The sequence below is a fragment of the Photobacterium sp. 2_MG-2023 genome (assembly GCF_030547675.1).
GTDB lineage: Bacteria > Pseudomonadota > Gammaproteobacteria > Enterobacterales > Vibrionaceae > Photobacterium > Photobacterium arenosum.
Map to the genome: position 1 here is coordinate 1 of NZ_JAUOQQ010000013.1, position 115,343 is coordinate 115,343.

107 protein-coding genes and 1 riboswitch (1 of these 108 running past the window's edge) are annotated in these 115,343 nt (G+C 47.7%); of the genes, 50 read left to right on the plus strand and 57 right to left on the minus strand.

Features of this window, described 5'->3' with window-relative positions:
- Positions 1-73: 73 nt before the first annotated feature.
- The 4 genes from Q4491_RS11940 to Q4491_RS11955 all read right to left on the minus strand — a co-directional run bounded on the left by Q4491_RS11940 (position 74) and on the right by Q4491_RS11955 (position 5,910).
- A complete protein-coding gene (locus Q4491_RS11940) occupies positions 74-847 on the minus strand; it encodes a hypothetical protein (RefSeq protein WP_303457720.1) in 774 nt (257 codons plus the stop codon).
- Positions 848-929: 82 nt separating this feature from the next.
- Positions 930-3,680: a TrlF family AAA-like ATPase gene (locus Q4491_RS11945; protein WP_303457722.1), complete on the minus strand. Its 2,751-nt coding sequence runs from the start codon at positions 3,678-3,680 to the stop codon at positions 930-932.
- 1,607 nt (positions 3,681-5,287) lie between these two features.
- Positions 5,288-5,569 (minus strand): peptidylprolyl isomerase PpiC, encoded by a 282-nt coding sequence (gene ppiC, locus Q4491_RS11950; protein ID WP_027251162.1) that lies wholly within the window; start codon positions 5,567-5,569, stop codon positions 5,288-5,290.
- A gap of 104 nt (positions 5,570-5,673) precedes the next feature.
- The gene (locus tag Q4491_RS11955; protein WP_303457725.1) at positions 5,674-5,910 is read right to left on the minus strand and encodes a hypothetical protein; all 237 of its coding nucleotides are present in this window, start codon (positions 5,908-5,910) and stop codon (positions 5,674-5,676) included.
- Positions 5,911-6,098: 188 nt separating this feature from the next.
- On the opposite strand from Q4491_RS11955, the gene Q4491_RS11960 reads away from it, so the two are divergent.
- Both Q4491_RS11960 and Q4491_RS11965 read left to right on the plus strand, forming a co-directional pair.
- Positions 6,099-7,745 (plus strand): ABC-ATPase domain-containing protein, encoded by a 1,647-nt coding sequence (locus Q4491_RS11960; RefSeq protein WP_303457727.1) that lies wholly within the window; start codon positions 6,099-6,101, stop codon positions 7,743-7,745.
- A gap of 268 nt (positions 7,746-8,013) precedes the next feature.
- Positions 8,014-8,469, plus strand: coding sequence for a hypothetical protein (locus tag Q4491_RS11965; protein ID WP_192013839.1), 456 nt, complete (start codon positions 8,014-8,016; stop codon positions 8,467-8,469).
- 142 nt (positions 8,470-8,611) lie between these two features.
- On the opposite strand, the gene gabT is transcribed toward Q4491_RS11965, so the two are convergent.
- Genes gabT through Q4491_RS12005 form a run of 8 tightly spaced genes read right to left on the minus strand, consistent with a single transcriptional unit; the run spans position 8,612 to position 17,495 of the window.
- A complete protein-coding gene (gene gabT / locus Q4491_RS11970; RefSeq protein WP_303457730.1) occupies positions 8,612-9,883 on the minus strand; it encodes a 4-aminobutyrate--2-oxoglutarate transaminase in 1,272 nt (423 codons plus the stop codon).
- Positions 9,884-9,895: 12 nt separating this feature from the next.
- A complete protein-coding gene (locus Q4491_RS11975; protein ID WP_303457732.1) occupies positions 9,896-11,329 on the minus strand; it encodes an NAD-dependent succinate-semialdehyde dehydrogenase in 1,434 nt (477 codons plus the stop codon).
- Between the two features lie 29 nt (positions 11,330-11,358).
- On the minus strand, positions 11,359-12,462 hold the full coding sequence (gene aguA / locus Q4491_RS11980) for an agmatine deiminase (RefSeq protein ID WP_303457734.1): 1,104 nt from the start codon (positions 12,460-12,462) through the stop codon (positions 11,359-11,361).
- Positions 12,463-12,492: 30 nt separating this feature from the next.
- A complete protein-coding gene (gene aguB / locus Q4491_RS11985) occupies positions 12,493-13,362 on the minus strand; it encodes an N-carbamoylputrescine amidase (RefSeq protein ID WP_192013847.1) in 870 nt (289 codons plus the stop codon).
- 22 nt (positions 13,363-13,384) lie between these two features.
- A complete protein-coding gene (locus Q4491_RS11990) occupies positions 13,385-14,662 on the minus strand; it encodes an FAD-binding oxidoreductase (RefSeq protein ID WP_192013849.1) in 1,278 nt (425 codons plus the stop codon).
- Between the two features lie 12 nt (positions 14,663-14,674).
- Positions 14,675-16,162 carry an aldehyde dehydrogenase gene (locus Q4491_RS11995; RefSeq protein ID WP_303457736.1) on the minus strand — a complete coding sequence of 496 codons (1,488 nt, stop codon included), beginning with the start codon at positions 16,160-16,162 and terminating at the stop codon, positions 14,675-14,677.
- A 24-nt stretch (positions 16,163-16,186) separates the two neighbouring features.
- On the minus strand, positions 16,187-16,741 hold the full coding sequence (puuR, locus tag Q4491_RS12000; protein WP_027251152.1) for an HTH-type transcriptional regulator PuuR: 555 nt from the start codon (positions 16,739-16,741) through the stop codon (positions 16,187-16,189).
- Positions 16,731-17,495 carry a gamma-glutamyl-gamma-aminobutyrate hydrolase family protein gene (locus tag Q4491_RS12005; protein WP_192013853.1) on the minus strand — a complete coding sequence of 255 codons (765 nt, stop codon included), beginning with the start codon at positions 17,493-17,495 and terminating at the stop codon, positions 16,731-16,733. The genes puuR and Q4491_RS12005 overlap by 11 nt, the downstream gene beginning before the upstream one ends.
- Positions 17,496-17,696: 201 nt before the next feature.
- On the opposite strand from Q4491_RS12005, the gene Q4491_RS12010 reads away from it, so the two are divergent.
- The gene (locus tag Q4491_RS12010) at positions 17,697-19,043 is read left to right on the plus strand and encodes a glutamine synthetase family protein (protein ID WP_237795906.1); all 1,347 of its coding nucleotides are present in this window, start codon (positions 17,697-17,699) and stop codon (positions 19,041-19,043) included.
- Positions 19,044-19,069: 26 nt separating this feature from the next.
- A complete protein-coding gene (locus tag Q4491_RS12015) occupies positions 19,070-20,545 on the plus strand; it encodes a Na+/H+ antiporter NhaC family protein (protein WP_303457741.1) in 1,476 nt (491 codons plus the stop codon).
- Between the two features lie 110 nt (positions 20,546-20,655).
- Here Q4491_RS12015 and Q4491_RS12020 read toward each other — a convergent pair whose 3' ends face one another.
- On the minus strand, positions 20,656-23,832 hold the full coding sequence (locus Q4491_RS12020) for an efflux RND transporter permease subunit (RefSeq protein WP_303457743.1): 3,177 nt from the start codon (positions 23,830-23,832) through the stop codon (positions 20,656-20,658).
- 2 nt (positions 23,833-23,834) lie between these two features.
- Positions 23,835-24,956: an efflux RND transporter periplasmic adaptor subunit gene (locus tag Q4491_RS12025; protein WP_303457745.1), complete on the minus strand. Its 1,122-nt coding sequence runs from the start codon at positions 24,954-24,956 to the stop codon at positions 23,835-23,837.
- Between the two features lie 545 nt (positions 24,957-25,501).
- On the opposite strand from Q4491_RS12025, the gene Q4491_RS12030 reads away from it, so the two are divergent.
- The 4 genes from Q4491_RS12030 to Q4491_RS12045 all read left to right on the plus strand — a co-directional run bounded on the left by Q4491_RS12030 (position 25,502) and on the right by Q4491_RS12045 (position 28,968).
- Positions 25,502-26,182 (plus strand): DUF4336 domain-containing protein, encoded by a 681-nt coding sequence (locus tag Q4491_RS12030; protein WP_218385466.1) that lies wholly within the window; start codon positions 25,502-25,504, stop codon positions 26,180-26,182.
- Between the two features lie 177 nt (positions 26,183-26,359).
- Positions 26,360-27,412 (plus strand): M14 family zinc carboxypeptidase, encoded by a 1,053-nt coding sequence (locus tag Q4491_RS12035; protein WP_303457749.1) that lies wholly within the window; start codon positions 26,360-26,362, stop codon positions 27,410-27,412.
- Complete coding sequence (locus Q4491_RS12040; protein ID WP_303457751.1) at positions 27,409-28,197, plus strand: alpha/beta fold hydrolase; 789 nt, start codon at positions 27,409-27,411, stop codon at positions 28,195-28,197. Before Q4491_RS12035 ends, Q4491_RS12040 begins: the two co-directional genes overlap by 4 nt.
- Before the next feature lie 216 nt (positions 28,198-28,413).
- Positions 28,414-28,968: a hypothetical protein gene (locus Q4491_RS12045; protein ID WP_237795918.1), complete on the plus strand. Its 555-nt coding sequence runs from the start codon at positions 28,414-28,416 to the stop codon at positions 28,966-28,968.
- 67 nt (positions 28,969-29,035) lie between these two features.
- Here the strand turns inward: Q4491_RS12045 and Q4491_RS12050 are convergent, their stop codons facing one another.
- The 6 genes from Q4491_RS12050 to Q4491_RS12075 form a co-directional block, all read right to left on the minus strand.
- The gene (locus Q4491_RS12050) at positions 29,036-29,704 is read right to left on the minus strand and encodes a CAP domain-containing protein (protein WP_303457755.1); all 669 of its coding nucleotides are present in this window, start codon (positions 29,702-29,704) and stop codon (positions 29,036-29,038) included.
- A gap of 416 nt (positions 29,705-30,120) precedes the next feature.
- Positions 30,121-31,206: a molybdenum ABC transporter ATP-binding protein ModC gene (gene modC / locus Q4491_RS12055; RefSeq protein ID WP_303457757.1), complete on the minus strand. Its 1,086-nt coding sequence runs from the start codon at positions 31,204-31,206 to the stop codon at positions 30,121-30,123.
- Positions 31,206-31,904 carry a molybdate ABC transporter permease subunit gene (gene modB, locus Q4491_RS12060; RefSeq protein ID WP_192013872.1) on the minus strand — a complete coding sequence of 233 codons (699 nt, stop codon included), beginning with the start codon at positions 31,902-31,904 and terminating at the stop codon, positions 31,206-31,208. The genes modC and modB overlap by 1 nt, the downstream gene beginning before the upstream one ends.
- 32 nt (positions 31,905-31,936) lie before the next feature.
- Positions 31,937-32,698 (minus strand): molybdate ABC transporter substrate-binding protein, encoded by a 762-nt coding sequence (gene modA / locus Q4491_RS12065; RefSeq protein ID WP_303457760.1) that lies wholly within the window; start codon positions 32,696-32,698, stop codon positions 31,937-31,939.
- Between the two features lie 130 nt (positions 32,699-32,828).
- Entirely contained in the window at positions 32,829-33,044 is a 216-nt protein-coding gene (locus Q4491_RS12070) for an alternative ribosome-rescue factor A (RefSeq protein WP_192013876.1), read from the minus strand.
- Positions 33,045-33,164: 120 nt separating this feature from the next.
- Positions 33,165-34,217 (minus strand): serine hydrolase, encoded by a 1,053-nt coding sequence (locus Q4491_RS12075; protein ID WP_237795923.1) that lies wholly within the window; start codon positions 34,215-34,217, stop codon positions 33,165-33,167.
- A gap of 542 nt (positions 34,218-34,759) precedes the next feature.
- On the opposite strand from Q4491_RS12075, the gene Q4491_RS12080 reads away from it, so the two are divergent.
- Complete coding sequence (locus tag Q4491_RS12080; protein WP_192013879.1) at positions 34,760-35,428, plus strand: MaoC family dehydratase; 669 nt, start codon at positions 34,760-34,762, stop codon at positions 35,426-35,428.
- 315 nt (positions 35,429-35,743) lie between these two features.
- Positions 35,744-36,220, plus strand: a complete 477-nt coding sequence (locus Q4491_RS12085; RefSeq protein WP_192013881.1) for a hypothetical protein — start codon at positions 35,744-35,746, stop codon at positions 36,218-36,220.
- A 46-nt stretch (positions 36,221-36,266) separates the two neighbouring features.
- Here the strand turns inward: Q4491_RS12085 and Q4491_RS12090 are convergent, their stop codons facing one another.
- The 7 genes from Q4491_RS12090 to Q4491_RS12120 all read right to left on the minus strand — a co-directional run bounded on the left by Q4491_RS12090 (position 36,267) and on the right by Q4491_RS12120 (position 41,613).
- Complete coding sequence (locus tag Q4491_RS12090) at positions 36,267-36,614, minus strand: hypothetical protein (protein ID WP_303457768.1); 348 nt, start codon at positions 36,612-36,614, stop codon at positions 36,267-36,269.
- A gap of 169 nt (positions 36,615-36,783) precedes the next feature.
- Complete coding sequence (locus tag Q4491_RS12095) at positions 36,784-37,944, minus strand: lipopolysaccharide assembly protein LapB (RefSeq protein ID WP_303457770.1); 1,161 nt, start codon at positions 37,942-37,944, stop codon at positions 36,784-36,786.
- On the minus strand, positions 37,944-38,564 hold the full coding sequence (locus tag Q4491_RS12100; protein ID WP_218385476.1) for an energy transducer TonB: 621 nt from the start codon (positions 38,562-38,564) through the stop codon (positions 37,944-37,946). Before Q4491_RS12100 ends, Q4491_RS12095 begins: the two co-directional genes overlap by 1 nt.
- Positions 38,564-38,968, minus strand: coding sequence for a biopolymer transporter ExbD (locus tag Q4491_RS12105; RefSeq protein ID WP_027251132.1), 405 nt, complete (start codon positions 38,966-38,968; stop codon positions 38,564-38,566). The genes Q4491_RS12100 and Q4491_RS12105 overlap by 1 nt, the downstream gene beginning before the upstream one ends.
- Positions 38,965-39,513, minus strand: coding sequence for a MotA/TolQ/ExbB proton channel family protein (locus Q4491_RS12110; RefSeq protein ID WP_192013889.1), 549 nt, complete (start codon positions 39,511-39,513; stop codon positions 38,965-38,967). Before Q4491_RS12110 ends, Q4491_RS12105 begins: the two co-directional genes overlap by 4 nt.
- Positions 39,513-40,847, minus strand: coding sequence for a MotA/TolQ/ExbB proton channel family protein (locus tag Q4491_RS12115; protein WP_192013891.1), 1,335 nt, complete (start codon positions 40,845-40,847; stop codon positions 39,513-39,515). Before Q4491_RS12115 ends, Q4491_RS12110 begins: the two co-directional genes overlap by 1 nt.
- Before the next feature lies 1 nt (position 40,848).
- Entirely contained in the window at positions 40,849-41,613 is a 765-nt protein-coding gene (locus Q4491_RS12120) for a DUF3450 domain-containing protein (RefSeq protein ID WP_192013893.1), read from the minus strand.
- A 250-nt stretch (positions 41,614-41,863) separates the two neighbouring features.
- Here Q4491_RS12120 and Q4491_RS12125 point away from each other — a divergent pair, with 250 nt between their 5' ends.
- Together Q4491_RS12125 and Q4491_RS12130 are read left to right on the plus strand one after the other, a co-directional pair.
- The gene (locus tag Q4491_RS12125; RefSeq protein ID WP_303457775.1) at positions 41,864-42,325 is read left to right on the plus strand and encodes a hypothetical protein; all 462 of its coding nucleotides are present in this window, start codon (positions 41,864-41,866) and stop codon (positions 42,323-42,325) included.
- A gap of 230 nt (positions 42,326-42,555) precedes the next feature.
- Positions 42,556-43,197 carry a hypothetical protein gene (locus Q4491_RS12130; RefSeq protein WP_218385483.1) on the plus strand — a complete coding sequence of 214 codons (642 nt, stop codon included), beginning with the start codon at positions 42,556-42,558 and terminating at the stop codon, positions 43,195-43,197.
- A gap of 306 nt (positions 43,198-43,503) precedes the next feature.
- Here Q4491_RS12130 and Q4491_RS12135 read toward each other — a convergent pair whose 3' ends face one another.
- A complete protein-coding gene (locus Q4491_RS12135) occupies positions 43,504-43,992 on the minus strand; it encodes a hypothetical protein (protein ID WP_192013897.1) in 489 nt (162 codons plus the stop codon).
- A 613-nt stretch (positions 43,993-44,605) separates the two neighbouring features.
- Between Q4491_RS12135 and Q4491_RS12140 the strand changes: the two genes are divergently transcribed.
- Positions 44,606-47,194 (plus strand): family 20 glycosylhydrolase, encoded by a 2,589-nt coding sequence (locus tag Q4491_RS12140; protein WP_303457780.1) that lies wholly within the window; start codon positions 44,606-44,608, stop codon positions 47,192-47,194.
- 73 nt (positions 47,195-47,267) lie between these two features.
- On the opposite strand, the gene Q4491_RS12145 is transcribed toward Q4491_RS12140, so the two are convergent.
- Positions 47,268-47,618 (minus strand): VOC family protein, encoded by a 351-nt coding sequence (locus Q4491_RS12145; RefSeq protein WP_303457782.1) that lies wholly within the window; start codon positions 47,616-47,618, stop codon positions 47,268-47,270.
- Between the two features lie 193 nt (positions 47,619-47,811).
- A riboswitch (TPP riboswitch) is annotated at positions 47,812-47,909 on the plus strand.
- Between the two features lie 100 nt (positions 47,910-48,009).
- Between Q4491_RS12145 and thiD the strand changes: the two genes are divergently transcribed.
- From thiD to Q4491_RS12180, 7 genes are all read left to right on the plus strand, one after another.
- Positions 48,010-48,891, plus strand: coding sequence for a bifunctional hydroxymethylpyrimidine kinase/phosphomethylpyrimidine kinase (thiD, locus tag Q4491_RS12150; RefSeq protein ID WP_192013903.1), 882 nt, complete (start codon positions 48,010-48,012; stop codon positions 48,889-48,891).
- Entirely contained in the window at positions 48,891-49,682 is a 792-nt protein-coding gene (locus tag Q4491_RS12155; RefSeq protein WP_192014530.1) for an ABC transporter ATP-binding protein, read from the plus strand. The genes thiD and Q4491_RS12155 overlap by 1 nt, the downstream gene beginning before the upstream one ends.
- A gap of 28 nt (positions 49,683-49,710) precedes the next feature.
- Positions 49,711-50,490: an ABC transporter permease gene (locus Q4491_RS12160; RefSeq protein ID WP_368393506.1), complete on the plus strand. Its 780-nt coding sequence runs from the start codon at positions 49,711-49,713 to the stop codon at positions 50,488-50,490.
- A 27-nt stretch (positions 50,491-50,517) separates the two neighbouring features.
- The gene (locus Q4491_RS12165) at positions 50,518-51,459 is read left to right on the plus strand and encodes an ABC transporter substrate-binding protein (RefSeq protein WP_192013907.1); all 942 of its coding nucleotides are present in this window, start codon (positions 50,518-50,520) and stop codon (positions 51,457-51,459) included.
- A gap of 42 nt (positions 51,460-51,501) precedes the next feature.
- Positions 51,502-52,164 carry a thiaminase II gene (tenA, locus tag Q4491_RS12170; RefSeq protein ID WP_303457786.1) on the plus strand — a complete coding sequence of 221 codons (663 nt, stop codon included), beginning with the start codon at positions 51,502-51,504 and terminating at the stop codon, positions 52,162-52,164.
- A gap of 177 nt (positions 52,165-52,341) precedes the next feature.
- On the plus strand, positions 52,342-53,004 hold the full coding sequence (locus Q4491_RS12175; protein ID WP_192013911.1) for a TrkA family potassium uptake protein: 663 nt from the start codon (positions 52,342-52,344) through the stop codon (positions 53,002-53,004).
- Positions 53,001-54,368 carry a TrkH family potassium uptake protein gene (locus Q4491_RS12180; protein WP_192013913.1) on the plus strand — a complete coding sequence of 456 codons (1,368 nt, stop codon included), beginning with the start codon at positions 53,001-53,003 and terminating at the stop codon, positions 54,366-54,368. Before Q4491_RS12175 ends, Q4491_RS12180 begins: the two co-directional genes overlap by 4 nt.
- On the opposite strand, the gene Q4491_RS12185 is transcribed toward Q4491_RS12180, so the two are convergent.
- Entirely contained in the window at positions 54,365-54,967 is a 603-nt protein-coding gene (locus Q4491_RS12185) for a TetR/AcrR family transcriptional regulator (RefSeq protein ID WP_303457788.1), read from the minus strand. The genes Q4491_RS12180 and Q4491_RS12185 overlap by 4 nt on opposite strands.
- A gap of 104 nt (positions 54,968-55,071) precedes the next feature.
- Between Q4491_RS12185 and Q4491_RS12190 the strand changes: the two genes are divergently transcribed.
- Positions 55,072-55,686 carry a glutathione S-transferase family protein gene (locus Q4491_RS12190; RefSeq protein ID WP_218385497.1) on the plus strand — a complete coding sequence of 205 codons (615 nt, stop codon included), beginning with the start codon at positions 55,072-55,074 and terminating at the stop codon, positions 55,684-55,686.
- Positions 55,687-55,836: 150 nt separating this feature from the next.
- Here the strand turns inward: Q4491_RS12190 and Q4491_RS12195 are convergent, their stop codons facing one another.
- From Q4491_RS12195 to Q4491_RS12215, 5 genes are all read right to left on the minus strand, one after another.
- A complete protein-coding gene (locus Q4491_RS12195; RefSeq protein WP_303457790.1) occupies positions 55,837-56,382 on the minus strand; it encodes a YaeQ family protein in 546 nt (181 codons plus the stop codon).
- A gap of 35 nt (positions 56,383-56,417) precedes the next feature.
- On the minus strand, positions 56,418-56,882 hold the full coding sequence (locus Q4491_RS12200; protein ID WP_192013923.1) for a hypothetical protein: 465 nt from the start codon (positions 56,880-56,882) through the stop codon (positions 56,418-56,420).
- A gap of 51 nt (positions 56,883-56,933) precedes the next feature.
- A complete protein-coding gene (locus Q4491_RS12205; RefSeq protein ID WP_218385502.1) occupies positions 56,934-57,248 on the minus strand; it encodes a GIY-YIG nuclease family protein in 315 nt (104 codons plus the stop codon).
- Positions 57,241-57,918, minus strand: a complete 678-nt coding sequence (locus Q4491_RS12210; RefSeq protein ID WP_218385504.1) for a YceH family protein — start codon at positions 57,916-57,918, stop codon at positions 57,241-57,243. Before Q4491_RS12210 ends, Q4491_RS12205 begins: the two co-directional genes overlap by 8 nt.
- A 150-nt stretch (positions 57,919-58,068) precedes the next feature.
- Entirely contained in the window at positions 58,069-59,016 is a 948-nt protein-coding gene (locus Q4491_RS12215; RefSeq protein WP_192013927.1) for a diguanylate cyclase, read from the minus strand.
- Between the two features lie 266 nt (positions 59,017-59,282).
- Between Q4491_RS12215 and Q4491_RS12220 the strand changes: the two genes are divergently transcribed.
- The 3 genes from Q4491_RS12220 to Q4491_RS12230 all read left to right on the plus strand — a co-directional run bounded on the left by Q4491_RS12220 (position 59,283) and on the right by Q4491_RS12230 (position 63,281).
- Positions 59,283-59,735, plus strand: a complete 453-nt coding sequence (locus Q4491_RS12220) for a DUF3069 domain-containing protein (protein ID WP_192013929.1) — start codon at positions 59,283-59,285, stop codon at positions 59,733-59,735.
- 162 nt (positions 59,736-59,897) lie between these two features.
- The gene (locus Q4491_RS12225) at positions 59,898-62,294 is read left to right on the plus strand and encodes a fatty acid cis/trans isomerase (RefSeq protein ID WP_303457795.1); all 2,397 of its coding nucleotides are present in this window, start codon (positions 59,898-59,900) and stop codon (positions 62,292-62,294) included.
- Positions 62,295-62,459: 165 nt separating this feature from the next.
- On the plus strand, positions 62,460-63,281 hold the full coding sequence (locus tag Q4491_RS12230; RefSeq protein ID WP_192013931.1) for a DUF2797 domain-containing protein: 822 nt from the start codon (positions 62,460-62,462) through the stop codon (positions 63,279-63,281).
- Positions 63,282-63,350: 69 nt separating this feature from the next.
- On the opposite strand, the gene Q4491_RS12235 is transcribed toward Q4491_RS12230, so the two are convergent.
- From Q4491_RS12235 to Q4491_RS12250, 4 genes are all read right to left on the minus strand, one after another.
- Positions 63,351-63,989: a RimK/LysX family protein gene (locus tag Q4491_RS12235; protein WP_192013932.1), complete on the minus strand. Its 639-nt coding sequence runs from the start codon at positions 63,987-63,989 to the stop codon at positions 63,351-63,353.
- Positions 63,990-64,047: 58 nt separating this feature from the next.
- Complete coding sequence (locus Q4491_RS12240) at positions 64,048-64,953, minus strand: phosphotransferase (protein WP_303457799.1); 906 nt, start codon at positions 64,951-64,953, stop codon at positions 64,048-64,050.
- Positions 64,954-65,142: 189 nt separating this feature from the next.
- Positions 65,143-65,385, minus strand: a complete 243-nt coding sequence (locus Q4491_RS12245) for a DUF3389 domain-containing protein (RefSeq protein ID WP_192013934.1) — start codon at positions 65,383-65,385, stop codon at positions 65,143-65,145.
- On the minus strand, positions 65,382-65,819 hold the full coding sequence (locus Q4491_RS12250; protein ID WP_192013935.1) for a hotdog fold thioesterase: 438 nt from the start codon (positions 65,817-65,819) through the stop codon (positions 65,382-65,384). Before Q4491_RS12250 ends, Q4491_RS12245 begins: the two co-directional genes overlap by 4 nt.
- A 105-nt stretch (positions 65,820-65,924) precedes the next feature.
- Between Q4491_RS12250 and Q4491_RS12255 the strand changes: the two genes are divergently transcribed.
- Positions 65,925-66,722 (plus strand): M48 family metallopeptidase, encoded by a 798-nt coding sequence (locus Q4491_RS12255; RefSeq protein ID WP_192013937.1) that lies wholly within the window; start codon positions 65,925-65,927, stop codon positions 66,720-66,722.
- Positions 66,723-66,797: 75 nt separating this feature from the next.
- On the opposite strand, the gene Q4491_RS12260 is transcribed toward Q4491_RS12255, so the two are convergent.
- Both Q4491_RS12260 and Q4491_RS12265 read right to left on the minus strand, forming a co-directional pair.
- Positions 66,798-68,141 (minus strand): trypsin-like serine protease, encoded by a 1,344-nt coding sequence (locus tag Q4491_RS12260; RefSeq protein WP_303457802.1) that lies wholly within the window; start codon positions 68,139-68,141, stop codon positions 66,798-66,800.
- A gap of 240 nt (positions 68,142-68,381) precedes the next feature.
- A complete protein-coding gene (locus Q4491_RS12265) occupies positions 68,382-69,371 on the minus strand; it encodes an OmpA family protein (protein WP_218385512.1) in 990 nt (329 codons plus the stop codon).
- Between the two features lie 426 nt (positions 69,372-69,797).
- Between Q4491_RS12265 and Q4491_RS12270 the strand changes: the two genes are divergently transcribed.
- The gene (locus tag Q4491_RS12270; protein ID WP_303457803.1) at positions 69,798-71,285 is read left to right on the plus strand and encodes an FAD-dependent oxidoreductase; all 1,488 of its coding nucleotides are present in this window, start codon (positions 69,798-69,800) and stop codon (positions 71,283-71,285) included.
- Positions 71,286-71,349: 64 nt separating this feature from the next.
- Here the strand turns inward: Q4491_RS12270 and Q4491_RS12275 are convergent, their stop codons facing one another.
- Both Q4491_RS12275 and Q4491_RS12280 read right to left on the minus strand, forming a co-directional pair.
- Positions 71,350-71,736, minus strand: coding sequence for a cupin domain-containing protein (locus Q4491_RS12275; RefSeq protein WP_303457804.1), 387 nt, complete (start codon positions 71,734-71,736; stop codon positions 71,350-71,352).
- A 5-nt stretch (positions 71,737-71,741) separates the two neighbouring features.
- A complete protein-coding gene (locus Q4491_RS12280) occupies positions 71,742-72,413 on the minus strand; it encodes a chromosome segregation ATPase (protein WP_303457805.1) in 672 nt (223 codons plus the stop codon).
- Positions 72,414-72,736: 323 nt separating this feature from the next.
- On the opposite strand from Q4491_RS12280, the gene Q4491_RS12285 reads away from it, so the two are divergent.
- Complete coding sequence (locus Q4491_RS12285) at positions 72,737-73,603, plus strand: DNA ligase (RefSeq protein WP_303457808.1); 867 nt, start codon at positions 72,737-72,739, stop codon at positions 73,601-73,603.
- Positions 73,604-73,650: 47 nt separating this feature from the next.
- Here Q4491_RS12285 and Q4491_RS12290 read toward each other — a convergent pair whose 3' ends face one another.
- A complete protein-coding gene (locus Q4491_RS12290; protein ID WP_027251102.1) occupies positions 73,651-74,337 on the minus strand; it encodes a VC0807 family protein in 687 nt (228 codons plus the stop codon).
- A 255-nt stretch (positions 74,338-74,592) separates the two neighbouring features.
- Between Q4491_RS12290 and Q4491_RS12295 the strand changes: the two genes are divergently transcribed.
- Together Q4491_RS12295 and nagA are read left to right on the plus strand one after the other, a co-directional pair.
- Positions 74,593-75,132, plus strand: coding sequence for a hydrolase (locus Q4491_RS12295; RefSeq protein ID WP_303457811.1), 540 nt, complete (start codon positions 74,593-74,595; stop codon positions 75,130-75,132).
- Positions 75,133-75,263: 131 nt separating this feature from the next.
- A complete protein-coding gene (gene nagA, locus Q4491_RS12300) occupies positions 75,264-76,403 on the plus strand; it encodes an N-acetylglucosamine-6-phosphate deacetylase (protein WP_237795948.1) in 1,140 nt (379 codons plus the stop codon).
- Positions 76,404-76,469: 66 nt separating this feature from the next.
- Here nagA and Q4491_RS12305 read toward each other — a convergent pair whose 3' ends face one another.
- A complete protein-coding gene (locus Q4491_RS12305; protein ID WP_303457814.1) occupies positions 76,470-76,832 on the minus strand; it encodes an NADH:ubiquinone oxidoreductase in 363 nt (120 codons plus the stop codon).
- A gap of 571 nt (positions 76,833-77,403) precedes the next feature.
- Here Q4491_RS12305 and Q4491_RS12310 point away from each other — a divergent pair.
- Positions 77,404-78,354 carry a chemotaxis protein CheV gene (locus Q4491_RS12310; RefSeq protein ID WP_218385517.1) on the plus strand — a complete coding sequence of 317 codons (951 nt, stop codon included), beginning with the start codon at positions 77,404-77,406 and terminating at the stop codon, positions 78,352-78,354.
- A gap of 162 nt (positions 78,355-78,516) precedes the next feature.
- Here the strand turns inward: Q4491_RS12310 and Q4491_RS12315 are convergent, their stop codons facing one another.
- Together Q4491_RS12315 and pdsO are read right to left on the minus strand one after the other, a co-directional pair.
- On the minus strand, positions 78,517-78,702 hold the full coding sequence (locus Q4491_RS12315) for a hypothetical protein (RefSeq protein WP_218385519.1): 186 nt from the start codon (positions 78,700-78,702) through the stop codon (positions 78,517-78,519).
- A 9-nt stretch (positions 78,703-78,711) separates the two neighbouring features.
- Complete coding sequence (pdsO, locus tag Q4491_RS12320) at positions 78,712-79,470, minus strand: sortase-associated OmpA-like protein PdsO (protein ID WP_303457816.1); 759 nt, start codon at positions 79,468-79,470, stop codon at positions 78,712-78,714.
- 241 nt (positions 79,471-79,711) lie between these two features.
- Here pdsO and pdsR point away from each other — a divergent pair, with 241 nt between their 5' ends.
- Together pdsR and pdsS are read left to right on the plus strand one after the other, a co-directional pair.
- Positions 79,712-80,398 (plus strand): proteobacterial dedicated sortase system response regulator, encoded by a 687-nt coding sequence (gene pdsR / locus Q4491_RS12325; RefSeq protein ID WP_192013957.1) that lies wholly within the window; start codon positions 79,712-79,714, stop codon positions 80,396-80,398.
- Entirely contained in the window at positions 80,386-82,578 is a 2,193-nt protein-coding gene (pdsS, locus tag Q4491_RS12330; protein ID WP_303457818.1) for a proteobacterial dedicated sortase system histidine kinase, read from the plus strand. Before pdsR ends, pdsS begins: the two co-directional genes overlap by 13 nt.
- Positions 82,579-82,589: 11 nt before the next feature.
- On the opposite strand, the gene Q4491_RS12335 is transcribed toward pdsS, so the two are convergent.
- Positions 82,590-82,877, minus strand: a complete 288-nt coding sequence (locus Q4491_RS12335) for a hypothetical protein (protein WP_237795956.1) — start codon at positions 82,875-82,877, stop codon at positions 82,590-82,592.
- 234 nt (positions 82,878-83,111) lie between these two features.
- Between Q4491_RS12335 and Q4491_RS12340 the strand changes: the two genes are divergently transcribed.
- From Q4491_RS12340 to Q4491_RS12355, 4 genes are all read left to right on the plus strand, one after another.
- Positions 83,112-84,023, plus strand: coding sequence for a DUF368 domain-containing protein (locus tag Q4491_RS12340; protein ID WP_237795957.1), 912 nt, complete (start codon positions 83,112-83,114; stop codon positions 84,021-84,023).
- Positions 84,024-84,177: 154 nt separating this feature from the next.
- On the plus strand, positions 84,178-84,606 hold the full coding sequence (locus Q4491_RS12345; RefSeq protein ID WP_303457823.1) for a hypothetical protein: 429 nt from the start codon (positions 84,178-84,180) through the stop codon (positions 84,604-84,606).
- Positions 84,603-85,196 (plus strand): SCO family protein, encoded by a 594-nt coding sequence (locus Q4491_RS12350; protein ID WP_192013967.1) that lies wholly within the window; start codon positions 84,603-84,605, stop codon positions 85,194-85,196. The genes Q4491_RS12345 and Q4491_RS12350 overlap by 4 nt, the downstream gene beginning before the upstream one ends.
- 225 nt (positions 85,197-85,421) lie before the next feature.
- Positions 85,422-85,685 (plus strand): Lpp/OprI family alanine-zipper lipoprotein, encoded by a 264-nt coding sequence (locus Q4491_RS12355; protein ID WP_027251090.1) that lies wholly within the window; start codon positions 85,422-85,424, stop codon positions 85,683-85,685.
- A gap of 129 nt (positions 85,686-85,814) precedes the next feature.
- Here Q4491_RS12355 and Q4491_RS12360 read toward each other — a convergent pair whose 3' ends face one another.
- Positions 85,815-86,681 carry a L,D-transpeptidase family protein gene (locus Q4491_RS12360; protein ID WP_225445016.1) on the minus strand — a complete coding sequence of 289 codons (867 nt, stop codon included), beginning with the start codon at positions 86,679-86,681 and terminating at the stop codon, positions 85,815-85,817.
- Between the two features lie 368 nt (positions 86,682-87,049).
- Positions 87,050-88,174 (minus strand): fatty acid desaturase, encoded by a 1,125-nt coding sequence (locus tag Q4491_RS12365; RefSeq protein ID WP_303457829.1) that lies wholly within the window; start codon positions 88,172-88,174, stop codon positions 87,050-87,052.
- Positions 88,175-88,425: 251 nt separating this feature from the next.
- On the opposite strand from Q4491_RS12365, the gene Q4491_RS12370 reads away from it, so the two are divergent.
- The 4 genes from Q4491_RS12370 to Q4491_RS12385 all read left to right on the plus strand — a co-directional run bounded on the left by Q4491_RS12370 (position 88,426) and on the right by Q4491_RS12385 (position 91,860).
- Positions 88,426-89,109 carry a cupin domain-containing protein gene (locus Q4491_RS12370; protein WP_192013973.1) on the plus strand — a complete coding sequence of 228 codons (684 nt, stop codon included), beginning with the start codon at positions 88,426-88,428 and terminating at the stop codon, positions 89,107-89,109.
- 132 nt (positions 89,110-89,241) lie between these two features.
- Entirely contained in the window at positions 89,242-90,252 is a 1,011-nt protein-coding gene (gene msrP / locus Q4491_RS12375; RefSeq protein ID WP_303457831.1) for a protein-methionine-sulfoxide reductase catalytic subunit MsrP, read from the plus strand.
- On the plus strand, positions 90,252-90,911 hold the full coding sequence (msrQ, locus tag Q4491_RS12380; RefSeq protein ID WP_303457833.1) for a protein-methionine-sulfoxide reductase heme-binding subunit MsrQ: 660 nt from the start codon (positions 90,252-90,254) through the stop codon (positions 90,909-90,911). Before msrP ends, msrQ begins: the two co-directional genes overlap by 1 nt.
- A gap of 301 nt (positions 90,912-91,212) precedes the next feature.
- Positions 91,213-91,860 carry a hypothetical protein gene (locus Q4491_RS12385; RefSeq protein ID WP_303457835.1) on the plus strand — a complete coding sequence of 216 codons (648 nt, stop codon included), beginning with the start codon at positions 91,213-91,215 and terminating at the stop codon, positions 91,858-91,860.
- Positions 91,861-91,952: 92 nt separating this feature from the next.
- Here Q4491_RS12385 and Q4491_RS12390 read toward each other — a convergent pair whose 3' ends face one another.
- Positions 91,953-92,792, minus strand: coding sequence for an isopenicillin N synthase family oxygenase (locus tag Q4491_RS12390; RefSeq protein WP_303457837.1), 840 nt, complete (start codon positions 92,790-92,792; stop codon positions 91,953-91,955).
- Between the two features lie 239 nt (positions 92,793-93,031).
- Complete coding sequence (locus tag Q4491_RS12395; RefSeq protein WP_192013981.1) at positions 93,032-93,334, minus strand: hypothetical protein; 303 nt, start codon at positions 93,332-93,334, stop codon at positions 93,032-93,034.
- Between the two features lie 663 nt (positions 93,335-93,997).
- On the opposite strand from Q4491_RS12395, the gene Q4491_RS12400 reads away from it, so the two are divergent.
- From Q4491_RS12400 to ltaE, 4 genes are all read left to right on the plus strand, one after another.
- Positions 93,998-96,262 (plus strand): hypothetical protein, encoded by a 2,265-nt coding sequence (locus Q4491_RS12400; protein WP_303457839.1) that lies wholly within the window; start codon positions 93,998-94,000, stop codon positions 96,260-96,262.
- 18 nt (positions 96,263-96,280) lie between these two features.
- Positions 96,281-100,540 (plus strand): DUF637 domain-containing protein, encoded by a 4,260-nt coding sequence (locus tag Q4491_RS12405; protein WP_303457841.1) that lies wholly within the window; start codon positions 96,281-96,283, stop codon positions 100,538-100,540.
- Entirely contained in the window at positions 100,533-101,483 is a 951-nt protein-coding gene (locus Q4491_RS12410; protein WP_303457843.1) for an Imm49 family immunity protein, read from the plus strand. The genes Q4491_RS12405 and Q4491_RS12410 overlap by 8 nt, the downstream gene beginning before the upstream one ends.
- A 147-nt stretch (positions 101,484-101,630) precedes the next feature.
- On the plus strand, positions 101,631-102,671 hold the full coding sequence (ltaE, locus tag Q4491_RS12415; RefSeq protein ID WP_303457845.1) for a low-specificity L-threonine aldolase: 1,041 nt from the start codon (positions 101,631-101,633) through the stop codon (positions 102,669-102,671).
- 149 nt (positions 102,672-102,820) lie between these two features.
- Here the strand turns inward: ltaE and nhaD are convergent, their stop codons facing one another.
- Both nhaD and Q4491_RS12425 read right to left on the minus strand, forming a co-directional pair.
- Positions 102,821-104,263 (minus strand): sodium:proton antiporter NhaD, encoded by a 1,443-nt coding sequence (gene nhaD, locus Q4491_RS12420; protein ID WP_303457847.1) that lies wholly within the window; start codon positions 104,261-104,263, stop codon positions 102,821-102,823.
- Between the two features lie 182 nt (positions 104,264-104,445).
- Positions 104,446-105,759 (minus strand): endonuclease, encoded by a 1,314-nt coding sequence (locus tag Q4491_RS12425; RefSeq protein ID WP_303457849.1) that lies wholly within the window; start codon positions 105,757-105,759, stop codon positions 104,446-104,448.
- Between the two features lie 559 nt (positions 105,760-106,318).
- On the opposite strand from Q4491_RS12425, the gene Q4491_RS12430 reads away from it, so the two are divergent.
- The gene (locus Q4491_RS12430; protein WP_303457851.1) at positions 106,319-107,416 is read left to right on the plus strand and encodes a D-alanyl-D-alanine carboxypeptidase family protein; all 1,098 of its coding nucleotides are present in this window, start codon (positions 106,319-106,321) and stop codon (positions 107,414-107,416) included.
- A 19-nt stretch (positions 107,417-107,435) separates the two neighbouring features.
- Here Q4491_RS12430 and sgrR read toward each other — a convergent pair whose 3' ends face one another.
- Entirely contained in the window at positions 107,436-109,133 is a 1,698-nt protein-coding gene (gene sgrR / locus Q4491_RS12435) for an HTH-type transcriptional regulator SgrR (protein WP_218385550.1), read from the minus strand.
- Positions 109,134-109,410: 277 nt separating this feature from the next.
- Positions 109,411-110,085 carry a hypothetical protein gene (locus Q4491_RS12440; RefSeq protein WP_303457853.1) on the minus strand — a complete coding sequence of 225 codons (675 nt, stop codon included), beginning with the start codon at positions 110,083-110,085 and terminating at the stop codon, positions 109,411-109,413.
- Positions 110,086-110,394: 309 nt separating this feature from the next.
- Here Q4491_RS12440 and Q4491_RS12445 point away from each other — a divergent pair, with 309 nt between their 5' ends.
- The 3 genes from Q4491_RS12445 to Q4491_RS12455 all read left to right on the plus strand — a co-directional run bounded on the left by Q4491_RS12445 (position 110,395) and on the right by Q4491_RS12455 (position 113,131).
- Entirely contained in the window at positions 110,395-111,249 is an 855-nt protein-coding gene (locus Q4491_RS12445; protein WP_237796372.1) for a lipase, read from the plus strand.
- A 101-nt stretch (positions 111,250-111,350) separates the two neighbouring features.
- The gene (locus Q4491_RS12450; protein ID WP_303457857.1) at positions 111,351-111,866 is read left to right on the plus strand and encodes a hypothetical protein; all 516 of its coding nucleotides are present in this window, start codon (positions 111,351-111,353) and stop codon (positions 111,864-111,866) included.
- Between the two features lie 266 nt (positions 111,867-112,132).
- A complete protein-coding gene (locus Q4491_RS12455) occupies positions 112,133-113,131 on the plus strand; it encodes a sphingomyelin phosphodiesterase (RefSeq protein WP_303457859.1) in 999 nt (332 codons plus the stop codon).
- A 146-nt stretch (positions 113,132-113,277) separates the two neighbouring features.
- Here the strand turns inward: Q4491_RS12455 and Q4491_RS12460 are convergent, their stop codons facing one another.
- Positions 113,278-114,459, minus strand: a complete 1,182-nt coding sequence (locus Q4491_RS12460; RefSeq protein ID WP_192013992.1) for an amino acid aminotransferase — start codon at positions 114,457-114,459, stop codon at positions 113,278-113,280.
- Between the two features lie 235 nt (positions 114,460-114,694).
- Here Q4491_RS12460 and Q4491_RS12465 point away from each other — a divergent pair, with 235 nt between their 5' ends.
- Both Q4491_RS12465 and Q4491_RS12470 read left to right on the plus strand, forming a co-directional pair.
- Entirely contained in the window at positions 114,695-115,006 is a 312-nt protein-coding gene (locus Q4491_RS12465) for a DUF3081 family protein (RefSeq protein WP_027251070.1), read from the plus strand.
- Positions 115,007-115,199: 193 nt separating this feature from the next.
- On the plus strand, positions 115,200-115,343 hold the 5' portion of the coding sequence (locus tag Q4491_RS12470) for a hypothetical protein (RefSeq protein ID WP_192014560.1). It continues 69 nt past the right edge of the window; 144 of the gene's 213 nt are visible here — the first part of the coding sequence; the start codon lies at positions 115,200-115,202; its stop codon lies beyond the right edge, outside the window.

The window sequence follows — 115,343 nt, forward strand, 5'->3', positions numbered from 1 at the left end:
GCTTAATAAGGCTGTCCGGGCTTGTCCAACACCCGGATAGAAGTGTCGGCTGCGCGACACGTATCCTTATTTGTTAGTTTTCAATTTCAGCCGACTTCATACCCTCCAGTTTTTTACGCAGACGCTCGTCACGACTTGCTTTGAAGTTATCCAACTTCAAGCGCTCAAAACCTTTAGGGTTCAGTTTACAGTGGTAATGATGGTGTTCTTTTAATCGCTTGTCTTCTTCAGCAGCCAACTCCACTTCAGTTTTTATCTTTCGCCCTGACAGTAGCAGCCACTTATCCGCGCACTTGTACCAAGTAAATAGTAAAGCCAGCGCAGAAAACACTGGATGAGACCAACCTAGAAATGCAATTAATGCAGGGATGAATACGGCAGTGAATAACACAAACCATTTCATCGCTCGCATACCGATAATATTTTGATTGAGCTTGATGTCTGCTTCTTCTGATGTTTTACTGGGTAACTCGCTATAAATTACTTTCAATTCATCATTTAAAGGCATATAAGTTTCTAGCTCATTATCTAAGAATCCACCCCAGCGATATTCGTTTTCTGAAACACCACAAATATAAGGGCACTCAGCTATGTTTGAAATACGATGTGCCGTTTTGCATTCAAACTTAACCAATGCTTGTAATGGAACTGGATAGCGCTTGATCCAATATTCAAATTCAGACTCTGCAATTTGTTTACATTCTTCAAGGTTGTGTTCTCGAAGTAAATGGACGGATAGCAGTGCTGTTGAATCATCATTTGCTGCACTTACAAACTTAGGAGAGTAACTAACATAATAGCCATCCCTCTTAACTTCTACATTTTCAAATCTGACCCAAGGTTTCATAATTCTCCTGAAAACTAACGCCTCAAACACCGGCGCAGCTTTGCTGCGTCCGTGTGCTTTGACTTGTTAGCACTTGCTGACGTTAAACATTAAACATTCTTTTGTATCGTTGTTGGAGTGCAACTTCACCACCTTCCATAATTTCACATACATTCTTCCTAACATTTACTTCTTGCAATGCGCCAGATGCAACTGGATTTATTTGACCTCTATCTTCTAGCGCAATCACATACTCTGAATCACCGTTTACTACGATATTAGGATTGTGAGTGACGACAATTATTTGCCTGTCTGCTTTATTTTCATGTAATTTAGAAACGATCAAGCTTGTAATAAGACCGTTATCTAGGTCATCTTCAGGCTGATCCAAAATGAGAGGCTCTGTTCCGTACGATAATAAAAACGACAATATAGCCGAGGCTTTTTGCCCAGCCGAACCTTGTGAAACATCCTTAAACCTATTGCCGTCATTAAATTTTATGGATAATTTATCTTCAGGAAACCAAGTGTTTATTTGGTCAAAGCTTTGCTGCTGCAAGTTAGACATGAGTTCAGAAAATCTTTTCCCTATCTTTGCACCTTGGATTTCACCAGATCTGAAGTTAAATACCTGAGCTTTGAATTCATGAATTTTAGATAGCCAAGGTTCTAGATCATTTGAGTTACCAGAGCTTGTTGTAGCTGTCAATTCTTTATTCAGATTGTAAAGAAAACCACACTCGCGATCTAAATCAAAAATATCAGCAGAAAAAGCTTTATCAGAACGTCCAATAACACTTCTAAATGATTCTTCTATGTGTTCTATATCTGAAAAAGGAGCCAATTCAACTTGAATAGAAGAGTTTCCAGCCAAGTTTTGCTGCAAAAACTCTAGACGACTTATGGTCAATTTTTTTCTACATTCTATTATTTCTTGATATGCAGAATTGATTGAAGCATCAGCTTCAGCTATCTGAGTACTTACCAACTCCATTGCTTTTAGTGATTCATTAATAGCGTCCCGCTCACTAATTAGTCTTGCATAATCAGCTGGGCTATCAATCCCCTCGCTACGCAAACTTTCAATTAACTCCTCATATTTATTATTAACTTCAATATGAGATTTATTGAAGTCAGACTGACAATACCAACCTTTAAATTGAGTTAATTCATTTTCAAGTGAAGCCACTGCTTGCTTAATACTTTCTTTGAAAGATAAAGCCGAGTTATTCAAACTTTTTAACTTGTTAAGAACTTCTACTTCACTTGCCGACTGCGTATCAAATGCACTTTCATCGATTGTAGGTATAGACGTAGCGTTAGATATCGATTCAACTTGGTGTTTTAGATTTTCGATACCAGTTTCATATTGCGAAACATTCGTTCTCTTCCCGCTATACAACTGATAGTTGGAGAGAATATCTGTGTGACCAGATTTCTCTATTGCTTTTATCTTCTGTTCGACATCAGAAAGCTGCCCTAATAGCACATTTTTATTTGCTAACTTTGATTGAAGCTCTCTTTTTTGGCTGCACAATGTTTGAAAATGGGAGTGCTTTTCAGACCATTCCATTTTCCATTGTTGGAAACCAACAGTAGATGATTCATCTATCAGCCGAAGAAGAGTATTAGGATTTTTTGCTAAATCGAATATCTGCTTTTGACTAAATATCTTTATTGGAAAGCGAGAGTGGGCTTCTCCCTCTTCAGGAATCCATTGTTGGCCATCATAACGAGAAATCGAAACGCTGTTACTTTCTTTAGTCCAAGTCAGGAGGTAATGAATTTCATCTCTAGTATAAATACAACTGATTTTCGTATTTGCGAGCATTACCCCTTCAGAGTCTCTAGATGCAGATATTTTAGTAAAACTCTCGAAAGATCTACGAATTTCATTGTCTTGATTCAATACATCTAAGTCTCTCGCTCTATCCATACCTAATCGTATGAACTCAAGGACTGAGGATTTTCCGCTACCGCGCCCCCCAATGATTGAATTTAACCATGGGTTAAATTCAACTTTTAAAGGAGTCGAACGCCCTGCATATTTAGCATGTTCGATAGTTACAGAGCGTAACAGTGTGTTGGAAGAGCTATTTGGATTTGTTGTTTCGTTGTCTGAACGAATTATGGAAGATGAACCATCAACCATAGCAAGTTTGAGCCCTTCAATCGAAGGGGTAGACATTTTTACCCAAGTATAAGCTCTCCCAATATCATTAGGGTGGTGGGCGTCAGAGCCAATTATTGATGGCAAGTCGATACTTAAATTTGTATATCTTGATAAAGGGGCATCAGCTCGCTCTTGGTCAGGGAAAATTATTTCAACGGCGTTTGCATGCTTGCAGACTTGCCTTATTGTGTGAGAAGAATGCTGCTGACAAAGACCAGCCTTCATATCAATATGAGCTGGTATGGCAACACCACCTGCTGATATTATTTCCTTTACTACGTTTTCAGCACTTTCTTCAGCTACTGAATCACTATCCCCTTTTGTCCCACGAAACTTTGAGGCTCCGATAACGGCACTAATATCTGCTGACGTAGCACGAGGGTCAAAAATACCCAAAATATGTATGTTTGAGTTAGCTGTTATTTCAACACCGGGGAAAACGAAAATTGAATGCCCCTCGGCTCTTAAGCTTTCTGCAGCATCTTTAAGTCCATCAATCCAGTCACCAGAATTATGGTCTGTAACTGCTACACACTCTACTCCCTTGGCGATATAGTCAAGCAGCCAATCTTTAGCGGTCTTTGATGTTTTTAAACTACTATCTGACTTCCCATAGTCAAAAGAAGCTGGTGTATGTGTATGAAAATCGAACTTCCACCATCTTGCCCCGACAAAACTCATTATTTACATCCTTATGTTCGATTTATTCAAGAGAGTGCTAACATTTTATTCAACGACACCATGTCGTATAACTCTGTCATATAATCCGTTCAATCAGAAATAACTTAAGCGATTGATTATATTGAACTAAATGCGCTTAACCAAATAGATCTATCAGTAGGATACACGACACTATGTCGTGTATCCTACTCAAGCTGCTTCTGTTAACCAACTGATATGTCATACTTTTCTTGTATTTTATGACTAACCCCAAAAATCAGCGACACTTCGTCTTGTGAGAAAAGCGACATCAGTCACTTACCCAGTTCAAAGAAACCATAGAGTCGCACTCGCCACATGATTCCCGCCTGCGCGGGAATGACGGTAAGGCATTGAATCATAGTCAATTTAAATAGATTTTGGCGTGTATTTTAAAAGCAGAAATGAGAAGTTCGAGGCTTGCCTCTCCCCCAGGGAAAAATTCAGGACGAATTTTTAGGTTGTCGGCGCCGGGAGCGCCTACAACCGTCCCGGACAACACCAAAGAACAAAAAGGCATTTCTGGTTACTGTTTGTGCCAGCAAAGAGTAACTGGCGCGCATCAAACAATGTCAAATGAGACACAGAACCAAATGCACGACATACCAGCTAAACTTCAGAAATTGCACTCGCCACATGAATTCCCGCCTTCGCGGGAATGACGATAAGGTATTGAATTATATTTAATTTAAATAGGTTTCAGCATGTACTATAAAAGCAGAAATGAGAAGTTCGAAGCTTGCCTCTCCCCCAGGGGAAAAATTCAGGACGAATTTTTAGGTTGTCGGCGCCGGGAGCGCCTACAACCGACCCGAACCACACCAAAGAACAAAAAGGCATTTCTGGGTACTCTTTTTGCCTTAAAAGAGTACCTGGCGCGCATCAGATAATGCCGAGAGAAGCACCGGACTCAAGCGCGACATACCAGCTAAACTTCAGAAATTGCACTCGCCACATGGATTCCCGTCTGCGCGGGAATGACAGTAAGACGTTGAATTATAACTAATTTAAATAGACTTTGGCGTGTGCTATAAAGCAGAAATGAGAAGATCGAAGCTTGCCTCTCCCTCAGGGGAAAATTCAGGACGAATTTTTAGGTTGTCGGCGCCGGGAGCGCCTACAACCGACCCGGACCACACCAGAGAACAACAAGGCATTTCTGGGTACTCTTTTTGCCTTAAAAGAGTACCTGGCGCGCATCAAACAATGTCAAATGAGACACAGAAGCAAATGCGCGACATACCAGCTAAACTTCAGAAATTGCACTCGCCACATGGATTCCCGCCTGCGCGGGAATGACAGTAAGATGTTGAATTATAATTAATTTAAATAGATTTCAGCATGTACTATAAAAGCAGAAATGAGAAGTTCGAGGCTTGCCTCTCCCACAGGGAAAAATTCAGGACGAATTTTTAGGTTGTCGGCGCCGGGAGCGCCTACAACCGCCCCGGCCAACACCAGAGAACAACAAGGCATTTCTGGGTACTCTTTTTGCCTTAAAAGAGTACCTGGCGCGCTGAGTGGGATATTAAGGGATACTTCAGACTCAAGCGCGACAAACAAACTCCCTCAAAAGAAGTCATAAAAACTCAAGTACGATACAACACCTTAATCACATGATACCCAAACTTGGTCTTCACCGGGCCGATCGGTTCCAGCACTTTGCCGGTAAACACGGCTTTATCGAAAGCCGGCACCATCATACCTTTGCGAAATTCGCCCAGATCGCCACCGCGCTTGCCGGAAGGACAAGTTGAATATTTCTTTGCCAGGGTCTGAAATTTTGCGCCTTTTTTCAGTTGCTGCAAAATATCGTCAGCTTGTTCTTTATGCTTCACCAGAATGTGCAGTGCCGCTGCGGTAGAGGCCATAATACCCGCCTTTATTGTCAGAATCTTGATGGGCGGCAAGTGTGCGACAAATCACATCAACTGGCAAGTTTTCGCTTAATTCTGCGCTCTCAGCAGCACCACGATTATGGCCAGAAAATCAGGTTTACCATTCTGAGCACAATAGCCAATATCACGGCAGCCACACCTGAACGGTAAAACTTGAATTCGATGGCTGTCATGCTGACGCGTTTGTAGAACATCGTCATTACCCCGCCCCAGTTGCGGGTGCGGCGTCCGTATTGCACCATACTGGTCAAGATCAGGGTCACGCCGCTGAGCAGCAATAGCCATTCGGCCGACTTTGATGCCATTTCCAACATACTGACTCCTTGAATAGCGTGGAAAGTGTCTTTTCTCATCACAGTGACGAAAACCCGGTACGCTAACAATTAGACTAAGGTTTGAATGCCTGATAAGCGGGAGCTGGATCACCGAATAACATGCACATAACTGTGCTTTGGTGTACACTCCTGCCCCCAATGTTTATTGCCAGTGATATCGAGTGACCATGGACTTACTAGAAGCCAGACTCAAAAAAATTGACCGTCGTAATTATCGCAGCTATTCCAGCCTGCGGGGTCAGTATAACTTTGTTGATTACGATTTCTTTATCGATATCCCTCAGTCGGATCCTTTCGCGCCTGCGACACGCGTTCGCGCACGGCGCCAGTGGTCACTCACGGATCTGGCCTGGCTGAAAGACCAGTCGGCTGACTATCAGCGCGCAGCGCGTGATTTTATCGCCCGTCAGTTTGCGGATCTGGCCAGAGAAGTGAACGAGATTCAGATTGACCGTCCGGGTCAGGCTGTTTTGGACCGCACTGCTGTCGTTTTCGATGACGATGCCATTGAACTGCGTTTCCGTGTCGATCTCCCTGCTGACGGCCGTACCATCATTGCCAAGAAAGCGTTCAACCTGCTGACCTTCACGCTGCCGAAAATCATTCGTCGCGCGACGATTGCACGTGAACTGCCGATGGACGATCTGCGCCGCCATTGTGAAACCGTTGAAGATCAGGTGGCACTGCGTTCGCAGCTCAAAGAAAATAACCTGATTGCCTTCGTGGCCGATCACAGCGTGTTACCACGCCTTGCCGGTAACAGCGAGCAGCCAATGCCTGACGCTGTGCCCTTCATCAGCCCGGACAGCCTGGCGGTTGAATTAGACGCACCTCACGCGGGTAAACTGCGCGGTATGGGTATCCCTACCGGCATTACCATGATTGTCGGTGGCGGCTTTCACGGCAAATCGACCCTGCTGAATGCGGTCGAGAATGCTGTGTATGATCATGTCCCGGGTGATGGCCGCGAATATGTGGTTGCCGATGAAACTGCCAGCAAAATTCGTGCAGAAGATGGCCGCTGTGTTCACAGCGTCGATTTGTCGCCCTACATCAATAATCTGCCTATGGGTAAAGACACCACCTGCTTTAGCACACAAAATGCCTCAGGCTCGACGTCGCAGGCAGCCTGGTTGCAAGAGTCGCTGGAAGCCGGTGCCCAAACCCTGTTGATCGATGAAGATACCTCAGCGTCGAACTTTATGATCCGTGACGAGCGCATGCAGGCACTGATTGCGAAAGAAGATGAACCTATCACCCCATTGGTCGATCGTATTGCTTTGCTGCGCAATCACCTGAACGTCTCTGTCATGCTGGTGATGGGCGGTTCCGGTGACTATCTGGATGTTGCTGATACAGTGATTCAGATGCACAACTATGAAGCTGTTGATGTCACCGCTAAAGCAAAAACTGTCGTGCAGTCGCATCCAACTCAGCGCCAGCCGGAAGGCAGCGATACCATTGAGCAACCGCGTGTTCGCCAACTGAACCGCTCCGGGCTTCAGGCACAACTGGAAGAAGGTAAATTCCGTATCCAGGTCAAAAACAAACAAAGTCTGCGTTTTGGTCGTGAGTTCGTGGATCTGCAGGCCTTAGAGCAAATTGCCGATGCCAGCCAGCTTCATACTATTGGTTGGTTATGGTGTCAGCTGGCGCAGCTCAAAGGCTGGGAAAAGCAACCCGTCACCGCCTTCCAGAAAATGCTGCAGGATGAATGGTTCCGCACCATGCCAAACTATGGTGATTTAGCTAAACCTCGTGTTGTCGATGTCATGGCCGTCTTGAACCGGATGCGCAAATCCGAGTTTAAATAAATCACGCTTGTTCAACCGCAACACACTGTTTTCATCAGGCATACTCAGGTATGCCTGTTTTTTTATTCAACGCTGACAACCCTTTCAGTCCATTCTGGTGAGCTGTTCTTGCTCCCCTTTTTATTCAATGATTCTGAGAAAGTTTTCTGTGAGCCTATAAAAGGCGGCTTTTAGGAGAAAGCATATTCTTACCCTGTGCGTGTTCATAGCACTGAACCAATAAGTCAGAATGAACCGCTTTCTATTCAATTATCAGGAAGGGTAAATCATGAATAACCAAAATTTAGCTTATATGATTCTCAATGATTCAGCACGAATCACAGAAGCCATTACAACCGGTGCTGCCTGGGAAATATGGATGCAAGTCGAACTGATTCTTCTTTTCCGTCAGGCAGGGATACAAGCCACTCGTGAAGTGCCTTATCCGCCGCCGAATGGAAACTGGCGCTTAGATGCACTGGCTCAGGATAATGATGGGAGGTATGCGATTGAACTTAAAGTTGAAAGTGCAACGAACGCAGGTGCCGTCCTCCTTGCCTCGGCTCAGCAGGACATGAATAAAATCGTACATTATCCGGCGCCGAACCCCGGCTCAAGATGGGTTGTCGCGATCGGATATAGCGCGACGGCAAGACATGCCCTTCAGGACTATGCTAATGACCCGGCTCACCACTCGATTTATCACGAACAAAACGCCATTGGTGTATTGGTGACCGCAGTCTAACGTATTCAGCCATGTGTCTGAATCATCAAAAATAAACAATGGAATACGACAGATTCAATTTAAAAAATAAAGGGCATCACATCGTATGCCCTTTTATTTTTTGTGCAGCTGGCATCCATGAAACCAGTACTGAACCTCGTTTTTAAACCAAGGCTGCCAGTGCTTTTTTCACTTTCTCGATGCCTTCGGCAAGGATCTCATCTTCAATCGTCAGGGCAGGCAGGAAGCGGATAACGTTCCCTTTCACACCACAAGACAACAGAATAACACCTTCTTCCCGCGCCTGAGCCACCAGCGATTTGGTCAGATCAGCCATTGGGGCACCGGACTGAGGATCGACAAACTCGACGGCGATCATCGCGCCCAGATTACGTACCTCGCCAATCACAGGGAAATCAGACTGAAGCGCACGGAAATGGCTGGTCATCACTTCGCCAATTTTCAGGGCTTTCTCACACAGCTGCTCTTCATCAATGATCTTGAGCACTTCCAAACCTGCGGCACAACCCAGAGGTGAACCGGCATAAGTCCCGCCCAAACCACCGGGGCCAGCAGCGTCCATGATATCGGCTTTACCCACCAGGGCTGAGATTGGGAAACCACCGGCAATCCCTTTCGCCATGGTCATCATGTCCGGTTCAATACCCAAGTACTCAGTAGCGAACATTTTGCCGGTACGGGCAAAACCGGTTTGAATTTCATCGGCAATCAGCAGGATACCGTGTTTGTCACACAGTTCACGCAGCGCCTGAGCAAACGCAGGCGGCGCCTGATAAAAACCGCCTTCACCCTGCACAGGTTCAAAAATAATGGCGGCAACACGTGACGGTTCAATGTCACAGGCGAACAGATCGTCAATCGCCTGCAGGCTGTCTTCAATACTGATGCCGTGGAACGCATTCGGATAAGGGGCATGATAGATTTCGCCCGGGAAGGGACCGAAACCCGCTTTGTAAGGTGCCACTTTACCGGTCAGCCCCATGGTCATATTGGTCCGACCGTGGAAACCGCCTTTAAACGCAATCACGCCACTGCGTTTGGTGTGCGCACGGGCAACTTTGATGGCGTTTTCGACCGCTTCTGCACCTGTGGTCAGAAAGACGGCTTTTTTCGCTGTGTTACCAGGGGCGCGTGCTGTCAGTTGTTCCGCCAGTTCCACGAAGGACGTATACGGCGTCACCATGGCACAGGTATGGGAAAAATTATCCAGCTGCGCTTTCACCGCTTCGACAATACGCGGGTGCGAATGGCCTGTGTTGTTCACCGCGATACCCGAACCAAAATCAATATAGCGATTACCTTCGATATCCCAGATTTCGGCATTCTTTGCAGTTTCTACATACAGCGGATTCAGGTTGCCCATTCCCTGTGCGATAACTTGTTGCTTACGTGCTTGCCATACTTGATTGCTCATCACTTCCCTTCCTTATGCTTGAATGCCGCCAAAACAGAGGTATTTAATGTCCATGTATTCGTCGATGCCTTGCTTGGCACCTTCACGTCCGATACCGGATTGTTTCACCCCGCCAAACGGGGCAACTTCGGTTGAAATCATGCCTTCATTGATCCCCACCATGCCGTATTCCAGTGCTTCCGCCACTTTCCAGATCCGGTTGATGTTCTGGCTGTAGAAGTAAGAAGCGAGGCCATAAATCGTGTCGTTGGCCATGTCGATCAGCTCGTCATCAGTGCTGAACCGGATGACAGGTGCAATCGGGCCAAAGATTTCCTCCTGCACGATATCCATGTCGTGCGTGACATCCGCCAGAATCGTCGGCTGGACAAACAGGCCGTCAAGCTGCTGTCCACCCGTCACCAGTCTTGCGCCCTGAGCAACGGTGTGATCCGTTAAGTGCATGATCTTCTCTTTGGCCGACGCATCGATCACAGGACCGATAGTCACGCCTTCATCCAGCCCGTTGCCCACTTTCAGCTTTTCAACTTCCGCTTTGAATTTGGCAACGAAGGCATCGTAAACACCGTCTTGCACGTAGAAGCGGTTGGCACACACGCAGGTTTGGCCGGCATTACGGAATTTAGAGGCCAGCGCGCCTTTCACTGCCAGATCGATATCGGCATCATCAAACACGATGAATGGCGCGTTGCCGCCCAGCTCCATCGAAGTCCGCTTAATGCTGTCGGCGCATTGCGCCATCAGCAGCCGTCCTACACCGGTAGAACCGGTAAAAGACAACTTACGGATCAGCGGACTGCCGGTGAACACCTTGCCCACCATGCTGGACGAGGCATTCACGACCAATTGAAGCGCGTCGCGCGGGATGCCGGCCTGATAACCTAATTCAGCCACCGCGTAGGCTGACAAAGGCGTCTGATTGGCGGGTTTGCAGATAAAGGTACAGCCCGCCGCCAGTGCAGGCGCAGCTTTACGGGTGATCATCGCAATCGGGAAGTTCCAGGGAGTGATGGCACAGGCCACACCGATGGGCTGCTTGATCGTCACGATACGTTTATCTGTCGTCGGGCCAGGAATGGAATCGCCATAGGTGCGTTTCGCTTCTTCCGAGAACCACTCAATAAAGCTGGCACCGTAGGCCACTTCGCCTTTGGCTTCGGCCAGCGGCTTGCCCTGTTCCAGGGTCATCAGACGGCCGAGATCGTCCTGGTTTTGCATAATCAGATCAAACCAGCGACGCAGGATCACCGCACGCTCTTTGGCGCTGGTTTTCGCCCAGGCTTTTTGCGCGGTATTGGCGCGTTCAATGGCAGAAGCAATTTCCGCTTCATTCTGAGTCGGAATATGACACAACACTTCACCGTCAGCCGGATTGGTCACAGCCAGAGAGGTGTCGGATGGCTCGCACACAAAGGCGAGCAAAGTGCGGTTCTTAATTTGCTGCATAATAAAACCTTTTCATTTGACCAGACCTGTCAGCCCTGTTTGCAGGCAAGTGCGTCAGGGATCTGCTGAGTAATACAATGGATATTGCCGCCGCCAAGCAGCACTTCCCGGGTCGGTATACCGATAATCTGATAGTCCGGCAGCGCCGCTTGCAGAATATCCATGGCTTGCTGATCACTGGCTGAGTCCAGCAAGGGTAAAAACACGTTTTTGTTACACATCAGGAAGTTGGCATATGAGCCGCCCAAACGTTCGCCCGCTTCGCGTTTCATTCCACCTGATGGCTCAATACCGGCCGCTTCCTCTTGTGTTAAATATAGCGGACCGGGGATCGGCAGCTTGTGCACCCTGATACGCCGGCCTTTCGCATCGGTGCTGTTCTTCAGCACATCCAGTGCCCGGCGGGAAATCGCATACTGCGGATCGTCAGGATCATCACACCAGCTTAAGATCACTTCACCTGGCGCAATCACGTGCAGCAGATTATCGACATGACCATTGGTCTCATCATTAAACAAGCCATCCGGCAGCCAGATCACCTTGCTTATTGACAGGTAGTCGGCCAGATACGCTTCGATCTCTGCTTTGCTGAGATGCGGATTACGCCCGGCAGACAGCAGGCATTCTTCCGTGGTATACAGGGTGCCTTCACCGTCAGTGTGAATCGCTCCCCCTTCCAGCACAAAAGGTGCGCGATAGTAATCCAGCCCGAGGTGTTCGCAAATTGTCGCCGCCACCTGATCGTCGTCATTCCAGGGGGCATACAAGCCATCAACTTCTCCGCCCCATGCATTGAACTGCCAGCTGATGCCACGACGATCACCGCTATCGTTCACCACGACTGTCGGGCCGATGTCTCTCATCCAGGCGTCATTGAGCGGCATTTCAACGATCTCAATCTCTTCTGGCAACATGAGCGTTGCCGTCAGGTACTGATTGGGGCTGACAGCCACGCAGACCTTAGTATGTTGGCTGATGGCCGTCGCAACCTGAGTAAAAGCGTGCTGCGCTGGCTTCGCAGTCTCACGCCAGTTATCAGGCCGCTCCGGCCATGCCAGCCAAACCTGTTCCTGCGGAGCAAACTCCGCAGGGAAATAATAGCCGTGCTCTGAAGGGGTGCCCTGTCGTTCCATGGCAGTCTTCCTTTCTATGTTCCGAGTGTATTACTTACCCGTCAGGGAGTTGATGCGTGTGTACAAATCAGGACGTCGGTCACGGAACAGACCCCAGCTGTAACGCGCTTTGGCTGTTGCTTCCAAATCTATAGCAGCATAAATGATGGTTTCTTCATCACGGCCCGCTTCAGCCAGTTTCTTGCCGGTATGATCGGTAATAAACGACGAGCCATAGAAGGTGGTTTCAATGCCATCGTCGGTTTCTACACCGGTGCGGTTGGCGGCGATCACAGGGATCAGGTTGGCAGCAGAATGCCCCTGCATAGTGCGCTGCCAGTGATCGCGTGAGTCCAGCGTTGGATCCTGAGGCTCAGAGCCAATGGCAGTCGGATAGAAAATCGCTTCTGCGCCCGCCAGCGCCAGACAGCGTGCCAGCTCCGGGAACCACTGATCCCAGCAGATCCCAACCCCAAACTTGCCAAACCGGGTTTGCCAGACTTTGAAGCCGGTATCACCAGGGCTGAAGTAGAATTTCTCGCTATAACCCGGACCATCAGGAATGTGTGACTTACGGTAGTTGTCCATCACAGTGCCGTCAGCATCGATCATCACCAGAGAGTTAAAAAAGCTGTTGCCTGAACGCTCAAAGTAACTCACCGGTATCACAACATTGAATTCACGCGCCAGCTGGCTCATGTGATCAATCAACGGGCTGTTGTCGGTTTCTTCAGCCAGATCGAAATACTTGGCTACCTGTTCTTTACAGAAGTAAGGAGCAGCAAAGAGTTCTTGCAGCACCACAACGTTCGCGCCATTGTCAGCGGCTTCTTTCACCGCCTGGCTGATCTTTTTCAGGTTATTATCGATATCCCACGACATCGAAAGCTGCACTGAAGCAAAAGTCACTGTCTTTGACATTGTTCTCTTCCTTTTCCGATCCTTAGATAGCGAGCTTGTCGCGTAAGTTGTAGTAAGCGGCCCCAAGCGCCGTAAACGGCACCTGGAAATGGCGCCCGCCCGGGAAGGCGTAATGACGCAGAGACGCAAATGCATCAAAACGCTCAGCATGTCCGGTCAGCGCTTCAGCCAGCAGTTTGCCGGCAAGATGCGTACAGGTAATGCCATGGCCGCTGTATCCTTGCAGGTAGTAAATGTTGTCAGCAAAACTGCCAAATTGCGGCATACGTGAATAGGTCAGCAGGAAGTTACCGGTCCAGGCAAAGTCCAGCTTCACGCCTTTTAGCTGAGGGAAGACTTTCTCCATCTTCGGACGGATCAGTTTCTCTACGTTGGCCGGATCACGTGCGCCGTATACCACACCGCCGCCAAACAGCATCCGGTTGTCGCCGGTAATACGGAAGTAATCCAGCAGGTAATTGCAGTCTTCTACGCAGTAACGTTGCGGCAGCAGCTCATCGCACAGTGCATCTGACAATTGTTCTGTCGTCACCACCTGTGTGCCGCATGGAATGGCTTTATTGCTGATATTCGGCGCCAGACCACCCAGATAAGCATTGCCGGCCAGTACCATATATTGCGCTTTGACTGAGCCCTGGCTGGTGTGAGCAACAGGTTTGGCGCCTTTTTCAATCCGGGTAACGGCTGACTGTTCAAAAATCTGTCCGCCCATCTGAATAATGGCTTCGGCTTCGCCCAGCGCCAGGTTCAGTGAATGAATATGGCCGCCACGCATGTCCAGCAAACCGCCTTCGTAGACGTCAGTGCCCACCATAGTTTGCAGCTCAGCTTTATCGAGCAGTGTCATCTCTTTATTGCCGTAGCGCTCCCAGTTGGCTTTATGGTGTTTCAGCCCTTCTAACTGCTTGTTGTTCACCGCAGTAAACAGGCCGCCCTGACGATGATCACAGTCAATGTTAAATTCTTCTATCAGGCCGCGAATAATATCGCCACCTTCAAAAATCATGCTGCACAGCGCATCTGAGGTCTTTTTATCGTAACGTTTCTCGATGACATCGACATCGCGGCTGTAGCTGTTGACAATTTGTCCGCCGTTACGGCCCGTCGCGCCAAAACCCACTTTGGCACTTTCGAGGACCACAACCTTAAAGCCTTTTTTCGCCAGGTGCAGCGCCGATGACAGACCGCTGAAACCCGCACCCACGATACACACATCGCACTCGATGTTATCGGTCAGGGTGCGAAACTCTCGCGTATAGTTCGCCGTAGCGGCGTAGAAAGAACCGGTATGATTAATCACAGTAAACTCCTTTTAGTACGACTCAAGACGAAGCCAAGTGGTTTTCACCTCTGTGAACTTCTCCAGGGCATGCAGTGATTTATCCCGACCATTGCCGCTTTGTTTAAAGCCGCCAAACGGAACTGTCATGTCACCTTCGTTGTAGTTATTAATCCAGACCGAACCCGCCTGAAGCTGACGGGCAACCCGGTGTGCACGGTCCAGATCGGACGTCCATAACGCGGCACCCAGCCCATAGGGGGAATCGTTGGCGATCGCAATCGCTTCTTCTTCTGTGCTGAACGGGATCACGCACAACACAGGACCAAAAATTTCTTCACGGGCAACAGCCATGTCATTACTGACATCACCTAACACCACCGGGGCAACAAAGGCACCTTGCCCTGCGACATCACCGCCGCACAGCACTTTGGCACCGGCCGCTTCCCCTTTGGCGACATAATCCAGCACTTTGGCTTTGTGATCCTGATCGATCAGTGCGCCCATTGACGAAGCAGGATCGAGCGGATCTTTCGGGGTAAAGGCATTTGATGCCGCAATGACTTTGGCGACAAACGCATCTTTGATGCTTTCGTGCACCAGCAAGCGGGTGGCTGCCACGCACACTTCGCCCTGGTTATAGAAACAGCCCGCTGCGGTTTCCGCCGCTGCCTTGTCCAGATTCTTGTAATCCGCGAACACGATATTGGCATTTTTACCGCCCGCTTCGGCCCAGACACGTTTCATATTGGATTCGCCCGAACACACCATCAGTTGACGGGCTACCCGGGTTGAGCCGGTGAAGGTGATGCAATCCACATCATCATGACGGGCGAGCGCATCCCCCACTTCATGCCCGAATCCAGGCAATACCTGAAACACACCGTCCGGGATACCGGCCTGTTTGGCCAGTTTGCCAAGATGGATCGCGGTTAACGGTGACTTTTCAGAGGGTTTGAGAATCACACTGTTTCCGGCCGCCAGCGCTGGTCCTAATTTCCAGCACGCGAGCCATAGCGGAAAGTTCCAGGGCACTATGGCCGCAACGACACCAATGGGCTGATGCGTGATATAGGCATGCACATTGACTTCAGTGGGCGCTACTTCGCCATAGGTTTTATCAATCGCTTCGGCGTACCAGCGAATGGCTGCGGCAGCGCCGGGAATATCAGTACTGAAACTGTGACTGATAGGTTTACCGGTATCCAGGGTTTCCAGCAGGGCCAGGGTTTCCCGCTCCTGATCGATCAGGTCGGCAAACGCCAGTAACACTGCTTTTCTCTGTGCCGGGCTCTGATCCTGCCAGTCTCCGCGATTAAAGGCACTTCTGGCCATCTCAACAGCAATTGCTGCATCCTTTGCGTCACAGCGGGCAACATCAACAAGATGCTCGTCTGTCGCAGGGTTGATCACAGCAAAGGTGTTACCACTCTGGGCATGCTGGTATTCACCGTGAATGAATGCCCTGGCTTCAATTTCTATCTGCTGTTTTAGTGCTGTCCATTGCTGTTGAGTGTTCATACGCCTTCCTTTTGGGTGTGGACGTCAGAAACTAGCCGGGGTATGTGCGCTGACAATCCGGCAAAGTTTGTCCGTTCTGTTGGTAAACTTGTGAGGAATACTGGTATCAAACAGGTAACTTTCCCCTTCGCCGATAACATAGGTTTTGTCACCCAGCGCCAGTTCTATTTCACCTTCCAGTACCGTTCCGCTTTCCTCACCTTCGTGTTTAATGCTTATCAGTCCTGTGCTTGAATGAGGCTGGTATACCTCAATCAAAAAGCCCATTTGTCTGTCTTTACGGCCGTCGCAGACCAGTTTCATTGAAACTTGTTCGTTGCCCATTTCAATGAGCTGATCAGGCTTAATCACCACCGGACGCTCATCAAATGCCTGATCTTGTGTAAAAAACTCAGACAAGGACATATCGAACACTTTCACTATCTTGTGTAATGAACTGACCGACGGACTCACCTTGCTGTTCTCAATTGATGAGATAGCGCTGTGGGTGATATCGGCTTTTTCTGCCAGTTCACGCTGAGACAATTTGTATTCTTTTCTAAGCTGTGCGATTTTTTTACCAATTGAGTCAGTTTCCATCATGGAGGCTCCTTCGTTTTGAAGCCGATATCATAAACTGATCAAACAAAATTCGTGAAAAATGGTTTTCAGTCGCTTGCCATTCTGGGTGCCACTGCACACCAATAAAGAATGGATGCGCCTGTAAACTAAAGGCTTCAATCAAACCATCCGGTGCAACGGCTTCCACGGTAAGACCTGGTGCTAATTGATTAACACCCTGGCCGTGCAGAGAATTCACTTCAATGTTGTCCAGCGGCGCCAGCCAGTCGGCAAAGATGCCGTTGTCAGAAATATTTACCGGATGAGCCGGTGAATACTTGAGGACCATGTCATTAAGCGGGCTTTCCCTGTGATCGTTAAAGCCTTCAACTTCATGCACTTTCGGGTGCAGTGATCCACCAAGCGCAACATTCATTTCCTGAAATCCGCGGCAGATACCGAGAATAGGCACGTTCTCTTTGATACAGGTATCTATCAGTGCAAATGACAGAGCATCACGGCCTTCATCTTTTTTCGGTTCATCATGTTCTGCACCGTAACGGGCAGGCGCAACATTCGAATGGCTGCCGGTCAGCAGCACGCCGTCGACCAATCCAATCAGTTGCTTAATTTCTTCAGCCGTAGAGCCCGACGGGAACAGAACCGGGTTGGCACCAAACTGCTTTATCGCATGGAGATAGAACTCATTAACACTTTGAATGCCATAGCCTTCCAGTGATTTTTTACAGCATACAACGCCAATTACCGGTCCAGCTTTTGTTGAGTTCATCATGGTCTCTCCTGCCATCAGTGTTCGATTTATTGAACAAACCTAGCTTAGAGCACTAAGGGAAATCAACCTGCAATTTACAATAATGTTACTAAAATTTGATCAACGTTCGATATTTCGAACATTTTGAACACAATTATTGCCATTTGGCGTTCTTCTGTTAAATATAAGTTACAGGATGTATCCACACGAGGTGTTTCGTGAATGAACGGATTTAAAGAAGAAGTTAAAAATTTTAAACAAAAGTGGCCAGAGATCAGGTTCGTTGATTTGCTCTTTACCGACATCAACGCAACCCCGAGAGGCAAACGTATTCCAGTCGAAGCGGTTGAAAAAATAGAGAAAGGCGTTTACTTACCTCTCTCTACTATCTCGCTGAGCATTGAAGGGAATGTGGTTGAAGAAGCGGGACTCGGCGAGGCACTGGGTGAACCAGATCATATCTGTTACCCGGTTCCAGGCACATTGACCACCACCTTTAATCCTGAAGTCGGCCAGGTCATGCTGACCATGATGGATGAGTCAGGCAGCCAGCCGACAGACCTTTGTATCCGCTCTGTTCTGGTGAGCCTGCTTGAGCAGCTTCACCAACGCGAGCAGTTTCCGGTTGTCGCGATTGAGCTTGAGTTTTATCTGCTGGATAAAAACCGCGGGGTTAAGGGCGCTATCCAACCGCCTCTCAATCCCATCCACCATGACAGAGAGTACCGTTCAGATGTGTACAACGTAGAGAATCTTGATGATTATTCCGCGTTTTTACGCGATCTGAATGACGCTGCCGTTGCTCAGGGACTGAATACGTCAGGCGCACTGTCTGAATCGGCGCCTGGTCAGTTCGAGATCAACTTTAACCACCAGCAAGATGTTGTTAATGCTTGTGATCAGGTCATTCTGGCTAAGCGGTTAATTCGCCAGGTTGCTCAGGCCCATGATTTCGATGTCACTTTCATGGCTAAACCCTATGCTGACGAAGCCGGTAACGGCAAACACATGCATCTGAGCGTGGTAGATAAAGACGGCAAGAACCTGTTTTCCGATAAGGAAGGCGAAGCCAGCCCCTTCTATTACCAGACGCTGGCTGCCATGCTGGCCATGATGCCGGATTCCATGGCACTGCTTTGCCCTAACGTGAATTCATACCGCCGCTTCTCGGCTTCTATGTACACGCCCACCCATGCCAACTGGGGAGAAAACCACCGCGGGGTTGCACTCAGAATACCAATGAGTGACAGCCATAACCGCCGTATTGAACATCGTATCGCTGGAGCAGATGTCAACCCGTATGTGCTTGCTTCAGTGCTCTTGGCTGGCTTGCTTGCCAGCGAACGTTTTACTTTTGAGCAATGCCCACCACAACTGGCCGACAATGCGGTAGAGTTACCTCTTCGCATGCCGGACGCACTAATAAAGCTTGCATCAAGCGAGCTAATGTCGATGTACCTACCGCAATCATTTATCTCGCTTTATCTAGCATGCAAGCAACGTGAACTGGCGGACTTTGAAAAAGCCGTCACGCCACTGGAAATTGAGTGGATGCTTCATTCAGCGTAACTGAAAGATAGGAAAGGAATTCTTGTATGACAGTGAAAACACCTGCATTAGATGCGCCGCAGAAGCCAAATGCGAAGAGCATGTCGGTTATTCTGGCAATTGCCGGGATCATCGGGACTTTTGCCATTATTGGTAACACCCATGAAACAGGGACGCCCTATGGCTGGTACAGTTTGTTACCGACCATTTTCGTTCTGGCCGTGGCGTTGTTAACTCACCGAACCGTCGAGGCCCTGTTCAGTGGCGCTATCGTCGGCCTGATTATGATAGATCCTCAGCAGATCGTCGGGAATGTCGTCGATGTGTCGATGACAGTCATGATGGATGAAACCATTGCCTGGCTGATTCTGGTCTGCGGCTTAATGGGCGGATTGATCACCATACTGGAAAAAGGCGGCAGTATCCTGAGTTTCAGTGAAGCTTTGGTCACTAAAGTCAAAAGCAAACGCCAGTCAATGGTACTGACTTTCGTGCTTGGTATTCTGGTCTTCATTGATGACTACCTGAATGCGATTGCGATTTCGTCATCGATGAAGCGCATTACAGACAGCTACAAAATCTCTCGTGAGAAACTGGCTTATCTGGTCGATTCCACCGCCGCACCGGTTTGTATCCTGCTGCCTATTTCCACCTGGGCTATATTCTTCAGCTCGCTGCTGGAAGATAACGACATTGCCGCATCCGGCAAAGGGATCAGTGCCTATATTGATGCGATTCCCTATATGGCATACGGCTGGGTAACACTGCTGGTTGTGTTCCTGGTAGCCACTGGAAAAATCCCTGACCTGGGTGCGATGAAAGCGGCAGAGAAACGTGCACAGAATGGTCAGGTGCAGCCTGACGGTGGCGTTGACATTGCACTGGGTGAAGATGTGAAAGCGCATCCAAACTCAACCATTGGTGTACTGAACTTTGCCCTGCCTATGATAGTGCTGGTTGCCGCAAGCTGGTATTTCGATATTGATTTGCTGGCTGGCGTCTTCGTTGCCATGATTTTCACCATGTTCCTTTACGGCGTACAGCGTCTGATGCCGGTGAACACCATGTTTGAGGCTGTCTATGACGGTATCAAAATCATGATGTTACCTCTGGCAACCGTCATCGCCGGTTTCATGCTGAAAAACGTCAATGATCAGTTGGGTCTGACACAGTATGTTATTGAAACTGTTTCGCCTTACCTGTCGGCACAAATGTTCCCTGCAATCATCTTCCTTGTGATGGCCGCGCTGGTCTTTGCGACCGCCTCATCCTGGGGATTGTTTGCGGTAGCCATGCCGATTGTATTCCCGCTGGGTGCGCACCTGGGTGTACCAGTCTCTATCACTATCGGCGCGCTGTTGTCAGCGTCTGCGGCCGGCAGTCACTCATGCTTCTTCAGTGACTCCACGGTACTGTCTGCACAAGGCAGTGGCTGTACCGCTATGCAGCACGCCCTGACCCAAATCCCTTATGCACTGATTGGTATTGTTGCAACCGCAGTGTTCTTTCTGGTTATCGCCTGATAACAACGCAACACCTAACTCAAGAAAAACCTAGCCCAAGAAGAACCGCCACCTTGAAAAAGGTGGCGGTTCTTTTTATGGTTCAGATCGGTACAGAACAGTCCAGATCGTTAACTGACTTTTTCCAGCGATTTCACCTCTTCATCATCAAGCATTGCTTCATCGATCAGATGCGGTGAATGCGTGCTTTTTGCTTTCTGTTTCTTACGCTGCTGACGATGCACGCCCAGCGCCAGCATACAAGGGGTTATCACCAGCGTCAGAACCGTTGCAAAGGCCAGCCCACCCGCCACGGCTGTGGCAAGTTGTGCCCACATTTGCGTAGACGGGGCGCCAAATTCCACTTTGCGCTGTATCAGATCCACATTCACCATCAGTACCATTGGCATCAAGCCTAAAATGGTGGTGACTGTGGTCATCATTACAGGACGTAAGCGCTGGGCGCCGGTGCGAAGAATCGCCTCAATCGGCTCCATGCCCTGGTTTCTGAGCACGTTATAGGTATCAATCAGAACGATATTGTTATTCACGACTATCCCGGCCAGCGAGATGATACCAATCCCTGACATCACTATGCCAAACGGCTGATTGAACACCAGCATCCCAAGCAGTACACCGACCGTTGAGAACAGAACAGCTGTCAGGATCAGAAAAGCCTGATAGAAAGAATTAAACTGGGTGACCAGAATAATCGCCATCACAGCCATCGCAACCAGGAAGGCTTTACTCAGGAAAGCCGACGCTTTCTCCTGCTCTTCGTTTTCCCCTCGGAGCGTAATCTGGACCCTGGGATCCAGCCCCAGTTCGGGTAAACGCGCCATGACTTCAGGAATGACTTTACTCAGATTATAACCGGGCGCCATGTCAGCCGTTACCGACAGCGCCTGACGTCCATCCACTTTCTTGATGGTATCCAGCTTGTTGGCGGCTTCTAAAGTACTGAAGTTACTGAGCGGAATCTGCCCCTGCGCCGTTTTCAGCCGTAGCTCTTCAAGGCGGGTAATATGCCGGTACTGTTCCGGGAACCGCACACGGATATCCATTTCATCATCAACGTCATCAGCCCGGTATTCGCCGAGCGTTAACCCTGTTGTGACAAACTGGACATTATTTCCGACCAAAGTGGCATCTGCGCCAAACCGCGCGGCATCGGCCCGATCAACTTTTATCTGCCATTCGATACCCGGTTTAGGGCCGGTATCATCAATGTTGGTGAAGGCAGGGTTAGATTCCAGTTCCTTACGGACTTTCGCAACTGAGTCTTTCAGCAGTGCAGGAAAACGTGAACTGATTTGCAGGTTGACATCTTTATCGCCCGTCGGTGGCCCAGCCTGATCCTGCCGCACTTCAATTTCCAGCCCGGCAAGCCCGGCGGTGCGCTGCTTAATCTCTTCAATCGTTTCCGCCGCCGGACGTCTGTCTTGCCAGTCAATCAGGTTAACCCTAAGCATACCAATTCGGTCATCGCCTCCCGAGCGCGCATACAGGGTTTCTACCTCAGGCAAGTTCAATAACTGGCGTTCCACCTCTTGAATCAGATGATCTTTCTCTTCAATGGATAAATCGCCCTGCGACCGAACAACGATATTAAACCCTTCCGGCTCCACCTCAGGGAAAAATTCCGTCCCGTTACCGGCTTTGCCGTACAGCAGGATAACCGCCAGCGAAAACAACAACGCGCCGAATAACACCTTCCATGGCCGTTTGACCGCCGCTTTCAGTACCCGGACATAATTGCCGGTGAAACCTGGCAGGTGCTCAATATCTCCCTCTTCAGCTTCAATCAGTTGCTGACGTTTTTCAGCAGAGATGGGCCGCGGCTTACCAAACAAGCCACCTAATGTCGGCACAAAAATCAATGCCATCGCCAAAGAGGCAACTAAGGTCATGATCAGCGTCAATGGCAGGAATTTCATGAACTCGCCCATGATACCCGGCCAGAAGAGTAAAGGGCCAAAAGCTGCCAGCGTCGTTGCTGTGGAGGCAATAATCGGCCAGGCCATACGCTTTGAGGCTTTTTTGTAGGCTTCATAGCGCGGCGTGCCTTCACTCATTTCGCGGTCGGCGTATTCAGTGACCACAATGGCACCGTCTACCAGCATACCAACGGCCATGATCAGAGCAAATAGCACTACCATGTTGACCGTATAACCCAGCACGGCCAATGCCAGAATCCCGGTGAGAAACGAGCCTGGGATGGCAATTCCCACCAGCAATGCCGTACGCGCACCAAGAATAGCGATAATCACAATGACCACCAGCAAAATGGCAGACAGCACGTTATTTTGCAGGTCGTTCAACATGGTTTTGACATGTTTTGACTGATCACCGGTGTAATCCACCGCGATGGTTGGCGGCCAGAATTCGCGCTCTTTTTCAATCAGTGCTTTCACACCTTCGACCGTCTGGATGATATTTTCACCAGGCCGCTTTTTGACTTCCAGCGATACCGCAGGCTTACCATTCACGCGCGCATAAGACTCAGCATCCTGAAACGTCCTGCGGACAGTAGCGACATCACCAAAGGTAATCACTTGATCGCCAGACACCTTAACCGGCATTTCCATGACATCTTTAATATTGTCGAAGACAGAAGGCAGCTTGATCGGAAAACGCCCCTGCCCGCTGTCGAGTGTACCTGCAGCTACAAGCCGGTTATTACGGGATATCAGGTTATAAATATCTTGCTGATCCAGGTCGTAGCTTTCCATCAGCAGCGGATCAACCAGAATCTCAATCATGTCTTCCCGATCCCCACCGATATCCACTTCCAGCACTTCCCGCATGCTTTCCAGCTTATCTTTAAGATCACGAGCGATGGTAATCAGTGCTCTTTCTGGCGCAGTGCCCGACAACATAACTGTGATGGCCGGGTTTTCAGAGGCCATAGTGACTTCATTAACCGTCGGCTCGTCTGTGCCGTCCGGCAATTTCGCCTTTGCCAGACTCACTTTCTCGCGCACATCCGCTAAGGCACTGTTGGTATCGGCCCCGGCCACAAATTCCAGTAACACCGAACCATGCCCTTCACTGGCGGTTGATGTCATTTCTTTCACGCCATCTAAGCCGCGCAATTCCTTCTCCATGGGTCGCAGCAACAAGCGTTCAGCATCTTCCGGTGAAATACCGCTATGGGAAATCGAGACGTAAATAAAGGGAATGGTAATATCCGGTTCCGCTTCTTTAGGAATACTCTGGTAACTCATATACCCGGCAACCAAAAGAAGCAGCAGAATAAGGACAACGGTACGGGTACGATGCAATGCGGCATCTATCATCCCAAGCATTCTCAGTTCTCCATCCTGATAGCTTCAACGCGATCACCCGGCCGGACGAAACCCTGACCAACGGTGATCACATCCACCACGCCTGAAAATCCACCCAGCCAGGTACCGTCACCATCACTTTTCACGACACGCACCGGAGTAAAGACCACATGATCTTTCTCTACTGTTTTAACACCAAGATTCCCGGCCTCATCCAGAGCCAGTACGGCAGGCGTGACTTTAATGGCTTCCGTTTCTTCAATCGGTACCACCAGCTCAGCACTGGTCCCTGCCAGCAAGTGCAGCTCATCATTGTCGAAAGCGACCTCAATACGGAAAGTATTTGTGGTTTCATTTGCCACTTTCGAAAGGTAGCGAACCTTGCCTGTAGCAGCATGGTTTCCTATCAATCTTGCCTCCGCTTCCTGGCCCAAACGAATATGCTGAATATCCGTTTCGGTGACATCAGCCCGGACAATCAGCGGATTGATATCTGCAATATTGCCGACCGGATCGCCCACCTGAACATAATCGCCTACTTCTACCATCCGCTCATTCAAGATACCGCTCAATGGTGCCCGGATGGTGGTTTTTTCCAGCTTCAGCGTCAAGGTTGCTATGGTCGTTTGCGCATCAACAAGGTCAGCTTCGGTTTGAGCTAACAGAACACGCCCCTGAAAGCCTTTTTCATTCAGTCGCTTCGCACCGTCGTATTCAATCTGCCGCTGTTTGAGCACGGCTTTCGCCCGCTTTAACTGCTCCGGCCAGTCATCCTGAGCCAGACGGGCAATGATTTGTCCTTCCTTCACTAACGAGCCACGCTGCGCAATCACATCAACGACTCGTCCAGCCACTTCGGCTTTGATTGTCGCCTGCCGGCTGGGTTCTGTTTTACCGTATAAGGTCAGACTACGAAATACCGGCTCGGCAGCGAAGGTGGTGATTCTGACTTTAGGGACCGGCGCCTTATCCTGAGACTGAACAGGCACACTGTTTTCATTACCCGGCGCCTGCATTGCTGTGCTGTCTTCCTGAGACTGACCACCAGACAGCATCCAGCCAAGAATCAGAACGGTAATACCAATGGCATATATATAAGGCCTGGCCGCCAACCACCGTAACACGGTGTGTAGTCCTCTCATCATATTCTCCTTTTTTATGACGAAACGTCACTAAACGCTACCACTCAAGTCTAATGCAATTTTTCTGGATTCATTTTGTTATTGCCCCATAAAATGAAACTGCAACTGTGAGCTTTAACATTTAAAAGTAACGAATAAATCAAGCTGAATTCTACTTATGTGTCTGTGAGATAAAAAGCAGAGCTTACTTGTTTCAACTGTATTGTTCTGAATATGTTAACTCTGATGAAAAACGGGATTATTAACGTGTCTGTACTTTATGAATTAACCCATTTGCAATATACCTTATTCATAGTCGGTACACGTCTGTAGCAAGTCACATACCAAAAAATATTTATACTATAATTCAATAAGCTACAGAAAACCCAAACTCAGAGCATGGCGAGAACAACCAAAATCTGGCGAATTGTTTACTTTTTTATTCATGCTGTTATGCAATTCGCCACATCAGTTGGGGTTAATTTATCTGTTGTTAACTCTATATATAAGCAGACTTTTCTCTGATACACTCCGCCGAAAATACAGGTGGTGCTTTAAGGAATAAAGCGATGATCGAATGGAGTAAAGATCGAATCTGGTATCAGGATATGCCGTGGAAACGTTATGGCGTGCCTGTTGGCTGCCGCATGACAGTGATACGGCTCAAAAATGATAATCTTCTTGTCCATTCCCCGGTTCAGCTCACTACTGATATTCAGCTCCGGTTAGCAAAACTTGGCCGTGTCACAGCCATAGTGACGCCTAACCTGAATCATCATCTCTTTTTGTCCGAGTGGTGGCTCGCCTACTCTCAGGCGACCTTTTTTGCCCCTCCGGGGCTTCAGTTCAAGCGCACAGATCTGGTTTTTGATGATGCACTGGGTGCCGAAACGCCTGCGCTGTGGCGAGGACAATTATTGCAGACGCTGTTAAGAGGCAGCGATCATGTTGAAGAAGTGGTGTTTTGCGATCCCGAATCACAAACACTGATCCTTGGCGATGCCATGGCCTGGCTGCGAAACAGCCACAACCCGGCCACCGTGGCCTTAGCCTTAGCCAATGGCTGCTATTTTCATCCGGCAATGCCACTCTACTGGCGTCATAGCTTCCACAACAAAACCCGGTTACGCCAGTCTTTACAGGAAATGCTGACCTGGCCATTTGACAGAATCCTGTTTGCCCATGGGCAAGTGATACCCGAGAACGGCAAACATATCTTTTCTCAGGCTTTTCGCTGGGCACTGGCCTAGAAAAATAACGCGCTCAGTTGCAATAAAGCTGTCAGCTTTTCACTCCACTATGAACCATGATAAGTGTATACCTAAACTACTTGATGATGCAGGTAGGCGGCAAGTGAATGAATGTAGCCAACACCGCTGCAGCTTCAAGTAGGACAGGTATAGTGATGATGAAAACAGGGATTCAATGTGACTATTACCGAGCGTTTGCCTGAACTGATACAACTTGAAGCACTGATTGAAAGCGAAGCGAAAATCAAGAACCGGATTAGCCTGCAAGCCAGTGAGTTAATCCGGTTACCTTTCCATGAGCAGCATCTCCCCATTTATGAGTGCCGTTTAGGCAATCCCGCCCCCGGCCTGCCCTGCCTGTTTCTGGTTGGCGGAGTGCATGGCCTTGAGCGCATTGGGACTCAGGTTTTGCTCTCTCTGCTGACCAGCCTGTGTCAGCGTCTGGCTTGGGATAATAACCTGCAACGCACGCTTGAGAACATGCAGATAGTGGCGATTCCGCTGCTTAATCCGGTGGGTATGGCCATGCAGCGCCGCTCGAACGCCAGACATGTTGATCTGATGCGCAATGCCCCTGTCGAAAGCCAGGAGCGTACAGCATGGCTGGTCGGTGGCCACAGAATCAGCCCTTGTCTGCCGTGGTACCGCGGTCCGGCAGGGCGTCCAATGGAAGCGGAAGCACAGCTGCTGGTTGATCAGGTGCTAAAGCAGACCCGGCAAAGCCCGTTTACCATGGCGCTGGATTGCCATTCTGGCTTCGGGCTCAGAGACAGAATCTGGTTCCCTTATGCCAAAAGTACCCGGCAGCCAGTCTCACGACTCGGCAGTCTGTTTCGGGTGCGGGAAATGTTTTTTCAGGCTTACCCTCATCAAAACTATGTGTTCGAGCCACAGACAAAACACTACACCTGCCACGGCGACTTGTGGGACTTTTTGTATGATGAAGCTGAAGCTCAGGGAAATCCGCTGCTACCGCTCACGCTGGAAATGGGCTCCTGGCTTTGGGTGAGAAAAAACCCGTTGCAACTCTGGCATCCACTGGGGTTATTCCATCCCATTAAAAAGCACAGAGTACAACGGACACTCCGCAAGCATCTCGTTCTGTTAGACTTTCTGATAAATGCAACCGAAGCTTATACCAACTGGTTCAGTCACAACGAAGAGATGGCCGACTGGCACCAGGCAATGTTGCTCTGGTATTCATCAAACCATCAGGATAACTGCTCATGACTCACTGCCAACGACCTATTATCCTTTTGAGGGGATTACTTCGCGAGCAAAGGCACTGGGGCAATTTCACCCAACAGCTAAGGTCGCATTTTCCTTTCCGAAAGGTGATCGCTTTGGATCTCGCCGGTAACGGTCAACGGTTTCTGGAGACATCACCCTCCACCGTCAGTGCCATGGTTGATGACCTCCATCAGCAGTTACATTTTTTGCATGCCCGCGAACTCGACACGGAAAATAAAATAGAAGCAGGTACCTATGATCTGCTGGCGATTTCTATGGGAGGGATGATTGCGCTTGAGTGGGCAAGATTGTACCCGGAGGAAGTGAAGTCGCTGGTACTGCTCAATACCAGTGATGGCAAACAATCCCCCTTTTATAAACGATTACGGTGGCGGCAGTATCCCAATATCATCAGGTTGTTGATGAGCAAACCCAAAGAGCAGGAAAAATTCATTCTTCATATGACCTCAAACATGTACCCCGGAGATCCTGACATACTGAAAACATGGATTCGATGGCGCAAAGAATGTCCTATCCAAAGGAGTAATCTGCTTCGGCAACTGAACGCCGCAATGACTTTCAGATATAAAGATGTTCCGGATAAACCCGTATTACTGCTTGCTTCGCAACATGACGAGCTAGTCGATGTTTCTTGCAGCCAAACGCTTGCCCACTACTGGCAGTGCCCTATACACATTCACCCCAGTGCCGGCCATGACTTACCACTTGATGACCCCGACTGGGTGTGCCGTTACTCACTGGCATTCTGGCAGAATGCAAAATGAAACCAGATTGCATAAAGCCAGCTTGATTGCGAAGTTTACTCAGCAGCCAGTTTGTTCAGCTCATTGTAAAGCCACACACTTCTGGGTTGTAACAAGAAGAAGTCCGTGACGTCTCAGTGTTGATACGTCATAAAAGAAGCGTTACCGATATTCTCAAAGATGACATTGCATACGTTGAGATTTATGCAGGTGCATAATCATCGTAGGAGAATTTTCATGTCTTACAATCGCAGTATTTTCATCACATCTGTTACCGCTCTGAGCCTGCTATTACTGCAGGGCTGCAGTTCCGGTGACGACGAAACCAGCACACAAGCCCCCACCGCCTCGCCCATCGATAAAACGATGAACATCTATTTACCGGCAAGAACGGATAAAAAACCCAACACTAAAAATCCGGTTTTCCAGTTCACCAATGTGGCCTATTTCCGCGAAAATTTAGAGTATGACAACCCGGCTCAGTTTACGATTTTTGATGATGGCACTTGGGAATATTATGCCGAGCGTATTATCAACAACAAAGTGACAGGCGGCGAAGACAATTCTGGTGGCGCATGGATCCAGACTTTTTATGTGAAATACTACAGTGACTGGGATCAGTATAAAAAAACCTGTGCCGGTTCTATTCTTCATTCCAACAACTATGATTTAGCCACAGCCAAATACAATGTTGAGCTAAGAAATTATAAACAAAGCGGCTTGGATAATGTGCTAAAACAAAAACTTCCTCAGATTCGCTGTATTGATGCTTATCAGCAATGGCATCAATAACATCCTCTGATAGCGCTAAACTTTGCCCGGTAACCCACCAGGCAAAGTTTGGCTTAATCTCTGACGTTTACTTAGGCGAGGCAAACACCTGGGTCCAGTAAATGCCGTAGGTACTGCCTGAGTTGGTATCAGAAGCTGCGCCCATCTGCGTGAAACTGCCGTTCATGATATTTCTGCAATGCCCAGGACTTTCTAACCAGCCTTGCATCACAGCAGATACCGTCTTCTGGCCTGCCGCAATATTCTCACCTACGGTTTTCCAGCTGTAACCCTGTGCTGTTACACGCGAACTTGGCGACGAGCCATCCAACCCGGTATGACTGAAATAGTCATAATTGGCCATATCGCTCGAGTGCAGGAATGCCGTTTGTTCTAAAGTGGAATCCCATGTCAGAGGAGCAACTGCCGGCATCCAGGTTCCGCCACAGTCCTGGCCCTGTGCCCGTGCAGCATTCACCGCTGCCAGCATTTCATCAGCCATAGATTGATTTGAGCTGCCAGAGCCGGTTTGATCTGAGCCGCCTGTATTTGAGCCAGTGCCGGTTCCGTCGGAGCCAGAGCCTGTGCTTCCGCCTGTCGTTTGATCACCACCGCCGGTCGTTGGTCGCTCAGAAGAGCCACCATTCGATACTGAAGAGCCGTTATGAGAAGTAGAGCTGTCACCTGAACCGCCGTCTGAACCGCCACACCCGACAAGGGCAAACATAGATAAAATCAATACTGTAAGAATTCGCATGGGTACATCCACTTAATAATAATAAGATCCTGATTTATAACGCAGAGGCCAGAACAATCAGTAGCCAGGGATAAGTCTCTGCAATGTGCAACCTTTACAGCTGCAAAGATAAAATCAGCCAACAACGGGAGAGGAATATACTGACTGCAAACATCTGCTAGCAATAGCTGACGTTTAAAAAATGCGCATCCTGACAATCATTTGACACAAAAATTTGCCAGTTTTTGAGCACAAGGCAGAACTTAATCTCAACGAAACAAGCAGATAAACCACCCGTACATTGTTCAAAATTCACACAGAAGGGTTAGGTTGTTTTTTGTTCGATCTTAACAAAAATCACACACAGTGACATTGATGCAAGCAAGATATCAACAAGGAGAATGAGAAGAAGGTTAGGACACCAAGGATCTGGCCACTCAGGCCAAATCCTGCTGGCTGAGGCTTACGCCTTTGATTTGCGCATACAGGTTATCGCCGACATGGAGGTGCAGCTCATCTGCCGCCCAGGGCGTGATATTGGCCGTCAGGATTGACGTGCCAACAGCTAAACGGAGTACCACGATATCAGAGTGATATTTATGCTGCTCTATGCCTTCAACGGTTGCAGGCAACACATTACGTATGCTGGTCTGCGCGGGTCTGATTCGGGTAACGGAAATGTCATTCGCGTGAATTCTCACCCTGACCATTTCCCCGACTGGCCGGCGCACTCTGCTGACCCACAACGGCAGATCTGGCCCGATACAAAGCTGGGTCAACGGATAGGAAGGATGGTGTTCAGTTACTTTTAGCTGCAACACTGAGCTTTGTTCTCTGGCGCTGAGCCAGGGACGCATCACAGAGGAGGCCCACACATCTGTCAGTGCGCCATTTCCAATCACTTTCCCCTGATCCAGCACCACCATGTGATCTGCCAGGCGAAGTATCTCATCCAGGCTGTGACTGACATAAAGCACAGGAATACTGACACTTTTAGCTAACGATTCCAGATAAGGCATCAGCTCTTGCTTGCGCGGTAAATCCAGCGAGGCTAAGGGCTCATCCATCAACAACATATCGGGTTTACTCAGTAACGCGCGGCCAATGGCAACACGCTGCTTCTCTCCGCCAGATAAACTGGCAGGATAACGACCTAATAAATGCGATATATCCAGAAGTTGAACGACTTCACTGAACGGTTCCGGGTCTGGTTTGCTGTGGTTTCCGTAAAGCAGATTACCTCTCACCTTATAATGCGGAAACAATCTGGCATCCTGAAAAACATACCCAATACGGCGCTTTTCTGGTGGTAAATCAATGCCCTGCCAAGTATCACAAAGCACATGCTTGCCAAATGCGATGTGGCCTTCATCCGGCTTACTTAACCCGCTGACGATATTAATAAAAGAGGTTTTTCCTGAACCAGAACGGCCAAAAATGGCAATGATACCCGATTCGGGTAAGCGCAAGTCGACATCCAGTCGCATTTGTCCAAGTTGCTTGACAAAGTTCAACTCTAACATCAGTTACCCAGCCTGTTTCGCGCTATACGAGCCAGCCACTCTGCGATTACCAGAGACAGCAAAGCAATAATAATGGCAATCACGCACAAGCGGGCAGCTTCCACTTCGGCCCCCGGTGTCTCTATGAATGAAAACATAGCCAGAGGGATAGTTTGCGTTTCGCCCGGTATATTCGAGACAAAGGTGATGGTTGCGCCGAATTCGCCCAACGCCCGGGCGAAGGCAAGTACGGTACCGGTAAGTATACCGGGTAACATAAGCGGTAATGTGATGGTAAAAAAGACTTTAACCGGACTGGCCCCGAGCGTGCGGGCCGCCTGCTCCAGTTTAGGATCAACATTTTCCAGCGCAAGCCGTATTGCTCTTACCATTAACGGAAAAGCCACCACAGCGACAGCCAGAACAGCACCACGCCAGCTAAACCCAAACGTGATGCCAAACCAATCGTACAGATAAGCGCCAATCATACCCTGGCGCCCCATCATGACTAACAGCAAGTAGCCGACCACGACAGGAGGAAGAACCAGCGGCAAATGTACCAGGCCATCTAACAGGGATTTCCCCCAAAACTGCCCTCTTGCCAGCAACCAGGCGCAGCCAATTCCTGCCGGCAGACTGACAATCACAGCAGTGAATGCGACTTTCAAACTCAGCTGCAGTGCGGTGACTTCGTAGTCGGTTAAGGTAAAGGTATCCATGGGAAAATTCAGAATGACACACTTCCCGTTGGTTAATTGACTGAAAAGCCGTAGCGTTCGAACACTTCGGTTGCATCAAACGACTGCAGGTAATCATAAAATCCCTGTGCCGCTTTCGATGGGGCCTGCCGGGTTAGCGCAACCGGATAGGTGATGGGCTGATGGCTTTGCTCAGGGAACTGGGCAACAATTTTGACGTCTTGTGCTACCTGAGCATCTGTCTGGTAAACAATACCAAACTTCGCTTCCTGTCTTTCCACCAACAAAAGCGCAGCACGAACATTGTTTGCTCTCGCCAGCAAAGGTTCTGCCTGTTGCCAGAGCCCCAGAGATTCCAGGGCTTCTTTGGCATAAATGCCTGCCGGTACATGATTCGGATCGCCAACAACCAGTCGGCTGCCATTTAATGTCTTCGTGATGTCCCACGAGGCATTTAGCGGTACTGAATTCACCGATTCAGATTTATGCGTAACCAAGACTAATCGATTATGTAGTAAATCTTTGCGTGATTCGCTATTGATCACTTTCTGCTCTGCCGCATAATCCATCCATTTTGTATTTGCTGATAAATACAAATCTGCTGGTGCACCTTGAGCTAACTGGCGGGCAAGCGTTGACGACGAGGCAAACGAGAGTACAACCTCATTGCCACTGGCATGCTCATAACTTTCCGCCAATTCATTCAACGCATTGGTGAGCGAAGACGCAGCAAAAACCAGCACTTTTTCCTGTGCAGTAGCCTGAGGCAGGTTAAACAGACACAGAGAAAATAACACGAACCAAAGCTTTTTCATTACCAGACTCCATTCCAATCAATGAGTCAGAGATAGTAAATTGCAAGACTATACCTGACAATTATTTTCTGACCTTTAAGTCAGAAAATAAAAATTACCAAAAAAAGAGCCCTGGGCAATCATGCTTACATTAAGCAGCGATTGGCCAGGACTCTCGCCCGCCGTGTTTTGCTTTGCGCTGAAAACTGCCTTTGCCTTTTCGGGCTTTTTCAACTCTGCTGCGGAAAACTTTACTGGTGACGACGGCTTTAAGGGCATTGTCCATGATTGTTCCGCGACCATGATCAGTTTCAAAACCAGTATTTGTGGCCTGCTCTGTGTGCTGGCAGCACTTTTTCTTTGCCATTATATGCTCCTTGGTTAATCAGTAATTACCGGCAAATTTCAAGCGAAGTGTACGCCTGACAGTTAAAAATACAAGAGATTGCCAAGATAAATTTTAGTCATCAGATTTCAAAAAAGCGCTTTAATTTCCTGACGTTGCTACTTCACCGCCAGAAACACCGGGGTCAATATACTGTTTATACAAATCCAGGAATTCTAATACGACTTCTCTTGCCACGTCTGTTTCGCAATTGGTCAAAAAAACCATACCTGTCTGAGTGATCGGGTTAAAAACCATTTCTGTTCTTATCCCTTTGACCCAGCCACCGTGATGAACAAAGCCGGTAATCCCCTGATAGTCAAATGTTCGCCACCCTAAACCGTAATACACATTACTCAGCTTCGCCCGGTACCGATACTGATTAGCCCTTATCAATGGCTTATGTAACAAAGTGAGGTTGTCTTCACTGAGGACTTCAGGATATTGGCCAAACTGAGCCAGCATCCACTGCGCAAGATCCTGTGCGCTGGCATTGACACCAGCCGCCGCTGGTACGCCATAATAGTAAGGAGCAGGTTTAACTGCCGCATAGCCTGACTTGGTTCTGACATGCGGGACAACCCTGTCATCGGCATTCAGAAAGCGCTCCAGGCCAAAGGTTGCACTGTGCATATGAAGCGGAATAAAAATATGCTCTGTCACAAACTGGCTGTATTCCATGCCAGATGCCAGTGAAATCATGTCAGCACTCAGGTTATAAACAATGTTCTGGTAGCCGTAACATTCACCGGGATCGCAAACAAACTTTACCCGGTTTAATATCGAAAGAATCCGCTGATAACTCACATCATTTTCAAGCAGATCAGAGTACGCCTGAGGCACCAGACCTGTGGTATGCGACAAGACATTTCGCAACGTGACGACTTTACCTAAATCCGGATCGCTGAATTTAACATCTTCAAGATACGGGATAACATGTGTATCCCATTCAATCAAACCACGGTCAACCAGCAGCGCCGTTGCGGCTGAAGCAAAAGTTTTAGAAATGGATGCCAGAGGAAACACAGTGGCAGAATCTATTTTTTTAGCGCCCCCCACCTTCGTGACACCGTAACCACGTAATAAGCGGATCTCACCATTGACGAGTACAGCCAGTGACGCGCCAGGGATTGAGCTTGTCACGGCTTGATTCACAAATTTATCCAGCGCAAAAACAATTTCATCACCAGGGGCTGCACATGCACCCCGAATGCCTAAGATGAAAATACAGCACCACAACCAGGTTCGACAGCACACAACCCCACCTGACACCCTCTCCCCTGCACAAGCAGGTAATAGGGTAGGTATAATCTAAGAAGTTAAAAACAGGTATCAATCGCACACTATTCACTTCTTTTTCCTGCGACAATCTATAATCACAGGTATGACGAAAGGGCTGTTACCATCAGCCAGATTAACTGTCACTGAGCAATCGACACCAGAAGCTGTAGCCATGAAGTTAGCTGTACTCAAGACGTATCTTCACATCGCAACAAGGTGACCAATATCACACTTTGATGGTAAAGTATGATTTGACGCACACTTTACAGTGACGGCATCAATTTGATTTATAATAATGAGCACTCATCCGATGAGTTATTTGAGATCAAGGGCACATTTTAATCCTGCTGCTGCTAAGCCAGGATTCAATATGCCGCCTCAATCATACTAAGAAAAAACGATAAAGGTTGGTAAGCATGAAAGTGGTCGATTTTCTCAAACAGAAAAGTGAAATCTTGGCCAAGCACCCATTTGAGCTGAAAGACTGGCTGTCGCCGTCAATTCGTGACTATTGGATTGAATTCCTGAACAAGGCACATGTCACAGGTTGGGCTAAAGCTGAGAATATTGCCTCAAATGGCGAATCTGTACAGAAAACGGCAGCTATCGAGATCCATCCTGAAGCCGCCAAACTAATGGAAGAACTGCTCGCATCGCTGGGTGAAGAGATTCACGTGGGTAACTGGCTGATTGTCGATCAGGATCGTATTAACCGATTTGCCGATGTCACGGATGATCATCAGTGGATCCACACGGATCCGGAACGCGCTGAGCTTGAGTCACCTTTTAAAACAACAATTGCGCACGGATTTCTTACGCTGTCGCTGCTCTCTGTGCTGACAGATAGCGTCGATCCCAACAACCAGAAATTTCCTACCGCAAAAATGACCGTTAACTACGGTTTAAATCAGGTACGTTTCCCCTACCCGGTTAAAGAAGGTAGCCGGGTGCGAGCCCGTACAAAAATCCAGTCTGTCACGCCTGTAAAACGTGGATTGGAAATTGTGCAGGAAATTTCCGTAGAAATCGAAGGATGCCGCCGCCCTGGCTGCGTAGCAGAATCAGTCGTTCGGCTGTATTTCTGATCGATATCTCATGCCTTAACGCTCAAACTTTCACTCAGTTTGAGCGGTAAGGCACAAGACCGCCGTTTTTCCTTTCAGAAGCCAACGCCAGACAGTGACAAGGCCGCAATGCGGACAGTACCCCCTGCTTACATTGACACATGCCTATTTCGTATATTCCCTTAATATCAGGGGCTTTTTGTTGTCCAAGATCCCAACCTTAAACTCTATCAGTTTAATTCACGTGCTATTTCCAGTTTGATGTTCGTCAGTTTGTTTGGCTATTCACGTATGAATGGCATCCCATATTGGGACTGATTTTTAGGGAGAGTCACTATGATTAAATCCAACCCGTTTACTGACACTGACAGGGATCGCGCTGCTATCTGGGATATGCTTGTCACGCGTGACATCAAAGCTTACTGCGAGGCAGACTGGTCACAAGTGGCCGAAGACTTCATTGAAGATGAGTTTTATGCCATCAATGCCAACAAGTCAGATAACCCGGCAGCGTGGACTTTCGCTTTTTCCTCTCTGGCAGACTACCAGGAAGAGTGGCTGCGTCAGGCAATGCTCGCGCAGGAAACTGTGTACAGCGAACCGTTAGAGCTGGCGGTTCATGCTGCAACCAGCTTGAATGAAATTACCATAGAGAATGGACGAGCGATTGCCCGTAAACAATTTTGCGGCAGTATCCAGCGTGCTGATGGCGGTGCTGATGAACTGCTATGGCAGTCACTCTACTACCTTAAACGCACAAATACAGGCTGGAAAATCTGTGGCTTTACCGGTTACCTGCCGTATTCCGCATAATTTATCCCCCAGCGCTTTAGCTGCCCGCTGCGAAGCGGGTAGCTTCTCAGTTAAATACCGATAATAAAATGCAGGCAAATAAAGGAAATAGTCCCGATAAAAAGAAGGTAAAGCCAAAATGGTAGTTTGCTTTAATGTCTCTTTGCTTACCTGCTTCTATCTCATGATCCGACAACATTGATGCCGCTTTGATAGCAGCTCGATCATCATCAAATGATTGGCTCTCTTTGCCACCATTCCAGACAATGCCAGCCAGTGCCCATTGAAGTGCAAACATATAAAACAGAACATCACCACTAACACTGAATGGCTGCTCGAAAAATTTATGGCCAACCCATACCGCACCAGCTGCCAGTAAATTACTCAGCAATACGTATTTCAGAAAATTCAGCATCTTCTCATTAAATTATGCGACATAAAAAACGGTTTATTTCGTGCGAGCCCACTTTAATGACTTTGTATTAATATGCAAGTACACACATTTGAGTTGGACTGAATTTCAGATGCTCAGCAACAAAAAACGACGCAATGCGCCGTTTCATCTCTGCGGTCATTGCTTGAACTTAACTTTCCATATCACGCAATTGATTCAGATACTTAATCCAGCTTTGTGAAGCCTTTGACGATTGTAAATCATCTGCTTTCTTCGCATGCACAATCGCCTGTTCAAGGTTTTGTAATTTGTAATAGGCGCGCACTTTAGCCAGCTCAATATCCGCTTGCTTACCTTTGATCTGTAATTTATCCAGTTCATTGAGCGCAAGTTGATAGTGGCCTTCCTGTAATAAAAGCGTCGAAAGCTGCCAGCGATACTGCGCATCTAACTCAACGACTTTTCGCCACGTTTCTATCGCCTGCTCCCACTCTTTCGCCATTTGCCAGTAGGTTGCCTGAGAAATCAATAAATCAAGATTACTGTCACTGTTATCCAGTGATGCAAAAATGCGAGCAGCTTTCTCAGGAATCCCCTCCTGGGCGTAAAGCTGGCCCAGAGTTTTCAGATCCTGCTGAGATAAGGCGACTCCCTGGCGCTTTGCCAACGCTAACGTTTCAATCGCCTGTTTTCTTCTCTCCAACCGCATTTCAATGCCCGCCAGTTGTCGCCACCACACGACTTTTTGCGGCTCCAGTGTAATAAGGCTATTTAAGGTTGGGAGCGCTGACTTATACTGCTGGAGCTGTAACTGAGCACCCAACTTTAGTGATAAGGGTTGCACTTCTTTTTGTTTATGAACACGCTCATACTGCTGAATAGCTGACAGCACCGAACGCCATTCTTCAAGCTGATAATTGGCCTGGGCGATTCTCAGCCAGAGCTCATCGGCTTTTTCAGTTGCGGGAATCGACTTACTGAGTTGATAGTAATAGTTGAGTGCTTTTTGATATTGCGCCTGGGATAACAATATATCGGCCAGCATACGTTGTGTGGATCTCAGATACTCGTCATCAAGCTGCCCGCTTTCAATGGCCTGAGCCAACCGCTGAATAGATAAAGCCGGCTTGCCGTCCTGCCAGTAATACACACCCAGCATACGGTTAACAAACGCTTTATCATAGGCACGGGAAATATCCATCTCCCTGAGCAAGACAATGGCTGCACTGACCTTGTCTTCCAATTGAAGCTTCTGTGCCTGCTGCACTTTGCCGGCGGTATACTGAGACAGTTGTGCCGACAGCGCGACAGGCGCAAACAAGATCGCCACTATAAAAGCTAATGTTTTCATCACTTACTCAGATTAAATTCCACTTTTACTTGCTGACCATGCTGGGATAGCGCTTTACCACCTTCAATCTTTGGTTGGTATTTCCAATTCTTTAAAGCACGTATCGCTTCACGGTCAAATACACGATTAGGCTGCGCGTCAACAATCTTGATATCTGTTGGCCTGCCTTGCGGGTCAATCGTAAACGACAGCACCACATACCCTTCAATGCTTCTTTTTAAAGCCCGGGCAGGATATTTGGGCTCAACGCGATAGAGCGGCATGGCCTGCTGATCCCGTCCCACATCTGAAACGGCCGGCAAGCTGATTGCCAGGCCTTTCACGGAAGCATCCATAGCAATTGATGGCATAGTAGGTGAAACCAAAGGCGTCACGGCGCTTGCCTGGGCACTTTTCGGTATGGCCTGCGGTGGCGGCTCAGGTGTTTCCGGTTTCTCAGGTACTGTGCGTTGCCGACGCTGCGCTTCACGCTCCTGCTCAACCATCACCATGTTAAACGCCAGCGATTCTTTTGCTTCCGGCAACTGACGGTTACCGTCATCAACCATCCAGGCCATAAAAGTAAACAAGCCACCCGTAATCAGCAGTGCTAACGGAGCAGCTACTATGAGCCTGAACATCAGCGCTTCTCCGCCGCCAAGGCAATATTTTTGACTCCGGCGCCTTTGGCTGCATCCATGACTTTTACCACAGTACCACTGTAGGCGTGCTCATCAGCCTGAATAACCAGAGAGGCATCAGGCTGATCGAGCAGCAAGGTTTCCAGTGTTGCCTGTACGCGTTCAACATCCACAACACGCTTATCGATATACACATCGTTTGCCGAAGTAATCGCCACAAAGATGCCTGCATCTTTCTGACTGACCACATTGCTGGCTTGGGGACGATTCACTTCAACGCCGGACTCACGAACAAAAGAGCTGGTCACGATGAAAAAAATCAACATGATAAACACGATATCCAGCATAGAAGTCAGATCAATCTGGGCTTCTTCCCGAGCGACGGATGGGCGACTTAACCTCATCGTTGACTCCTCATCAATTTTTCTAGTTTTTGCTCTCGCATCTTGCACGCTTTTGCAAGACGGGCATGAATAAACATGCCTGCCAGTGCGGCAACCATACCCGCCATTGTTGGCAATGTAGCGAGCGAGATACCCGAAGCCATCAGTTTTGGCTGGCTGCTGCCCTGGTTGGCCATGACATCAAATACTGAGATCATTCCGGTCACTGTTCCCAGCAGTCCCAGCATCGGACAAATAGCCACCAGGACTTTAATCACATTCAGATTCTGAGATAAGGCAAGATGCGCTTCACTGAGCCAGCCGGATCGTATGGCATGAGCATACCAGGAGGTTTGATCTTCTCTGGCGTACCACATTGCCAGCCACCGCTGCTTTTGCTTGGGATAAGTGAACACCAGATACAGCAGACGCTCAGCGACCAGCAACCAGGAGAACAACACCACAACGGCAAGCCACCACAGTATTTGTCCTCCCTGTTGCATGAACTGCTGCAGGGAGATCCACCAGGTTTCGGCAAATTCGCTACTGAACAGTGTCACATCCATTACGCAGTGCTTCCTGTTTTCTCAGCTTCTGCTGCGACAAGACTGATCCCCTGCTTCTCAAGAATGCTTCGGATCGCATCTGCCTGCGCACTCAGCAGATTATGTGCAAGCAGTAAAGGCATTGCTGATACCAGGCCCAATACGGTTGTCACCAGTGCCATGGATATCCCTCCCGCCATCACTTTAGGATCGCCATTACCAAACTGAGTAATCACCTGGAAGGTTTCAATCATACCGGTGACTGTTCCCAGCAGGCCCAGCATAGGTGCCAGCGCCGCGAGAAGTTTCAGCATGGATAAACCACGTTCCAGCCCCTGCTGTTCATCGACAATGGTTTCCAGTAATCGCAATTCCAAGGCTTCAACAGAGCGTTTTTGATCGGTGTCGTAAACACTCAGAACACGACCAAGCGGATTGTTGCCCGGGTTTTCTGGTTTCTTCAGCTGGGCATTAATTTGCTGGCGGATCCAGATCAACTTGCAGCCACGGTACAGAGCGATGATGATGCCGATCGCCAACAGTCCAAGAATAATTTTACCCACCACCCCGCCCTGGGAGAGGCGTTCTGTCAGGGAGGGGGCATGCGCCAACTGCTCCAGCATTTTGCCGCGAGACGGGTCAACAACAGCCATTTGCAAACCTGCTTGCTGTAACGACGCTATCTGACTGGCTACCGGGCCATTTTCTGGCTGCTTCAAATACGGTGTCGCCACTTGGCGAATGCCATTCCAGGCCAGATAACCCTGTTCACCAATCAAACCAATGCTGCCAAGACGGTAAGCATCCACAGTGGATTGATACCCTTCTCCATTGATATAAGAGACAGAGACTTTGCGCATTTCCGAGCTGGCCAAGATTTGCTCGTTCATTCCCTGCCACAGCCCGTTCAGCTGCTTAAGCGAAGGCAGTGCCTTAGCATCAACGATATCGTTTACAACAGCGGTATACTGATGACGATCAGCGCTGGTGACTGACGTTTCCAGCTCCGCTTGCAAATCTTTGGCCGTCTGGCGCACCACGCCAAACAATTCGCCCAAACTGCCAGACTCAAGCCTTAACTCTTCTTCCAGTTGAGCCAGCGATTTTTCATTTGTACTAAAAGTGCTGCTCAGGTTATCAATCTCTGTATTCAGCGATTCACGCGTTGCCAACAGCGCATCTTTTTGTGCACGTATTTCTGCTTCTGTTTGCTTAAACCCAGCTTCGCGGGTTTGATTGTGGGCTTGCTCGGATTTTTGTTCCTGCCGGGTCTTTTCCACCAGGCCATCAACAGCCAGTACGGAAGTCGACACTGAAAACAGGGTAAGCGCGAGTGCTAACGTTTTAAGTTTCATATCAGTTAGCCTCCAGATTGACAGATACAGGAAGAGAGATCAGACCGGGAGCGATTTGTTTCGACGCCATTGCAAAGGCTTTATCCAACTCAGTACCAGCCTGAGGCTCTAATGATTGCCATTGATGAGCACCGTCATTCCAGGCCCAGTAGCGCTGACCGTCGAGGCTACGCGCCACAAAAGCCACACGCCCGAGATACAGCAGATCGGCTTCAATATTTTCCGTGGTACTCAGGGCCAATTTACCCTGATAGACACCGAGTTTAGTACCGTAGTCCATTTCAATCTGGTAAGCCTCCAAAATACGACGATACTTTTCGGCATCACTGATATCGGCCTGAGCCATCATGAACTCCAGTTTGGCAATCCGTGCCAACCGTTGATCACGTTTGATAGGTTTGTCATCTTCAACCACAGATTTCAGACCATCTATCATCTTATACATCAATGGCACTACACCCTGGCGAGTTTCTTTAATGCCTGAAATCTGTTCACTTAAGCTGCTTTTTTCTGATTCCTGACTATCAACCAAGCGAGCCAGATGATCCCGATAGACAAGGAGGTTTTTCACTTCTTCCTGAAGGGCTTCAATTTCAGCCTTCATTGAAAGCGTTGCATCTGCACTTTTATCAATCTTATTCTGGCTTTGTTCGGCAGACTGATTGATTTTGCTCTCAATATTGCGGGCCGCATCGAGTGTACTGGCCCCCGCATTTATGCTCAGACCGAGTGCAATCACGGCCAGACTGGATTTCATCATGTTCATCTTGGAGCAGTTACCTTAAGTATCTGTTCAAAAAGCAAGCCATTGAGCCAACTTCCCATAACTAGTCAATTACTCATTAAGCTGAGTGACTGGTCACACATCTTAGTTGAAAACAAATCTCATTTAAACTATAAAATCCGGAAATTTTGCTTCCGCTAAGCCCATAGCAGCACGGATCAGATCAAGCCGAATCACGCATTAAAGACAATCCGAATCGAAGACAGTGACCTGAAGAAACGAGGAAGATATAATGCGCCGGATTATCAGTTATTCGGAAAGTAAAGTGTCCAATCTCTCCATTGAATCGATTCAACAACAACTGTCTGACTTAGGCTTCCGTCCGGAAGGGATCAGAATCGTGACGGTTTCAGCAATGACCTCAGAGTTATTAGAAACTTGCACAACCCAAGAAAACGAATGTTTTTATAACTCTTACATGAATGTCATTTATGGTAAGGGAGAGCGCTACGTGCTTGGATTTCGCTGTGAAGATCCAATCGTTGATCATGCGATCATTCGCTCAGGGGATCTGTATTTCGACCCAACGTTACAGGCAAACGGCGACTTCACTTCCTATCAGTTTGCGATACTCACTGAGTTCACTGTCTTCGACATGATGAACCATGCAAAGTCTAATAAAGACTTTCCGCCAGATGTTGACTATCTCTTCAGTAAAGCAAGCAAGTTCAAAAACGTTATCGCTGCCAAATAGTATAACGGGTTGGCCTGCTCTGGTGCCTTTCCCTCTTCAGTGAATATTCAGTAAAACTTTGAGCTAATGCTCAAAGTTTTATTATTCACCTGACTTTTTAACGTTAATCCATGAGATTTTGTGCGTTGTGTGGCATAAATGTGCTTTGTGGCTCAGTTTATCTGCATCTGCGTATAGGCTAGTTTTTAGATATTTATCAACTGTTAACGATTAATAGGAAGGAATAAAGCATGAAGCCTTTGGTTTACAGTCTGATCGGTTTGTCTCTGGCTGGATGTAGCAAGGGCGTACTGGTATCTATTCCTGAAAACTTACAATCTACCGAATTGCCGGATACCGGTTTCTTAGTAGGTAGCATTGGCGCATCAACTATCTGGCCGTCTACAGGTGAAAACTTAAAAACAACACTGTATTTTAGTCGAGCCGACACAGAGCAAGATATCACTGTTTCTAACAACAATGATTCCAGTGATTTTCGCAGCCCCACGACGACAAGCTCTTTATTTTCTGTCCCCCTGCCGTCAGGAAACTATCTGCTACATACAATTACCTTTATTGGCACTGACGGCCGAAAAACTATCCATACCCAAACCGATAAACGACTGGACTTAACGTTTTCTATCCAGCCAGGTGAAGTCACTTACCTGGGTGAGTTTATTGCCAGCAGTAAAGTGTCCAGAAGTTCACTCTGGAACACTGATTATCCCAACGGAAGGGGTTATCTTACGCATAGCTATGCAATAGAAAGAGACCGTCACTTTTTCTACGAGCGTCACCCTGAACTCTCCGGAAAGCATTTCAACACTGTGACTTTAAAAGTAAGCCATTCTCAGCTCTTAAAATTTCAGCCGCAGTCCGGGCCAGAAAGCTAAACCTTACTTGTAACCTCTTTCCTTTTTAAACAATTATTACCTTTAAATACAATATGTTACTTGCAGCCCTTTGCTCATATTCAGGACAAAAAATTACCACAAAAAAACCACATTGAATGCTTGACATTGTCCAAGACGATACAGGTTCTGGGGTCCGGCCATTTCCCACAGAGTTATGCACAGCTTTTGTGGATAACGATTCGAGATTTAAACATCAAGCGTTTACAGTGTGTACTTTCAAAGCAAACTGGTACAAAAAGGCCAGACGTCGTGTCTGGCCTTCGTGTTCATTATCCGCAATTGGGTTTATTCAATTGCTGAGCATTCTGCATCTTCAATGCTCAAATTCGAGTTCAGACCAAATTGATCAAGATACTGCACTGCTGTTGGGTAGAAACCGGCATTGATTGCATCTTCAATACTGCTTAAATCAATTTTATATGTTTTCAGGCCAATCTCTGTAAGCTCAGTGGGAAGGCAACTGGATGTATCGCCTTCTTTAAAGCAAACTCCCGATGTTTCCGGAATTTTTGCGCAGCCTGAATCAGTCACAGATCCAACAGCATTGACCAGATCATCACGAGTGCCAAAAGGTGCATTCGCAGGTAAATCTACATTGAGATCTTGCAGTTCTGCCCATGTGTGGTAACCATCAGGTACACCGGTCAGGTTGGTCGTGCTGGCACTATGAATCGTAAAGACTTCGACCTTGCCCTCGACCAAATTTTCAATTGTTTCTTCATCACAGCCAGCCAGGGCCAGTAATGAGCATAAAAGTACTGCTGCTCTTGTCATTTTATTATCCTTTGTCGTATCAGGTTGTTGCCGGGAGAGTATCTTCTACAGATGAGCGGAAATCCACTTCTAATCGCGAAACTGATAGCTGGCTGCCATTTTTACAAGGCGATTGATTTGTTACCTGAATGGATTTAAATGTTACCTGTAAGTTGTCGCTTTTATTAACCGCATCTTGCTAGTACCATAGTGAAATGGCTGTCTAATACATTTCGCCAAACGTCAGAGTCGTTATATATCTCCGAATATCATGATGATTTTGCCGAAAGTTTGTACCATTTTATGTGCCAGCATGATTACTCTGTTGAATGAATCTCTTATCAGTTTGATACAAGCGAGTAATATTTTATGGCGCGCAATAACCACTCATCACACTGATATTTCAACTGCCAGAAATGCCCTGCCGAAACAGTCAATAGCTCCCGCTCCGCTTGAAATAAAATCTCCATCACGAATAGCTGTTTAATTTATGTACAAAAAGTATGCTTTATTAGGCATTGCTGCCAGTTTTACTATCTTTTTTTGAATTAACCACTATTGATATTTTTATCTGTCAGATCTTATGGTTAGGCTAGAAATTGTTTATTTCGCTCATCAAAAAAAGGAACCTAAGATGATAAAAACGTCAGTATTAGCACTTGCATTGTCAGCTGTATTTGCTGCACCTGCGATGGCTATTCCTGCTGCAGACCTGGACCAGCTTGGCCAGGGATTGGATGTGACTTACACCGTTTTGGATAACACTCAGGATGACTGGGTCACTTTCCGCGCTAAAATCGATTTCACAAACCAGAGCAGTAAAACATTACCAGCGACAGGTTGGTCAATTTACTTCAGCCATATCCGTATGGTTGAAAGTGTCTTAACCGACCAGGTGAAAATCAGCCATGTCAATGGTGATATGTTTAAGATCGAGCCAACCGCAAACTTTGTGCCTCTGGCGCCTGGACAATCGCTTGCCATTGAGTTTGACGCTGCAAACTGGCAGGTAGCAAAAACTGACGTTATGCCGAACTGGTATTTTGTGTCTGAAGATCAGGGACAGAACATCACATCACTGATCACCAGCACCAGTAACCGTGTTAATGGTCTGGTACCCACCAAGCCATCAGAAGAACTCCCATTCGTGGCTGATTTTTCAACGCCACAGCAATGGAAACGTTATGGAAGTGCTGCCATAACCGACTTTTACGATCCTTTTACCGCACAAGACAGATACCAGCGTAACGCTGATCTCAATGTCATCAACAATGCCAGCGGCGTTATTCCTACTCCAGCCGAACTGACGCTTGGCACCGGTGATATCACACTGGATTCAACCTGGGTTATCGTCTACGGCAATGGATATGAAGATCAGGCCATGTTCCTGGCCAGTCAGTTAGGTGTAACTGCAGTACCCTGGTCGCCCACGACGCAAAAACGTATCAATATGGGCTGGAGCCAGATCAACATCAATGGCGTGCAAAAATGGGAAGAGGCTTACAGCCTTAACGTCGACGCCGCGAACGAGATCATCACCATTGGGGCGGCGGATACAGCAGGTGCATTGTATGCTTCCCAGTCTTTATTGCAGTTAGTCGACGGTAATAAAGTCCCTGAGGTGCAGATTACTGATGCGCCTCGTTTTGCTTACCGTGGTTTTTCCGTTGATGCCGTCCGAAATTTCCGTACTAAAGATGCGATTATCCAGTTGCTCGATCAAATGGCCGCATTCAAACTGAACAAACTCCATCTGCGTCTGGCTGACGACGAAGGCTGGCGCATAGAAATTGCAGGCCTGCCTGAACTGACAGATGTTGGCGCAACACGCTGCCATGATCCGGAAGAGAAAGCCTGTATTTTACCTTTCCTGGGTGCCGGTCCGGATGGTTCACCTGAATCCAACGGCTATTACACTGCCACGGACTATCAGGACATTCTTAGCCATGCCGCAGCCCTGAATATTGAAGTCGTGCCTGAGATCGACATTCCCGGCCATGCACACGCCGCAATCAAGGCGATGGAAGCCCGCTATGATCACTACGCGGCTCAGGGGAACATGGCAGAAGCGAACAAATACCTCCTGACCGACTTTAACGATACCACTCAGTATCTGTCGGTTCAGATGTTCACAGACAACGCCATCAATGTGTGTATGGAATCGTCTTATAACTTTGTTGATGCAGTGGTTAGCGGCCTCGTCAGCCTGCATCAGGGAGTTCAGCCACTCAAAACGTTCCATTTCGGCGGTGACGAGATTGCAGGAGCATGGATTAACTCCCCGGCCTGTCAGGATTTCATTGCCAATAATACTGATGGAGTCAACAGCGTATCGGATCTGAGCCGTTACTTTGTCGAACGTATTTCTGTGATAACTGCCAACTATGGTCTGGATATGGCTGGCTGGGAAGACGGGCTGATGCACGATGGTCAGGTTTACCCTCGCTCACAAATGGCAAACAACCAGCTTTGGGGTAACGCATGGCAGAATATCTGGGAATGGGGTGTCGCGGATCGCGCATATAATCTGGCCAATAACGACTATAAGGTCGTCTATAACCATGCAACACACCTGTACTTTGACCACCCGTATGAGCCCGATCCAAACGAGCGCGGCTACTACTGGGCACCACGTTTTACCGACACTCGTAAAACCTTTGGTTTCATGCCTGACGACGTCTTCGCCAATGCTGACTTCACTCGCGCCGGTGCACCAATCACCAAAGCAGAAGTGGTTGCTTCGGCGGGTGTGAAAAAGCTGCTCAAGCCTGAGAATGTTCTGGGCCTTCAGGGATCGCTCTGGGCCGAAACAGTCCGTACCGAAGACCAGTTTGAAGGAATGATCTTCCCTCGCGTGCTGGGTTTGGCTGAACGCGCATGGCACACTGCGACATGGGAAGCTAATGACAACGCAGGCATTGCACTGGATGAAACCGGACGCAACGCCGATTACAACCATTTCGCCAACCTGCTGGGCCAGAAAGTGCTGCCTAAACTGGAGCAAGCTGGTATCGCGTTTAACCTGCCGGTTCCAGGCGGTGTTATTGAGAATGGTGTACTTCAAGCTAATTCGACTTTCCCGGGTCTGACTATTGAGTACTCTACAGATCAAGGCACGAGCTGGCAGTCGTACGACCATCTCAACCCACCCGCTGTCGCGGCAGGTGCCCAGCTGAGAACCGTTTCAGGTCAGCGAACCAGCCGGGTAACAACGGTTAACTAAGACCATACAACCGACACACAGAGCTCCTTCGGGAGCTCTGTTTCATTTTAATGCTGACGATCTGGCTCTAATCTTATTCTGACCATACCGCCAGTTCATTACCGCTTGGTTCAGTGAAGTGAAAACGCCTGCCGCCCGGAAAAGAAAAAACAGGTTTCACAATCACCCCGCCCGCAGCGATCACAGCCTGTTCGGTGGCTTCTAAATTATCGCTGTAAATAACAATCAGCGCGGCACCTTTCTCAACCTGAGAAGACAATGGCGCGGCATAAAATCCCCCATCCAGCCCCTGTTCTGAAAATGCGGCGTATTCATCACCATAATCCATGAATGACCAGCCAAAAACGCGCTCAAAAAATGCCTTTGTCTTGGGTATATGACTGGCTGGAAATTCAACATAATTGATTTGATGGTGCTTTTTCACTGGCTTTGCTCCTTTATAGCTGATTTCAATATACATAATCTACAACGAAATCTTAGCTGAGTTTGCATCGGTCAACTCACTTGTCATCAAATTGGTGTAATTCTTTTGCTTTCTGAGAAACAACAAGGTTAGAATGACCAGCGCGAAAAAGTGCTTAAATGTATAGCTTCAGCACATCGCATCAGATTTAGAGATACGTTAGTCGGGGAGCCGTAAGGCTGAGACCACACTGTGGGACCCGTTGAACCTGATCCAGTTAATACTGGCGTAGGGAACTAGCAGAATTGCCTGTCACCTTCTCATCCTGACCAGGATGCTCGCGAAGTGAAATCCGGCGACTGTTCGTCACCCCTGCGTAATCAAGCGAAGATTTTGATAGCAAGGGATGCCGATGAACACGTCCACAATAACCAAACTTTCTCAGTCAGATAATCCTGCACGTACCCCAATTACACTGACCATTGCCGGTTCAGACAGCGGTGGCGGAGCGGGCATTCAGGCAGACATTAAAGCGATTTCAGCAACAGGTGGCTATGCCTGTTCCGTCATTACTGCGCTGACGGCGCAAAATACACTGGGTGTATCCGGCATCTTTCCTGTCAGTCCAGCGTTCGTTGAACAGCAATTGGATGCCGTTTTCAGTGATCTCGACATCCGGGCCGTCAAAATAGGTATGCTGAGCGATGCTGGCATCATTCGGGCAGTCGCAAACAAACTTCGCCAGTACCAGCCTGAATTTATCGTTCTGGATCCTGTCATGGTGGCCACCAGCGGGGATCTTTTACTGGAAGAAGACGCTATCAGCACACTGAAAAATGAACTGATACCTTTAGCCACTCTGATAACCCCCAACCTCCCAGAAGCCGTCACACTCACCCGATCGACAGGCCAGCATATCAACACATCAGCCCTGCAGCATACCGATAAAGAACTGCTTATCGAGCAGCTCAAAACCATCAGCAGCAATGCTGTATTGCTGAAAGGCGGACACTGGGAACAGGACTCATTCAGTACCGATTATTTGATCACAACCAGTGACACCGTCACTATCTCAGCCAAGCGCATCGCGACCCGAAACACCCATGGAACAGGGTGCACTTTATCCGCCGCTATCGCCTCCTACCTCGCACAAGGCTGCCCCCTCTCTGAAGCCGTCCATAAAGGTAAAGAGTACCTAACCCAAGCACTGTGCCATGCCGATCAGCTCAGCATTGGTCAGGGACATGGGCCAGTCCATCACTTCTACGCACTTCATCCGTCAAGGAATAAATGATGAATACAGCGAAGCCCTCACCTGACACTCAGCCTCATTGCCTGGGTGTCAGGGTAAAACAGCTGACATTGTCTTTTTCAGGTCAAACTGCCCCTTTATTCAGTCAACTGGATTTAACACTTCAGGCCGGAGAATGGCATTGTATTCTTGGGCGGAGTGGCTGCGGTAAAACCACACTACTGCGGCTTCTCGCCGATCTGTTACCTCAAGATGTGGCATGGCAGGGCGAACTCTTCACATCGGATGCCCGGAGTATGAGTGATCGCGTCGCCTATATGGCGCAACAGGATCTGCTGCTGCCCTGGTTAAATGTACTCGATAATGTCTGCTTCAGTTTCAGGCTTAAACAAGGTAAAGCCAGTGAAGCCGTGCAGGAGCGTGCAATCCAGCTTCTCCAGCAGGTCGGGTTAGGTGAAAAGCTGCACGCCCGTCCATCACAACTGTCAGGGGGAATGCGACAACGCGTCGCGCTTGTACGCACCTTAATTCAGGACAAGCCACTGGTTCTAATGGATGAGCCGTTTTCCGCCCTGGACGCCGTGACAAGATATAAACTCCAGGATCTCGCCGCTGAGTTGCTGGCTCAGCGTACTGTGCTGCTTATTACCCATGACCCTCAGGAAGCACTAAGGCTGGGTCATCACCTCTTTTTAATGCAAGGCAAACCGGGCCGGTTAACGCGCTTGTCCGTTCCCGAAGGCACACCGCCGAGAGCAATCAATGCAGAGTTGGCTGTAAAACAACAGGCCATTATCGAGCAACTTTCCGGTCTGGGTGAGCGCTATGTCTAAAGAACTCGCAGAGAAACCTGCTGTAGCAATGATGAATATCCGCCCCTTTTTTCATCATTCCCTGAGCCGTCTGGCAATCAGCTCTGTGTTTCTGATCGGTTTCTGGCAAGGTATTGTCAGCCTGTTTCAGCTTCCCGGCTTTATTCTTCCTGAACCGCTCGCCGTATTTCGCAAATTAATTCAGCGCCATGATGTTCTGCTCAGCCATGCCAGTGTCACTATCAGCGAAATTATCCTGGGGTTAGCTTTCGGGCTTGGCATTGGTCTTGTCTGCGCGCTATTGATGCTTCTTTTTAATCCGGTTAAACGCTGGCTGTTACCTCTGCTGATCGCCAGTCAGGCCATTCCCGTTTTTGCTATCGCCCCTATTCTTATGCTCTGGCTGGGCTATGGCATTGCATCCAAAGTGGTGATGGCGGCCATTATTATTTTCTTTCCGGTTACAACTTGTTGTTACGACGGCTTGCGACACACACCTCAGGGCTACTTAGATCTCGCGAAAACAATGAATGCCACAACATGGCAAATGTTGTGGCATATCAGGCTGCCGGCGGCTCTGCCTGCCCTGGCATCGGGTATACGGGTTGCCGTGGTGGTTGCACCCATTGGCGCTGTTGTCGGTGAATGGGTTGGCGCCAGCGAAGGACTCGGCTACCTGATGCTGCAAGCCAACGCCCGCATGATGATTGATGAAATGTTTGCCGCCTTGCTGATTTTAGCCGGGCTCTCTGTGTCGCTGTATTTTGCGACAGATTACCTGCTTAAACGCGCTATCCCCTGGCTGCCAGAGAATGGCCAGTCACAATAAATTTCGCATTAGATAAGGAAAAAATTAATGACCAACTTACCTGCCCGAAGTGCAATTGCGCTCGCCATTGCCAGTTTTGCCAGCCAGGCTCAGGCAAAAGAAATGACCTTAATGCTGGACTGGTTTGTCAACCCGAATCACGGCCCTATCATTATTGCGCAAAAAAACGGTTTGTTTGAAGAGCAAGGTTTAAACATTAAGATTCAGGAACCCGCAGACCCTTCCATGCCGGCCAAACTGGTCGCAGCAGGAAAAGTGGATTTGGCGATATCTTACCAAACCAGCCTGACGATTGATGTGGCTGCAGGGCTGCCGCTAATCAGAGCGTCAACGTTAATCGCAACGCCGCTGAACACTTTGATGGTACTTGATAATAACAAGATCAATACCATGGCTGATTTGAAAGGGAAAACGATTGGTATCGCCATTGCCGGTAATGAAGAGGCAACCGTCGGCACTATGCTGAAAACAGCAGGCGTCAACTTCACTGACGTTAAAATCGTTAACGTCGGATGGGCACTTTCCTCATCGCTCGCCTCCGGTAAAGTTGACGCTATATGGGGCGGATTACGCAATTTTGAATCTAACCAGTTGGCACTGGAAGGATATAAAGCCAAATCTTTCTTCCCGGAAGAACATGGTGTACCTCCCTACGACGAACTGGTGGTGGTTGCCAATAAAAACCAGTACAACGCAGAAGATCTGAAAAAGTTTAATCTCGCCATAGAGAAAGCCACACAATATCTCATCAACCACCCTGATAAAGCCTGGAAAACTTTCATTTCCTATTCTCCTGACACACTGAATAACGAGTTAAACAAACTGGCCTGGCGCGATACGTTACCTCGCTTTGCTCTCCGCCCTGCTGCCGTGGATCAGGAGCGCTACAACCAGTTCTCCGCGTTTATGTATAAACACAAAATTATCGACAATGCACCGGCAGCAAAAGACTTTGTGCCCGCCTTTTGATTCAGCCTTTACCCGGACTTATTGACAGGGATGGAATAACAGATGAAATATCAAGATTTAATTCAAACCTGCCAGGATGACTGGCAAGCATACACTCACCACCACTTCGTGGCACAACTGGCACAAGGGTCGTTAGATTCGGCGGCCTATTTACATTATTTGAAACAGGACTTCCTGTTCCTGAAACATTATGCCCGTGCTTATGCCCTTGCCATTTATAAAGCAACGACACTGGAAGAAATGCGCCGTCCTCTGCCCAGTTTACAGGCGCTTATCGGCAGTGAAATGCATCACCATGTGACCTATTGCCAGCTGTGGGGGTTAACTGAGTCTGACATGGAAGCCGAGGCTGAAGATGTAGGAACAGTAGCCTACACACGGTATGTATTAGACACAGGTATGGCCGGTGATCTTACTGATTTATTTACTGCGCTGGCCCCGTGCGCGATCGGCTATGCCATGATTGGCGAAAGGCTGATACAAGATCCAGACACCCGTATTCAGGACAACCCATACGCCAGCTGGATTCAGTTATATGGTGGCGATAGCTTCCAGCAAGATGTGCAAACCAGTATCCGGCACCTGAACAACCTGCTTGAGCCAGTACCACTGTCAAGTCCTCGAGGCCAGCAACTCATCAACATTTTCCGAACGGCCACCCGGATGGAAATTGCTTTCTGGCAACAAGGTCTGGACGCCGTCTAACTCAGTTTGTGGAAGGGATTGGTATCGATCCCTTTTTCATGCACTCGTGTGAAGGATATTCGGTTTCACGACAATTTCTCTTTTAAATTCAGATTACAAGACGGCTGGATTCACAGATCTGGCCTATCTTGTATACATGCTTTGTTTCCGTGAACACACTATTTGCAGGGCAGCAGCATGGCAGCAGAAAGTAAGCAAGTCGCAGTCATCGGACTAGGCCGGTTTGGTATGGCGCTTTGCTATGAACTCAATCAGCAAGGTGCTGAAGTTCTGGCTATCGACATTAATGAAGATCTCGTGCGTAAAGCCGCTGATCATGTCACTCAAGCTATCGTCGCCGATTGCTCTAATGAAGATACAGTTTCTGAGCTCAAACTGGATGATTACGATATCGCTATGGTGGCGATTGGAGATAACGTTAACGCCAGTATTCTGACGACTCTGATTTTGAAAGAATCTGGCGTTAAGCTGGTTTGGGTCAAAGCGAAAGACAGGTATCACGCAAAAATTCTGCATAAGATTGGCGCAGACCGTGTCGTTATGCCGGAAACAGAAATGGGGCAACGCATTGCCCGTATAATGCTTGATACCCGTATTTTCCATTACCTCGAACTGGGCAGCGGACTGGCCATTGCCGAAGTTGTGGTGCTAACCACTATGATGGGGCATCCGCTTTCTTCCCACCCCTGCTGCCAGGGACAACACACTCACCTTTTGGCATTAAAACGAGGACCAGAACTTCGCCCTCAGCCTGAGAAAGACACCAGAATGGAAATCGGCGATATTCTGATCATCGCTGGTCCTGAATCAGAACTCAGCGAATTGTTTAAGCGCATATGAAGGGCTTTGCTGGCAAAGGCGGGATATTTCACCTTAAAACACCGCATAAGCAATCACCCTGGTCTGAACCTAGAATAATTATTGTCAGCTTTCTTTCAATCCTGCTGCCTGCCTCGGTATTGCTGACATTACCCCTCTTTTCTCAGACAGGATTAAGTTTTGTCGATGCGCTGTTTACCGCAACGTCAGCCATCAGTGTCACAGGGTTAGGCGTTGTCGATACCGGTACGCATTTCACGCACAGTGGAAAAGTGCTGCTGATGATTCTGATGCAGATCGGGGGACTGGGACAGATGACCTTGTCAGCCGTGTTGCTTTACCTGTTCGGCGCGCGACTCAGTCTCAAACAGCAAGCTGTCACTAAAGGCGCTTTAGGACAAGAAAGCTCGATCAATATTCGTCGTCTGGTCATCCTCATCATACTTTTTACGTTAGTTGCTGAAACGGTAGGAACCCTCATTCTGGCTATCAGATGGGTGCCTGAATTTGGTTGGTCCGAAGGGCTTTTTACTGCTGTATTTCATGCCATTTCTGCGTTTAACAATGCCGGCTTTTCACTGTTTCCTGACAGCATGACAAGGTATCAGAACGATACCCTGCTTCTGATGACTGTCTCTCTGCTGTTTATCTGTGGTGGCCTGGGTTTCACTGTGGTTGCTGACTTGTTCAGGTGGTCAAAAACACGACATCACAAACTGCGTTTGCATTCTAAACTCATGCTGGTTGCGACCCCGACTCTGCTTTTGTCCGGTACAATGTTGTTCTGGCTACTTGAAAAGAATAATCCCGCCACACTGGGTCACTTACCAACCGGTTTGCAGTGGATGAATGCATTCTTCCAGTCAGCAACCGCCAGAACAGCCGGATTTAACTCTGTGGACATCTCGCACTTTTCGCAACCAGCACTTTTGGTCATGATGGCCTTGATGTTGATTGGCGCCGGGTCGACATCAACAGGCGGGGGGATCAAAGTATCCACTTTCGTTGTGGCTATAGTGGCGACAATCACCTTTCTGCGTCAGCAGAACAATGTTGTGCTATTTAAACGAACAATTGCCTGGAGCACGGTGCTCAAATGCCTGGCAATTATTGTTGTCAGCGGCTTAATACTCATACTTGCCATGTTTTTACTAATGCTGACTGAGAAGGCTTCCTTTGATCGGGTAATGTTTGAAACAATTTCTGCTTTCTCAACCGCGGGGTTAAGCGCAGGATTAAGCGGATCACTGTCGGAACCGGGAAAGGTCATTATGGTTGTTGTGATGATAACTGGCCGTATCGGTCCGCTTACGCTGGCTTATCTGCTTGCAAGACCGACGACAACACAACTGAAATACCCGGAAGATAACGTCTATGCGGGTTAATGGTATTTGTTACCTGCCTGATTCTGCAATGTCAGCAGACCAAGCAGCACACTGACGCCGTTATCAACCAGCTCATACTGACGGGCTTTCCCCAATACACGGATACCCTGCATTTGCATCACCAGAAAATGGCTGAATTGCTTCGCATCTGTGCTCATGCTCCATTCGCCCTGTTCCTGCGCGTTTTGAATAGCAGTCTGAAACCGCCCGGCCAGTGTATTGAACAAGACTCCGCCCGACGCCAATACAGTCTCATCGCAGTGCGCACGTTCGAGTAAGGCATTTTGCATAAAGCAACCGCAAGTCTGCTCGCGCTGCAATGACGCAAACCGCTTCAGATAAGCCACAATGTCCTCATACCCTGCATTTTCATGCAGCAGTTTATGAAGAGGAGGAAATGACACTTTCTTCAGGTAATAATCTAAGGCTTCGCTGAATAAGCTCGCTTTATCTGTATATGTGTTGTAGAGACTGAACCGGTTAATCCCCAGACACTCAACCAGATCCGATACGGATGTATCCGCATAGCCTTTCAGCCAAAAAAGCTCCATGGCCTGAATAAGCTTCTCTTCTCTATCAAAATTTTTGGTCCTAGCCATCTTCTTATCTCTCAGGGTGCTATTTTTGTACTGTCACACTTGACGTAAAGCACTTCAATAACTTAGATTCTATTCTAACTGATCATTCCGTTAAAGGAAAAACCATGAAAATCTATGAACTAGCCCCATCCCCAAGTGCTCGCCGTGTCAGTATTTTCCTTGCGGAAATGGGCATTGACGTTGAACGGATTTCAATTGATATTCGCGGCGGTGAAAACTTATCGGACGCTTTTCAGGCTAAGAGTCAGAATGGACTGATACCTGTTCTTGAACTCGATGACGGCACAACGATTAGCGAGTCTGTCGCCATTTGCCGGTACTTCGATGAAACTCATCCCAGCGAAAATTCCTTGTTTGGCAATACCCCGCTGGAAAAAGCGCAAGTGGAAATGTGGCAAAGAATCGTGGAATTGAAGGGCTTATTTGTTGCCCTGCAAGCTTTCAGAAATATTACCGGCGTCTACAAGGACAGAGAGACCTGTGTGGAATCATGGGGAGAGGTATCACGTCAGCGGTTAATCGCATTTCTGCCTGTACTGGATAAACGGCTGTCTGAGTCGGCGTTTGTTGCCGGAGAGAGATTTTCCATTGCCGACATTACGGCATTCGTTATGTGTCACTTCATGGAAAAATTACATATTACCGTGGATGGCTCCCTACCGCACATACAGGCCTGGTTGCAGGCAGTGAGCCAGCGGCCTTCTGTGAGCCAGCAATAAGAGACGGTTATCATTGGGCTTTCTGCCGCCAGCACAACTAACGTACAAGTCAGCATCACTTGGAAAGAGTTGAAATCGACGTGTGAGAACGTACCTGTTCTTATGCCGAGCAATGAGTGGCGAAGTGCCACTCATTGCTAGTCAGCAGGTTCATTCCCCGCGCTGCCACCACTGCGGTACTATTGTACAGTTGGCTGTTTCACTCGACAGCCAGCAGAGCTCACCTTCGATGGTTAGCTGGAGCTGCATGGTTCGTTCTACCATGCCTTCCAGGCATTCGAGTACGTCATCTTCAATGAAAACCACGGATACATTTTTTAATTGGGCCGCCTTGGATTTCATCGACTGCCACCAGACAGGGGCAGCGTTATCACCATAAGCGTAAATCACAACCTGCTCTGCTTTCTGCGAGGCACGGCGAAGCCTTTTTTCATCAGGCAACCCGAGTTCGAGCCAAAGCTCAATGCCGTCATGCAGGTTTTTTACCCATAGATCGGGTTCATCTGTGTCACATAAGCCTTTTGTAAAAACCAACGCCTCATCGGCATGTAAACCCCACGCCACTAAACGCAGCATTAAGCGTTGCAACGTTTCTGAAGGATGGCAGGCCAGCGTATGCGAACCGTCGAGATAACGACCCCGATCGAGATCGGCGACATTGATATGTGCTTTGTAAATGGTGGCTTTCAGAGCCATATTTGGGCTTCTCAGTAAAAATCAAAATGAAATATTCAGTATCGCAATGCTGCAAAGCGTTGATTCATCGCTTCAAGGGCATTGGCAACCTGTTGACATTCCAATGTTACACGTTCATCAGAGAATTCACTAAACCCATTTACATAATATTCTTGCGAATTGGCCAGTTTCGATTGCCAGGCAATCAAATCGACTTTAGGTAGTTGCTTTTTCACTACTAATCGCCCGGCCTGAATATATTCTAAGGCAAGGCGGGAATATTCAATGTATTGATGATTAACCTGCGTTCGCGTTTGTTCCATGCTCCGAGTGCATGCTTGCAACACTGCGTCTTTTAACATAAAAGTCGTGTACAAATTGATTAAACGTTGTGCATTTTCGCTCAGTGGCTGGCCAGGTACCGGATGTGCGGTAATGCCCGCCGCATAGGAAGGAACAGTAATGGTTGCCGTCAGCAGGCTGACGCCCAGCAATCTATGATAAATCCATGATGATTTCACGAAAATCCCCTACTTCTACGCAATGACAATAATCTCGGCACGCTCTTTTAATCAGAGCGCACCAACAAAGTAGTCGGGGAATAGCTCAGCAATGGCGATTTTTTCAGCAGCCAGCGCCTCTTTCGTCGATTTAGGCAATTGCTTTATTTTATATTCAAGCTGCATCGCATTGCGCTTATCCCCAACCCGTGAGTACCAGGCAAGTGTCAAGGGGCCTTTTCCTTTAAGGAAACGCGCCCCTTTCTTACCGGATTGGTGTTCGGAGTAACGACGGAAAACATCCGTCGTTACTCCACAATATAGGCGATTACAGCGTGTACGTATTAAATAGACGGACCAGATTGGTGCAGGATCACGCTTATTCACATAACTCTCTGATTTTATCTTTCAGTGCTGATACTTCTTCTCTCAATGCAACAACTTCGCTCTCCAGCAGCGCTAGCCTGTCTTCTACAACATCACTGTATGAACTGTCCGACACATGATCAACGCTGTCTGCGACATCGGAAGAGACACCCACAAAGTCATCACCACTAAACAGGTGCATGTATCGGCTATCGCGCTTCCCGGCTTCACGTGGCAACCTGTGTACAAAAGGCCCTTTACCACCTTCAGCCAGCGCAGTAAGCACATTCTCAGCTTCCTTCACATCAGCAAAGTGGCATAAGCGATTAGTGCGGGTGCGAATTTCTCCTGCCGTCTGCGGACCTCTCAACAGCAACACACAGATAATGCCCTTTTCTTGTTCAGAGAACTGCAGTGTGCTGAATTCAGTATTGCAAAATCGGTGCTGGTATTTAGCCACACGGCTGCCAAACCCTGTTATTTCCTGAATTAAACGCTTTGATTTCAGACTCTCAAGCGTGTCCATGACCACTGCTTCATCAAGCGACATGACAGGGTCACGATTGCTTTTTTGATTGCAGGCAGTCGTAAGAGCATTCAGGGTTAATGGATACTGATCCGGTGTTGTGACTTCTTTTTCCAGCAGACAGCCAATCACTCGGGCTTCAATGTGGGTAAGAGACATATCCATACTTTTTATCCTTTCTTCTTATCAATATCTGGCAACTATGCCGACAGGCATGATGTGAAGAGAGATTAGCATGGTCAAATAATCCGACAAGCGGAAACGTCGCCATCAGGTCAGATGGTGACCAGAGTCAATGTGTTAGCCGTTGCATGATCAGGTAAATTCAGCGGCAATGTAACAATTTCGGCCTTGCTCTTTTGCCTGATAAAGAACTTTATCAACAATTTGATAAACATATTCAGGTGACTCCAGCCCGGTTGGCGTCCAGGAAGCCATACCCTGGCTGACTGTGATTATCTTTGCTGTCGGGGAATACTGATGCGGAATTTCCAAACTTTCTATACATTGTTTCAGCCGTTCGCATTCTTTCACTGCCCGAGACTGCTCACAATGACTCAATAAAACAACAAACTCTTCACCGCCATAACGGGCAACCAGCTCACCTGCCCGGCTAAAGTTGTCTTTAAGCTCTTTCGCAACTAACTGCAGACAGCGATCGCCTTCTAAATGCCCATAGTGGTCGTTATAAGATTTGAAGTGATCGACATCGATCATAATCATGGTCAGCGCTTGATTATTTCGGCCATGCAGCGCAATAAATTCGGCCAGTTTCTGATCGAGGTACCGGCGATTAGCAATCTTAGTCAGCCCGTCTTCATTAACTTGTTCAGACAGTTTTTCATTTGCCAGCCTGAGTTGTTCAGACGCTGATTTCAACTGATGCCGCATATTCGCAATACGTTGCATCGCTTTGAGTTTCGAGACCAGTACGGTTTTATCGACTGGCTTCACCAAGTAATCATCTCCCCCCATGTCAATGGCTTTTGCAATCATTTCAGGTTCTTCATGACCACTCAAAAAAATAATCGGCACCCATTCGGTATGCTGAATACGAAGCTGCCTGACAACCTCCACCCCATCCATATCGGGCATGCTGATATCCATCAGTACCAGATCAGGTTCAAAAGCAGGATAGCGCGCAATCGCTTCGACACCAGACCCAACGGCTTCCACGCTATGGCCAAGTCGTTGCAAACGTATTGCCAATTGCAGGCGCTCAACCTGAACATCATCCACCAGCAATATCCGCATTGCGTCCATCAGGTTATCCTATTGAATTTATTTAGCATTGGCTTTATCCATTTATAGCACACAGAGTTGGCTGCGTGACTTATCATTACTCAACACCGGTCACAACCTCTCAATTTACTTCCGCATCTGTGCTTGCCAGTTTTGGCCTTAACATCACATTGTAAATACCTTGGTCAGTATCTCTACATCCAACAGGAAAAAGTCATCTATATTGACTTTTGGTGCCATGTCATTAGGATTCGCTTCCTTTACTTTTTACATGCTTAGGAATTTGTATGTCTGAGATTGAAAAACAAGACCTGGATCAGGTTGAAAACACAGAATATACACTGGACGATTGTTCACCTGAACTGCGCCAGGTTGTTGAATTCGAAAAAGTGCCTGACGAACTGCTCAACATGCTGATCAATGTGTATAAAGTCTCAGAGACGACATCACGTGAAGCGTGGGATGAGCTGCCTGGCAGCGCGCAAAATATTTTAGACAACTTTGAACAATTTCATGCACTTGTTGCATTAAGCCAAAGCTATGCCGGTGTTGATTTTCTGACCGAAATGCAAGAAACACAGTTGCCGGATCACATGAGCGAAGAAGAGCAAAGTGAATACAAAGCAGTACTTCTTGATAAAGTGCTGCGCAATTGTGTTAAAGACCTGTGCAAGCAATTAAAACAGGCTCGCCGTCATCCGCCAATGAAGAAAGAGTTCCAAGCTATTTTCAATCAGTAACATTCAGGGAGCATCATGCTCCCTGCCCTTTCCTGTTCTCCCAGAAAGTGCAAAACTGACGGCCATCAACAGCCTTATCAATCGAACGTTGTTTATATGAGTTCTTGAGATAACCGACTCTTTGCTTATACTTATTGCTTTTATGGCAGATATTTATCTCATATGACTGTTCATTTATCCAAACTGACTCGACGTCCGTTGTTACTTCTCCTGGGGTTGATCGTATCCGGTTGTGCAACCTATGCCGGGTTTAATCTCGACCAGATGTACGGCAAGCCTGCGCCTCAGAAAAGAATTCTGCCTGCTGAAACAAGCCTGGCTCAACGGTATCTCAATGAAGTCAAACCTTTGGTGGAGAATCGCTGCGTAGTTTGCCATGCCTGTTACGATGCGCCCTGTCAGTTAAAAATGTCCTCCGCCGAAGGCATAGACAGAGGGGCAAACAAAGAAAAAGTCTATCAGGGCACCCGTCTGATTGCTGCTAACACAACCCGTATGTTCGTGGACGCCCACAGCACTGAAGTATGGCGCAGGAAAGGATTTACAGCAGTACTTAACGAAAGAGTGCAAAGCTCAGAGGCCAATACGCAGCTCAGTGTAATCTCCAGAATGTTAATGCTGAAACAAACCCATCCCCTGCCTGATGAGCAGGTACTGTCTGGCAACTGGGATTTCTCCCTGGACAGAAATGAGCAATGTCCGACCATTGAAGAAATGTCAGCTTACGAGCAGAGTTATCCTCTATGGGGCATGCCGTACGGGCTACCTAAGCTAGCAGATGATGAAAACCAGATTCTTATGGACTGGATTGCTGCCGGTGCGCCGATGGCAACGCAATATGAGACGCCTCAGGCAGTAAAACCTCAAATAACGGAGTGGGAAGCTTTTCTCAATGCAGATGATTTAAAACATCAGCTTACCGCGCGCTATCTGTATGAGCACTGGTTTGTTTCGCATCTCTATTTTCCCGATGCTGAGCAATCAGCTGAGCACCCCCCATTTTTCAGGATTGTACGTTCACGCACAGCACCAGGAAAACCGGTAGATATCATTGCCACCCGTCGTCCCTTTGATGATCCTGGCGTTAAGCGCGTTTATTATCGAATCCTGCCGGTTCGGGAAACCATTATAGACAAAACCCATATGCCATTTGCCCTTACCGGCGAACGTATGGCTCGCCTGAAAGCACACTTCATTAAACCAGACTATACAGTGAGCGCCTTGCCCGGTTATACCCCGGAGCTTGCTGCTAACCCCTTGCTCGCCTTTGAGCAGTTGCCTGTTGGTGCCCGTTACCGGTATATGATCGACAATGCTCAGCACACTATCATGGGGTTTATCAAAGGTCCTGTCTGTCGGGGTCAATTAGCTCTGAATGTTATCAATGACAGGTTCTGGGTTGTCTTCGTCGATCCAGATATCGCTGACTCACCGCAAGTGGCAGCCTTTTATGCCACTCAGGCCGATAATCTTCGCTTGCCGGCAGAGAAAAACAGCACCACCCTGCCACTGCATAATTGGGTGACATACTCAAAACAACAAGGACGGTTTCTTAAGGCAAAAAATGCCTATCTCAATGATGCTTTGAAAAATGGCCAGCATCTGACGACCGATTTGATCTGGGATGGAGATGGCACCAACGACAACGCTGCCCTTACTATTTTCCGCCATTTTGACAGCGCAACCGTAGTTAAAGGCTTGGTGGGTGAACACCCCAAAACCGCTTGGGTGCTTGACTATTCACTGATTGAGCGTATCCATTATCTTCTCGTTGCCGGGTTTGATGTGTACGGCAATTTTGGCCACCAGTTACTGACCAGGATGTATATGGATTTCCTGCGTATGGAAGGTGAGTCAAACTTCCTGTCGCTCCTCCCTCCTGCAACGCGTCGTGCGGAACTTGCCAACTGGTATCAGGATTCGAACCAGAGCCTGTTGCATTATCTTGAAGGTGATATCAACGACTTCTCACAGCCGTCGGGTATTGAGTATAAAACGTCAAATCCCAAAGCCGAGCTGTTGGGAATGCTGCAGACCAAGCTCAAAGATGTCGATCAGAATAACACCCGTTATTCACTGGACAATGTGCAACTCAGTAAAGCGAGTCTCAATCAGTTACGTGCTTTAGCCCGGATACAAGGTCGCCAGGCCACGCTGTTTCCTGAACTGACCTTTATCATGATTGAGCCAGCAGAGCCAAATACACCACCGCAGTTGCTGACCCTTGTGCGTAACAGCGCGCACAAAAACATTTCAAGTCTGTTCGACGAGGAGAAAAACCGATTACCGTCTAACGATAATCTGACACTGGTTAACGGTTTGCTTGGCAGTTATCCAAGCGCTTTCTGGCATATCAGAGAAACTGATCTGCCGGATATTGTTTCGCAAGCGAAGAGAATCTACAGTGAGCAGGATTACCGGGCACTGTTGAATAACGTCGCCGTACGTCGAACTAATCCTGCCTTCTGGGCATTCAGCGATAAGTTAAATCAAATCAATCGCCAGTACAGGCCAATTGAAAGTGGCTTGCTGGACTATAACCGCCTGGAAAACCGTTAATTCAATACGGTTTCTGAACCGGCCCAAGTGAAGCGCCCTAACGTTGATCCACAACGCTGCAGGCTCACTTCACCTGGGCCGGTTTTTCTTGTTGAAGCCTGAAATGGTACACTCACCCTACAGGGGCAAAGATCCCATATTAAGCAATGTAAGCAGAGAATTATCATGCAAGGTACATTAAGTAAAATGCGTTCATCGCTTGGCGATGTCGTCAGTTATCAACTGCTGGTTGGAGACCAAACCCTCGATCTGAACCCGTTGATTGGTCAGCACCTGCAACTCACGTTCAGCGGCAATATTTTCTGTGATGCCTGCGGAAGAAAGACGAAAAAGAGCTATTCGCAAGGCCATTGCTTTCCGTGTATGAAAAAACTGGCTCGCTGTGACATGTGTGTAATGAAGCCTGAAACCTGCCACTATGCGCAAGGTACATGCCGGGAGCCTGAATGGGGTGATTCACACTGTATGGTGCCTCACTATGTTTACCTGTCCAATACTTCAGGCCTTAAAGTTGGGATCACCCGTCATAGCCAAATTCCGACCCGTTGGATTGATCAGGGGGCCACACAGGCTTTACCTATACTAAAAGTGAAAAACCGTCATCTTTCCGGGTTAGCTGAAGTTGCCTTAGCTGAATTTATTGCCGATAAAACCAACTGGCGAGCAATGCTGAAAGGAGATGCAGCGTCGATCGATTTGACCGCGGAAGCAGAAAAACTGCTGCCAGCGATTGAGGAAAAGCTACAGGATTTGTTACTGCATTTTGGAGCAGATTCCATTGAACGTCTTAATCAGGACATAGTCGAGATTGCTTACCCGGTTAGCTTGTATCCAAAGAAAATACAGTCGCACAATTTCGACAAAGAACCTGTTGTTGAAGGGATTTTACTTGGTATCAAAGGGCAATATCTGATATTCGACACTGGTGTTATCAATGTGCGTAAATTCACCAGCTATGAAGTCTCAGTTCAGACAAGATCTGCGTAATCGCACTGAGCCAGGCAGTTTATGGCTGCCTGGCTCACTGTCATCAAGACTGTGTCTTGCCGCGCATCTTCATTTCTTCTTTTTAGGCTGAACAAAGTCACGGGTTGAATCGACAATCGCCACGTCTTTTGTGAAATTCTCACCAAGCACAACATCTTTGCCTTCCACTAATGCAAAATCGGTTAGTGCGTTAAGATCACCCAGAATGGTTCTTACCTGGACAATGGCTGATTTAGTGTCCTCTTTTCCCGACCACCGGGTCACGGGTAATTCGAAGTCCATACCGCGAGCAGTAAATTTGACCCATTCATTACCATCACGCTCGAAAGGAACCAGTGAGGTCACACCAAGAGTCGATGCTTTTTGTTCCTGGTTAATCCGTACTTTCACGAACTGCTTTGCCGGACTCAGCCACACCCACTCGTGCTGACCCAGGATCAACTTGCCATCGCGCGTTTTCACTTTCTTTGGCTGCGCCTTAACGGCAGGGGGCTGAGTGTTAGCTGTTTGAGGCGTGGTTTCCGCAGGCGTGACAACAACCGGTGCGGACGGAACCACCTTAGCTGATTCAGATTGCTTCTCCGGCACTGACGTTATGGATTTATCAGTTTGAGCCACGTCCACACTCTGATCTGAGGTCTGAGTCGAAGGAGAAGACACACAACCCGACAGAAGAGATATTACAAACAAAAAGAGCAATTTTTTCATACGGCTGCCACTAAAGGTCGAGAATACGCGCATATTGTAAACAATTTGGCGACATCTCTCAAAATATCCTGCCAGTCCTTTTAGATAAGACATGGTATTCCTGCAGTTTATACATGAAGCTTTGCTCATCATACCAGCCGATATTTGATGCATGTTTTGCATCGTCCCAGAGGCTTAAATACCAGCGCCGCATTTCATAACCTTCGGCAAGGGGATATTTCGCCACATAACGAGCAATGAGATCCAATTCAGGACGAATATCATTTAAATGGAACACATCAAACTCCCGATGCTTTATGCCGGCATCGGCAGGATCAAGAATTGCCGCCACTTTAAACGTCTTTGCATCAAAAAGGACATTCGCTAAATGACAATCATCATGCACAAAAGATGGCTTTTCATTCATGGGTTCCAATACATGCTGACGGTCATCCCAGAGTTTTTCGAAATGATTTTTCAGCTCCGCTGAGAAAGGGGATTCTCTGTCTAATACGTACTGAAATACCGGGTCCATCCATATTTCAAATGCAGGTATTATCTGGGAATCATACTTATTCTCTGCTATTTCAAACCCCTCATCATGGGGTTGATTGTGCATATTAATAAGAATGTCTGTAAAATGTTCAGAAAATACCTTCAGTACATGTGCTTCATTCGGTAGTTCATTTGCCGGGACACCCTCCACCCACTCCATAACAATAAATTCATGCCCTTCTTCACAGCCAAAAAATAAAATTTCAGGCACTTTACAATCGACCATTGATCTTAAGCGATTAAGAGAATTAATTTCCTGACTCAGCCGGCCAGCCTGCCGGCAAAATTTGATAACCACTCGTCGTTTCTCTGTAGCAAGAAATGCAACCCAACCATAAAAAGTAGATTGCAGGTTACAAAAATCAGGGCAACTGCTAAACAGAGCACGAAAAGCGTTAACCGCAATTCTGTTAAGTTGAGGTTCTTGCATAGATATCCTTTCTTATAGCCACATCAATAAATAGCTAATCTGCAAGCTCTAAATACATCGAAAAATCAAATGTAATCATTCGATTTTGTAGAAAAATGATCAGATATAAAAGCCATTAAGCTTAACTTCGCGATATATCCCCCAAAAAAGGTAAAAGTATGGCTAATAATTATAAAAAGGAAATAATCTCTAATTACGATGAGAATCAATGGCAATACCCATACAATCTGACAGGGCTTTAAGTTGTGCATCATCATCCAAATGTATTGACCATTGCACGCCACTCCCTGTTGCTGTAATGATATTTGGTTGTCTTAGCAACCGGATATCATCGGCCCTTGCCTGCAAAGTCACTTTACCCGTCCCTTCAAGACGAATAACCAACTCATGCTGATTAGCTACAATCCTACCCTGGCTGAATGTCAGAATCATGCTTCGTCCTTCTTTTTATGTTTTAGTACCGCCATAGTTAACCGGCTTGTACACACAAGATTATCCCGCTCATCGGTGATAGTAATTTGCCAGACTTGAGTCGTTGCCCCTAGGTGTACAGGGCTGGCCGTTCCTTTAACAAAGCCAGTACGAACAACACGTACATGATTGGCATTGATATCAAGACCCACACAGTACTTATTGTCACTGACACACATGTTAGCAGCAATCGACCCCAGAGTTTCAGCCAGAACGACCGATGCTCCACCATGCAACATACCAAAAGGCTGGTGAGTTCTTGAATCTACTGGCATTATTGCCGTCAAGCTATTGTCATCAAAGGCACTGTATTCGATTCCGAGGTGTTGAACCAGGGTGTTCACTGAGGTTTGATTTAAGTCGTTAAGATCAAATTTCTTTTGCCAAATCGACATTGCGATTCCTTATAACAAGCTAGACTGCGCCAGCATAACATCTATATAAATGGCTGATAAGCGATGTACAGGATGGCATATACTAAAAAGCGAGGAGTGAGAACTATGATTGCATTTCGCCATTTACCCGTTACCAGTTTGCTGGCAAGTGCGTTACTGCTGGCTGCTTGCAGTAATTCACCCACTGGCCGGCAACAGGTACTGCTGTTCTCTGAACAGGACATGTCGCAACTGGGCGCACAGTCATTTGAAGAGATGAAAACAAAGGAAAAGATCAATACTGATCCTCAGGTTAACACCTATGTTCAGTGTGTCACTCGCGCTTTAACTGCATCGCTTGGCCGCCAGCCAGAAGCACCAAGCTGGGAAGTGGTAGTATTCGACAGTGATCAGGTGAACGCCTTCGCGCTGCCCGGCGGAAAAATCGGCGTGTATACCGGCCTGCTGAAAGTCGCAAAGAATCAGGATCAACTCGCAACTGTTATCGGCCATGAAATTGGTCACGTCCTTGCCAAACACAGCAATGAGCGCTTGTCCCGCTCACAGTTAGCCAACCTTGGTTTGCAAATTTCCAGTGTCGCCCTCGGTGGCACTGAGTATCAGGAAATGGCCATGGCCGGGCTCGGGCTTGGTGTACAGTACGGCATTCTGATGCCTTATGGCCGTGCGCAGGAATCGGAGTCCGATATCATTGGGCTGCGAATGATGTCACAAGCCGGTTTCGATCCGAATCAGAGCGTGGCGCTTTGGCAAAACATGAGCAAAGCCAGCGGCGGCGGGCAACCTCCGGAAATACTGTCAACCCACCCTTCCCATGCATCACGTATTGATGATTTACGGCGTGAAATCGGCCGTTTGCCCGTTTCAACAGCAACACATCCCAACTGTAAAGCACCAGGCTAACTATCAAGGCATCGCAAATAGCGATGCCTTTCTGTACTGACGGCTTACAGATATCAACAATCAGCAATTATTTTCTTAAAGTGCGTTCCATGCATCGCCTGCTGCCCAACCCGTGCCAGGAGCATACGGTCCCCCTGAATTACACCAGTTGCTGTTCGGGTAAGGTCGGCACTGATATCTCATCCCATTGGTCCCCAAAACAATAGTGCCTGCACCATATTGGCCCAGCCCCTCAGGATAAGCGTAATCGTAACTGCCTCCGTTCTGGCTGCCATCAGCGCTGAGTACAGATGCCTGGACCACCGCCTCAATTGCGGATTGAGAGTGATGAGCAATAAGAGACAACGTCACTTTCGCATTTCCGGGTGTACCCGCACCGAACTCTACCAGCACACTACAGCTTTGGTGCTGATTCAAAGAAGCCGAGGAACAAGTATCACTGACAATAACAGCTTGCTCAGCAACCCCCGCCTCCAATATATTCACACGTGTAATGTTTGCTTGGGCCAAGCCTGTATTTTTAAATGTAAAAGCATGGCTTACCCGCTCACCTACAGTGAAATCAGCCAAGTTTGTAATTGCATCATAAGCCAGTGAAGGGGTATCAACCTGACCGCCAATCACACTGTCAACCCACTCTCTTAGCGCAGCAATATCAGTATAAACACCATACTGATCTGGTCTCGCACATCCAATCCCCCAACTAACAATTCCCAATTGAATTATTTGATTATTGTGTTTCACAATGATGGGACCGCCACTGTCGCCCTGGCATGAATCTTTTTGGCCTTGCGGATAGCCGGCACAAAAGTTGTCGATGCCGACATTCTGATAACTGCCCCCACTTTGTTGGCAAACGTGATCACTGACGAGAGGCACTGTCACTTCTTGCAAGATTGTCGGGCTGATGCCGCCTTCCGAGAGCCGTCCCACGCCAGCAACTCTCAAATCATCACCTTCAATCACATATTGATGCAAACTGCCCGTAGCAATATCAACCGCAGGCGCATTCACATCATTATCCAGCTTAAGCACTGCGATATCATAGCTTAATGTACTGCGAACGTACTGAGGATGAATATGAATCTGGCTGACATTAGCACGAAGTCCATCCGTGCCATTATATTGATGTGCCCCAACTTTTACCGCTAAATCCCCCGGCAAATCGCCATCAACGCAATGCGCCGCCGTTAATACGTATCCGCCACCTAAATAACTTGCCCCGCAAAATGATCTGTTACTAAAGCGACTAGTTATCTGCGTAAAGAAGCGCCAGTCCTGGCTGATTGCATCAACGCCCCCTACGATTCTCGGTTCATATACTCGCTCAGAACCAGGATCGACAGCGGCAGAATATGCAGGAAAAACCGTAAAAGCGTATAACGCTGTTAGTGTGAAAGTGACTTTCCATTTGTTCATAAGTAATCCTCAATTTACGTTTTTCACCAAAAAGCGTACCAAGTTGCATACAGTGATGACGTTGATGGATTACAGCATTTAATGCTTGTGCCTTATTGCACTTCTGGAATTGATGTTCAAGCTAAAATGTAATTGAGCGATAATGCACTAATTTATTTCCTTCATTAATCACATTACTTTTCCCATTTAAAGAAAAAGCCTTCGGCTAGCGAAGGCTTTCAATGGAAATAATTTATTTAACTATTTGGCACTACTGGCTGACATACCAGGCATATAAGCTTCTACCCGCCGGTTTTGCGCTCGTCCTTCTTCAGTGTTGTTCGTTGCAATAGGATCCCGCTCGCCAAATCCTTTAATCTCAATTCTGTCCATACCAATACTGAAGTAGCCCGCCAGATAGCCAGCGACTGCTGCTGCCCGTTCTTCAGACAGTTTCTGATTATAAGCCGATGTACCTGAAGCATCTGTGTGGCCAATTACCTGAAGTTTACTGTCAGGATAATTCACTAAACGATCGGCAATGGGTTGCAGGCGCGTGATATCTTCTTGCGTTAACTGACTACTGTCAAAGTTAAACGGCAATGCCACCCGAAGTGGCTGGATAGTCGCAGCAGGTAAAGGCGCGGGCTCTGGCAGCGGAGCCGCCTCTTCAACAACTGCCGCGGCCGCTGGTGCTCCCCAGTGATAAACCAGGCTCAAACCGTAGAAATGAATATCTGCCTTACCAGGCTCACTGCGCCCAACCTGATTGTAATATTGATATTCTAAGCGTGTTGATACGTTGGGATTCATATAAAACTCAGCCCCAACCCCTGCAGTGCCCGATGTACCACTATCATCTGCACCATTTACCGTGTTATCGACATTAAAGAAAAAACCGCCCGCTTTAGCATACAAGTCAACAACATCTGTTACAGGCCATGTCAGCTTGGCAACTAAATCCAAACCATAAGCTTCAAAGCCACCACTGCCTAAATCATAATCGGCTTCACCAAGGTAGGTGTAACCACCCTCTAAACCAACCGAAGGAGAGAACTGATATCCCAGAAAAACGCCTCCACCCCAGTCATCTTGCCCGTAATCACTTTTCTGGCCATCAATAGCACCATCAAAATTGTTGAAATGTGTGCCACCCACTCGGGCGCCGAAATACCACGGATTCTCTGTCGCGGCGACAACTGAACCAGACAAAAAAATCGCCAACGGAACAAATTTGATTATTCGAATCATAAAATTTTCCTTGTTATTAGTTCACCACTACCTCTAAGGGTTTAGTCAGGAATGTCAATTTTGGCAAGGTTATAAGCAGGTTATAGCGCGCCGTTATCTTTATTAAGACATTCAGCTAAAGCGATTTTTAAGCATAATCTGTGACAAAAACCCTAAAATGGGTCTTTCTTGGTCATTCAAGTCAAAAAAATACCACTGACAGCAGGTAAATCCGCAAGGTGTCGGGTCAGGCTTTTATCAATCATGCAGATTGGCAACTTAACCCTGAATGTGCACCTACACGCACAATGTTTACATTGTAAATTCACACTGACAGAAAAATGAACAATCAATGAGTTTGTTTATGTTCACTGTTTCAAACGGAGCGCCAGACAAGTAAAATGTCCGGCATGAGAACTAATTACAAAAATGTTGAATTTACCGCTGATGACAACTGAAACTGGCACAAACAAACCTTTTAGCCATCTGAAAATTGGGGTTATTGGCGGCGGAATGGCAGGTTCTACCATTGCACTTCGGCTTGCCGAGCAAGGTTTCTCTGTCAATCTTTTCGAGGAAGGGCCAAGCCTGGTTAATGGTCCTCCTATCTGCCACTTACACGCAGGTGGCAATCTGTATCGTGACATTTCAGATGAGCAGTGTCTCCAACTGCTGACACAGTCTGTCGATACGTTAAGAGTCTATAAACACAGCGCTAATATTCGCCCCACAGTCATCGCGGTTCCGAAACAGGATCCCGGCCATCCCGACTTATTGCTTCCCCGGCTGACTTTGCTTGAACAACACTATAAAGCCTTGGTTCAGATTGATGCGGCAAATGCGGTATTGGGCGAGCCTGATGATTATTTCCGTCTCTATTATCGCGAAGATCTGGAAAGACTGGCTCAACGTGAAATGCCCGACCATGCGACAGCGCCTGACGATTGGATGGTTCCGGTCGCAAAACACCTTGACCTGGATAATTTCAAATTCCCCATCGTACTTGTTCAGGAGTACGGCGTAAGTGTTTTTCGTTTAGCCGCCACTGTCACTCTGGGACTGGATGCGCTTCCCAGCAGCCAGGTCAGAACACATACCAAAGTCACCCATATAGAGCAGGATAGTCAGACCCGTAGATGGCAAATTACTTACCGTTCTCTGGGTGAAAACAGTAGCGTTTACAACAGCCACAAAGAGGAAGTGGATTATCTGATCAATGCGTGCGGTTACCGAACCGGTACCTTAGACGATATGGCGCATTATAAACGTAAACGTTTAGTCGAATTTAAAGCGGCCTATGTTACCCGGTGGGAAGACAGCAAAGCAGAATGGCCTGAAATTATTTTCCATGGTCAGCGTGGCACCCCGCTGGGAATGGCTCAGCTTACTCCCTACCCGGACGGCTACTTCCAATTACACGGCATGACAGAAGACATCACGCTCTTCAAAGACGGCCTGGTCAGCAGCACTGAACACAGTGCTCAACCTGTTTTAAATCCGCTATACAAAAATATGCTGAGAAACGGCTGGCAGCCCAGTGATATAGAGCAACGAACGCACAGGGCCATCGCGCATATTGCCAAACATCTGCCAGCGTATAAAACAGCCAGTGTCGGCGGCCCGCCACTGTTTGGGGCGCAACAGATTCCGGGAGACGATCCCTCTCTTCGCGCTGCCGATGTCTCGTTTGATGGATACCGCTATGCCCGCACCGAGATCGTTAAAGCGTCCTCTGCATTAACCGCCGCAGAGATCATCATTAAAAAGCTGGTAGAAGACGGATTGATTACCGCTGAACAAAGCGGCCTGACATTGCCTCTGGAAGCTCGCTTTACAGTGACGCAGCAGCTTAGCGCTGCCACTATCACCAAAAAAGCCGAGGTATTAGCGAGCGCTCGTCAGTTTCCAGTTGCTCTAGCTTTGCCGGTTGGCTAAACCTTATCTGGCGGCACAGTGAAAACCAGACAACAACAGCTCCGGTATCTTCTTGATGCCGGTTTTATTCAGGCAGAATTGACAGGTCATTGCAGTCAGGCGGAAAAAATACGGCCAGCCAAATGGTATTCGCGCCGGGAGCCGTCCAGCTGACCCGGTGACGGCAGTGTGCAGGAAGGTAGATACTCTGGCCTTCACGTAACCGAACGGGCAAACGGCCATCATCGAATGCCAGCTCGGCGGCACCCTGAATGACCATCACCCATTCATCTTCATTTTGATCGTACCACTCGTCAGGTGGTGTTTGGTGGCCACGTGAGATGATTCGCTCAATACGTACATCAGACGTATTAATCAGAGTCTGAAACAGCTCTTCCGGCAGGTTATCTGGTATGTCTGAAAACACATCCTGAATGCTCAGGTTGCCAGGTTGACACTTGTTGATCGTCATGAACATCACTCATCTTTTGGCAATGTAACATTGATTTTCTCATTCAGTTCATCAAGTTCGTTCTGAAGCGCCGTTCGTTCCACTTCAGCTTCAGCCACTTTAGATAATTTTGCTTCATAACGATCACAATCAGCCTGAGAAACCCAGTTCCAGCTCTTGCCGGATTTAAACTCGTCGCACGGCTTTTTGAACTCTTCTGCAACACGCCGCGCTTGTTTCACATCAGCCTCCACCTGGCTGAGCTGTTTTTGCAGCCCTAGCTGCTGCTGGTACAACGCTTTAGAGTTGGACAGTACAGTCTGCTGTTTTTGGGTTGCTTCAGTCAGCGTCTCTACTTTGGTGCCTAATTGTTTTTTGGTCACAACCAGCTGCTTTTTCTGTTGCTTAAGGGCCGCCATCTGCTTTGCGTGCTCTTCACGTACTGAAGATAGCTCCAGCGTTCTTTGCTCAAGTTGCTGCTGTAACTCTTCAAATTCAATCGCTTTTTGAGTTTCCATTGACGCCATCGCTTCTAACCGCGTGCTCAGGCTTTGTATTTGCTCCGCCTGCTCAGTGTTTATCTCACGAAGGTTGTCCATTTCCGCAACCGTTGGCTGATGCTGAATGTGCCCTATTGCCGATGCCAGTAGCATTCCTGCGATTAAACCGGCAACCAGAGTCACTTTCCAGTTCGACATCAACTCCATTCCTTTCTCCTAACAAACTACCCAGTTCAATACATGATTACGCATCGATAACCAGCCCAATATACCCAAATGACGGCAAGAGCCCTGGGTAGCTAAGTGGCATAGACACAAATTACCACAATCGATGCGAACCGATGTCAGAACTATATCAAGCTTCATTGAGGCTTCATTCGCAAAGTCTATGATAGCGATAGAAAATTAGCTATTCAGAATCACATTCCTGCCGCACTCTGTCGCTTTTCCCCTCGGAATAAAATCTGGATATGACAGTGTCCGGTTACTTTTTGCCCTTGTAGCCCCCGGAGGAAACTAACATGAAGCAATCTGAGTTGGCGATGATCATCACCTTAATGCTGAGCCCAATCAGTTATGCCAAAGAAACAGTAACAATGAGAGCAACTTCGGCTGTCTGGCAGGATGACTCGTTTCTGCTCCCTTTGGGTACAAGAATCACCGATTATTGGGTCAGCGAGAAATTAGATGGCATTCGCGCTCACTGGAATGGCCAGCAGCTACAAACCCGGACAGGGCACGTTATTCATGCACCACAGTGGTTCACGGCTGGTTTGCCTGATGATGTGTTAGAAGGTGAATTATGGGCCGGAAGAGGCGCTTTTCATCTGGTGTCACAAACAGTGCTGGACGCATCGCCAAACCGTGAGCAATGGGAAAAGATCCGATTCATGGTCTTTGATGCCCCCGTATATCCTGGTTCATTTGATGAACGCTGGCGCCATGTAACCACACTGGTCAATGCATCCAATCATCCATACATCAACATCATAGAGCAGCGAAAACTGGCCTCAATAGCCATGGTGAAGAACTGGCTAGCAGAGATAGAAGCCGATGGCGGTGAAGGAATAATGTTACACCATGCTTCTCAACCCTATGTCGCAGGCCGGTCAGACAGCTTAGTAAAAATAAAACGCTTCGAAGATGCGGAAGCCATCGTTGTTGGTTACGAGCCAGGGAAAGGGAAATATCAGGGGTTAATGGGGGCACTTTGGGTAAAGATGGATGCTTTGCCGCCCTTTAAAATCGGTACGGGTTTTTCAGATGCAGATCGTGCCGTTCCCCCTGAAATCGGAAGTATAGTCACCATCAGATATAACGGATTTACACATAACCAGATCCCTCGTTTTGCCCGATATCTGCGTACAAGACCGTCATCGACTCTGTGATACACAGATGTAAAAAGGGCTTACTCAGTGGTAAGCCCTTGGCGGTATTACTGCATCTTGAAAATCTGGTTAGCTTCAAGATTAGTCATGCGCCGGATAGAGCGCCAGACATAATAAAAGATACCGAACATCATCAGCATGGAAGGAATCGCGATCATCGGATAACTCAGCAGCGTCATTTCACCCAGCTCTTCATTAAATGCTTCTGACCCTGCCGGGCTGGTTACTATGGTGGTGGCCAGTACGTAATTCATTATTGAGGAAAACACAAACGTACTGGCAAACAAATAATTAGACTGTGCCAGACACTTATTGAATTCGGTTAGTTTGCCATTTTGTGTCAATTTCTCTTTAATCAGCGAGAGATTCAGGACGGCATCGTTGAAAATCATTTTGGTTACAACAGGGTACTTAGTGAATGTAGAGACAAACACCACAAGCCCAATTAAACCAGGAATCAACGCTTCTTTAATTGCAAGCCATTGATTATCAAGTTCAAGTAAACCTATTCCACCGGTCAGTAGTACACTGACAAAGCCCAATAACGAAATGAAGTTAAACTTCTTGTGCTTGATCAGTTCATAGCCACCCAGCACAATCGGGAAAGCCAGTGCCAGTATCAATGCATTAACAGGGCCCAGTTGTTCCTGGCCACTCAGCTTCATCAGTACCACAGACGGTACGATGACATTGAAGATAAGATCAGTAAGAGGATTCGATTTTTTTTCAGTCATGGTTTTTCAGGTACGTTTCAATATCGGGTCATTGTTCCGTCATTTACCCACAATGTAAAGATGAAACAAGTTACAAGGCTTTTCGCTTTGGTCGGCTTCACCAAACTATTTTAGCTTAAGGGGCAGACAAAATACCAAACCGACTTGACTTTATGGTCAGATAGAACCATGTTCTGCCCTATAACCACAGAGCAATCACCGCTAAACTTTTCATGTAAAAGCACATAACGGTGAATTTAAGATAAGGACATTCCTATGCTGGATCGCAATAAAACCGCGCTGGTGATCGTTGATGTTCAGGGAAAGCTGGCCAGCCTGATGTCAGACACTGATACCCTCTATCAAAACCTGTCAGTCATGGCTCAAGGGGCAAAAGCCCTTCAATTACCTGTCATCTGGTTAGAGCAGTTACCCGATAAGCTTGGGCCCACAATTCCGCAGATTGCTGAGCACCTCACTGATCAGACGCCCATCGCCAAAAATTGTTTCAGCGGTTGCCAGTCGATCGACTTTATGGACGCTTTAGTTTCCACTGGTTGCAAGAACGTGCTGCTGGTCGGGATAGAAGCGCACATTTGTGTCTATCAAACCGCCATGGATTTACTTCGTAAAGGCTACCACGTAGAAGTCATTTCTGATGCTGTCTCTTCACGGAATGCGGCGAACAAAACAGTCGCCCTGAATCGTATGCAACAAGCAGGTGCCTCGGTCTCGTGCACAGAAATGGTACTTTTTGAGTTACAAGGCGTCGCTGAAGGCGAAAGCTTCAGGCAGATCTTAAACCTCATCAAATAATTAAGTCACAAAGTTGACATTAATTGCACGGATAAATTGATCCCGGATTCAATGCAGGCTATCTTATTTTCATAAAAAAAATAAGATAGCCATAGGTTAATCTCCTCCTCTGCATTCTCGGAGTCCGGCCCATGTACGCCATAACCCACATCAGCGTGTTTGATGGCAGCACGATTGCTGAAGATCAAGCCATTTTTATTGACAGAGATACCATCTCTGCCGTCATGCCCATGTCGCAAGCTAAGTCCCGGCAATTACTCCCGACCGACTGTCTGGACGGGACTGGTTTACTGGCCACCGCAGGCTTCATAGACATTCAGCTAAACGGTTGTGGCGGCGTCTTGCTAAACACAGACATTGCCAAATCCACCCTGGATACCATGAATGCCACTAACCTTCGCTACGGTACCACCCAATATCTTCCCACTTTTATTACCAGTGAAGCCGAACCGCTTAACGCAGTCATTCAGTTAATTGAAAGCATTGATACCCCGGAATCTGAAGGAGTGCTGGGGCTGCATTTAGAAGGCCCTTTCATCAACCGCCAAAAGAAAGGGGCCCATCAGGAACAATGCATCAGGGATCTTGATGAAGAAACTGCTGAGTATCTCATTCGCCATGCCCACTGCATAAAAGTGATCACACTGGCGCCTGAGTCTTGTGAGCAATCAGTGATTAACCAGCTGACAGAGGCGAACATTATAGTGTCTATGGGCCATACCAATGGCCGGTACACCGACTACACAGCCAAACACGGCATCAGTATGGCCACACATCTGTTTAATGCGATGAGTCCACTGGATTCTCGTGAGCCAGGTGCTGTCGGCTATATCTTTGATCGCAAACCCCATGCCGGCATTATTGTTGATGGCATTCATGTGAATTACGCCTCAATCAGAATCGCCCACCAGCTTCTGGGAGAGAAACTTTTTATGGTTACCGATGCTGTGACACCAGCGGGTACTGACCTCAAAGAGTACGATATGGCTGGCACCAAGGCCTATGTCACTGACGGTAAATGCCATTATGCCGATGGCACCATTGCCGGCGCGGCCATTACCATGATTGAAGGTGTGCATAATCTGATTAATCATGTGGGTGTCAGCAAAGAAGAGGCATTGCGGATGGCAAGCCTGTACCCGGCCAAAGCTCTGGGACTGGATGCACACTATGGAAGAGTCAGAACAGGATATAAAGCCAATCTGGCATTACTGACTGCGGATCTGCAAGTAAAAGGCACGGTTCAGATGGGGTTACGGCATCACGTTTAAAGCGACGGCATGCAATGTTCGCGGAGTGACAAGACAAAGGGCCACTTATCTGTGGCCCTTTCTGCATTATGCGTTGGCAAATTTGAGCGTTTCAAGCCGGGTAAGTTGATATTCACGCAACTTGAAGTAGCCGTAAGTCGCCACAATAGAAAAGAAAAGGTATGACAGAGCAAATACCAGAGGTGAGTTAATCACCTGATTTTCCAGTCCCCACATTACCCCAGCGACAGTAACACCCATTTTCGCCATTAACCCGGTTAGCAGCAGCATTAATGCCAATTGAGGATAACGTGTTGCCCGGAATGCCAGCCAGTAGGCCGCACCTACCGCCAGAGACGCTATACCAAAGCCGGCCATAAATGAATGAAGATGCTCCCCTGAGAAAACACCGGCAACAACCGATACAGCCAGAATGATCAAGAACTTCATAAGAACCTCACTCATAAACCCGACGTTAATGACAATGGGCGCCAATTCTTTCACCGGATCGCCCTTTTGCGGCTATTGTTTCAGGTTTCACAGAGGTTTAACAGTGGTCGTTCCTCTAAGCATTGTTACTAAAATGTTTCATTTTCAGCCAGTTACATTCTGAAACATTATAAACACCTAACAGAAAACAACTTCCCGCCAAAAGTTACAAAATAGTTAACAACTCAAGCAGCAGCAGGATATTGCTGCAAAGGCCATATCTTAAAAATAAAATTCAGAATTTGAGTAATACTGCCATGAAAGATCAATATCATACCGCCGTCTTTCACATGAAAAGCAGCATCTAATACTGAATTTTCACTTTAGAGCCCAACAAAGTGAAAAGTGTGACAAACCTTAAGTACGAACAGCCAGCAACGGTAAAAAACAAGATTGATGCGCTTTTCTTTTGACGCATTCACTATGAAACTGGGATGTTGCTCTTACCTTTGTAACCTTCGTTAGGAATATTGGCTTCCTCTCTCTATAATTTGCTGAAATTCAGAACAAAAACCACATTTACGGGCATTTTATGACGACCATTCTTGATGCAGTCGATCTTCGTACACAGCTTGTTGGAGAGAACCGCCTTGAATTGCTGATTTTCCGGCTTCATTCTGCTCAATTATTTGCGATTAACGTGTTCAAAGTGCGTGAAATCGTCAAACAACCTCACCTGCACTCGCTGCCAGGCAGCCATTCCAGTGTCTGTGGCGTCGCCAACATTCGCGGACAATCGATTCCAATCATTGATTTACGAAAAGCTATTGGTATAAGAGCAACGGAAGAGAGCACTGAAACCAACCTTATCATTACTGAATACAATCGAAGCGTTCAGGGCTTTCTCGTCGGACAGGTCATGAACATTGCCAATATGACCTGGCAGGACATTCAGCCGCCACCCAGCCAAGTCGGTAAAAACAATTATCTTACCGCCATTACAAGAATTAAAAGAGAAGGTGTTGAGAGGCTGGTCAGCATCGTCGATGTCGAAAAGGTGCTGGCTCAGATCGTGTCATACAACACAGACATTTCTGACGATATTCTCGATCAGCATTTAGTCAGTCAGTTTCATGGACGCAAAATTCTGATTGTTGACGATTCCTCAACTGCGAGAGCACAAATCAGGGACACCCTTTCGCAACTTGGTCTGGAAATCATTGAAGCCATTAATGGGCAAAAAGCATTGGATATTCTCAAAGGCTGGTGTGATGAAGGAAAAGAGGTAAGCCACGAGATCCTGATGATGTTCACCGATGCCGAAATGCCGGAAATGGATGGTTATCGCCTGACTCACGAAATCCGCAGTGATGAGAGGATGAAAGATCTGTTCATTGCACTAAACACCTCACTCAGCGGAAGCTTTAATCAGGCAATGGTCGATAAAGTTGGCTGCGACCGTTTCATTTCTAAATTCCAGCCGGATCTTTTGGTTGAAGTCGTCCAAGACAGACTGAGAGCAGCTTTAAAGCAGCCCGTGTAATTCGCCACGGGCTTACTCACAACGTTTGGCAGACAAAGGTTAAAAGGCGCGTAGTCTTATCAGCAATACACCAGACTCAAATGCAGTAATGTCAGCTTCAGCAGTGCTCCCGCCCAGGTATCAGGGGCCAGTTCAACCCGGCTCCCCTGATACTGAACCAAACTACTGATTAGGTGAAAGACTGTCCATATCTTGCCAGATACCATCATTGAATCCCTTCGCCTCGATCTGATGACTGACTGACAATGTGCGATCATCGCTTTTCATTGCCAGCTGCATAGTAAACAACACCAGAACCGCTATCGGTATTAAGCAACTGCTGAGCGTAAACTGAGCTGTCGATGCCATACATCCCCCTTAATGCGACTGCGCTGTCTGAACCGGCCCCTGCTGGCTACGCAAAGTGACGCGGCGGTCAAAAAAGTCGTACTCCCAGCTTTCATCCATTTTAAGCGGCTCTTCTTCGCCATAAGCAATGGTGACAATTTGCAATGGGTTCGCGCCCCGAGATTCCAGATAATCCCTGACGGCAGTCGCACGCTCTTCAGAAAGAACCTGGTTACGCTCCGACCCGCCACGGCGGTCTGCATAGCCTGATAATTCCCAGTTTATTTCTGGCGATTGCTTCATCAGTTCTGCAATTTCATCCAGCTGAGCCTGAAAATGGGGCTCAATCACTGCCGAACCGGTCCGAAAATGTACGTTCATTGCCAATGCCATATCATGCTTCTGCTGTGTCTCGCGCAAGCTGGCCATTTCATGCTGCATTTCCTGGTAGCTGTTCAGAACAGGCTCCAGCTCGGCATTACGCTCATTCAAAGCAAAAATGGTTTTCTGCTGCTCACTCAAACGCGCTGTCTGGCTGGCGATATAACCTTCCTGGCCAACGGCTGTACCCATAATCCCGCCGACCATTGCACCAATAACAGCACCGACCGGACCACCAACCAGACCGCCGACTGCGGCACCGGAACCCATACCAATCCATTGTTCTTGCTGTGCAACCGGTTCAGTGTTTGCTGTACTCTGCTGGCCCGCATGAACCTGAGTGCTGACACCCATCACCGCTGTGACAACCAAAAGGGAAAGAGCCTGTTTTTTCATCATGGTGTTCATCTGATTTTCCTCATCATTTCTGTGTTATCCGAACAAGCATCTGAGGCCGTTAATGCAGCTCTCGTTTGCCGATGAGAGAATTAAAACAAAGTGTTCAGGCACTAAGAGGGAGAGAAAAAGGCAATGTGCTGATCAAATGTGGCAACATTATGGCAATTGGCTTTGAAGGCGGATTTGCACTTTTTTAGCCTGCCAGTTCAGGTATAGTCAGTTTTCTCCAAGGTGAATGATGAAGCAATCAATGAAACATATAGCCATTGTTGAAGACGAAGCGGCAATTCGGGAAAACTACATGGATGTGCTGAGAAAGCACGGTTACAAAGTGCAGGGTTACGCAGACCGCCAGCAAGCCCAGCAGGCGTTCGAACTCAAACTGCCCGATCTGGCCATCATTGATATCGGCTTAGGCCATGAAATCGATGGCGGATTCGCACTTTGTCAGTCGTTACGCGCCCTGTCTCCCACTGTACCCATCATTTTTCTAACTGCACGTGACAGCGACTTCGATACGGTGTGCGGACTGCGGATGGGGGCAGATGACTATCTCACTAAAGACATCAGCCTGCCCCATTTAATGGCAAGAATTGCCGCGCTATTCCGGCGCAGTGAGCTGATGTCTGCCCCCGCCACAGAAGAGACACTGCTGCACAGGGGAGCTTTGACCATTGACCAGAACAAAATGCAGATCTTCTGGCAGGAGCAACACATTGATTTGACTGTGACAGAGTTCTGGATGGTGTACGCGCTGGCGAAACGTCCGGGCCATGTCAGAAGTCGTCAGGATTTGATGGAGGATGCCCACGTCGTGGTCGATGACAGTACCATCACGTCTCATATCAAGCGGATACGCAAAAAGTTTGCCCAGCATGATGCCGACTTTGATCATATTCATACTGTCTACGGAATGGGATACCGATGGGGAGCCTGACCGCACGACTCACCGCAGGTCTTCGCGTAAAGATAGTTATCATCGCCAGCCTGTTGCTCACCCTGCCCTGGTTCGGGTATCGGTTTGTTCTCGAAATGGAAAAACTGCTCCGTCAGGGGCAAGAGCAAACTCTGATTGGCACAGCCAGAGCCATTGCCACCGCGCTGAACGAACGGCCTGCGCTGTTCAGCCAGCAAGCCAGTTTTCTGCCTCGTGTTCAGCATGGCCGCGATTTATACATCTATGATTTGCCCGGTTCAATTACCATTGACGGAAGCCTGGCAGACTGGCCAGAGGATCTTGATGCCAAGATGCATTACTACGGACGTCAGTATGTCCGATTCAGCCAGCGCCCTTACCAGCAGGGCCAAACCGATTTCTATCTGATTGCCGGGCGACACAGCCAGCAATTTTATGCCGCCATGAAAGTGAAGGACAGACACACCGTTTTGCGCCGTGCCAACAGTCATCAGGTCGACAGGAACGATCATCTGATATTGGCACTGACAACCCCACAGGGTGAGTTCGAACGTTATCTGATTGCACTTGAACAAGATGGCCAGACTTCAGCCTGGATGATCACCGATGAGCTTGACGAACCAAACCTGATCTCTGCCACGAACCTGATTACAGCGCAGTGGCAACCAAGGCAGGATGGCTACTCACTGGAAATCAGCATGCCCTTGTCACAGCTCGGCCAACGGCTGTCGGTGTCTGTTTATGATGTTAACCACGATACCCACCGTGATGTTGAGACCATCATAGGCACAGCCAACAGCAAAACGGCGGCTGGTTTGGGTACAGTGCTGCTGCCCTCACCGGAAATTGAGCGCATAGTCAAAGGCATGGGGCACAGCAGTTCGCGTATCTGGGTATTGGACCGACATCAGCGTGTGTTAGCGCAATCTGGCGACATTCAGCATTCAGACGGGGTGTGGGCAACATCTGTTCGTTATGATGAAGAGGAATATGGTTTAGGCTCCTGGCTGGATCAACACCTACTGCGCCCGCTTTATTACACCTTTCTCTTATCAGAGCCTGTCCCGTTCGACGACAAGCCCGCCGATCCCGCACTGATTACAGGCGTCAATGTTGATCAAGCCTTGCAGGGACGCGGTTACGCCCACTGGCGGCCATCAAGTGACGGCAAAGCAATGATTCTGTCCGCCGCCTACCCCATCTGGCTGGATGACAAAGTGATGGGAGCCGTGGTCGCCGAAGAGTCAACCCAGGGAGTTCAGACCCTGAAAAACCGGGCTCTGGAACAACTCTTCAACGTGTTACTGGCGATCATCATCATCGCTGCCATTATTCTTTTCCTGTTTGCCTCAAGCCTCTCAGGCCGTATCCGGCGGTTACGCGATCAGGCAGAGCAATCGATAGATGCTCAGGGCCGGATTCGCGAAGCAATCACTGCGTCATCGTCAAAAGATGAAGTTGGTGATTTATCCCGCAGCCTGGCAAGCATGGTTAACCGGCTCGGACAATACAATCATTACCTGGAAAACCTGTCTTCGCGGCTGTCACACGAGCTGCGCACACCCGTTGCCGTCGTCCGCTCTTCACTGGATAACCTTTCTATGTCCAGCCTCAATCATGATGAACAGCGCTATATCGAACGGGCGCAGGAAGGTATCAGAAGACTGAGCACGATTTTATCGAGCATGACAGAAGCAACCCGTATCGAGCAGAGCCTGCAGGGTGCAGACATGGAAGAGTTTACGCTAAATGACTTGATCAGCGGCTGTATGCAAGGTTATCAGTTCGCCTTTGCTGAGCAAGACTTCCAGGTGCAGGTGCCGGACACCCCGGTCCGTATCACAGGTGCCCCCGACTTTCTGGCTCAGCTGCTGGATAAACTGATAGCTAACGCTGTTGAATTCAGCCAACCGAACAGCCAGATTGACGTCACACTGTCACAAACTGACAAGCACGCCACTCTGACTGTCAGCAACCAGGGGCCGCTATTACCGGATGATATGGCCGACCAACTGTTACATTCAATGGTCTCGGTACGCAGTCAGGCACATCAGGACAAACCACATCTCGGTCTGGGTCTGTATATTGCACGGTTGATCGTGGATTATCACGCAGGGCAAATCGCAATCAAAAACCGCCATGATTGTTTGGGTGTCACTGTCGCCGTTACTCTGCCATTGAATGCGGCAACGAATACCTGAGTTTATTCCGGCTACTCGGTATCAGTCTCAGGTACAGATGATTGTGGTTCTGAAGAATCTGAAGAGGGAGCAGTGCCCGGCACTTGTGTCTCAGCTTGCGCTGTGACCTCTTCATCTTTGGCATACATAGTCAGATACTGATTTTCGCAGACACTGATGGTTGTCCTGTCGGAGCCATATGTTTCGGTGCACCGCTCCATATATTCGTCATAAGACATCAGTAAACTCTCCGACTGAACATTCGCGACGAATACTCCAGAAACCACCAGCGCCGATAACATCACACTGTTCCATTTCATCTTGCTCACCTTTGTTCAAATATGAACCGCACAGGCCCATACTTTAGAGTTAAGCAAATTAGCAGCAAATAATGATCGAATCTTGAGACAATTTACCAATTGCTGGCAGTGACAGACTTCAGGCAGGCTCATCTGCCGTTACATTTTCCGCCTGAACTCAACAAAGTGCTCATACCGTTTTGACACTAAGTCGGTATAATGCCTTCACTTTCATAACAACTATACCTGAATCAAATGAGTAACGTTTTTACATTTCTTAAGGGATTAGCGATGGGCGCAGCAGACGTCGTTCCCGGCGTTTCCGGCGGTACAATCGCTTTTATAACCGGTATTTACGATACACTGCTGGAAAGCATCAGACGCATCAACCCCAGCCTGATCCCGCTGTGGCGCAAACAGGGAATCCGCGCAGTTCTCACCCACATTAACGCGGGTTTTCTGACTGTGCTTCTCACTGGTATTCTCACCAGTATTCTCACCCTGGCTCGTGTAATCACCTGGATGCTGCATACGCATCCGATCCCGTTATGGTCCTTTTTCTTTGGCCTGATCCTGATTTCTGCTGTTCATATGTTTAAACAAGTTCAGCACTGGAGAGCGACTCGGATTCTGTGCATTATTGCCGGTACAGCATTTGCGTACGGTATTACGGTTGTTCACCCTATTGATATGGCACCGACCAGTATCAACATAGTATTAGCAGGATCCATTGCTATTTGCGCGATGATTCTGCCGGGCATCTCTGGCAGCTTTATTTTGCTGCTGTTGGGTATGTACGGCCCTATCCTCGCGGCGGCTAAATCGCTGCAGCTGGGTACTCTGGGACTGTTTGCGACGGGTTGTGTGATCGGCCTGCTGTGCTTTTCTCATGTTCTGTCTTGGCTGCTTCGTCATTACCGCGATTTAACGCTGACCTTCCTGACAGGCCTGATGCTCGGCACACTGAACAAAGTCTGGCCCTGGAAAGAAACCATCAGCTGGCGCACCAATTCCAGCGGTGAACAAGTCCCCCTGCTGGAGCACAACCTGTCACCCTTTAGCTTTGAACAGGTTACCGGCCAGCCAGCGCTCCTTAGCTATGCAGTGATTGCCATGCTACTCGGGATAGTGCTGGTGTGGGGACTGGAGAAATTTGCAGCAGACTAGCCGCTGAGTGAATGCTGAGGCTGCCATCTGGCAGCCTTTCTTTATCGCAACTGCGACCGCCACAAAAAGCGTGATACCATAGCGCAGTTAACTGATAACAAAATACTTACGCGAGAAACCGATGTCCCATAAGCTTTTCTCAATGCATTGGTCAATGCCAGTAAAGCTCATTCTGGCATTCTGCTTGGGCTTTGCCGCCATTGAGTGGCTGCCGGCATTCATCCGCTCAGAACCCATCTATGACAGCGCACAGGCCTGTGAGTTGAGTCAGGCAAGCTGCCTTCAGAACAATGCCAGCATCATGCTGAGCGACAATATTGTCCACCCGCTGCAACCTACCACAATGACCATTCGCTGGCCTGAGCTGCCGAAAGAGACAGCAACCCTCCTTCTTACCCTGGAAGGTCATGAAATGATGATGGGACAATATCAGCTACAATTAACCCGGCAACCGGATGACAGCTTTTCTGGTGAACTCATGCTGCCTTTCTGTACACAGGACGCTATGACCTGGCAAGGCAAGATCACCTCAGATTCCGGCTCCCTTACACCTCTCTACGTTTCCTTAAGGATGACACAGTGAAATTTCAATGGATAATTCTGGCCGTAGCCTTGATTGCTGGCCTGGCCACCCGTTACCTCGTAGACAGCCATGACGACAGCGTCGCAGAAGCTCAGCAGTCAAGCGGCCAGCTCGAGAGTGGCAAAGAGTCTGTCGACTTGTTCAATACCAATGATAACCGCCTGCGCGTTGTCTACTTTGGTTTCACGCATTGCCCGGATGTCTGTCCTACATCACTGGCTATTCTGGGGGCCGCTTTGAAAGCCATCTCCCAGGATGAATTAAATAAAGTCTGGCCTGTCTTTATTACTTTGGATCCAGAAAGGGATACACCTGAAAAAAGTGCTCAATACGCGCAATATTTCCATAAAGATATTACAGGCATGACGGGGACTATGGAACAAACCCAATTACTGGCGAAGAAGTATGGCGTCCTCTTTATGAAAACCAAGCAGGAAGATTCAGCATTAGAATATTCCGTCGATCACAGTTCGTACTTTTATCTTTTAAAACCCGACGGCACCCTGTTAGAAAAGGTGCCTCACACTTTAAATCCCAATATCCTGGTAGACGCTATTGACAGGAATGAACGTCTCCTGATTGAGAAATAATGAAGAAGATTTGACATATCATTCACATAGCGTGCATTGACTCAAACGGCGAAAGGCCGCATTCTTGCTGTCGTTCACGGGCTTTTTCTCGTCTTTGAGAGAATTTTTTTTGGGAAAAAAGCTTCTTGGATGAGCAATTTGAATAACATATGCCATACTAATTCTGCCGACTGATAAATTTTTACACTCGGTCTGTAGTGGCAAAACAAAGGAGAAGAAAGAAAAATGAACCGTTCATTATCTATCCTTACTGGTATCATTCTGAGTGCAACTTTGATTGGCTGTTCCAGCTCAGATGAAGTAGATCAGATGCAACAACTAACCAATAAAGTAGACATGCTTTCTGACCAAGTGGGTGCACTGCAAAGTCAGCAAGATCAGATGGCCGGCGCCGTTAACGACGCTCGTGCTTCTGCAGATGCTGCTTACCAGGAAGCAATGCGTGCTAACCAGCGTATTGACAACATGGCTAGTTCGTATCGTAAGTAATACAAACGACAAAAAGAGTGGAGCTATTAGCTCCACTCTTTTTTTATGTCTGAATTTTGGTTTCAGTAAAACAGGTACAGTATCGAGATATATCACACAAGCTGCCCGGCAGCCCGTGTGACCATGTTATTAATCAATCGCGATAGGTACGCCTTCTTGCGATTGTAAAGCCTGAGACAAACGCGAAATAGCTTGTTTATCACTTTCGACAGCATTAACAAGCGCACGACTTGGTTTCACAACTTTAGCCTGACCCGCCTCAGATTCCGATTTCGACAATGGCTGATGTACCTCAACATACAAGCTACCATCCGGTTCACGGGTTTCTTTCAATGGTTGATTGATTACCCGCACTTTGGTGCCTTTAGGAATCTGCGGGAACAGCCACTCAATATCCCACGGGTTCATACGAATACAACCTGAGCTGACACGCATACCAATACCAAAGTCTTTATTGGTACCGTGTATCAGATATTCACCGCGGCTGTGAGCAAGTCGCATAGCGTACTCACCTAATGGGTTATCCGGGCCAGCCGGAATAACTGCCGGCAGTTCGATACCGCGCTCTTCACGGTATTCTTTACGAATATTCGCCGTAGGTGTCCAGGTCGGGCCGACAATTTTCTGACTGATCGACGTTGTCATCACAGGTGTTTCCCGGCCGATACGGCCGATACCGATTGGGAACACATAGACAGAATCTTTACCCGGCGGGAAATAGTATAAACGTAATTCAGCAAGGTTGATCACTATGCCTTCATGTGCAACATCAGGCAATATCAGCCTGGTCGGTATGGTCAGCATTGTACCGGGTTCAGGCAGAAAAGGGTCAACCCCCTTGTTCGCTTCCATCACGGCTAAAAAACCCACGTCAAAGTGGTTAGCGATATCAGCGATACTCTCTTTTTCATTCTCGGGAACCTGGTAATACTCCACAGCTCCGACGAGCTTGCTGCCGTCAGAAGGGAGTTGGTATTCAATAGCATTCGCACCCATTGAAGCCAGGCCAATCAGAGTACAAAGTAATGAGCGATACACGAAAGCCTCCAGATCGATGAAGTCTGTTGACATAAGCAACTGAGAGTCAGTTGATATTCCACCCAAAAAATTTGGCAACAGAACCTTAATTATTATGGCAAAGTTTGATCTTTACTCAGTAAGTGACTGTGATTTTCTTATATATGACACAAAATGTAGCTTTGATCACTTTCTGAGTTTGACTGTCAGTGTACCCAGCTCCTGCAACTACCAGGTCAGGTTTACGTCAATAAAGTGGCGGTGGGTTGTAAGCAATGGGACTCATGTAGAATTATGCATACAAAAAAAGCGGGCATTGCCCGCTTTTCTGCTCACTCAATCCAGGCTCAGGCATATTGCGCTGTCAGTAATTTCCAGTCACGGCGCTGTTGTTCCAGCCGGGCCTTTATTTCCTGATATTGCTTCACAATATCCAGATTGTCGTACTGTTCGCGAAGCGCCTGCCTTTTCACCTCAAGCAATTGTTTCCGGGTTGCGTAGTACTCTGAAATTTTCTGTATCAGCACGTCATACTCGGCTTCCACTTTTTGCAACACAACCCTGCTATCCGGCCCGGTGCTCAGGCGGGACTGAATGCGTTTAAGCACCATAGTCGCCTTCGCCTTTTCAATTTTATCTTCCGGGCAAGTACGCAGGTTGCTGGCAAGACCTAACCAGGACAGACTTCTTATAAGCCACTTAGTCGGGTCAAACTGCCACCAGCGAATCCCGTTCCGGTAGTCATTTTCAAAGATGTGATGGTAGTTATGATACCCCTCACCAAAGGTCAGGAAAGCCAGAAAGCCATTGTCCCGCGCCGTATTTTTATCCGTATAAGGTTGCGAACCCCAGATGTGAGCCAGAGAATTGATAAAGAAGGTGGTGTGGTGACTGAGCACCAGACGAACAACCCCGACCAGCAGCAACGCTCCCCAGATGTCGCCGTGTAAAAAGCCAAACAGCAGTGGTATGCCTACATTCGTCGCCACAGCCAGCGGTACGTAATACTTGTGCTGCCACATAACGATCTTATCTTTTTGTAAATCGCGGCAATTTGAGTAATCCGTGTAGCGATGCGCCTGATACTCACGAAGCATCCAGCCGATATGGCTGTAGAAAAAACCACGTTTGGCGGAGTACGGATCGACATCGTTATTATCCACATGGCGATGGTGAATCCGGTGATCAGATGACCAGTGCAGAATGCTGTTTTGCAGCGCGAATGCGCCGCCAACCGCATAGATAAAACGCACAGCGGCATTTGCTTCATACGCCTTATGCGACCAGAGGCGGTGATAACCCGCCGTAATAGACAGCCCGCAATAACTGAACGCTGCCAGCAGCATCAGCCCTTGCTGCCAGTCAAACCCGATAAAATAAGCATAAAGGGGTGCACCAATCGCAGCGATGGCAAAGGTAACGGTAAAGATAATCAAATTTAGCCAGATGATTGGCGGCTTAGGATGTGACATGTCATTCTCTGTCTTTCGGCGTACAAGTGTTCGCTAGAATAGCAAGCATCCCGCTCAGGTCAATCGTAAAAGTCTGAGATTTACTGCTTTACATCACAGCTTGACATCGTGAATGCAAAAATATGCATTTAAAAATACTGCCAGTCGCCTTCAGCCGTCAGGATACGAGATACGCTCAGCAAGCTTTCCGGCTGCAGTGAATTAACTACACTATAGGAAGCAGCCTAAAGCTTACACATGGAGACGAAACCATGAGGCCCAGCTCCGAGGCTCCCTTTGAGCCGATTAACATGAAGCGTGATAAACGAGTGGTGATCAATACCCAGGCACAGCACTGGATGGCATCCCCGGCAGCAGGCGTGTGGCGTATTCCACTTGAACGGGAGGCGAAAGAGTCGGGTGAAGTCACCAGCCTTGTCCGTTATGAACCCAACACGCACTTTTCAGCCCACTACCATCCAAACGGCGAAGAAATCTTTGTCGTCAGCGGTATCTTTCAGGACGAGTTTGGCCACTACCCGGCTGGTACCTATATCCGTAACCCGGCAAAAACCCGCCATGCGCCAGCCAGCGACAGCGGCTGTACCTTGTATGTCAAACTGAACATGTTTCCGGAAGGCGATAGGGAACCGCTCAGGATTGATACCCATAACGCCAGATGGCAGCCCGGCCATTATCCCGGCCAGTCAGTGCTCCCGCTGCATGGCTTTGGTTCAGATCGCACTGTCATCATGCAATGGCACGCGGGGTCAACGCTACCGCCACAAAGTTACGACGGCGGCCTGGAAGTCTATATCCTTGCTGGCAGTTTTTATGATGAATGGGGAGAGTATGGTGAAGGCTTCTGGCTGCGAACTCCGCCGGGCAGCTCTCATCAGCCAGCAACCAAAGATGGCTGTCTGCTGCTAGTAAAAACTGGCCATATCACTCAATAACAGTCCGGCGGTTCTTGCAAACACCGGCAACTTGGCTTTCTAACTATTAACATCCGTGCGGATGAAATTTTTCAGATTGATTCAGGTCTCTTGTAACACGTCAGTAAATTTATACCGCTCAAAGGGATGCACATGCGTATTAAATCAACCCCGCCCTGGCAACTGAAGGAAAGTGATGTCACACCAGAGTCGGTTTATCACCAACGCCGCGACATTCTCAAAAAGCTGGGGATTACCCTGGCAACACTGCCATTAGCCACGCAAGCCCAGGCCAACATCTTTGATATTTTTGGTGATGACGAAAAAACACCGGATCGCCGACGGGCGCTCAACGCCCCCGACTCCACACGTTTTCACCCGGACCTGTCTTTAACACCTGAAGACAAAATACTGAAATATAATAATTTTTATGAGTTCGGTACCGATAAGTCTGATCCAGCTCGCCGGGCAGCCAATTTTGTGACCGACCCATGGAAAGTGGATGTCAGCGGCATGGTTGCCCGTCCTTTCACACTCGATTATGACGACATATTTAAACGCTTCCCGATTGAAGAGCGCATCTATCGGCTGCGTTGTGTCGAAGCCTGGTCGATGAACGTGCCTTGGATCGGCTTCCCGCTGGCTTCACTGCTGAGATATGCGCAGCCAACCAGTAACGCAAAATATGTCGCTTTCGAAACACTGTATGACCCGAAACAGATGCCGGGACAGGCATCTCGCCGGTTGGGCGGCGGGATAGATTATCCGTATGTTGAAGGCCTGCGTCTGGACGAAGCGATGCATCCTTTAACTCTGATTGCTGTCGGCTTATACGGGAAAACGCTGGCACCGCAAAACGGTGCGCCACTCCGCTTGGTGGTTCCATGGAAATACGGGTTTAAAAGCATTAAGTCTATCGTCAAAATAACACTGACGGATAAGCAACCGCCAACAACCTGGAACCTGCTCGCTTCTCATGAGTACGGTTTCTACGCCAACGTGAATCCGCAAGTGGACCACCCAAGATGGAGCCAGGCAAGTGAACGCTTTATTGGCGAGGGCAACCTGTTCAGCAGCCGACGTCAACCGACCCTGCCATTCAATGGTTATGCCTCTGAAGTTGCAGGGCTTTATAAAGGAATGGATTTGAGGAAATTCTTTTAATGCAGAAAATGGCGCTCACCTTGCAAAGTATCCGGCTTAAGCCTGCTCACATTACTGCGTTAAAAGCGCTGATTCATCTGATGTCGTTAGGCTTTTTGGCGATACTGACTTTTCAGCTTCTGAACGGCCGGCTCGGTGCGGATCCCGTTCAGGGCCTGAGTCACTTTACGGGTAAAGCGGCGCTCAATACACTCTTTATCACTCTGCTGGTCTCCCCGCTTGCAAAACTATTGAAGCAAGGCGCGTTAGTCAAAGTGCGTCGGGTGCTCGGCCTTTACTGTTTTTCCTGGGCAGCCTTGCATCTTTTAGTCTACGTGCTGCTGGATCTGAATCTGGACTGGTCCTTGCTGGCCAGCGAAATAATCGAGCGCCCCTACCTGACCATAGGCGCAATATGCTGGTTAATTCTCTTTGCCCTTGCCATTACTTCCACCCAGAGGATGCAGAGAAAACTAGGCAAACGCTGGCAACAATTGCACTACTGGGTGTATCTGGTCGCTGTGCTTGCACCAGTTCATTACTACTGGTCGGTGAAATCCGGTATTGTGGAACCGGCACTCTATATTGCCGGGGCTTTGATGCTATTGAGTTTCAGGCGAAAAACCTTAAAACGGTGGTTGCCTAAGTTTCCTCAGCACACGCCTTCTGAAGAGAGATAACATCGTTCTGGCCGCTGACTGGCAGCCAGATCTGCGACCTTTACTCAACATTTAGTCACCACACGCTTGTCTGTTTCGACGCGGTGAGCACAGTAGAACACAGGATCACTCCCATAACTCTTCCTGCTTCAGGCTATTCAATGCCGAAAAAACGGATATAATTTCAAACTAAACGCATAAGTTTGATACAGGTTCAGATTATTCAGGCACATAACCCTTTTCTGCTATGCGCTCTGGCAATATCATAGAGCGGTAAACCCATTACCAATGTCGAGTCCGATCACGTGAGGTTAAGCTGTTTTTGATCAGTGAGTTAGTTGCCGTCAGTATCGAACAGTTTCAGGCTGACTGTTTACAGCTGTGTACCCAACATTACCCCACGGTGCATAACCGAGGCATGCGCGATCGCCATTTAGGCAGGCTGATGTGTCGGCGTATTCTGGCGACACTGGAAAAGGAGGGCATGACAGCCACGCTTGAACAAGTGGAATGCGATGATGTGATTATGCCTCCTGTCTTTCGGATACGGACCCGAGAAACAACCCTGTGGGTTATCGCGCACCGCCTTCAAAGCGCGAATCTGGCGCGGCGTTCAACGCTTTTCCAGGCTATCGGCCTGACGCTGGGGCAACTGACGCCAACCGGTGATCATCACTTACTGTTATTGTCTGATCATTGGTTTGACCGAAGCAAAGCCAGTAAACAACTTCCGTCCTGGTGGCTTGGTCAGATGCCGGCTAATATTCAGGGCTATCTGCAGGACGGCATCAAGCTGCTGCCCAGCGAATTGTCTTTAACAGGACAACTGCAGACTCAGTTTGATCTTTCTCAAGGTATTACTCAACTTCACCACCCACTCAAACGACTGCACACGAATACACCCTTGCATCGCTACGCGGTAATGACAGCCTACTACCCCAATATCCATGCCCCAACATGCAGGCAATGAATGCTGGCTGATCAAAGAATCGATTCAGCCTTGATGTGCCAGACAAAAACGCCAGCTCACTGAGCTGGCGTTTTTTGATTAGGGTGACCGAATTAAATCAGGCCCAGCTCTTTCAGACGCTCCATCAGGTAGCTGTCGGCGGTATGGCGTTCTGATAAGACAACGTCAGGTTTCGGGTGCAAGAAAAGTGGCAGAGAAATACGCGATTTCGTTTTATCTGCTCCTTCAGGATTGATCACACGGTGAGTCGTTGACGGGAAGTAACCGCCCGACGCTTCCTGAAGCATGTCACCAATGTTAATGATCAGGTTACCGAATTCACACGGCACATCCAGCCACTCGCCTGTTTTCGCTTTTACCTGAAGACCGGGCTCGTTGGCAGCGGGAAGCACAGTCAGCAAATTAATGTCTTCATGAGCACCGGCACGGATAGCGCCCAGCTCTTCCTCCCCTTTCAGAGGCGGGTAATGCAGAACACGGAGCAAAGTTTTGTCGCTGTTTTCAATCATGCTGGATAGCGACTGCGAATACAGTGCAGATACGTCAGCCGGTGAGTGCTTTTCCACCCAGGACAGCAAGGTCGCCGCCAGCGCATTGGCCTGGGCATAATAATTCTGCAATTCGTCTTTCAGCGTGTCAGGGCACTGGCCCCAAGGGTAATAATGAAAGAATTCTTTGATATCTCTTTGATTATGGCCTTTCGCGGTTTCAGAGATCTCTGGCGGAAAGAATCCATCTTGCGTTTCAGCGTTGAAGCGAAAATCGTATTTATCTTCAGAGTCAAAAAATGCTTGCCAATTATGATAGATGGCGCTGACCAGCTCTTGCTGTAAGGGGTGATTTTTCAGGACACCAAAACCCGTTTCGCGCAGTGATTCAACGAAACGCTCTTGAGCATCGTCAGCAGTAAAGTCAATGGCTTCTAATTTCATTATGTTCTTCTTTTACGGTAGGGCGTAGATTTATGCGTTATTCGCATCTTGTGACAAGGATTTTAGACCTTCAATACCGCCTGAACAACCCACAAGCCAAAGCCCGTAAGAAACAGAGTGTTGACGGAAAGAAACGATTGCCCAACCGATTGCGTTTAACTCAACGCTTTCATGAGCCGCAGAACGAAAAACCCTGCCGAAGCAGGGCTTGTTTCGCAGAATTCGATGCTGATAATTCGTCATAGATCACGCATTAGCAACTCAAACTCATCCTCAGCAAGTTCGATCAGTTTAGCTAGCTCCCGGGCATCATCACTCGCTAAATCCACTTGCCAGCGTACACATTCACCACCGACATGATCTCGACAAACTAACTCCGTTTTTTTGCCATTTGACAGAAACGAAAGTTCTTCAAACTCAGCCAAAAACTTATCGTGCTCTTCCATGATTTCAACTTCAAGAAAACCAGTAGGTATAACCTTCACATCCAAATGGTATCCTTTACCGCCTGGTAACAGGTACTGCCGGTGTTCAGCTAACATCCTCCTTTCCTCCACTCAGTTGACTCGCAACTAAAAGTGTAGTCAAAGATTCTGTTACGCGAGTAAATTCTTCCCAAATCAGTTCTGACCTAAACTTAGGAAAAGTAATACTTTTTTCTTATACAGCCAGAAAAGGATCAATCATTATAATCACGATAATCGGCTGAATCTGCCATTCGTTTTAAGTCATCATCTGCTCACTCAATACTTTGTCATCAGGCATCAGTTACTTATTCAAAATCATTATCAGCGGTACATCCGCCATCTTATTGTTGTACACGTTTCGATGATCGACTGTCATCGTTTCTTCATATGAGTGAAGCCTGCCCTTCATAAAACAGCTGTCTCAATGTTTGGACTAATTGGTAAAGATAACCTGCCTGACAGGATCATGTTTAGCTTCAGAGCGAATGGAAATGATCTGGAGCGACATCAAGACGTCTGTGTCTTTGTGTTTTGCCTCAAGAAACACTCACTCAATTCACATGCAAATGTAAGGGCTACAAATATACTGAATTCAAATGAACCACCTTGCTTATAAGAAAAATGATAAGTATTATCGTTCTCCTTTTTGCACTGCAGAGAATCTGACTAATTTTCATGCAGTTAAGAACGAAATCATACTCAAGAATAATAAGCAATCAGTAAGGTTATATCATCATTATGATAAGAAAATTCAACAGCAAGTGGGCAGCAATCATGTTGCTCACGAGCACATTATCCCTGCCGCATTTAGCATTTGCATCACTCACCTCGCAGAATACGAAAGTCGTCACTTCGAAGGGCACAGAAGCAAGTGAAAGCGAAACACTCATCTTTATGGGTCGTTTAAGCTCAGATGGCACCGCTCATGTACAAGTTGGCACTGATGGAAGAACAGTGAAACGGCTTTTACTGGTTAATAATCCCATCCTCAATAAAGGCGTAAAAAGCAAGCCCGCACAAGTTACCGTTATTCACAACATGTCAACCAAACCACTGGCTATTGGTCAGGTTGAAGTATTAGGGCCATCCAGCGATGTCATCATTGCCAGCCCATCCGGTGTTATCTGCGATTCCTGTGAATTCAAAAATGCCAAACGTATTGTTCTGGCGACAGGCTCTCCTATTTTCAATCACGGTAACCTGGCAAGCATCAAAACCCAGCAAGGTTTACTGGAGATCATCGGTTCTGGCCTGAAGACTCAGGATGCCGTTTTTGTTGATCTGCTCGCAGAAGATATTCATGTCAACGGCCCAATCAATACTTTCACCCGTGCGAATAAAAATTCTGCTCAGGGTTATGATCTTGCCCCTGACACCGGCACATTGTCGGCAGCACAAGGAAATCTTCAGTTAATTACAGGTCATACAACATGGGCTTATCATTCATCAAATATCACAATTGATAATGCCAGCCAAACTGACAGTGCATCCTTGCACATTAACCGTGTTATTTTGTCAGGAAATATCTTTATTCAAACAACAAACTTAATTTCCGGAATAGAAATAAACAGCAACATATCGACTATTGGCGATATTTCATTAGTTGACACCTATCAAGGAAACAGCATTATACCATCTGGCAATATACATTTAAAAACCTTTGGTTCGTTGATTGTAAAAAACAATACTTTAAGTACAAAATCCAATGCTACTTTAGAAGCAAGCAACATATCCTTAATCCCTGATGAGTCATATAAAGATAAAAGCATTGAAGCAGGGAATATAGAGATCTCTGCTGAACTAACACTTACAATGAAAGGTCTCATGATTGCAGATAACATAAAGATTGCTGCAAACATAGTCAATAACTTCGGTGGTGAGTTATTTGCTCGTGAAACACTCTATGTTAATGGAAATGGCTATATTAAAAATAGCCATCAAGGGCTACTTGTGGGTAGTAACGTTGCATTAACCAGCGAAAGCTCGATCATCAATGGTATCGTTGAACCTTGGAGCTGTGACGTCAGAAGAAGTTATGCGCGCAGTATGTATATCAAAAATGACACGATCCAAATTGGTAGCGGTGTCGGACTGATAAAAAACTTCATCAACAGCTGTAATAGCAATAGCTCTATTCGTGACTGGACGCTAACAGAAAGAAAAGCAAGTATCTTTGGCTTTAACATTTCATTGAGTGCGCCAGAAATTACAAATTCAAACCCATATATAAAACAACGAAAGACATATAAAAACGCTGAAATTAACATGGAAATCACAGACTCAAATTCAGTCTCGATCTCAGCAGAAAACGCATTAGTCGCACAGGCAAAAAACTCATTCAAAAATGGTTCTGGTGTTGTGGAAGTGTTAAATGGAAATATGTCGATTGATTCTCCAACAATTAACAATCAGCGTTATTATATAAAAGGAAGCACACATCACTACACTCGAAAAATCCCATTCACCCCACCAAAACATTGTCCTTCACTAGCTGAAAGAATCGATTCTTTCATAAATGGACCTGACCCATGGATGCTGAGTGTAGCAAATACATTTATAGAACAGTACAAAAGAGAATGCACCAGTAACGGCTCTACAACTGAAAATGCTACAGCTCAATATGTATCTGCGCTTTCCCCTGTAGGTCGAATCCTTGTCGCTGGCAGCGTCACCTTCAATGGAAATAAATTTTTCAATGAAGCCAGTAACGTTGAAATTTGGGGAAAAACGAACGGAAAACTGAATGAAATCAAATCACTCGGTTTAGCCTTAAATGAAAAGATTGTGAGAAAAACAGTGACGCACCATTCACGCCGTTATTGTTCCCGTCGTGTTTTGGGTGCATGTATCAAACGCAAAACAGAGCGATGGACAACCACCTCACATAAACTCATCAAAGATGAAACCACAGGTCAGTTCCCTGCCCTTTTTGATATTAATAAAGCGAACATCAATGTCGCAAACGGTAAAGTCACGACCGGCAACATCACTTTCGGCAAATAATCAGGGATGACAATTAAAATGAAAAACCAAAAACATTCCATGCATCCTCAGATGAAGCAGACGCCTGTCTGGAGAAAAGCAACCGCCTCGGTTCTAACCTGGGTAATTCCCATGCAGCTGGCATTACCAGCTTATGCCAACATCCAACTGACAAGAGATGTAAATAAACTACAGTCAGCTTTGGATTCATCTGCACGTTATCAGTTGACCAGTCAGGTCTCAGATCGTCTTTACGAAGAAGTCTTCATGTCACCGCTGGCTGACATTTTTGATGGTTTCAGCTATTTCTATCAACTGGCTGCATCTCAATATCCGAAGCAATTCGATGGTATGAAGTGGGTGCCGATTGGTGTTAGCGATATCACAACGATTATCCCTGTCGCTCCCCAGAAACCGCTATTTATTGGGACACCTTATGTTGAACGTGATGTCGTACGTCTTCAGCTCAACCAACTTCTGAACCGAAGTTATATCGTCGGCGAAGGTGATTATGATAATTACAATGGCATGATCAGAGCACTTTATGATAATGCTCTGACCCTGATGCAGGAAAAAGGCTACAAATTTGGCCAGAACCTGACTTCAGCGCAAATTGACAGTATTTCCAGTGATGTCATCTGGCCGGAATTCAGAACATTATCGACAGGAAAGAAAGTTGTCATTCCTTTTGTATACCTGTCGAAAACAACGATTGCGACCAATAAAGTTGATAAAACCACCTTCAGTGTTGGCAATGGTGTGATCAATACGGGGAGCTTCACGGTAAATGGTGGCGATGTCATTGCCAGACGGAACCTGTTCATTCAAACCAAACAGGATTTCATCAACAACAAAGGCAATATAAAAGCTCAGGAAAGCCTGAAAATTCAGGCAGGCAATAACATCGAAAACTACTCAGGTACGATTCAAGGCCGCGATACCAAGCTGATTGCCAATGCCATAAAAAACGAAACGTTGGTCTACCGCCACGAGTATGAACACGGCTTCTCTGAACTAGCCGGGAATCTCGCCAAAATAACCGGTTTAAACTCGCTCAACCTCACCACTGCAGGTGATGTAATCAGCAAAGGCGGGCAATTTGAATCACAAGGAACACTCCATATCAATGCCGGTGGCAGCGTCCAACTGTTAACACAGGAAGTTCGTCAGCAACATGCGCAATCCGGTAAGAAATGGACGGATTCCAGTCAGTCTTTGGTGAACCTGCAAACAAGGCTGTCTGCAGTAGATATTATTTCAATAATTGCCAATGAGAAGATCATTACACAAGGCGCAATTATTGAAAGTGAAGGCATGCTTGAACTACTTGCAGGTGAAGGCATTTATCTGACTGCAGCACAAGATCAATTCAGTTGGAGTAAAACTTTCGAAAGTAAATCAGGTGGTGTTTTCGGAACCAAGGAAAAAACAGCTGAGAGTGAACAACGTGCAGAGGTTGTTCGTACACTTCTGCGCGCTGGAAATGACATCACGTTAAATACTGAAGTGGGTCCGGTTACGTTACGTGCTGTTGAAGTAGATAGTCAGGGCGTCACCAAAATCATTGCTGACAATATCGATTTTGATTTGGAACTCGCCAGCCATGTTTACAGCTACGAAGAATCCTATGAAGGATCGCTCAGCTTCAGATTTCAAGGGAACGGTTTCAAAAAGCAAGTCGCTTATTACAACCTATTCAGAACCCAAGGCGGTTTAATGCTGGATGCCAGACACGGCATCAAAGTTGAGTTTCCTACTTTGCCCAACCAGCAGTATGTCGATTTAGACAGCTACATCGATCAAATGTCTGCCACTGAAGGCATGAGCTGGCTGAAGCAAGTGAAAGATTCCCCGGATGTAAATTGGCAGGAAGTAAAACTCATTCTGGATGAGTGGGACTATGATCAAAGCGGTTTAACCCCTGCAGCAATGGCTCTTCTGGCTGTGGCTGTTGCGGTAGCGACCGGAGGGGCCGGCGTTGCTGGTGTCATGGGAGTCACCAACACTGTCATGGCTGCCGCAATCAATAGCCTTGCATTCCAGGCTTCTGCTTCTTTATTAGCGAATGGATTTGACATTAAGTCCACTCTTGACCAAATGGCGAGTTCTGAAACAATCAAATCAGTCGCCCTTGCCGCAGTCACCGCTGGTGTTTTAGAACAACTGGATACCTCTCTGTTCAATGACGCCAGTAGCGCAACTTCCGATATTTTGGGTAATGGCATGATCGGCACTATCGCTGAGCAAGCCACCCAGCAAGTCTTCCATACTATTGTTGCATCCCAGTTAGAAAGCCTGGCAGACGGTGACGGGCTACGCAGCTTAAAAGACATAGATGAAACTGTTATCTATGCCATTGCCAGCTCAACCGTCAATGTACTAGGAAAGAGCTTAGCCAACCAAATTGGTGAAGCTAGCCGGGGTATTCGTGTCGACGAAAGCGGCAGGATTGTAGAAACCGGGATTGATCCAATCTCTGTCGGCGCCAAATATATTGCGCATGCCGCACTGGGCTGTGGTTTAGGGTCGCTGACGAATAGCATCAATAGTGCCAATAAAAAAGAAACCCTTTCCGGCTGTATGAGCGGTGCCGCAGGTGGCGTCATTGGCGAGTATATTGCTGAAAAATATAAGGAAGATATTGGATATAAAGAGCAAATCGATAATATTCAAGGCAGCACTGAAGCATTTGCCGCGAAAGTCCTGACCCAACTGCAGAATGAAAACGGACAAATCTCTAAGGTTGAATTCGATAGAGAAATTGTTCGTTTGCAAAAGATGGGGGCCGATATCTCCAGGCTGGTGAGCGGCCTTATGATTTTTGCTGCTCAGGGTGATGTCGAAGCCGGAATGAAAACCGCTGGAAACGCGGCAGAAAATAATGCTGCATTCCTCCTCTGGTTACTTGCCGATACCCTTTACACAACGGCTATCGCCGCCAGTGCTTACCTGGCCATCGTGGAATTGCCCGATCTATTACAATCAGCAAGCGATGTCTTTAAACTCCTGAAATCTGATAATCCAGAGGACAGGAAAAAAGCGACAGAAGAACTTAAACGAATTGCGTATGACAATGCAGTTAATTCCATTGAAGAGGGTGCGCTTGATAAGGTTAAACAAATTGCTGGATGGAAGAAAACCATTCTTGCAATGTCGACCCTCGAAGTGCTTGAGCTGTTGAATGGCCAGTACAGTGAAATGGATGCGTCTGAAGGTGTAGCACAACTGACAGATCTTCTCCGAATGGTGAAAAATGATAAACACCTGATGGACAAACTGAGCAACGATGCCCCTCGCTCAGGCTTTGGTTCAGGTGGTGATCCAAATCAATCCGGAGGCAACAAAAAGCCGAATAAGCCTGTCGAACAGCTGACCGACACTGATATCAAAGACCTTTATCAGGCGCATATCGATTCAGTCGGAAAAGTGACCATAGCACCAAGTAAATTCGAGTTCTATGTCCGAAACGGCTGGGAATATGAGCATGGCAGAGGCTGGTATAAGCCTGAAAGTGGCAATGCAACCAAAGTATCACCAGCATTTAAAGACGACGTTATCAATGGTTATGACACCAGCAAGCCCATGAATCCAGTGGATGCCTGCCGCTTCCCGAGCTGCGAGGGCGAACTAAAAGCGACCTACAGTGTCAACGGTCAGCCAAAGGAATTGACGGTATCCAAGTTAGGCGAAATGCGTCAGAAAGCCAAAGCAACAAAAGAAGCGAATAAGCATCAGGAAACACCAGCCCAGCAGGAAGCCTTTGTGGATGCCAGCATCGAAATGAACAATCTGAGTCACACAATTGGTAAACTGACGGGTGAAGCCATGATTCAGAACCAGTTGTTCGTTGAAGGTCAGAACGGTGTGAAACGCGTGAGAAAACTTCAGGCTTCCTACCCCGGCAGCAAGAAGGCCAATGACCAGTTTGACGACATCTATCTGATTGAGCATGATGACGGCAGTGAAAGGCTCATTTTTGCCGAGTATAAAGGAGGCTCCAATCCATCTGACAACTGTCGTGTGATTGGCAGTAACTGTTATGTGCAGGGGCATAAGGAGCACACGCTTGATACCATTAAAGCTATGACAGAGTGGAACGAAGAGGCTAACTTCTATGCAAATACTGTAGCGCCTGACCTGTTAGAAAAACATAATGAAACACTCAAGAAGATAGCTGAACACACGAATAGAAAACCGCCGACGGCTTCATTTATTAAAATCACAACCAAACTAAACCCAGACGGCTCGCTGAAAGCCAATGGCACCACTGTGGATTATAAGGAAGACGCTTTTGAATAACATCAATGCTCTCAGCCATCATATTCTGGATAAAGTATCTGCTGATGTGAATGTCAGCGATCGTTTAAACTCCTGGCTTGACCCTTTAATTGCTAGGGATATGCCTTCAGAAGCATTGGAAGGAATAGCACCAGAAGGGCATCAAAATATCCTTGGTATTAAGCAAGAATCCCTTCGATGGATTCTTGGCAGACTTGTCGTGAAACAGGCACCGAAAGATCAGATCGAATGGTTTTTAAAATCATTCAGGGATCATGGTCTGGCCTATTACCGTCTGGTATTTAATCAGGGGGAGTTTGTCCCCTTCAGTATCAACCAGCACCATTATGATGGATTTGGCAAACCAACTGACTTCCGCCTGAATCTGGATGACTGGGTACTGGTGTTTGCCTGCTGCCTGATATTGCAGGACTATTCAGGTGCCTATGAATTGTGTGAGCTGAATGAAGCGCACATTGATCTGGATGCAAGGCAAAACGGCCCTTCAAATCGGGCATTTGATAAAGCCATGCTTAACCTGCTGAAAGGCATTCTGTACCCCGACGCAGACATGAACGCTTTACTGGTGGATGCGGCCGAGAAAATATTTAAGCCTGAATGCGTCGGCCATGAGGAACGACAGGAAGCGGTTAATTACAAATTTTTACCGCTGATCCCGCTGATTCATGCCATGTACAGCCCTAACCGGGAAACGGCTTATCCCGAAAAGCTTCAGGCTGCACTGCAAGATCACAAAGACTATTTCAGCCAGCATCATCCCTTTGATGCGCAGAACTGGTTTGCGATGACGATCACCGGTCTGGCAGCGCTGGCCTATCACCGCTGGGGCCTTGAGCCTCAGATTGAGACGCTGTACATGCCGGAATGGATTGTGAAAGAACCCAATATTGATTCGAAACGAAAAACCTATCGGGACGTTTTTGGTGATCAATATGATGATTAAGATGGCCGTTTCACTATAAACATCAGACTCCGGGAATTCCCCGGAGTCTTTTTTGGCAGCAAACAACTCCCCTTACTTCGGTCCCATGCTATAGTCATTTCTCTGGAAAAATCGCTTTCTGAGCGCACAATTAATGGAAGAAAATAAATGACCGAGAGCCTTTCCAACCCATCTGAACAATACCTTGATTTTCGTTCTGATACCGTCACCCGTCCTTCAGCAGCGATGCGTCAGGCAATGGCCAATGCTGCCGTTGGTGATGATGTTTACGGGGATGATCCGACAGTCAATGAACTGGAACTCTGGGCTGCAGAGCGACATGGTTTTGAAGCCGCCCTTTTTTGCAGCTCCGGCACCCAGGCTAACTTACTGGGATTGATGGCTCACTGCGAACGCGGGGATGAATACCTGTGCGGACAGCAGGCGCACAACTACAAGTTTGAAGGCGGCGGTGCAGCGGTGCTGGGCTCAATTCAGCCGCAACCGGTCGAGAACCTGCCAGACGGAACACTGCCTTTTGATAAGCTGGCTGCTGCGATCAAGCCGGACGACAGCCACTTCGCACGTACCAGGCTGCTCAGTCTGGAAAATACGATTAACGGCAAGGTGCTTCCGCTGTCCTATCTGGCTGAAGCCAGATCTTTTGTGGATCAACACGGCCTCTCGCTGCACTTGGATGGAGCCCGGGTTTACAACGCTGTGGCAGCGCTGGATGTTGATATCACCGAAATAGTCAAATACTTCGATTCGTTCACGATTTGCCTGTCGAAAGGACTGGGCGCACCTGTGGGTTCGCTGTTACTTGGCAATAAAGAATTCATCAAAAAAGCCAGACGCTGGCGCAAAGTGCTGGGTGGCGGCATGCGCCAGGCAGGTATTCTGGCCGCAGCGGGTAAGATCGCACTTCAGGAAAATGCGGCCCGCCTGAAAGAAGACCATGACAATGCCCGTTATTTAGCGGAGCAGTTGAACACTGTGAAAGGATTCAGCACTAAGCCAGAATGGGTACAAACCAATATTCTGTTCGCTAAAGTGGACGATGGCATTAATCAGACGCAATTACTTTCAACACTGAAAGAAAAAGGGATTCTCCTGAGTAAGGGAAATCCAATGCGTTTGGTTACCCATTTAGATGTCAGCCGTGATGATATTGATCGCTTGATTGCAGAGCTTAAATCCGCATTGTAAACCTCTGCCTGCCACCGCATTGTTGTTGGGGGGCAGGCACAATATCTTCAATCAGGTCGTCGCCGTATCGGTTATTGACCTGTCACCGACGTATGATCGGAATCGAGATTTTCACCCTAGTGCCCTATCGTTCTCAGTACCCTGTTGGCCTAACCAAACTCAGCTGTATTGAGCATCAGATGCACCACAATACTCAATACATACCCCAGTGCAATAACCGGTGCCCATTTGAGATGACCAAAGAAGGTGTACTTACCGTGAGCAGCGCCCATCAGGGCGACACCGGCGGCAGAACCAATCGACAGCAAACTGCCACCAACGCCAGCGGTTAACGTTACCAGCAACCAGTTGCCAATCGACATATCCGGGTTCATTGTCAGCACTGCAAACATGACCGGAATATTATCAATCACAGCAGAAAGGACACCAACAATAATGTTGGCCCACATTGGATCCCATTGTGTATACATAAGGTGCGAGGCCACACTCAGATATCCCAGCAGGCTCAGACCCCCGACACACATCACCACACCATAGAAAAACAACAGGGTATCCCACTCCGCCATTGATACCCGTCTGAATACATCAAAGGGTACCACTGAGCCAAGACGCTCCAACGCAGCATTATCGTTATTGGCCATGGCTATCGCCCGCTTTTTCTCCAGTGAACGCGGCAAGGTTTTTTGCAGATAGAAACCAAACAAAGAGAGATAAGCCAGCCCCATCATCATCCCCATTACCGGCGGGAAGTGCAGATAAGCATGAAAGCCAACCGCCGTCAGTATCGTCAGCAAGAACAGAATCACGATACGCCGCGCACCTCGTTTCAATTCCACATACTCGCTGATCGTTTCAGGTTTGGTGCGGGGAACAAAGAAAGACATGATGAGTGCAGGGACCAGATAATTCACCAGCGAAGGAACAAATAGCTCAAAAAACTGGGTGAACCGAACCAGACCAGCCTGCCAGACCATCAGGGTTGTGATATCACCAAACGGACTGAACGCACCGCCGGCATTGGCAGCCACGACAATATTGATACAGGCAAGATTGATAAAACGGGTATTCTCCCCGCCCACTTTCATCACCACGGCACACATCAGTAACGCTGTGGTCAGGTTGTCGGCAACCGGAGAGATAAAAAATGCCAGGAACCCCGTCAGCCAGAACAGCGCTCTAAAGTTAAACCCTTTACTGACCATCCAGCTTTGTAGGGCATCAAACAAGCGTCGCTCTTCCATGGCGCTGATATACGTCATTGCCACCAGCAAAAACAGCATCAGTTCAGCGTATTCCAGTAAGTTATGCTCAAGCGCCATGTGTGCTGTCTCAATCGCGCCCTGCTCTTTATAAGCAAAACCAATCATGATCCAGATAACACCTGCCGCCAGCAGCATAGGTTTTGACTTGCGAAGCTGCAGATACTCTTCCGCCATTACCAACCCATAAGCCACAACAAATATCAGAATGGCGATATAGCCAATAGCTGTCCGGGTCAGATCCAAGCTTATACCATCGGCACTGGCACTGGCTAAAAAGGGGCATCCAAGCAAGATCAGAAAAAGAACAAAGTAAGACACTTTTTTACGCATTCTCTACTCCATGAGACAACACACTCAACAAACAATACACTGTTGCATTTTTTATATTGTGGTTCAGCACAGCAATAATGCGATGAAATGACTCAAAAATTTGTGGTGCTTCACTCTTCGCAGAGACAACCGTTTAATGAAAAAAAGAAAGGGACCCAAACGGGTCCCTGACTGAGAGGTGCTTACTGGCCCCATATTTCTGTCACAAATTCCGGATAATCAACAAACGGGTTGCGGTTGCCCTGGAAGTTGTAAGCGTCTTCGTTGCGTTCTAATTCTTTCTGGCTGACCGGATCTTCCTGATGCCATTGCAGTAACATTGTCAGAAACCACTCTTCAAACACCTGATCATGAGTTCCGTTCAACACTGCGTCGCCGTATGTGTTATTCGATTCCCAGCCGGAAATCACGTTTTGATAGCGGGTGGCCATATAAAAATAAGCCCGGGCAATGTCACCTTTAAAGGCATCTACAGGCTCAAACACTGTCCCCGAATAACTCAGGCCGGATGCAGTCGATCCCAACTTTGAACCATTATCAGAAATGTAAGTCGCACTGCCAACTTCGCCGTAGGGATAACTGCTTCGTCTGCCATTCACATAACCATCGGTCGGGAACACATGATGCACATCGGTATTCATCGGTGCGACGGCCCCGCCGAACCAGCTCCGAGGGAAAGAATGCTCGCGGTTGTAACAATCGCCTTCACCACTGTAGGAGCCACATTGATCGTTACCTGGCGTAAAGGTATAGCTATCGGTTCCCAACGGATTCTCTGAATAAATGTCCAGAATGGAACCGTCATTTTCATAGCTTTCATCCAGTTCATACTCGCTATAAAACGTCCACAGATCGCTATAGCTCTGAGCACTGTGATCCTTGATGATATTGTACAATGCTGTTTTCAGTGTATATCCGGTCAATCCTTCAGCCGTTTGGTAGTAACTCGACAAATCACTCAGTCCGCCACCTGAGCCTGTTCCTCCTGAACTGCCGCCTTCGCTGCCGGTGGGTTCAAACCGATCCACATAAACGACTTCAGAGCCATCAAAGCCCGGCTGATCATAGAAACGTAGCCCTACCTCAATACTGGTGGTACTCCCAGCTGTATAGCTATACCTGAGCTGCTGCCACTGACCGGTAGTGGCAGGAGTGGAATATTCCAGATAACCATCAACATACAAGCGTGCGGCCACTCCTCCCTCAGTGTGGTAAATCCAGACACTGAACTCATAAGTTTCGCCATCAGTCACACTGACAGTCTGACGAAAATCCGTTGAACTTTGCGTTCCAGTATTAACAGTTATTGCCGCAGCACTGCTCCCTGAGTAAACCTGACTACTGGTTACATCTACACTGATCCCTGAATCAATGGTTGTCCAATGTTCCGGACTCCCATTAATCCAGCTTTCAAAGTCGCCGTTACTGACCTGAGCGACTGCCACGCCCTGCACTCCGAATGTTAAAAGTCCCAGCAGAGTTAATGCTCGTTTCATGTAAATTCCCGCGATATTTGTTAACTAAGTGTTAAGAACTCAAAGTTGCACACAAATCTCGATTTATGAACAAAATTATGAATGAGCTATCACCTTTTTGATAACTACATCAAATTAACAACATAATATGAAACAAACATGAAGAGGTTCGTTGACAGCGTCATTGGCTAAACAATACAGCCAGGCGGTAAAAAATATCCTCACGAACAGAGTTTTTACTAAGCTGGAAGTAGTACCAATCAGAAACTGTGTATGGTCAGATTTTTCATGAAGAATAACAGCCAGTGATAAAGCGAAAACTAACCTAACTCGTGACAATAAATACAAAAACTCCATCTCAATCACGGGTTGTCGGACCGGAAAATAAGCAGACCTGTATTCTGGTTGGTATCACTCGGCGTCATCTGAATAGGGGCACTGGACTATGATAAAAACACTGTTTAGACCCGCGTTGTTATGCTTTACAACCGGCCTGTACCTTTCTTTGATTCCCCCTGTATCAGCAGAGGATCCGCTGATACCCAGCCCTCCTGAGATAGCCGCCGACGCTTGGGTTCTGATGAGCTATCAGTCAGGGCAAGTGATCGCAGGCAGTAATGAGAACAAAGCGCATGCCCCCGCCAGCCTGGTCAAAATTATGACAAGTTATGTGGTCGGAACTGAGCTGAAAGCCGGTCATATTCACGATGACGACAAAGTGGTGATCAGCGAAAATGCCTGGAGTCAAAAATTTCCGGGTTCTTCGGTTATGTTTATCAAAGTGGGCGATGAAGTCTCCGTTGATGACCTCAATCATGGCGTAATCATTTCTTCCGGTAACGATGCCACTGTTGCTCTTGCTGAGCATGTTGCCGGGCATACTTCAGCATTTATCGAAATGATGAACCGCCAGGCTGAAAACCTAGGCATGAATAATACCTATTTTGCCAACCCGCATGGTTTAGACAATGATCAGCAAGCGACAACGGCTTATGATATGGCGCTGCTGACGCGAGCCTTTATTCGTGACCTGCCTGAAATGTATGAACTGTTCAAAATCAAATCATTCACTTTCAACAACATTAAACAAGGCAACCGTAATCCACTTCTCTGGGACACCAGCCTTAATGCCGATGGCGTGAAAACAGGATATACCAAAGATGCAGGCTATAGCCTGGTTTCATCCGCTTCCCAAGGGGATTTCAGGCTGATAGCCGTGGTACTGGGAACAGAAAACGTGAATGCCCGCCGTAACGAAAGCAAAAAATTACTAACCTGGGGCTTTCGTTTTTATCAGGATCTCAAACCTGATTTTGACAATAACACACTGAAAAAAGCCAAAGTCTGGTATGGCTCTCCGTCAAATGTTCAGGTTGAAGTGGGCGATGGCGGCGTTCTTACCGTACCGCGCCGTCAGCGGAAAAGTCTGGAGCACAAAGTCTTCTACAACTCCAATCTGGAAGCCCCTGTTACCAAAGGCCAGCAGGTTGGCAAAGTTGAATGGTATCTCGACAAGCATTTACTGACAGTTCAACCGATTCTTGCGGCGGAAACTTCAGAAAAAGCGCCGTGGTACAAATCCATGATAGATACCGTCTGGCGGCCTATTGGGCGCTGGTTCAGTGATCAGGATTGGGATCCGAGAACAGATAAAGCAATCGCAGAAACCACGCAATAAACAGCATACGCTACCGGGTCTACTCCAGACCCGGTTTCAGCCAGACGGATTTAAAATCAAACCATCCCATGGAATTGGGTTCCATACCTTGTACCGGACCGGCGCTGTACACCCCTAACCAGGCATGAAATAAAGGGATCACTTGTCCTGATTTGACCAGATTCGCACCTATGTCATGACTGGGGCACGTACGGCCGCTCTCTGAACGCCATGCCATAACACGCTGATTCAGTGAATCAAATTCATTTTCAGGCATAGCCCGTGAAATATGGTCGAAACTGTAGAACCAGGTCAGAAGAGCATCATCTCTGTGATTACTCAGGCTCATACCATTTAGCCAGATATCGATCTTATCCGCGTACTTCCCCATCAATACATCTGTGTTGCTCAGCTCCATCACTTTGAGTCTCAGTCCATCTTCAGCCAGAACACTGTCGATCGCCCGGGCAAGCTCATGGTAAACCGGATGATGTTGCGGGAACGCCAGCGTCACCATGCGTTTAGCAGGCAGAGCAGCTTTTATCGGTAGCGGATTAAGATCTGTCCAACCAGGTAACAATCCAAAGGCATTGATCAGACGGATATCGCCTATCTCTGCCGGATTCATCCTTGACAGCAATTGCATTGGCGCAAGCCGGCTCTGAAAATACGCCTGCCACTCAGGATCGCTGGCAAGCCCATTGACTCTGTTTAGCAACAGATAGCTGCATCCTTCATCCAAGGTCAACTGATCGTTCACGTCCTTAATCTGCTCAACAACCCTATCCGTTCCGGGTTGCAAATAGCAGGCGGTGACACCGGTTAAAATCCAGATCTCGACCACATCTATCAGAGCCCGGAATCCAAAATAGTGATCGAACGCTTCCAGTGTCAAACGCTGCCTGTCATTTTGCGTGACTTTATAAGGCCCGGTGCCCACAGGAAACAAATCCGCCTCCTTTTCACTGTCCAGCTCGGCAGGCTGAATCACCGCCATGATGTTGGCCAGCAAATCAGGCAAACGATAATCATCATGGCTAAGACGAATATCAACGGTATTAGGGAAGGGTGAAGAAATATGGCTGAGGTGACAGAATAATTTATGTTCTTTCAGCCGCTCGAGACTCTTCACTACATCCTGGCTGTCCAGCAGACTGCCGTCGTGAAACCGAACAGCAGGACGCAGATAGAACCGCCAGTGACGAGCAGAAAAGGCCTCCCAATGATGAGCCAGATCGCCTTCGGTTTCCTCTTTTTCCTCATTAATCCGCGTCAGTCCGTTGAAAATCTGCCGAACGAGGTGCTGCTCAGAACGCCGGAGCGGACGAAGCGGATTGAGATTGGTAAACGCGCGGTAATACGGGACGCGAACGATCTGACGTCCTTTTTGCGTAGTCAGCCCAAGCTGTTCCTGTATTAACTGTGCCAGCTTGTTGGCATCGTGCCCCAGCGCTTCCAGAGCGGGTTCCAGTTTGCCATCGGCGACCAGCTTGCGGGCGTGATTGTACTGCAGCTCAGTATCCGTACTATGAAAGACTAACCGTGACTGTTTGCCACGACCGATAGCCGGTTCCCAGTCTATCCATCCCTTCTCGACCATCTTATTGATGACCATACGTACATTGCGGCGCGTACAAAACAGCACATCAGACATGTCTTGCAAGTTTGTATCGCTGTCCTGACCGGAAAAATGGCTATAAAGACGCTGGAATTGCGTTTTCAGACGCTGACCACTCATAGAAAAGGGGAACCTTTTAAATTGGGATTTTCAATTTTTTGTTTCCCTATTTTAGTCTACATTGCTGTTACATGAAACCGCAGCATTCAGCTTCTGCCCTTTATTCTTATACAGAATGAAGCACTTAGCTGGCTGGTTTCATTTTATGGCAGCCGGACAAAAAGAAGACCTCCCCCAGTCTTCGGCGCCTGAGTGTTTGTCCGGTTGCCTTTTCTCTGTCCGATCAAAAAAGCGCCTTTCGGCGCTTGATGTACACGGCATTCGATTGACCCGTTTTTCAGGACACGTCTGATGATTTGGTTTGTGATGCTTTAGCTTGTGACACCTGTAAGGATTGCAATTCTTTCAGTTGCTTTTTCAGTGCATCATTCTCATTTTGAAGCGTTTTCTGCCCGGCAAGCAATTCTGTTTGCTCTTTATTAGCCAGCTTGTTTGCTGCAGCCAGTTCCGCTTTTACCGAACGGAGTTCCTCATTCAGCGATGCCACTTTCGCCGCGCTGGCGTCAAGCTCGGTTTTCACTTTACGCTGGTTACGCTGTGCCGTTTGCTTGGCTTTCTGCGCTTTTTCACACTCTGCCGTCATAAGCGCTAACGCTTGTTCCAGCTCAGCCATTTGTTGTGAATTGTCTGCAGCAGCGCTTTCCTGACCCGTCATCGCCAACCAACCCGATAGCATATTCTCACTGGCCAACTGCATCATATCGAACGGAAACACCAGTCCTTGCTCTTTGGTTTGCTGCACTTTTTCATTCAATACCTTGTCGGCTTGTTCGAACTGCCGGATGGTATTGTCATAGCTGTCGTGTGTTGCCCAGATAAACTGCTTCGCCGCAATCGCTTCCCATGCACGGTGAACCTGCATCCAGGTTTCAACGTGAGAAAAGTACAGGCTAGGGTCAAACACCGGTGAAGACCATTGTTGTTGCAAAGCCTTTTGTAAACCATTTTCCATCAGTCATTCTCCTAAAGTTGGCTTCAATTTAGCAATTGTCCTTGTGATTCCCTTTCGGGATATGCCCTAAACAACATGGCACACTGTGCGCACAATGCCAGATGCGCATAGTTTACCTACCCAAAATGACAGCATAAAGAACAAAAAACAAGCAGCGCTATGCTTTGATCATTGAATTAGTGAATGTTAAGAGAAACTTGAGAGAAACGTTACACCAAAATGTAACTGTCATATTGTCATGAATTTGCGATGTTAACCCGCTAGCCTCAGGGGAGTCATCACACACAGAAGCACCAATTTGCCGACTGTATGAAGAAACTTAAACGCTATCAGTACGAACGCTACGCCATTTTATGCCGACAGGCTTATCCGGCTGACTTTGACCATACTCAGTATGGCTTTGACCCGGCAGGCCGGCGAGATATTACCGACAGATGGGGGCGAACCATTATCCGGGTACTCTGGGGAGAGCAGAATGAAGCCATAGTCGTGTTCAAAGGATCGCAAAACCTGTGGGACTGGCTACTCAACTTTGCGTGTTTTCCGCAAAAGCTGCCAGGAAGACATAAGCCTTATCATGTCCACTGGGGCTATCACTCTCTTCTGGAACAGAAAAGTAAAATAGACACAAATCGGTACGCAGAGGCGTTCCCCTCCATGTCGGCTTCACAAGAAATTGATTATCTGCAAGCCGCCGATGCTGAGCATTTCCAGGATGAATCGCTCTACCAGCAGATTCGCTCAACCCTGTTACCCTTAATCAGCAACGGAAAAAAGGTGTCTTTTACCGGCCATTCCTCTGGTGGCGCCATGGCGGTACTGACAGTGGAAAGGCTGGGCAAAGAGTTTCCTGACGCTATCAAACGGGTTGTGACTTTCGGGCAACCGGCGGCCGGTTTCTGGAGCTTCAAAAAAGCCTACAGTTACCATCACTGCACCTACCGGATTTGCTGCGATCTGGACATTGTCACCTTTCTGCCAGCCATCCCTCTGATGCACTGGCATGTAGGGAAAATGCTCTGGCTGCATAACGAGAAGATCTACGACAACATCTCGACACCAGTCAGACTCTACAAATCACTGGTGAGCTGGATATTACGCCCTATTACCTACCACTATATGCACAAATACATCAGGAATAAGGACTACTTTGATAAGCACTGATTCCTGACTCACGCTGAATCAGCGGAATTGTAAAAATTTAACATACCTTCTTTTGCCTGTTTCATGTATCGTTGAGGCTGAATCCAGCAGAAATCGACGATATGCATTCTCAAATCACACACTTGCTCGCACAAAAAAATGTCTGGATGGCCAGTCATATTACGGACGCTGAGTTTCCCACAGCACTCAGCAAACAGGGTCTCGCCCTTTACAACACCGCGCATAACGAACTGACAGCCAATTCGGTTCAAGCCTCTGATTTCGCTTTGCCTTCAGATCTGTTGAGTGTCTACCCTGTCGATTGCCACCCTCTCACTATCCGATTTTCTTTGGTTCATGCCAGCCAATGGCAAGATGAAGAGTCTGAAGCTGTCATAGAGTTTCTGACGCAAATCATGCTGGAAACCGACGGGCCGGCTCAACTGTTCGTGGGTTTCTATCAAGGTAAACCTGCAGCCTGCGGTATGCTGTTTACTAACCCGGACACCCCGAACGACACCTTAATCAGCGATATCTGTGCGCTTCCGCTGCCAAATCATGATGAACTTGTCGCTGCCATGACAAGTTGGCTCATTCAGCAAGCGTCTGATAAGTCGGAAAGTTTGTGGTTATGTTAAGCCCGTCAGTCTGTGCTTTCCTTGCCGGTACAGACTGATCCACCGCGCCATTGCTGTTTACCCTTCTACACCTGCTGCCAGCCAGATTTCAGCCCAGTAATTTCTGCTGGCTAAATTTCATTTTTTCGAGTTATTTCTCAAATATTCTTATTTTTCTGCTGGTTAGCGTTAACTTTCATCTTGAAGCAACAACTCCTTAACATAACTGTACCTATTATTTCATCGGGAGAATGATTCTCTTTAATTAATCAACAAGGACACTTTCGATGAAAAAAACGATAGGAACAACTTTATTATTGTTGTCATCCTTCACTCAGGCAGAATCGTTAAACGTCATGGCGTACAACACGCTGCTACTGTCTTTCGGCGATTGGGATCAGACCAATCGCGCCCAGCGGATACCCGCTGCGATTTCTGCCCTGGAGAACATTCCCGATGTGCTGATCATCAATGAAGCTTTCAACCCAGATTCCGAAGTCATGCTTAATGAACTGGCGTCGCTTTATCCATATCAAACACCGGTTGTGGGCTTAGATTGCAGCGGTCGGGGATGGGATGCATTAACAGGCGATTGTTCTAACTCTATTGTGGTTGTGCGTGGCGGCGTCTCTATTTTGTCCCGCTACCCCATTGTGAGCCAAAAAGCACATGTTTATCACACCAGCGACAACAGCACCTGGGATTATTATTCCAACAAAGGTTTTGCCTACGTCGAAATTGACAAGAATGGTCAGCGCTTCCATCTGCTTGGTACACATCTGCAATCCAGTACTGACAACCCGGATAAAGAACACCCGGTGCGTATGGCCCAACTGACTGAAATGCAGAATTTCATTTCAGCACAAGCTATTCCGACCTCAGAGCCCGTTATTATTGCAGGCGATCTGAATGTGGAATGGAGCCGCCAGGATCAGATTGCAGACATGCTGGCAACGACACAAAGCCATCTGTTCTTTCCCGAACCGAGCACCGGCAGCTTCTCTGCCAAATACAATTGGGTCACAAAATCAGGTGCGTACAGAGACGGATACTCACTCAACTACAACGATACTTTGGATTATGTACTCTGGCACCAACACTATCTGCAACCTACAGTACCGGCGGCGATGAAAGTGGTGAAGCTGCAAGCTGATGAACAATGGTACTGGCATTACCTGAAAGGTAAATGGCCACTGCCGGAAGGTGAATATTGGCATAATGGCTATTACAGCGATCTGTCAGATCATTACCCAGTCCAGGCTGAGTTTGTGTTTCCTGATCAATAAAAAACCTGTCTTTGAAACCCTGCCATTGAAACTATGCTGTTGAAACCATCGCTATCGCGGCTGGCACTGGTTCAGAGGTGACATCAAAAAGGAGCACCTGAGTGCTCCTTCTGCCTGTCTGCCTGAGTGAAGTTTTAACCCATCGATCAGCGGCTGACACTCAGTAACGCTTTTGCCAGGTAATCCAGTTTCTGCTCCTGTAAACCCGCAATGTTAATCCGGCCGTCACCAACAGCATAAATACCGAATTCATTACGTAACTGAATAATTTGCTCCTGACTTAAACCTGTGACGGAAAACATCCCTTTATGCTTTTCAATGAAATCAAACGCATCGGAGCCATTGTCCCGCACAGCCTGAGTCAAACCCGCCCGCAGACGTCGCAAACGCTGGTTCATGTCCGTCAGCTCGCTTTTCCAGGTGGCGGTCAGAGAGTCATCATTGAGGACAGTCGCCACCAGAGCTGCACCATGATCAGGTGGCATAGTATAAGAAGCACGCGCCAGCTGCAGAATTCTGCCCTTGGCCTTCTGAGCTTCTTTCAGGGAATCACTGATGATAATCGCCGCGCCTGTACGTTCACGGTACAAACCAAAATTCTTTGAGCAGGAAGTGGCAACAATCATTTCTTCCACATTGTCAGCCAGATGGCGTAAACCGGCAGCATCTTGCTCCAGCCCGTCACCAAATCCCTGATAAGCGATATCAACAAAAGGCAGGAAACCATTTTTATTTGCCAGCTCAGTGATTGCCTTCCAGTCATCAAATGAAATGTCCGCACCGGTCGGGTTATGGCAGCAACCATGCAGCAATACCACATCTTTAGGGCCGGCTTTCGCCAGCTCTGCCAGCATAGCTTCGCTGTTAACTTGTTTGGTTGCGGTATCGAAGTACGGATAAAACTTCACTTTCAGGCCAGCCGCTTCCATTACCGGCTTGTGGTTGACATAACTGGGGTTTGAAATCCACACGGTTGTGTCTGGTTGAGCCAGATACATCAGATCGGCCAGCATACGCAGTGCGCCACTGGCGCCCGGGGTCTGTACCGCAGCAGCACGCTGATAAGCAGAGGTATCTTTAATGAGTAAATCCATCATTGCCTGATTGAAGACTTCATCGCCCGCTAACCCAACATACGCTTTGGTTTTCTGTGTTTCCAACAGACGCTGCTCAGCCTGAAATACCGCCTGCATAATTGGCGTTTCACCTTGGCTGTTGCGGTATACACCGATGCCCAAATCCATCTTCTCAGAACGGGCATCCTCGCGGAACATTTGTGTCAGGGATAAAATTGGATCGAGTTGTGCTTCAGTAAGCTGCTTGAACATCTGTGAAATTCCGTTTTGTTATTGCGACTTTCCTCAAATTATCATGCACCTTATCGAAGGTCACTACCCCAGCTCAGAAATAGTCCTGCCAGTGTTTATCCAGATTAACAGCACCATGTAATGAAATTGTTACAACCTGAGTTGATCTGGATTAATCAAACACCAATAAAGCTTGCAAGGGTTGACCAAGCACCTAAATTTAAAGCATGAGGGGTACATCCAACCGGAGGCCATCATGAAAAACAGCGTTGATGTTCGCGCCTTACTAACCGCCTATGAAAAGATAAAAACGCTGGGAACACCCGTCGAAAACGGCAAGCAGCTCGATGATATTACCTGTACAGAGAGTTACGACGGTTACAGCGTCAGCCTGTCAGACGGTAATGTCAGTGTTGATGTTAACTTTCACAACACTTATCACTTTCATACCCTGAACGAAGATCCAGACACAGTCATTAACCAGACAACGACAGATTTTCACCACAACAACGAAACCCAGATTCAGGCATTTTTGAATAAGTTGCACGATTTAAATACACGTTATTAATGTGTTACCTAAAGTCGCTCTGCCGGCTTTAGGTTTTACCTTTTCCTGACATTATCCCGCCACAGCTTGATTAAGCTGGAAACATAGACACAGTTGAAAGGTCTAGTTAACCGGAAAAGCTGTAACGAACTTTGTGCCCCATCCAGTAACAAAGTGCATCCACAGCGTTTTCTGTCAATGACTCACTAACCACATGTGGCGAACCAGTCATCACTCAAAACAAAAAAAAGAAAGAGAGAAAAGAATGAACGCTGAAATATTGAATAAGCAAGAACAGGAACGTGTGATTGCTGCTTTGAATGAATGTTACCGTCGATTGGAAGCTGCTGAACTGACC

What these genes read in the sequence shown, in the direction of transcription:
- Q4491_RS12220 (WP_192013929.1), top strand. Translation starts at nt 59,283, where the DNA reads ATGTCTGAGATTGAAAAACAAGACCTGGATCAGGTTGAAAACACAGAA.
- modC (WP_303457757.1), bottom strand. Translation starts at nt 31,206, where the DNA reads ATGTTAGAGTTGAACTTTGTCAAGCAACTTGGACAAATGCGACTGGAT.
- Q4491_RS12345 (WP_303457823.1), top strand. Translation starts at nt 84,178, where the DNA reads ATGCCAGTAAAGCTCATTCTGGCATTCTGCTTGGGCTTTGCCGCCATT.
- modA (WP_303457760.1), bottom strand. Translation starts at nt 32,698, where the DNA reads ATGAAAAAGCTTTGGTTCGTGTTATTTTCTCTGTGTCTGTTTAACCTG.
- Q4491_RS12355 (WP_027251090.1), top strand. Translation starts at nt 85,422, where the DNA reads ATGAACCGTTCATTATCTATCCTTACTGGTATCATTCTGAGTGCAACT.
- pdsO (WP_303457816.1), bottom strand. Translation starts at nt 79,470, where the DNA reads ATGAACACCATGATGAAAAAACAGGCTCTTTCCCTTTTGGTTGTCACA.
- Q4491_RS12335 (WP_237795956.1), bottom strand. Translation starts at nt 82,877, where the DNA reads ATGAAATGGAACAGTGTGATGTTATCGGCGCTGGTGGTTTCTGGAGTA.
- ppiC (WP_027251162.1), bottom strand. Translation starts at nt 5,569, where the DNA reads ATGGCCTCTACCGCAGCGGCACTGCACATTCTGGTGAAGCATAAAGAA.
- Q4491_RS12045 (WP_237795918.1), top strand. Translation starts at nt 28,414, where the DNA reads ATGTCTTACAATCGCAGTATTTTCATCACATCTGTTACCGCTCTGAGC.
- Q4491_RS12030 (WP_218385466.1), top strand. Translation starts at nt 25,502, where the DNA reads ATGATCGAATGGAGTAAAGATCGAATCTGGTATCAGGATATGCCGTGG.
- Q4491_RS11955 (WP_303457725.1), bottom strand. Translation starts at nt 5,910, where the DNA reads ATGTTGGAAATGGCATCAAAGTCGGCCGAATGGCTATTGCTGCTCAGC.
- Q4491_RS12225 (WP_303457795.1), top strand. Translation starts at nt 59,898, where the DNA reads ATGACTGTTCATTTATCCAAACTGACTCGACGTCCGTTGTTACTTCTC.
- Q4491_RS12255 (WP_192013937.1), top strand. Translation starts at nt 65,925, where the DNA reads ATGATTGCATTTCGCCATTTACCCGTTACCAGTTTGCTGGCAAGTGCG.
- Q4491_RS12005 (WP_192013853.1), bottom strand. Translation starts at nt 17,495, where the DNA reads ATGATGAACTCAACAAAAGCTGGACCGGTAATTGGCGTTGTATGCTGT.
- Q4491_RS12135 (WP_192013897.1), bottom strand. Translation starts at nt 43,992, where the DNA reads ATGACAAGAGCAGCAGTACTTTTATGCTCATTACTGGCCCTGGCTGGC.
- Q4491_RS12280 (WP_303457805.1), bottom strand. Translation starts at nt 72,413, where the DNA reads ATGTCGAACTGGAAAGTGACTCTGGTTGCCGGTTTAATCGCAGGAATG.
- Q4491_RS12405 (WP_303457841.1), top strand. Translation starts at nt 96,281, where the DNA reads ATGAAAAACCAAAAACATTCCATGCATCCTCAGATGAAGCAGACGCCT.
- Q4491_RS12400 (WP_303457839.1), top strand. Translation starts at nt 93,998, where the DNA reads ATGATAAGAAAATTCAACAGCAAGTGGGCAGCAATCATGTTGCTCACG.
- Q4491_RS12315 (WP_218385519.1), bottom strand. Translation starts at nt 78,702, where the DNA reads ATGGCATCGACAGCTCAGTTTACGCTCAGCAGTTGCTTAATACCGATA.
- Q4491_RS12285 (WP_303457808.1), top strand. Translation starts at nt 72,737, where the DNA reads ATGAAGCAATCTGAGTTGGCGATGATCATCACCTTAATGCTGAGCCCA.
- Q4491_RS12165 (WP_192013907.1), top strand. Translation starts at nt 50,518, where the DNA reads ATGACCAACTTACCTGCCCGAAGTGCAATTGCGCTCGCCATTGCCAGT.
- Q4491_RS11975 (WP_303457732.1), bottom strand. Translation starts at nt 11,329, where the DNA reads ATGCAGCAAATTAAGAACCGCACTTTGCTCGCCTTTGTGTGCGAGCCA.
- Q4491_RS12230 (WP_192013931.1), top strand. Translation starts at nt 62,460, where the DNA reads ATGCAAGGTACATTAAGTAAAATGCGTTCATCGCTTGGCGATGTCGTC.
- aguA (WP_303457734.1), bottom strand. Translation starts at nt 12,462, where the DNA reads ATGGAACGACAGGGCACCCCTTCAGAGCACGGCTATTATTTCCCTGCG.
- Q4491_RS11995 (WP_303457736.1), bottom strand. Translation starts at nt 16,162, where the DNA reads ATGAACACTCAACAGCAATGGACAGCACTAAAACAGCAGATAGAAATT.
- tenA (WP_303457786.1), top strand. Translation starts at nt 51,502, where the DNA reads ATGAAATATCAAGATTTAATTCAAACCTGCCAGGATGACTGGCAAGCA.
- Q4491_RS12270 (WP_303457803.1), top strand. Translation starts at nt 69,798, where the DNA reads ATGACAACTGAAACTGGCACAAACAAACCTTTTAGCCATCTGAAAATT.
- Q4491_RS12450 (WP_303457857.1), top strand. Translation starts at nt 111,351, where the DNA reads ATGCATTCTCAAATCACACACTTGCTCGCACAAAAAAATGTCTGGATG.
- Q4491_RS12115 (WP_192013891.1), bottom strand. Translation starts at nt 40,847, where the DNA reads ATGAAACTTAAAACGTTAGCACTCGCGCTTACCCTGTTTTCAGTGTCG.
- Q4491_RS12185 (WP_303457788.1), bottom strand. Translation starts at nt 54,967, where the DNA reads ATGGCTAGGACCAAAAATTTTGATAGAGAAGAGAAGCTTATTCAGGCC.
- Q4491_RS12370 (WP_192013973.1), top strand. Translation starts at nt 88,426, where the DNA reads ATGAGGCCCAGCTCCGAGGCTCCCTTTGAGCCGATTAACATGAAGCGT.
- Q4491_RS12190 (WP_218385497.1), top strand. Translation starts at nt 55,072, where the DNA reads ATGAAAATCTATGAACTAGCCCCATCCCCAAGTGCTCGCCGTGTCAGT.
- nagA (WP_237795948.1), top strand. Translation starts at nt 75,264, where the DNA reads ATGTACGCCATAACCCACATCAGCGTGTTTGATGGCAGCACGATTGCT.
- Q4491_RS12160 (WP_368393506.1), top strand. Translation starts at nt 49,711, where the DNA reads ATGATGAATATCCGCCCCTTTTTTCATCATTCCCTGAGCCGTCTGGCA.
- Q4491_RS12365 (WP_303457829.1), bottom strand. Translation starts at nt 88,174, where the DNA reads ATGTCACATCCTAAGCCGCCAATCATCTGGCTAAATTTGATTATCTTT.
- Q4491_RS12125 (WP_303457775.1), top strand. Translation starts at nt 41,864, where the DNA reads ATGCGCCGGATTATCAGTTATTCGGAAAGTAAAGTGTCCAATCTCTCC.
- pdsS (WP_303457818.1), top strand. Translation starts at nt 80,386, where the DNA reads ATGGGGAGCCTGACCGCACGACTCACCGCAGGTCTTCGCGTAAAGATA.
- Q4491_RS12245 (WP_192013934.1), bottom strand. Translation starts at nt 65,385, where the DNA reads ATGATTCTGACATTCAGCCAGGGTAGGATTGTAGCTAATCAGCATGAG.
- Q4491_RS11940 (WP_303457720.1), bottom strand. Translation starts at nt 847, where the DNA reads ATGAAACCTTGGGTCAGATTTGAAAATGTAGAAGTTAAGAGGGATGGC.
- Q4491_RS12395 (WP_192013981.1), bottom strand. Translation starts at nt 93,334, where the DNA reads ATGTTAGCTGAACACCGGCAGTACCTGTTACCAGGCGGTAAAGGATAC.
- Q4491_RS12440 (WP_303457853.1), bottom strand. Translation starts at nt 110,085, where the DNA reads ATGGAAAATGGTTTACAAAAGGCTTTGCAACAACAATGGTCTTCACCG.
- Q4491_RS12120 (WP_192013893.1), bottom strand. Translation starts at nt 41,613, where the DNA reads ATGAACATGATGAAATCCAGTCTGGCCGTGATTGCACTCGGTCTGAGC.
- Q4491_RS12080 (WP_192013879.1), top strand. Translation starts at nt 34,760, where the DNA reads ATGAAAGTGGTCGATTTTCTCAAACAGAAAAGTGAAATCTTGGCCAAG.
- Q4491_RS12105 (WP_027251132.1), bottom strand. Translation starts at nt 38,968, where the DNA reads ATGAGGTTAAGTCGCCCATCCGTCGCTCGGGAAGAAGCCCAGATTGAT.
- Q4491_RS12140 (WP_303457780.1), top strand. Translation starts at nt 44,606, where the DNA reads ATGATAAAAACGTCAGTATTAGCACTTGCATTGTCAGCTGTATTTGCT.
- Q4491_RS11965 (WP_192013839.1), top strand. Translation starts at nt 8,014, where the DNA reads ATGAATAACCAAAATTTAGCTTATATGATTCTCAATGATTCAGCACGA.
- Q4491_RS12100 (WP_218385476.1), bottom strand. Translation starts at nt 38,564, where the DNA reads ATGTTCAGGCTCATAGTAGCTGCTCCGTTAGCACTGCTGATTACGGGT.
- Q4491_RS12390 (WP_303457837.1), bottom strand. Translation starts at nt 92,792, where the DNA reads ATGAAATTAGAAGCCATTGACTTTACTGCTGACGATGCTCAAGAGCGT.
- msrP (WP_303457831.1), top strand. Translation starts at nt 89,242, where the DNA reads ATGCGTATTAAATCAACCCCGCCCTGGCAACTGAAGGAAAGTGATGTC.
- Q4491_RS12010 (WP_237795906.1), top strand. Translation starts at nt 17,697, where the DNA reads ATGAACGGATTTAAAGAAGAAGTTAAAAATTTTAAACAAAAGTGGCCA.
- Q4491_RS12290 (WP_027251102.1), bottom strand. Translation starts at nt 74,337, where the DNA reads ATGACTGAAAAAAAATCGAATCCTCTTACTGATCTTATCTTCAATGTC.
- Q4491_RS12250 (WP_192013935.1), bottom strand. Translation starts at nt 65,819, where the DNA reads ATGTCGATTTGGCAAAAGAAATTTGATCTTAACGACTTAAATCAAACC.
- Q4491_RS12020 (WP_303457743.1), bottom strand. Translation starts at nt 23,832, where the DNA reads ATGCTTGGGATGATAGATGCCGCATTGCATCGTACCCGTACCGTTGTC.
- Q4491_RS12455 (WP_303457859.1), top strand. Translation starts at nt 112,133, where the DNA reads ATGAAAAAAACGATAGGAACAACTTTATTATTGTTGTCATCCTTCACT.
- Q4491_RS12430 (WP_303457851.1), top strand. Translation starts at nt 106,319, where the DNA reads ATGAGCTATCAGTCAGGGCAAGTGATCGCAGGCAGTAATGAGAACAAA.
- thiD (WP_192013903.1), top strand. Translation starts at nt 48,010, where the DNA reads ATGAACACGTCCACAATAACCAAACTTTCTCAGTCAGATAATCCTGCA.
- Q4491_RS12025 (WP_303457745.1), bottom strand. Translation starts at nt 24,956, where the DNA reads ATGATGAGAGGACTACACACCGTGTTACGGTGGTTGGCGGCCAGGCCT.
- Q4491_RS12085 (WP_192013881.1), top strand. Translation starts at nt 35,744, where the DNA reads ATGATTAAATCCAACCCGTTTACTGACACTGACAGGGATCGCGCTGCT.
- Q4491_RS12460 (WP_192013992.1), bottom strand. Translation starts at nt 114,459, where the DNA reads ATGTTCAAGCAGCTTACTGAAGCACAACTCGATCCAATTTTATCCCTG.
- Q4491_RS12305 (WP_303457814.1), bottom strand. Translation starts at nt 76,832, where the DNA reads ATGAAGTTCTTGATCATTCTGGCTGTATCGGTTGTTGCCGGTGTTTTC.
- Q4491_RS12240 (WP_303457799.1), bottom strand. Translation starts at nt 64,953, where the DNA reads ATGCAAGAACCTCAACTTAACAGAATTGCGGTTAACGCTTTTCGTGCT.
- Q4491_RS11960 (WP_303457727.1), top strand. Translation starts at nt 6,099, where the DNA reads ATGGACTTACTAGAAGCCAGACTCAAAAAAATTGACCGTCGTAATTAT.
- Q4491_RS12180 (WP_192013913.1), top strand. Translation starts at nt 53,001, where the DNA reads ATGAAGGGCTTTGCTGGCAAAGGCGGGATATTTCACCTTAAAACACCG.
- Q4491_RS12425 (WP_303457849.1), bottom strand. Translation starts at nt 105,759, where the DNA reads ATGAAACGAGCATTAACTCTGCTGGGACTTTTAACATTCGGAGTGCAG.
- ltaE (WP_303457845.1), top strand. Translation starts at nt 101,631, where the DNA reads ATGACCGAGAGCCTTTCCAACCCATCTGAACAATACCTTGATTTTCGT.
- Q4491_RS12015 (WP_303457741.1), top strand. Translation starts at nt 19,070, where the DNA reads ATGACAGTGAAAACACCTGCATTAGATGCGCCGCAGAAGCCAAATGCG.
- Q4491_RS12465 (WP_027251070.1), top strand. Translation starts at nt 114,695, where the DNA reads ATGAAAAACAGCGTTGATGTTCGCGCCTTACTAACCGCCTATGAAAAG.
- pdsR (WP_192013957.1), top strand. Translation starts at nt 79,712, where the DNA reads ATGAAACATATAGCCATTGTTGAAGACGAAGCGGCAATTCGGGAAAAC.
- Q4491_RS12040 (WP_303457751.1), top strand. Translation starts at nt 27,409, where the DNA reads ATGACTCACTGCCAACGACCTATTATCCTTTTGAGGGGATTACTTCGC.
- Q4491_RS12130 (WP_218385483.1), top strand. Translation starts at nt 42,556, where the DNA reads ATGAAGCCTTTGGTTTACAGTCTGATCGGTTTGTCTCTGGCTGGATGT.
- Q4491_RS12235 (WP_192013932.1), bottom strand. Translation starts at nt 63,989, where the DNA reads ATGAAAAAATTGCTCTTTTTGTTTGTAATATCTCTTCTGTCGGGTTGT.
- Q4491_RS12445 (WP_237796372.1), top strand. Translation starts at nt 110,395, where the DNA reads ATGAAGAAACTTAAACGCTATCAGTACGAACGCTACGCCATTTTATGC.
- gabT (WP_303457730.1), bottom strand. Translation starts at nt 9,883, where the DNA reads ATGAGCAATCAAGTATGGCAAGCACGTAAGCAACAAGTTATCGCACAG.
- Q4491_RS12175 (WP_192013911.1), top strand. Translation starts at nt 52,342, where the DNA reads ATGGCAGCAGAAAGTAAGCAAGTCGCAGTCATCGGACTAGGCCGGTTT.
- Q4491_RS12195 (WP_303457790.1), bottom strand. Translation starts at nt 56,382, where the DNA reads ATGGCTCTGAAAGCCACCATTTACAAAGCACATATCAATGTCGCCGAT.
- Q4491_RS12050 (WP_303457755.1), bottom strand. Translation starts at nt 29,704, where the DNA reads ATGCGAATTCTTACAGTATTGATTTTATCTATGTTTGCCCTTGTCGGG.
- nhaD (WP_303457847.1), bottom strand. Translation starts at nt 104,263, where the DNA reads ATGCGTAAAAAAGTGTCTTACTTTGTTCTTTTTCTGATCTTGCTTGGA.
- Q4491_RS12110 (WP_192013889.1), bottom strand. Translation starts at nt 39,513, where the DNA reads ATGGATGTGACACTGTTCAGTAGCGAATTTGCCGAAACCTGGTGGATC.
- msrQ (WP_303457833.1), top strand. Translation starts at nt 90,252, where the DNA reads ATGCAGAAAATGGCGCTCACCTTGCAAAGTATCCGGCTTAAGCCTGCT.
- Q4491_RS12310 (WP_218385517.1), top strand. Translation starts at nt 77,404, where the DNA reads ATGACGACCATTCTTGATGCAGTCGATCTTCGTACACAGCTTGTTGGA.
- Q4491_RS12340 (WP_237795957.1), top strand. Translation starts at nt 83,112, where the DNA reads ATGAGTAACGTTTTTACATTTCTTAAGGGATTAGCGATGGGCGCAGCA.
- Q4491_RS12090 (WP_303457768.1), bottom strand. Translation starts at nt 36,614, where the DNA reads ATGCTGAATTTTCTGAAATACGTATTGCTGAGTAATTTACTGGCAGCT.
- Q4491_RS12095 (WP_303457770.1), bottom strand. Translation starts at nt 37,944, where the DNA reads ATGAAAACATTAGCTTTTATAGTGGCGATCTTGTTTGCGCCTGTCGCG.
- Q4491_RS12265 (WP_218385512.1), bottom strand. Translation starts at nt 69,371, where the DNA reads ATGATTCGAATAATCAAATTTGTTCCGTTGGCGATTTTTTTGTCTGGT.
- Q4491_RS12275 (WP_303457804.1), bottom strand. Translation starts at nt 71,736, where the DNA reads ATGACGATCAACAAGTGTCAACCTGGCAACCTGAGCATTCAGGATGTG.
- Q4491_RS11945 (WP_303457722.1), bottom strand. Translation starts at nt 3,680, where the DNA reads ATGAGTTTTGTCGGGGCAAGATGGTGGAAGTTCGATTTTCATACACAT.
- puuR (WP_027251152.1), bottom strand. Translation starts at nt 16,741, where the DNA reads ATGGAAACTGACTCAATTGGTAAAAAAATCGCACAGCTTAGAAAAGAA.
- Q4491_RS12360 (WP_225445016.1), bottom strand. Translation starts at nt 86,681, where the DNA reads ATGGGTGCGAATGCTATTGAATACCAACTCCCTTCTGACGGCAGCAAG.
- aguB (WP_192013847.1), bottom strand. Translation starts at nt 13,362, where the DNA reads ATGTCAAAGACAGTGACTTTTGCTTCAGTGCAGCTTTCGATGTCGTGG.
- Q4491_RS12260 (WP_303457802.1), bottom strand. Translation starts at nt 68,141, where the DNA reads ATGAACAAATGGAAAGTCACTTTCACACTAACAGCGTTATACGCTTTT.
- Q4491_RS12215 (WP_192013927.1), bottom strand. Translation starts at nt 59,016, where the DNA reads ATGGACGCAATGCGGATATTGCTGGTGGATGATGTTCAGGTTGAGCGC.
- Q4491_RS12155 (WP_192014530.1), top strand. Translation starts at nt 48,891, where the DNA reads ATGAATACAGCGAAGCCCTCACCTGACACTCAGCCTCATTGCCTGGGT.
- sgrR (WP_218385550.1), bottom strand. Translation starts at nt 109,133, where the DNA reads ATGAGTGGTCAGCGTCTGAAAACGCAATTCCAGCGTCTTTATAGCCAT.
- Q4491_RS12070 (WP_192013876.1), bottom strand. Translation starts at nt 33,044, where the DNA reads ATGGCAAAGAAAAAGTGCTGCCAGCACACAGAGCAGGCCACAAATACT.
- modB (WP_192013872.1), bottom strand. Translation starts at nt 31,904, where the DNA reads ATGGATACCTTTACCTTAACCGACTACGAAGTCACCGCACTGCAGCTG.
- Q4491_RS12295 (WP_303457811.1), top strand. Translation starts at nt 74,593, where the DNA reads ATGCTGGATCGCAATAAAACCGCGCTGGTGATCGTTGATGTTCAGGGA.
- Q4491_RS12210 (WP_218385504.1), bottom strand. Translation starts at nt 57,918, where the DNA reads ATGGATATGTCTCTTACCCACATTGAAGCCCGAGTGATTGGCTGTCTG.